This window comes from Paenibacillus sp. LS1 (genome assembly GCF_026013365.1).
Classification (GTDB): Bacteria; Bacillota; Bacilli; order Paenibacillales; family Paenibacillaceae; genus Paenibacillus.
This window is the reverse complement of record NZ_JAPDOE010000013.1, coordinates 1-115,343: the sequence shown is the minus strand read 5'-3', so window position 1 is coordinate 115,343 and position 115,343 is coordinate 1. Positions and strand designations below refer to the sequence as shown.

General features: G+C 42.3%; 92 protein-coding genes, 1 tRNA gene, 1 other RNA gene and 1 pseudogene (1 of these 95 running past the window's edge). 78 read left to right on the top strand and 17 right to left on the bottom strand.

Annotated elements, in window-relative coordinates; genetic code table 11:
• Both OM416_RS27765 and OM416_RS27760 read left to right on the top strand, forming a co-directional pair.
• On the top strand, nucleotides 1-787 hold the 3' portion of the coding sequence (locus tag OM416_RS27765; RefSeq protein WP_264934904.1) for a sugar phosphate isomerase/epimerase family protein. 164 nt of this gene lie to the left of the window's left edge; the window shows 787 of its 951 coding nt (coding positions 165-951); its start codon lies beyond the left edge, outside the window; it ends in the stop codon at nucleotides 785-787.
• Between the two features lie 254 nt (nucleotides 788-1,041).
• Nucleotides 1,042-2,793, top strand: coding sequence for a hypothetical protein (locus OM416_RS27760; RefSeq protein ID WP_264934903.1), 1,752 nt, complete (start codon nucleotides 1,042-1,044; stop codon nucleotides 2,791-2,793).
• A gap of 182 nt (nucleotides 2,794-2,975) precedes the next feature.
• On the opposite strand, the gene OM416_RS27755 is transcribed toward OM416_RS27760, so the two are convergent.
• Entirely contained in the window at nucleotides 2,976-3,428 is a 453-nt protein-coding gene (locus OM416_RS27755; protein WP_264934899.1) for a hypothetical protein, read from the bottom strand.
• Nucleotides 3,429-3,752: 324 nt separating this feature from the next.
• Between OM416_RS27755 and OM416_RS27750 the strand changes: the two genes are divergently transcribed.
• The 10 genes from OM416_RS27750 to OM416_RS27705 all read left to right on the top strand — a co-directional run bounded on the left by OM416_RS27750 (nucleotide 3,753) and on the right by OM416_RS27705 (nucleotide 15,032).
• Nucleotides 3,753-5,486, top strand: a complete 1,734-nt coding sequence (locus OM416_RS27750) for a tetratricopeptide repeat protein (RefSeq protein WP_264934897.1) — start codon at nucleotides 3,753-3,755, stop codon at nucleotides 5,484-5,486.
• 174 nt (nucleotides 5,487-5,660) lie between these two features.
• Complete coding sequence (gene trxB, locus OM416_RS27745; RefSeq protein ID WP_169482107.1) at nucleotides 5,661-6,620, top strand: thioredoxin-disulfide reductase; 960 nt, start codon at nucleotides 5,661-5,663, stop codon at nucleotides 6,618-6,620.
• A gap of 123 nt (nucleotides 6,621-6,743) precedes the next feature.
• Nucleotides 6,744-7,814, top strand: a complete 1,071-nt coding sequence (locus tag OM416_RS27740; protein ID WP_319951938.1) for an AI-2E family transporter — start codon at nucleotides 6,744-6,746, stop codon at nucleotides 7,812-7,814.
• 443 nt (nucleotides 7,815-8,257) lie between these two features.
• Nucleotides 8,258-9,208 (top strand): ROK family glucokinase, encoded by a 951-nt coding sequence (locus OM416_RS27735; RefSeq protein WP_062837749.1) that lies wholly within the window; start codon nucleotides 8,258-8,260, stop codon nucleotides 9,206-9,208.
• A gap of 51 nt (nucleotides 9,209-9,259) precedes the next feature.
• Nucleotides 9,260-10,159: an RNase adapter RapZ gene (gene rapZ, locus OM416_RS27730; protein ID WP_017691251.1), complete on the top strand. Its 900-nt coding sequence runs from the start codon at nucleotides 9,260-9,262 to the stop codon at nucleotides 10,157-10,159.
• Between the two features lie 13 nt (nucleotides 10,160-10,172).
• Nucleotides 10,173-11,159: a gluconeogenesis factor YvcK family protein gene (locus OM416_RS27725; protein ID WP_264934892.1), complete on the top strand. Its 987-nt coding sequence runs from the start codon at nucleotides 10,173-10,175 to the stop codon at nucleotides 11,157-11,159.
• A gap of 6 nt (nucleotides 11,160-11,165) precedes the next feature.
• Complete coding sequence (gene whiA, locus OM416_RS27720; protein ID WP_036616210.1) at nucleotides 11,166-12,104, top strand: DNA-binding protein WhiA; 939 nt, start codon at nucleotides 11,166-11,168, stop codon at nucleotides 12,102-12,104.
• A gap of 268 nt (nucleotides 12,105-12,372) precedes the next feature.
• Nucleotides 12,373-12,642 carry an HPr family phosphocarrier protein gene (locus OM416_RS27715; RefSeq protein WP_017691248.1) on the top strand — a complete coding sequence of 90 codons (270 nt, stop codon included), beginning with the start codon at nucleotides 12,373-12,375 and terminating at the stop codon, nucleotides 12,640-12,642.
• 156 nt (nucleotides 12,643-12,798) lie between these two features.
• Nucleotides 12,799-13,551 (top strand): SIMPL domain-containing protein, encoded by a 753-nt coding sequence (locus tag OM416_RS27710; protein ID WP_264934886.1) that lies wholly within the window; start codon nucleotides 12,799-12,801, stop codon nucleotides 13,549-13,551.
• A 383-nt stretch (nucleotides 13,552-13,934) separates the two neighbouring features.
• Nucleotides 13,935-15,032 (top strand): stalk domain-containing protein, encoded by a 1,098-nt coding sequence (locus OM416_RS27705; protein ID WP_264934885.1) that lies wholly within the window; start codon nucleotides 13,935-13,937, stop codon nucleotides 15,030-15,032.
• A gap of 166 nt (nucleotides 15,033-15,198) precedes the next feature.
• Here OM416_RS27705 and clpP read toward each other — a convergent pair whose 3' ends face one another.
• Entirely contained in the window at nucleotides 15,199-15,795 is a 597-nt protein-coding gene (clpP, locus tag OM416_RS27700; RefSeq protein ID WP_169482112.1) for an ATP-dependent Clp endopeptidase proteolytic subunit ClpP, read from the bottom strand.
• A 177-nt stretch (nucleotides 15,796-15,972) separates the two neighbouring features.
• A tRNA-Arg gene (locus OM416_RS27695) sits at nucleotides 15,973-16,047 on the bottom strand.
• Nucleotides 16,048-16,474: 427 nt separating this feature from the next.
• Between OM416_RS27695 and OM416_RS27690 the strand changes: the two genes are divergently transcribed.
• From OM416_RS27690 to OM416_RS27620, 15 genes are all read left to right on the top strand, one after another.
• A complete protein-coding gene (locus OM416_RS27690) occupies nucleotides 16,475-17,500 on the top strand; it encodes a sugar-binding transcriptional regulator (protein WP_264934884.1) in 1,026 nt (341 codons plus the stop codon).
• 108 nt (nucleotides 17,501-17,608) lie between these two features.
• Nucleotides 17,609-18,616, top strand: a complete 1,008-nt coding sequence (gene gap / locus OM416_RS27685) for a type I glyceraldehyde-3-phosphate dehydrogenase (protein ID WP_017691243.1) — start codon at nucleotides 17,609-17,611, stop codon at nucleotides 18,614-18,616.
• 149 nt (nucleotides 18,617-18,765) lie between these two features.
• On the top strand, nucleotides 18,766-19,947 hold the full coding sequence (locus OM416_RS27680; RefSeq protein ID WP_036674741.1) for a phosphoglycerate kinase: 1,182 nt from the start codon (nucleotides 18,766-18,768) through the stop codon (nucleotides 19,945-19,947).
• A 33-nt stretch (nucleotides 19,948-19,980) separates the two neighbouring features.
• On the top strand, nucleotides 19,981-20,733 hold the full coding sequence (gene tpiA, locus OM416_RS27675) for a triose-phosphate isomerase (protein ID WP_036616221.1): 753 nt from the start codon (nucleotides 19,981-19,983) through the stop codon (nucleotides 20,731-20,733).
• A gap of 1 nt (nucleotide 20,734) precedes the next feature.
• Nucleotides 20,735-22,279, top strand: coding sequence for a 2,3-bisphosphoglycerate-independent phosphoglycerate mutase (gene gpmI, locus OM416_RS27670; RefSeq protein WP_036616224.1), 1,545 nt, complete (start codon nucleotides 20,735-20,737; stop codon nucleotides 22,277-22,279).
• Nucleotides 22,280-22,518: 239 nt separating this feature from the next.
• On the top strand, nucleotides 22,519-23,805 hold the full coding sequence (eno, locus tag OM416_RS27665) for a phosphopyruvate hydratase (protein ID WP_062837741.1): 1,287 nt from the start codon (nucleotides 22,519-22,521) through the stop codon (nucleotides 23,803-23,805).
• A 212-nt stretch (nucleotides 23,806-24,017) separates the two neighbouring features.
• Nucleotides 24,018-24,251 carry a preprotein translocase subunit SecG gene (gene secG, locus OM416_RS27660; protein ID WP_036616231.1) on the top strand — a complete coding sequence of 78 codons (234 nt, stop codon included), beginning with the start codon at nucleotides 24,018-24,020 and terminating at the stop codon, nucleotides 24,249-24,251.
• A gap of 553 nt (nucleotides 24,252-24,804) precedes the next feature.
• Nucleotides 24,805-27,594: a ribonuclease R gene (rnr, locus tag OM416_RS27655; RefSeq protein WP_264934883.1), complete on the top strand. Its 2,790-nt coding sequence runs from the start codon at nucleotides 24,805-24,807 to the stop codon at nucleotides 27,592-27,594.
• A gap of 261 nt (nucleotides 27,595-27,855) precedes the next feature.
• On the top strand, nucleotides 27,856-28,338 hold the full coding sequence (smpB, locus tag OM416_RS27650; protein ID WP_036674736.1) for an SsrA-binding protein SmpB: 483 nt from the start codon (nucleotides 27,856-27,858) through the stop codon (nucleotides 28,336-28,338).
• 590 nt (nucleotides 28,339-28,928) lie between these two features.
• Nucleotides 28,929-29,293, top strand: a transfer-messenger RNA (tmRNA) gene (gene ssrA, locus OM416_RS27645).
• A gap of 154 nt (nucleotides 29,294-29,447) precedes the next feature.
• The gene (locus tag OM416_RS27640; protein ID WP_264934882.1) at nucleotides 29,448-30,206 is read left to right on the top strand and encodes a hypothetical protein; all 759 of its coding nucleotides are present in this window, start codon (nucleotides 29,448-29,450) and stop codon (nucleotides 30,204-30,206) included.
• Nucleotides 30,207-30,518: 312 nt separating this feature from the next.
• A complete protein-coding gene (locus tag OM416_RS27635; protein WP_264934881.1) occupies nucleotides 30,519-30,782 on the top strand; it encodes a hypothetical protein in 264 nt (87 codons plus the stop codon).
• Nucleotides 30,783-30,941: 159 nt separating this feature from the next.
• Nucleotides 30,942-31,547, top strand: a complete 606-nt coding sequence (locus OM416_RS27630) for a JAB domain-containing protein (protein ID WP_264934880.1) — start codon at nucleotides 30,942-30,944, stop codon at nucleotides 31,545-31,547.
• 37 nt (nucleotides 31,548-31,584) lie between these two features.
• Entirely contained in the window at nucleotides 31,585-31,773 is a 189-nt protein-coding gene (locus OM416_RS27625) for a hypothetical protein (protein ID WP_264934879.1), read from the top strand.
• 2 nt (nucleotides 31,774-31,775) lie between these two features.
• Nucleotides 31,776-31,934 carry a hypothetical protein gene (locus OM416_RS27620; RefSeq protein WP_264934878.1) on the top strand — a complete coding sequence of 53 codons (159 nt, stop codon included), beginning with the start codon at nucleotides 31,776-31,778 and terminating at the stop codon, nucleotides 31,932-31,934.
• A gap of 41 nt (nucleotides 31,935-31,975) precedes the next feature.
• Here the strand turns inward: OM416_RS27620 and OM416_RS27615 are convergent, their stop codons facing one another.
• Complete coding sequence (locus OM416_RS27615) at nucleotides 31,976-32,317, bottom strand: helix-turn-helix domain-containing protein (RefSeq protein ID WP_264934876.1); 342 nt, start codon at nucleotides 32,315-32,317, stop codon at nucleotides 31,976-31,978.
• A gap of 190 nt (nucleotides 32,318-32,507) precedes the next feature.
• Between OM416_RS27615 and OM416_RS27610 the strand changes: the two genes are divergently transcribed.
• Together OM416_RS27610 and OM416_RS27605 are read left to right on the top strand one after the other, a co-directional pair.
• The gene (locus OM416_RS27610) at nucleotides 32,508-33,500 is read left to right on the top strand and encodes a copper amine oxidase N-terminal domain-containing protein (protein WP_264934874.1); all 993 of its coding nucleotides are present in this window, start codon (nucleotides 32,508-32,510) and stop codon (nucleotides 33,498-33,500) included.
• A gap of 35 nt (nucleotides 33,501-33,535) precedes the next feature.
• On the top strand, nucleotides 33,536-34,477 hold the full coding sequence (locus OM416_RS27605) for a hypothetical protein (RefSeq protein ID WP_264934873.1): 942 nt from the start codon (nucleotides 33,536-33,538) through the stop codon (nucleotides 34,475-34,477).
• Between the two features lie 1,019 nt (nucleotides 34,478-35,496).
• Here the strand turns inward: OM416_RS27605 and OM416_RS27600 are convergent.
• The 4 genes from OM416_RS27600 to OM416_RS27585 all read right to left on the bottom strand — a co-directional run bounded on the left by OM416_RS27600 (nucleotide 35,497) and on the right by OM416_RS27585 (nucleotide 37,344).
• Nucleotides 35,497-35,964, bottom strand: coding sequence for a hypothetical protein (locus OM416_RS27600; RefSeq protein ID WP_264934872.1), 468 nt, complete (start codon nucleotides 35,962-35,964; stop codon nucleotides 35,497-35,499).
• A gap of 255 nt (nucleotides 35,965-36,219) precedes the next feature.
• Nucleotides 36,220-36,687, bottom strand: a complete 468-nt coding sequence (locus tag OM416_RS27595; RefSeq protein ID WP_264934872.1) for a hypothetical protein — start codon at nucleotides 36,685-36,687, stop codon at nucleotides 36,220-36,222.
• A gap of 88 nt (nucleotides 36,688-36,775) precedes the next feature.
• The gene (locus OM416_RS27590; protein WP_264934871.1) at nucleotides 36,776-37,054 is read right to left on the bottom strand and encodes a hypothetical protein; all 279 of its coding nucleotides are present in this window, start codon (nucleotides 37,052-37,054) and stop codon (nucleotides 36,776-36,778) included.
• A complete protein-coding gene (locus OM416_RS27585; RefSeq protein WP_264934869.1) occupies nucleotides 37,006-37,344 on the bottom strand; it encodes a sigma factor-like helix-turn-helix DNA-binding protein in 339 nt (112 codons plus the stop codon). Before OM416_RS27585 ends, OM416_RS27590 begins: the two co-directional genes overlap by 49 nt.
• A gap of 169 nt (nucleotides 37,345-37,513) precedes the next feature.
• Between OM416_RS27585 and OM416_RS27580 the strand changes: the two genes are divergently transcribed.
• From OM416_RS27580 to xerC, 6 genes are all read left to right on the top strand, one after another.
• Nucleotides 37,514-37,684 (top strand): hypothetical protein, encoded by a 171-nt coding sequence (locus OM416_RS27580; protein WP_264934868.1) that lies wholly within the window; start codon nucleotides 37,514-37,516, stop codon nucleotides 37,682-37,684.
• 297 nt (nucleotides 37,685-37,981) lie between these two features.
• Nucleotides 37,982-39,358, top strand: a complete 1,377-nt coding sequence (locus tag OM416_RS27575) for a hypothetical protein (protein ID WP_264934867.1) — start codon at nucleotides 37,982-37,984, stop codon at nucleotides 39,356-39,358.
• Between the two features lie 201 nt (nucleotides 39,359-39,559).
• Nucleotides 39,560-40,114, top strand: a complete 555-nt coding sequence (locus OM416_RS27570) for a hypothetical protein (RefSeq protein ID WP_264934866.1) — start codon at nucleotides 39,560-39,562, stop codon at nucleotides 40,112-40,114.
• On the top strand, nucleotides 40,105-41,742 hold the full coding sequence (locus OM416_RS27565) for a phage/plasmid primase, P4 family (protein ID WP_264934865.1): 1,638 nt from the start codon (nucleotides 40,105-40,107) through the stop codon (nucleotides 41,740-41,742). The genes OM416_RS27570 and OM416_RS27565 overlap by 10 nt, the downstream gene beginning before the upstream one ends.
• A 177-nt stretch (nucleotides 41,743-41,919) precedes the next feature.
• A complete protein-coding gene (locus tag OM416_RS27560) occupies nucleotides 41,920-42,114 on the top strand; it encodes a helix-turn-helix domain-containing protein (protein ID WP_264934864.1) in 195 nt (64 codons plus the stop codon).
• A 17-nt stretch (nucleotides 42,115-42,131) separates the two neighbouring features.
• Nucleotides 42,132-43,256 carry a tyrosine recombinase XerC gene (gene xerC, locus OM416_RS27555; protein WP_264934863.1) on the top strand — a complete coding sequence of 375 codons (1,125 nt, stop codon included), beginning with the start codon at nucleotides 42,132-42,134 and terminating at the stop codon, nucleotides 43,254-43,256.
• Nucleotides 43,257-43,340: 84 nt separating this feature from the next.
• Here the strand turns inward: xerC and queE are convergent, their stop codons facing one another.
• Genes queE through queC form a run of 3 tightly spaced genes read right to left on the bottom strand, consistent with a single transcriptional unit; the run spans nucleotide 43,341 to nucleotide 45,185 of the window.
• A complete protein-coding gene (queE, locus tag OM416_RS27550) occupies nucleotides 43,341-44,054 on the bottom strand; it encodes a 7-carboxy-7-deazaguanine synthase QueE (RefSeq protein WP_264934862.1) in 714 nt (237 codons plus the stop codon).
• The gene (queD, locus tag OM416_RS27545; protein WP_264934861.1) at nucleotides 44,047-44,529 is read right to left on the bottom strand and encodes a 6-carboxytetrahydropterin synthase QueD; all 483 of its coding nucleotides are present in this window, start codon (nucleotides 44,527-44,529) and stop codon (nucleotides 44,047-44,049) included. Before queD ends, queE begins: the two co-directional genes overlap by 8 nt.
• Nucleotides 44,526-45,185: a 7-cyano-7-deazaguanine synthase QueC gene (gene queC, locus OM416_RS27540; protein WP_264934860.1), complete on the bottom strand. Its 660-nt coding sequence runs from the start codon at nucleotides 45,183-45,185 to the stop codon at nucleotides 44,526-44,528. The genes queD and queC overlap by 4 nt, the downstream gene beginning before the upstream one ends.
• A 243-nt stretch (nucleotides 45,186-45,428) precedes the next feature.
• Between queC and OM416_RS27535 the strand changes: the two genes are divergently transcribed.
• The 23 genes and pseudogenes from OM416_RS27535 to OM416_RS27425 all read left to right on the top strand — a co-directional run.
• Nucleotides 45,429-45,971: a VUT family protein gene (locus OM416_RS27535; protein WP_264934929.1), complete on the top strand. Its 543-nt coding sequence runs from the start codon at nucleotides 45,429-45,431 to the stop codon at nucleotides 45,969-45,971.
• A gap of 83 nt (nucleotides 45,972-46,054) precedes the next feature.
• Nucleotides 46,055-48,124 carry a tRNA-guanine transglycosylase DpdA gene (gene dpdA, locus OM416_RS27530; RefSeq protein WP_264934859.1) on the top strand — a complete coding sequence of 690 codons (2,070 nt, stop codon included), beginning with the start codon at nucleotides 46,055-46,057 and terminating at the stop codon, nucleotides 48,122-48,124.
• 80 nt (nucleotides 48,125-48,204) lie between these two features.
• Entirely contained in the window at nucleotides 48,205-48,996 is a 792-nt protein-coding gene (locus OM416_RS27525) for a hypothetical protein (protein ID WP_264934858.1), read from the top strand.
• Nucleotides 48,997-49,110: 114 nt separating this feature from the next.
• Nucleotides 49,111-50,040, top strand: a complete 930-nt coding sequence (locus OM416_RS27520) for a queuine tRNA-ribosyltransferase family protein (protein WP_264934857.1) — start codon at nucleotides 49,111-49,113, stop codon at nucleotides 50,038-50,040.
• Nucleotides 50,006-50,746 carry a hypothetical protein gene (locus OM416_RS27515; protein WP_264934856.1) on the top strand — a complete coding sequence of 247 codons (741 nt, stop codon included), beginning with the start codon at nucleotides 50,006-50,008 and terminating at the stop codon, nucleotides 50,744-50,746. Before OM416_RS27520 ends, OM416_RS27515 begins: the two co-directional genes overlap by 35 nt.
• A 1-nt stretch (nucleotide 50,747) precedes the next feature.
• Nucleotides 50,748-53,921 (top strand): P-loop NTPase fold protein, encoded by a 3,174-nt coding sequence (locus OM416_RS27510; RefSeq protein ID WP_264934855.1) that lies wholly within the window; start codon nucleotides 50,748-50,750, stop codon nucleotides 53,919-53,921.
• Nucleotides 53,922-54,323: 402 nt separating this feature from the next.
• Nucleotides 54,324-57,554, top strand: a complete 3,231-nt coding sequence (gene dpdE / locus OM416_RS27505; protein ID WP_264934854.1) for a protein DpdE — start codon at nucleotides 54,324-54,326, stop codon at nucleotides 57,552-57,554.
• Nucleotides 57,555-57,567: 13 nt separating this feature from the next.
• Nucleotides 57,568-60,090 (top strand): protein DpdF, encoded by a 2,523-nt coding sequence (gene dpdF, locus OM416_RS27500; RefSeq protein WP_264934853.1) that lies wholly within the window; start codon nucleotides 57,568-57,570, stop codon nucleotides 60,088-60,090.
• Complete coding sequence (gene dpdG / locus OM416_RS27495) at nucleotides 60,087-60,953, top strand: protein DpdG (protein ID WP_264934852.1); 867 nt, start codon at nucleotides 60,087-60,089, stop codon at nucleotides 60,951-60,953. Before dpdF ends, dpdG begins: the two co-directional genes overlap by 4 nt.
• Nucleotide 60,954: 1 nt before the next feature.
• Nucleotides 60,955-64,071 (top strand): protein DpdH, encoded by a 3,117-nt coding sequence (gene dpdH / locus OM416_RS27490; RefSeq protein WP_264934850.1) that lies wholly within the window; start codon nucleotides 60,955-60,957, stop codon nucleotides 64,069-64,071.
• Nucleotides 64,065-64,769 (top strand): hypothetical protein, encoded by a 705-nt coding sequence (locus OM416_RS27485; protein WP_264934848.1) that lies wholly within the window; start codon nucleotides 64,065-64,067, stop codon nucleotides 64,767-64,769. The genes dpdH and OM416_RS27485 overlap by 7 nt, the downstream gene beginning before the upstream one ends.
• A 14-nt stretch (nucleotides 64,770-64,783) precedes the next feature.
• Entirely contained in the window at nucleotides 64,784-69,325 is a 4,542-nt protein-coding gene (dpdJ, locus tag OM416_RS27480; RefSeq protein ID WP_264934846.1) for a protein DpdJ, read from the top strand.
• A complete protein-coding gene (dpdK, locus tag OM416_RS27475) occupies nucleotides 69,322-69,834 on the top strand; it encodes a phospholipase D-like domain-containing protein DpdK (RefSeq protein WP_264934844.1) in 513 nt (170 codons plus the stop codon). The genes dpdJ and dpdK overlap by 4 nt, the downstream gene beginning before the upstream one ends.
• Nucleotides 69,831-72,656 (top strand): hypothetical protein, encoded by a 2,826-nt coding sequence (locus OM416_RS27470; RefSeq protein ID WP_264934841.1) that lies wholly within the window; start codon nucleotides 69,831-69,833, stop codon nucleotides 72,654-72,656. Before dpdK ends, OM416_RS27470 begins: the two co-directional genes overlap by 4 nt.
• Before the next feature lie 260 nt (nucleotides 72,657-72,916).
• On the top strand, nucleotides 72,917-73,984 hold the full coding sequence (locus OM416_RS27465) for a hypothetical protein (protein ID WP_264934839.1): 1,068 nt from the start codon (nucleotides 72,917-72,919) through the stop codon (nucleotides 73,982-73,984).
• Nucleotides 73,985-74,041: 57 nt separating this feature from the next.
• Entirely contained in the window at nucleotides 74,042-74,689 is a 648-nt protein-coding gene (locus OM416_RS27460; RefSeq protein ID WP_264934837.1) for a hypothetical protein, read from the top strand.
• Nucleotides 74,690-75,238: 549 nt separating this feature from the next.
• A complete protein-coding gene (locus tag OM416_RS27455) occupies nucleotides 75,239-75,718 on the top strand; it encodes a hypothetical protein (protein WP_264934835.1) in 480 nt (159 codons plus the stop codon).
• Between the two features lie 97 nt (nucleotides 75,719-75,815).
• A complete protein-coding gene (locus OM416_RS27450) occupies nucleotides 75,816-76,013 on the top strand; it encodes a hypothetical protein (protein ID WP_264934833.1) in 198 nt (65 codons plus the stop codon).
• The gene (locus tag OM416_RS27445) at nucleotides 76,006-76,578 is read left to right on the top strand and encodes a zeta toxin family protein (RefSeq protein ID WP_264934831.1); all 573 of its coding nucleotides are present in this window, start codon (nucleotides 76,006-76,008) and stop codon (nucleotides 76,576-76,578) included. Before OM416_RS27450 ends, OM416_RS27445 begins: the two co-directional genes overlap by 8 nt.
• Before the next feature lie 682 nt (nucleotides 76,579-77,260).
• Nucleotides 77,261-77,902 (top strand): polysaccharide deacetylase family protein, encoded by a 642-nt coding sequence (locus OM416_RS27440; protein WP_264934829.1) that lies wholly within the window; start codon nucleotides 77,261-77,263, stop codon nucleotides 77,900-77,902.
• A 146-nt stretch (nucleotides 77,903-78,048) separates the two neighbouring features.
• Entirely contained in the window at nucleotides 78,049-79,302 is a 1,254-nt protein-coding gene (locus tag OM416_RS27435; protein WP_264934827.1) for a mechanosensitive ion channel family protein, read from the top strand.
• Nucleotides 79,303-79,493: 191 nt separating this feature from the next.
• Nucleotides 79,494-81,413, top strand: coding sequence for an AraC family transcriptional regulator (locus OM416_RS27430; RefSeq protein ID WP_264934825.1), 1,920 nt, complete (start codon nucleotides 79,494-79,496; stop codon nucleotides 81,411-81,413).
• Nucleotides 81,414-81,588: 175 nt separating this feature from the next.
• Nucleotides 81,589-82,092: pseudogene (locus tag OM416_RS27425) on the top strand (aldo/keto reductase); the annotation flags it as partial.
• Between the two features lie 249 nt (nucleotides 82,093-82,341).
• Here the strand turns inward: OM416_RS27425 and OM416_RS27420 are convergent.
• Nucleotides 82,342-85,512 carry an alpha-mannosidase gene (locus tag OM416_RS27420; RefSeq protein ID WP_264934823.1) on the bottom strand — a complete coding sequence of 1,057 codons (3,171 nt, stop codon included), beginning with the start codon at nucleotides 85,510-85,512 and terminating at the stop codon, nucleotides 82,342-82,344.
• Nucleotides 85,513-85,711: 199 nt separating this feature from the next.
• On the opposite strand from OM416_RS27420, the gene OM416_RS27415 reads away from it, so the two are divergent.
• The 4 genes from OM416_RS27415 (at nucleotide 85,712) to OM416_RS31975 (ending at nucleotide 90,439) form a co-directional block, all read left to right on the top strand.
• Nucleotides 85,712-86,641, top strand: coding sequence for an AraC family transcriptional regulator (locus tag OM416_RS27415; RefSeq protein WP_264934821.1), 930 nt, complete (start codon nucleotides 85,712-85,714; stop codon nucleotides 86,639-86,641).
• Between the two features lie 146 nt (nucleotides 86,642-86,787).
• A complete protein-coding gene (locus OM416_RS27410) occupies nucleotides 86,788-89,397 on the top strand; it encodes an ATP-binding protein (protein WP_264934819.1) in 2,610 nt (869 codons plus the stop codon).
• A 481-nt stretch (nucleotides 89,398-89,878) separates the two neighbouring features.
• Nucleotides 89,879-90,163, top strand: a complete 285-nt coding sequence (locus tag OM416_RS31980) for an IS3 family transposase (protein WP_413775835.1) — start codon at nucleotides 89,879-89,881, stop codon at nucleotides 90,161-90,163.
• Nucleotides 90,164-90,439, top strand: coding sequence for a DDE-type integrase/transposase/recombinase (locus OM416_RS31975; RefSeq protein WP_413775834.1), 276 nt, complete (start codon nucleotides 90,164-90,166; stop codon nucleotides 90,437-90,439). It begins immediately after the preceding gene.
• Between the two features lie 160 nt (nucleotides 90,440-90,599).
• Here the strand turns inward: OM416_RS31975 and pdxA are convergent, their stop codons facing one another.
• The 4 genes from pdxA to OM416_RS27390 all read right to left on the bottom strand — a co-directional run bounded on the left by pdxA (nucleotide 90,600) and on the right by OM416_RS27390 (nucleotide 95,812).
• Complete coding sequence (pdxA, locus tag OM416_RS27405; protein ID WP_264934817.1) at nucleotides 90,600-91,601, bottom strand: 4-hydroxythreonine-4-phosphate dehydrogenase PdxA; 1,002 nt, start codon at nucleotides 91,599-91,601, stop codon at nucleotides 90,600-90,602.
• The gene (locus tag OM416_RS27400; RefSeq protein ID WP_264934814.1) at nucleotides 91,598-92,893 is read right to left on the bottom strand and encodes a four-carbon acid sugar kinase family protein; all 1,296 of its coding nucleotides are present in this window, start codon (nucleotides 92,891-92,893) and stop codon (nucleotides 91,598-91,600) included. The genes pdxA and OM416_RS27400 overlap by 4 nt, the downstream gene beginning before the upstream one ends.
• Before the next feature lie 83 nt (nucleotides 92,894-92,976).
• On the bottom strand, nucleotides 92,977-93,963 hold the full coding sequence (locus OM416_RS27395; RefSeq protein WP_062837727.1) for a 2-keto-3-deoxygluconate permease: 987 nt from the start codon (nucleotides 93,961-93,963) through the stop codon (nucleotides 92,977-92,979).
• Nucleotides 93,964-94,129: 166 nt separating this feature from the next.
• On the bottom strand, nucleotides 94,130-95,812 hold the full coding sequence (locus OM416_RS27390) for a sigma-54-dependent transcriptional regulator (protein ID WP_264934811.1): 1,683 nt from the start codon (nucleotides 95,810-95,812) through the stop codon (nucleotides 94,130-94,132).
• A 229-nt stretch (nucleotides 95,813-96,041) separates the two neighbouring features.
• Between OM416_RS27390 and OM416_RS27385 the strand changes: the two genes are divergently transcribed.
• The 8 genes from OM416_RS27385 to OM416_RS27350 all read left to right on the top strand — a co-directional run bounded on the left by OM416_RS27385 (nucleotide 96,042) and on the right by OM416_RS27350 (nucleotide 102,951).
• Nucleotides 96,042-96,260: a hypothetical protein gene (locus OM416_RS27385; RefSeq protein ID WP_264934809.1), complete on the top strand. Its 219-nt coding sequence runs from the start codon at nucleotides 96,042-96,044 to the stop codon at nucleotides 96,258-96,260.
• A 224-nt stretch (nucleotides 96,261-96,484) separates the two neighbouring features.
• On the top strand, nucleotides 96,485-97,189 hold the full coding sequence (locus tag OM416_RS27380; RefSeq protein WP_264934807.1) for a PspA/IM30 family protein: 705 nt from the start codon (nucleotides 96,485-96,487) through the stop codon (nucleotides 97,187-97,189).
• Between the two features lie 36 nt (nucleotides 97,190-97,225).
• Nucleotides 97,226-98,257 carry a TFIIB-type zinc ribbon-containing protein gene (locus OM416_RS27375; RefSeq protein ID WP_264934806.1) on the top strand — a complete coding sequence of 344 codons (1,032 nt, stop codon included), beginning with the start codon at nucleotides 97,226-97,228 and terminating at the stop codon, nucleotides 98,255-98,257.
• The gene (locus OM416_RS27370) at nucleotides 98,254-99,048 is read left to right on the top strand and encodes a TPM domain-containing protein (protein ID WP_264934805.1); all 795 of its coding nucleotides are present in this window, start codon (nucleotides 98,254-98,256) and stop codon (nucleotides 99,046-99,048) included. The genes OM416_RS27375 and OM416_RS27370 overlap by 4 nt, the downstream gene beginning before the upstream one ends.
• A 46-nt stretch (nucleotides 99,049-99,094) precedes the next feature.
• On the top strand, nucleotides 99,095-100,138 hold the full coding sequence (locus OM416_RS27365; protein ID WP_036674710.1) for an SPFH domain-containing protein: 1,044 nt from the start codon (nucleotides 99,095-99,097) through the stop codon (nucleotides 100,136-100,138).
• Nucleotides 100,139-100,388: 250 nt separating this feature from the next.
• Nucleotides 100,389-100,616 carry a DUF896 domain-containing protein gene (locus OM416_RS27360; RefSeq protein ID WP_036616421.1) on the top strand — a complete coding sequence of 76 codons (228 nt, stop codon included), beginning with the start codon at nucleotides 100,389-100,391 and terminating at the stop codon, nucleotides 100,614-100,616.
• A gap of 98 nt (nucleotides 100,617-100,714) precedes the next feature.
• A complete protein-coding gene (locus OM416_RS27355) occupies nucleotides 100,715-101,671 on the top strand; it encodes a ring-cleaving dioxygenase (RefSeq protein WP_264934802.1) in 957 nt (318 codons plus the stop codon).
• 191 nt (nucleotides 101,672-101,862) lie between these two features.
• Nucleotides 101,863-102,951 (top strand): low temperature requirement protein A, encoded by a 1,089-nt coding sequence (locus OM416_RS27350; RefSeq protein WP_264934800.1) that lies wholly within the window; start codon nucleotides 101,863-101,865, stop codon nucleotides 102,949-102,951.
• Nucleotides 102,952-103,072: 121 nt separating this feature from the next.
• Here the strand turns inward: OM416_RS27350 and OM416_RS27345 are convergent, their stop codons facing one another.
• Nucleotides 103,073-103,753 carry a PBECR4 domain-containing protein gene (locus OM416_RS27345; protein WP_264934799.1) on the bottom strand — a complete coding sequence of 227 codons (681 nt, stop codon included), beginning with the start codon at nucleotides 103,751-103,753 and terminating at the stop codon, nucleotides 103,073-103,075.
• Nucleotides 103,754-104,238: 485 nt separating this feature from the next.
• Here OM416_RS27345 and OM416_RS27340 point away from each other — a divergent pair, with 485 nt between their 5' ends.
• From OM416_RS27340 to OM416_RS27305, 8 genes are all read left to right on the top strand, one after another.
• The gene (locus tag OM416_RS27340; RefSeq protein WP_264934798.1) at nucleotides 104,239-107,022 is read left to right on the top strand and encodes a glycoside hydrolase family 3 C-terminal domain-containing protein; all 2,784 of its coding nucleotides are present in this window, start codon (nucleotides 104,239-104,241) and stop codon (nucleotides 107,020-107,022) included.
• A 189-nt stretch (nucleotides 107,023-107,211) separates the two neighbouring features.
• Nucleotides 107,212-107,403: a hypothetical protein gene (locus OM416_RS27335; protein ID WP_062837718.1), complete on the top strand. Its 192-nt coding sequence runs from the start codon at nucleotides 107,212-107,214 to the stop codon at nucleotides 107,401-107,403.
• Nucleotides 107,404-107,620: 217 nt separating this feature from the next.
• Complete coding sequence (locus OM416_RS27330; RefSeq protein ID WP_264934797.1) at nucleotides 107,621-108,535, top strand: sialidase family protein; 915 nt, start codon at nucleotides 107,621-107,623, stop codon at nucleotides 108,533-108,535.
• 173 nt (nucleotides 108,536-108,708) lie between these two features.
• Nucleotides 108,709-109,473 (top strand): copper homeostasis protein CutC, encoded by a 765-nt coding sequence (locus OM416_RS27325; protein ID WP_264934796.1) that lies wholly within the window; start codon nucleotides 108,709-108,711, stop codon nucleotides 109,471-109,473.
• 30 nt (nucleotides 109,474-109,503) lie between these two features.
• The gene (locus OM416_RS27320) at nucleotides 109,504-110,964 is read left to right on the top strand and encodes an alpha-L-fucosidase (protein WP_264934795.1); all 1,461 of its coding nucleotides are present in this window, start codon (nucleotides 109,504-109,506) and stop codon (nucleotides 110,962-110,964) included.
• Nucleotide 110,965: 1 nt separating this feature from the next.
• Nucleotides 110,966-112,723 carry a glycoside hydrolase family 35 protein gene (locus OM416_RS27315; RefSeq protein ID WP_264934794.1) on the top strand — a complete coding sequence of 586 codons (1,758 nt, stop codon included), beginning with the start codon at nucleotides 110,966-110,968 and terminating at the stop codon, nucleotides 112,721-112,723.
• A 105-nt stretch (nucleotides 112,724-112,828) separates the two neighbouring features.
• On the top strand, nucleotides 112,829-113,695 hold the full coding sequence (locus OM416_RS27310) for a sugar phosphate isomerase/epimerase family protein (protein WP_264934793.1): 867 nt from the start codon (nucleotides 112,829-112,831) through the stop codon (nucleotides 113,693-113,695).
• A 292-nt stretch (nucleotides 113,696-113,987) separates the two neighbouring features.
• Nucleotides 113,988-115,046, top strand: a complete 1,059-nt coding sequence (locus OM416_RS27305) for a Gfo/Idh/MocA family protein (protein WP_264934791.1) — start codon at nucleotides 113,988-113,990, stop codon at nucleotides 115,044-115,046.
• The last annotated feature ends 297 nt before the right edge of the window (nucleotides 115,047-115,343 follow it).

Sequence of the window (115,343 nt, the reverse complement as noted above, 5' to 3'; positions counted from 1 at the left end):
GATTGAACGCGGAGACATCGGCGTCTCCAGTGTTCATAACACGTTTCCACATGACCCTGACCCCGATTATGGTACGGATTCCATCTTGCTCGGCTTCGAAGATGAAGTGAAACGTAAGCGGGCGATCGAGTTGCTGGTAGAGTCGGCTGAATATGCCCAGCGTTATGGTGGAGAAGCTGTTGTTGTACATCCCGGAGAAGTACCTTTTCCTCAGGATATCAGCAAAGATCTTGGAAAGCTCTACAACGAGGAAGGTCCGGATTCACCAAAGTATCGCAGCAAATGGGCGGAACTGATGGAGAGGCGAGAGGCTCTAAGTTCTGGCTATGTCGAGAAAATTATCGCCAGTCTGGATGAGGTATGTAATCGAGCGGCAGCTAAAGGTCTGGATGTTCATTTTGGAATCGAGACGAGATCCAGACCGCAACAGATTCCTACCCTTGCCGAGGCCAAGACCATCATCACGGCTCTCAAAGGAGCACCGGTTGGTATCTGGTACGATACGGGTCACGCCATCATGATGGACCGACTGGGCCTCTATGATAGTGTGGGAGAAATGCAGGGGCTGATGGATGATATCGTAGGTGTTCATATCCATGAGACACTTGGTCTTTCTGATCACTGGTGCCCTTATGTACACAGTAAGGACATGAACTTCTATGATGCCTATCTGCCGATGATTCGCCGGGCACAGGTAAAGGTATACGAGTTGAAGTCTGCCTGTAAGCCAGAAGAGATCCACGAGAGTCATGACTTGCTTTTGAAGAAGCTTGGAGTGGCAAAGTAGGAACGGTGATATGGGGAACAGTGTGCTTGTTAACAACGTGTGTTAACGACTGTTTCCTCGGTGATGAAGCCCCATAAATATGTAGTGAATTAAGAACGGATTTTCTAGCGACTTTTGTCGGTAGATGGTATATACTGACGAGAAAAATGAACTCACCTACGGGCGGTATGAGTAAGCTTCCGGTCTGAATTGAAGGGGCTGAAGCAACATACTCCGCACATCGGGAGAATGCATTGGTATGGAGGGGACTGCATATGTACAAACAACTGGTGGACAGTAATGACAGAGCGGTAGAAAGAGGCATATCGCGGCAGATGCTTGACCCGGAAAGCCGTTACTATGGAGGGACAATTGATCCCTTCACAGGTGTTGCCTGGGTTAACCACACGACTGGAACGCCTACGGATATGTGTTACTGGGGAGCTGCAATCTCCAACCCGGATTCCATCTATTACCGGGATGAGGCGTTGTTAAATCGACTGCTGTTAGCTACGGAATACGTACTTCGCTTCCAGCATGAAGATGGTTCAATATCGCCTGGCTGGACTAATTACCATTCCCCTCCCGATACCGCATTTGTCGTTGTAGGGTATTCGCAGTTGTATCAGCTTCTTCAACAGCAGGATTGGGAGCCACTGCAACCTGTATTGAACAATATGGGGCGGTTTCTGGAACGTACAATCCCAACCATGCTTACGGGAGGCTGTCATACGCCAAATCATCGCTGGGTGCTATGCGCGGCGCTCGGTTTCTTGCATGAGCTATTTGATCTGGAGGAAGCTGTGCAGCGCGCAGAGCAGTGGATGGATGAAGGGATGGATATTACCCCCGATGGAGAGTGGACAGAACGGAGCAATGGGATATACAGCGCAGTTAGCGACATCATGTTAATTCATGCTGCGCGCCTGCTCAATCGTCCTGAACTGCTGGAACCGGTGAGGCTCAATCTCCGTATGATGGTGTACCTTGTACATCCAACGGGTGAGATTGTTACGGATTATTCAGGTCGACAGGATCTGGGCAGTGTTCATGATCTGTCGCCTTATTATCTACCTTATGCCATTTTGGCCCGGCTGGATGGTGATCCACTTTTTGCCGGCATGGCAGCCTGGGCAGGAGATACATTAACAGATCCGGGAGTATGCTCAGTGAATACGCTCATTCGGTTGATGCTTGAGCCTGAGCTTCAGCAGGCGATTGAGGCACGTGATGTATTACCGGAACAGTATGAGGTTATGCTGAATGAGCATTTTGTACGCGACGAATATCTGGAGCAGATGGACGCAGTAGGGCATCATGGACGTATCTCGCATAGTCGGATGCATACGGACTTTGGTGCTCCCGTAGCCCGAATTCGGGATGGGGCTACTAGCGTGACGGTGATGACAGAAGTTCCTTCTTTCTTCGCTCTTCGTCATGGAAAAGTGCGTCTGTTGGCTGTGCAACTGGCTTCATACTTTAATCCAGGATATGTACCTATGCAGCAAATGACGAGGTTGTCCGAGGGATATCAACTGACTGGCGAGCAGAAAAAAGGCTATTACGGCCCAGTCCCTGCGAATCTGCTGCCAGAATCGGCCGCATCGGCCATCAGTCCATGGTACTTGTTGCCTCATCAGAGCCGTCAGCTCACTCATGAGCAGACATTCCGTGTAGGGGCAGAAGTGCAACCGACGGAAAACGGATGGACCATGCATCTCTCAGGGCAGGAGCCGGAAGACATTATGATGCAACTATCCTTTGTATTCGGAAGCGAAGGGGAGCTGACCTGCGAGGACGCGATTGAAACGAGTGAGGGCCACTATTTGTGGAAAAGCGGTACGTTACGCTATACCTGCGGAGATGACTGGATGGAGATCACCGGGGGCGAGCTGGGGCATCTGGCAGCATCGGTGCGGGAGGCGAAACTGCCAGACAAGTGCAAGGTTGTGCTGGTCAATTTCATGACGCCATTTGATAAAACCATTCATATTTCACTTTCGCCTTCGATGGCGTTGAAGCTTTAAATCTATTGAATCTCTTTTTCGCACGTTTAAATCATGTTGCAAGTAAAGACCGGGCCTTTGGCTCGGTCTTCTTTTTTTACGAATGAATACGGCGAACGTTCACTATATTCCCAAAGATGTGCTCATTCAAAGTATTAGCAGGGATTTCGGAATTTTAGGATACGTCTCATAATTGTGAACTATTATTTCAGTTGCTCTAACGCAGTTTCAATTGGTGTAGTTAACAGAGGATTCTCTCTGGTATTACTCCAATAAACGATGAGAACATTTTCTTTCTCATATAGAAAAGGGAACGTTGTAAAATGGGCACCTTCAATGTGCCTATTGAATTCTTTAGTCCCTTTCATGCGATCCTTTTCAGAGTTGAAAATATAAAAATGTATGAATTCAGGGTTATCCGGTTCTTCTGCAGCTTGCACCCCAATGGAGTAAACCTCAGGTATAACATCTTTTAATTTCATTGGGTACCCAGTTATGCCAAAGGATACTAAATTCAGTTTTTGAGATTCAAGCGCTGTTACTACATCATCTAGTGTGAGAATATTTTCTTCCTTTTTTATATCTTCTGAACATCCGACCAAGGCAAACAAGCATATTAAAATGAATACAAGTGGTTTTATTTTCGAGATAACCAATATACCATCTCCTTAAAAATAAGAATGATTGCTTCCTTGTAATATGAAGTGACACCTTAGCAAATAATTAAAAAGTCGAACGTGGCTAATTCGTATATAAAGCATTTATGAAAACCATTCACAAGCAGAATTAGATCATGAGCTACATTTATCTTACCATAAAGGAAAGAAGCCAGTTGAATGGCCCTAACCGATAAGGATGGAAAGTCATCTTTATTTGCATTTTTTTCATAAACGACATGAAACTACATATTGAGAAGTGGGCCTTAAGATGTGGTATACTGAAGAGTATGAATGAAATGCAAAGAGGAGGTGCCTTGGAAGATGAAGGGCAAGCTAGTGCGGGCTGAGGGACACCTTGCCAATATTATACCGATTCACTTGGATGCGTCTTTCTTTTTTGAAAGAGCTGTCCGCTCGCTGGACCGTAATCATGTCGACAAGGCATTAAAATATTTTCGCAAAGCTGTTGAATACGAACCGGAAAATCCGGTGAATCATTGTAATATGGCGGGTATATTATCGGAGAAGGGCGATTACGAAGCGTCCAATGCCATTCTGGCTAACGTGCTGGAAGTGGTAGATCCGTCGATGACGGAATGTTATTTTTACATGGCGAACAATTATGCAAATATGGATCGGTTTGAGGAAGCCGAGCAAGCACTTGTTACCTATCTGGAGGAGGACACCCAGGGTCAGTTCATGACGGAAGCTGAAGAGATGATGGAGCTTCTGTATTATGAGCTGGATCGTCCGGCCAAACTGAATCGAATCAAATCGCGTAAAGGTGTAGTGGAGCACGATCAGGCACGGGAACTGTTGGAAGAAGGGAAATTCGCACAGGCTGCTGAGCTACTCGAAGGCATGTCATCGGATTACCCTGACTACTTGGCTGCCCGTAACAATCTGGCACTCGCCTACTATTATATGGGGCTATTTCCTAAAGCGAAAGAGACCATTGCAGAAGTGCTTGAACAGGAGCCAGGTAATCTGCATGCACTCTGTAATCTGGCCATTTTCCATCAAAATGAGAACCGGGCTGATCAAGTGCTGCTTCTGATCAAAAAATTGCGTGTCATCGTGCCATTCCAGCACGAACAAGTCTACAAACTGGCTACAACGATGGGAATTCTGGGCCAACACGATACGGCTTATGTTCACTTCCGTCGTTTGCTTAAGGACGAAGAGACAGCTGCTGATCCGGCACTTGCTCACTATGCAGCAGTGGCGGCTTATAATACAGAGCGTTATGACGCTGCTGAGCGTCTATGGCATTATGTGTCCAAGCTTGATCCGGGTTCGGAAGTATCTCGGTACTATCTGTCAGGTCTTGAGGCTGTAAGGCAAGGCGAGCAAGAGCCGGAGAAGCTGAGTTATCACTATCATCTGCCATTTGACGAGCAGTTCAGACAGTGGGAGAACTATGGTAACGGCATACCTGAAGAAATGAAGAATGATCCACTGATTCGTTCATCGTTCTTCTGGGCTTTGCGACATGGTGATCGGGCAACCAAGCTGCAGGTTATTCATGCACTTGGGATGATCGGGGATTATGAGGTGCAGCAGGCGCTGCAATCCTTTATTGAAGAACCGGGAGAAGAGCAGGATCTGCTTGAGGCAGCACAAGCTGTGCTGGATGGATTGAAATCGGCTGAACACGAGGAGCAGAATACTCAGGTGGTTCGACCGTTTTCTCCTGTAGCCTTGAAGACTATTGGGAAGGCTCAACCCACATCGGAGCAATCGGAAACTCACTCAACTTCCCATTGGCAGGCTGTTGTTGATCGTGCGCTTCAGATGTCTGAGGCGAAGGCTGAGTTGCAGCAAGAGATGGAACGGCTCTGGACGGACTATGTAGCCCGGGTACATCCCGAGGTTCCGGGTACGAAGCAGATTGAGGGCTGGGCTGCGGGACTTGAATATTTGGCTGCCAAGAACCACAGTCGACCTGTTACCTATCAAAGCATCGCTGAGCGGTATGGGATATCGGCATCAACGGTTAGCAAGTATGCTAAACAGATCCATCGGGTTTGTAACAGCAACCCACCACTTGTGTAGAAAGAAAGTTCGCTTCAACTCGTTTTCAGAAAGACATCATAAGGTGAAGGATACAACAACCGGGAAAACGGGTAAACTTAACGAATGGGCCTCGTAAACGCCTGTAGGATATCATCTTGGCAAGTTCATCGCTAGTACAACACACTCTCACCTTATTAAGGAGGCTGTATCTATATGTCTAAATACAGAACGATTGTGATCGGAACGGGACCTGCGGGTCTGACAGCAGCGATATATCTAGCTCGTGCTAATCTGAACCCACTGGTTATCGAAGGTCTTCAGCCGGGTGGTCAATTGACGACGACAACGGAAGTTGAGAATTTCCCCGGTTTCCCGCAAGGTATTATGGGTCCGGAACTGATGGATAACATGCGTAAGCAAGCAGAACGATTTGGAGCGGAATTCAAAAACGGTTGGGTGGAAGAGGTTGATTTCAGCAAACCTCCCTTCAAGGTCAAAGTTGGAGGAATGGGTGAACTGGAAGCTGAATCGATCATTATCTCCACAGGTGCTTCCGCTCGTTATCTTGGCATTCCGGGAGAGCAGGAAAATGTGGGACGTGGTGTAAGTACATGTGCGACATGTGACGGCTTCTTCTTCCGTGGTAAAAAAATCGTGGTCGTGGGTGGTGGTGACTCCGCGATGGAGGAAGCGAGTTTCTTGACTCGTTTTGCAACGGATGTCACATTGGTTCACCGCCGGGATGAGTTGCGTGCATCGAAAATTATGCAAGATCGGGCTCGCAGCAATGAGAAGGTGAAGTGGGCACTGAACCGTACTCCTCTTGAGGTCGTACCTGAAGCGCTGGGAGTCAAAGGGCTGAAGGTGCGCAACAACGAGACGGGGCAGGAAGAGTTGCTTGAGGCGGATGGCGTATTTGTTGCCATTGGTCACACGCCGAATACCGGGTTCCTGGGTAATGCGATCGCACTGGACGAACATGGCTATGTTGTGGTTAAACCGGGAACGACGGAGACCAATATTCCGGGTGTATTCGCCTGTGGTGATGTTCAGGATACGAAGTATCGACAAGCCATTACGGCAGCCGGATCAGGTTGTATGGCCGCGATGGATTGCGAGAAGTTCCTTGAAGGAAGCATTGTGCATGACTGGAGCGAAACGCTGGATAAGTAAGCATTACATGCGTGAGGTTAGGCATATGCTAGGAATAAGAGACAACGGGAAGTCTCATGAAATGAGAGAAGCCGGAAGGCTTCTCTTTTTTTGAAACTACAGTGGGCATGAGTTCGTATACATATGGGGCATATTAGCTGTGAGGTGAAGATTTTGGGGGAAATGATAAAAGATTGGTTACAAAATGCAACAGTGAGACGGTTTTTGATTCTGCTCTTGTTCTGTTTAATTTTGTTCAGTATGGGGAGTATGCTGCACATGATTCTGTTGCTGTTCCTCGTGACGTATGTCATGAACAGGCTGCAGCACTTTATTACAGGTGGTTTGAATCGGTTATTTAAGATCAATTATAAAGTCGTGGTCATTCTGCTCTATATGATCGTTATCGCAGTGATTGTGCTGGGTATCTCCAGATATTCACCGCGGATCGTGGATCAGGTCGTTCAGTTGACGAACGAGATTATGAAGTTTCTGGATAGTGCGGACGGTGATAATTTTGCTTCCAAGATTGCGGGTTACCTCCAATCCTTCGATATCAAAAATTACACCAATGATGCATTAAAATATATTTTCGCTTTGAGCAAATGGTTGGAGTTTATTCTGCTCGTTATCATTCTGAGTCTGTTCTTCTTGTTGCAGAAGCAGGAGATATCCAAATTCACTTCCAAGTTTAAAACAAGCAAAATCGGCTGGTTTTATACTGAAGTAGCTTACCTGGGCGACAAGTTCGTTTCTTCTTTCGGCAAAGTTATTGAGGCTCAATTGCTGATTGCCGTATTCAATACGGTACTGACGATGCTGGGCTTATGGATTCTGGGTTTCCCGTATCTGTTCGCTCTGACCATTCTGGTGTTCATGCTCAGTCTGGTTCCCGTTGCGGGGGTTATCATCTCACTTGTACCGCTTTGTCTGATTGGGTATCAGATGGGTGGACTAAAATTAAGCATTATTGTGATTATCATGATTATTGTCATTCATGCGCTGGAGACCTACTTCCTGAATCCGAAGCTGATGGCACACAAGACGAAATTGCCGATGTTCTACACCTTTATCGTACTGATTCTGTCGCAACACTTCCTGGGGATCTGGGGACTGATCATTGGTATTCCAATCTTCGTCTTCCTGCTCGATATTCTGGATGTTAACAAGATGGAGAAGACAGAAGAGCCGATACGTGTGGAAACGAAGTTATAATGTAAGAAGATCGACCAAGTTCAATCAAACTGAACAACTTCTGATACTTCGAAAAAGTAAGGCGCCTTCCATCTGCGGAAGGCGCTTTTGTGTTGGCAATCCTGTTATTCGATAGCTCTCTGCAACAGAATGACAGGTGGTGGGTTGAGTGAGATGGGTCACCACGCTGATGTGGCGAAGATCATCTTTTATGAATGGAACGAGTGGTGATGCAATATCATGAGTGGAGGCTTCCTATGTTATAGAGGAAGGAATGAAGCGTGCGTTTATAAATGAAGGTAATGAGGATGTATACGTATTCAAAAATGGTGTGTGATGTGGTTCACAACCCTATCAGAGCAGGAAGGACTTGAGGTCTTATCGTCTTGACCCAGGCGTATCCTTCAATTATAGTTGGTACGTAGGACTTAAACTATTTTAGATAGATAAAGGTGGCTTGCAGCATGTCTGAGAAAATCTACGTTGGGGTCGATCTCGGCGGAACAGCAATCAAGGTCGGTATATGCGATGAACAAGGTCAGCTAATGCATACGTATGAAGGACCGACTGAAGTGGATAAGGGCGTAGACACCGTCATCGCCAACATCGAGAAGTATGTCCGACATATCGTAGCCGAATCACCTTACAGTTGGGAACAGCTTGAGGGTGTAGGTGCTGGTGTGGCCGGTTTCACGAATGTACGTGAGGGAATTATCGTTCATGCCCCTAACATCGGATTTCGGAATGTAGCCATTCGTTCGATTCTGGAAGAACGTCTGGGCAAGCCAATCAAAATAGATAACGATGCCAATGTGGCTGCACTGGGTGAAGTATGGGCAGGTGCGGGCAAAGGCGTAGACAATTGCGTATGTTATACACTCGGTACGGGCGTTGGCGGAGGCTTGATCCTGAATGGTAACATCTATCAGGGATTCTCCGGTATGGCGGGAGAGCTGGGTCATATCAGTGTTGTTCCTGATCTGGAGGCCATCAAGTGCGGCTGTGGTAAAATGGGATGTGTTGAGACGGTATCGTCTGCAACGGGTATTATCCGTATGGCGAAGGATGCCGTAGAACGCGGTGATCATACGTCACTGGCACTCGTTGACAAGATTGCAGCCAAAGAAGTATTCGATGCTGCGAAGGCAGGCGATGAAGTGGCACAGCGTATTGTAAACCGTGCTGCTTTCTACTTGGGCAAGTCCATGGCTACTGTAGCAGCTGTCATTAACCCGGAGATGTTCATCATTGGTGGTGGCGTATCCAAAGCGGGCAATTTCTTGTTCGATGAAATACGTACCGTATTTGCTAAGTTGACACCGGAACCGTTGCAAGAAGGGGTTCAGATTCTGGAAGCTACACTTGGTAATAATGCAGGTATTGTGGGTGCAGCAGGTCTTCTCTTGCGTTCCTAGTAACCTCGTAACAATATATGAAGACAGCAATATGATAAGGAGGGGACATTTATGCTTGAAGGTGAAGGCTCACCAGGCACAGGCGCCACGCTCATTATCATTACGGGCATGTCCGGGGCAGGTAAAACCATTGCAGTACAAAGCCTGGAGGATCTGGGTTTCTTCTGTGTGGATAATCTGCCACCGGTATTGATTCCAAAATTTGCGGAACTGATTGAACAGTCAAACGGCAAGATCGGTAAGGTTGCATTGGTTATCGATCTGCGCGGGCGTGAATTCTTTACGGCTCTGTCCGAGTCTTTGAACTATATTAAAGATCATTTTACCATTCATTGCGAAATTTTATTCCTGGATGCTACAGATTCTGTACTTGTTCAGCGTTACAAAGAAAGCAGGCGCAGACATCCGCTAGCTCCTGAAGGCATGCCGCTGGACGGCATCCGGCTGGAGCGCAAGATGTTGGAGGAGCTCAAAAACTCCGCTACACAGGTACTGAATACAAGTACAATGAAGCCAGCTCAACTGAAAGAACGTATCATATCCCGCTTTTCTCATCTGGAAAGCCAAATGCTTTCTGTGAATATTACGTCGTTCGGATTCAAGTATGGCATTCCAATTGATGCCGATCTGGTATTTGATGTACGTTTTTTACCGAATCCGCATTATATTGATCATTTGCGTCCGAATACGGGACAGAATAGTGATGTGTATGAATATGTTATGAAATGGCCAGAGACACAGGCATTTCTGACGAAGTTGCTGGATATGCTGCATTTCCTGATTCCGCAATACCGGAAGGAAGGCAAAAGCCAGGTTATTATTGGAATCGGCTGTACCGGAGGCAAGCATCGTTCGGTAGCAATATCGGAATATTTGGGCAAGATGTTGGGAAGCAGCGAGACTGAAGCTGTCACCGTGAGCCATCGCGACGCTGACCGGGACCGTCATTAAAGAGGGTGAAGGGATGAAAGAGGCCGGACCACGAAGAGAACGTCCGAGAATAGTTGTAATGGGCGGCGGAACCGGATTATCCGTGATGTTGCGCGGTTTAAAAGAAAAACCGCTGGATATCACGGCCATCGTCACAGTTGCAGATGATGGTGGAAGTTCAGGCATCCTGCGCAATGAGCTACAAATGCCGCCTCCGGGCGACATTCGCAACGTGCTTACGGCACTGGCTGATGTAGAACCATTGCTTTCAGATATGTTGAAGTACCGTTTCAATACAGGCGCGGGGCTTGCAGGCCACAGCTTGGGGAATTTGATTTTGGCTGCAATGACGGATATTTCGGGCGACTTCGTGACCGCGGTGCGGGAACTTAGCCGCGTGTTTGCCGTTCGAGGTGAGGTATTACCAGCAGCAGGCCAGGCTGTGGTGTTGCATGCCGAGATGGAAGATGGGACAATTATTACAGGTGAGTCCAAGATCCCGGAGGCAGGTGGACGCATCAAACGCGTTTTCCTTGAACCGGATCACGTGGAGCCGTTGCCAGAAGCGGTAGAGGCTATTCGACAAGCTGACGCCATTCTAATCGGACCAGGCAGCCTCTATACAAGCATCCTCCCCAATCTGCTCGTGCCGAAGCTCGCAGAGGCTGTGGTAGAGGCTGACGCGGTGAAGATGTTTATCTGTAATGTGATGACACAGCCGGGAGAAACAGATAACTATACGGTAAGTGACCACCTTAAGGCGGTACACGAACATATAGGTCATCAGCTCTTTGACTATGTTATCGTAAATAATGGTGATATTCCGCTGCAAGTACAGAATAAGTATGCGGAAAAAGGAGCAAAACCGGTTGTACTGGATATGAATGTACTCGAAAGTGCCGGCTATCAGGTGGTTGCAGATACTCTTGTTCTGTTCAAAACCTATCTGCGTCATGATGCCGAAAAGTTAAGTCATCACATCTACCAACTGGTACAAAATTGGATGTTACGGAAGAGGTGAAGTCCCATGTCGTTTGCAGCACAGACCAAAAAAGAATTAACCATGATCGAGAGCGAACCGTGCTGCGAAAAGGCGGAACTTTCAGCCCTCATCCGTATGCTTGGTGCAGTGCAGTTATCGAATAAAAAAGTGATCTTAGATATTTCGACGGAGAATGCCGCGATTGCAAGACGGGCATACTCTCTGCTTAAAAAGCATTTTCAAGTGCATACGGAATTACTGGTCCGCAAAAAAATGCGGCTGAAAAAGAACAATGTATATATTGTTCGTATTCCAACCATGGTACAGGAGATTCTCAATAGTCTTCATATTGTATCTGAGGGCTTTCTGTTTACCCCAGGGATTAGTACGGAGTTGTTTCAGCAAAACTGTTGTAAACGGGCCTATCTTCGCGGTGCATTTCTCGCAGGTGGATCGGTTAATAATCCGGAAGGTTCTTCCTACCATCTGGAGATTGCGTCCATGTATGAGGAGCACTGCCAGGCACTGGTCGATCTGGCGAATGAATTTCATTTGAATGCCCGGTGTATAGAACGGAAAAAAGGATTCATCCTATATATCAAGGAAGGCGAGAAAATCATTGAGCTGCTTAGCATCATTGGTGCTCATCAGGCCTTGTTCAAGTTTGAAGACGTACGTATTATGCGAGATATGCGTAATTCCGTTAACCGGATTGTCAATTGTGAGACCGCCAACCTGAATAAGACCATCGGAGCGGCGGTAAGACAAATCGATAATATCCGGTTGTTGCAAAAGGAAGTTGGTCTGGAATCACTGCCTGAGAAGCTTCGCGAAGTGGCAGAGGTTCGACTCGCTCATCCGGATATCAACTTGAAGGAAGTGGGCGAACTTCTTAAAGGTACAGTCAGCAAGTCGGGAGTGAACCATCGGCTTCGCAAAATTGATGAGCTGGCTGAGAAAGTGCGCACAGAACGTTATGGTTAAGACGGAGTAGGGTAAAGTAACAAGGTCGGCTGTTTCTGTTGAACAAAACGTAGCAGGCAAGCCTGATGTTAAGGAGCCAGAAGAGTCACTCAGGCAGCTTGGTGCCATGTGCAATGCATGTGCAGTGGCGATGAAAAGGGGCATGATAATGCCTTCCAAAGCACCCTGAGTTTTTTCTTCTAGTGTCCTGCACAGGTTAATGTTATAATGTTGTATAAATATAATTGTGTATTTAATGTCCAGATTTCATAATAGGGGGTAAGTTTCCATGACAAAGCACCCGGTAGTTGTCCGTTTGAAAACGGGTCTCCATGCCAGACCTGCGGCACTGTTCGTTCAAGAAGCGAATAAGTACTCATCTGAAGTGTTCGTCGAGAAGGACGACAAAAAAGTTAATGCAAAAAGTATCATGGGGATCATGAGCCTTGCGATCAGCACAGGTACGGAAATCCAGATTAGTGCAGAAGGCGCGGATGCCGAACAGGCTGTAAACGCTTTAGTTAGTCTGGTAAGCAAGGAAGAGCTCGAAAACCAATAAGATATGATTCATTCAATGAAGAAGTCCCGAAAGGGGCTTTTTTGCGTTTTTATTGTTTTCGCCATCGTCAAGTGCAACATTATGGAATTTGTCCCGTCTGTTAAGGTATCAAATGCTTTAAAGTTTGAGATGTTAACACATAAGGGGGCTATCGTGATGGGTAAACAATGGATGAAACCGTTTGGTGCGGTGCTGGTGGCAAGTACGTTGCTTGTTGGAGGAACAGCATGGGTTGCACCAGGTAACTATGCTTACGCTGCAGAGGTTCAGGGCGTACAACAGAATGTGATTAATGTCGTGGGTAAAGGTGAGATTCAGGTGAAACCGGATATTGCTTACCTGTCCATTGGTGTGAACAGCACTGCAGAGACAGCTGCATCTGCCCAAAAGGCGAATGCTGCCAAAGTTCAAAAGGTATCCAACTTGCTGAAGAATACGTGGAAGATCAGTGCAGACGATATTCAAACGAGTCAGTTCTCTGTACAACCCAACTACACGTATAGCGAAAAAGACGGACAACAAATTAAAGGATACACAGCGCATCATACGCTGACGGTCACATATCGTGAGATGGACAAAATCGGCGAGTTGCTCGATGCTGCTTCGGGCGCGGGTGCCAATAATATTGAAAACGTGCGCTTTACTGTAGAAAATCCGGAAAGTTATGAGTCCCAAGTGATTGAGAAAGCTGTTGCCAATGCAGATGTGAAAGCTGGAGCTATTGCAAAAGCAGTTAAACGTCAACTGGGTGCTGTTCTTTCCGTGAGCCAAGGCGATGCCAATGTGCCTGTATTCTATGCAAGTGAGGCTTTGATGTCCAAAGCAGCAGATACAGCAGGTGGCACTGAGATTGAAACAGGCCAGGTTAAAGTAAGCACAATCTTGAATATCACGTATGAAATGAAATAAACAATTGAACTAAGATTGAAGCTCAAGAAATCTTTCAAGTGTCATTTGAAGGGGTACAACGAAATAATGACAAAGACTTTGTCCTGAGGACAGGGTCTTTTTTGTTGCAAAATCAAACTTTGATGAAGTCAGAAGGGAGGGTACCCTTTTAAAGCTACATGAAATGTCGTTTTTAGGTATCTTTTTTGTATAGTTGTTCGTGACAAAAAGGTCATATCCCGTTATATTTTCCCTCTGATATTCATCAACATTGTAACTCCGGCTGTAAACCTTTCCGAAATCGGGTTAATTATAATAGAGAGGTGAGCGTATGAGATATGCGATCAGTTCAGGATTACATACGCAATGATCCCTAATTGTAAATTCAGAGAGGAGTTTTATATATGACATCATGGAAAAAATGGACAAGTGCGTTGCTGGCAGCAGGAATTATTGTGGGGAGCGGTGCTGTGTGGCAGGATAGTTCGGTACAAGCGGCTTCTGTATCCTCCAAAGTAACAACCCCTACTGAGGTGACCCTGAAATCAGGTGGGAAATCACTGACTCAAAAAGGACTTCTACAAGGAGGCTCAACCTGGGTATCTCTTACAGCAGTTAAAGATGTAGCGGGTGGAACCTTGAAATATGATGCGAAAACCAAAGAGTATGCTCTGACAGCAGCCAATAACACGATGACCATCAGCCTTTTGGACGGCGAGCCGAGTGTTCGAATTAACAATTACTATCCTCAAGTAGACGCGAAGCTGATCAACGGCAGACTATACATCCCATTCTCAGCGATGAGAGATTATCTGGGTGTACAGGGGAACTGGGATGGCAAAACCAAAACGTTGACGCTCAGTAAGGTGAAACAAAATAGTGTGAAAGTTAAAGCGGCGACAATCAATGTTACTGTGAAAAATGCTGAAGTGGATGTTCAGTATCCGCAGGTGAGTGGACTTGCCAGCAAAGAAGCTGAAGCAGCGATCAACAAAGTGCTGAAAGATGAAGTGGATGCATATGTAGCTGACTTCAAGAAGCAGACATCTGAGTTCGGTGGTGCAACCGCCAACCGTCCATATGCATTTGAGAGCTCTTATGTGGTGACCTACAATGAAAGCGGCGTACTGGGACTCATTACACAACGATACGAGGATTATGCTGGCGCTCACGGTATGACATTCCGCACGGGCCACACCTTTGCATTGGACACAGGCAAGGAGCTTACGTTAGATGATGTGCTGCAAAATAACAAAACGATGCGCGAGACGTTGGGTAAAAAAGTCGGCGAACAGCTGAAAGCTCGCGGTGGATACCTCGAAGGTTACAAAGGGTTAAATAAAGATCAGGATTTCTATGTGACGCCAACGGGTGTGGTCGTGTTCTTCCAGCTGTATGAGTATACGGCGTACGCAGAGGGATTCCCTGAAATGCCATTTACGTATAAAGAGCTTCTCCCTAAAGGCACAGAACCATTTAGCGATGTAACAGGAACGAAGTAACGAATCATCATCGAGCACTCTTAAGTTATCTTTCTTATAAAATGAGAAGAAGCCCACATCATGTGATCATGATGTGGGCTTCTTCTCGTATAGACAACACAATGATATGTTGCTGATTACGTTAGTGTTGATTATGTTAACGCGTAGACTGGGGTCTACATCACACTTAGATGCCTTGGGAACCTACGTTTTCGATAACTTTATCAATAATACCGTAATCGGCAGCTTCAGCAGCACTCATGAAGTAGTCACGATCCGTGTCTTTCTCGATCTTCTCCAACGGTTGACCTGAACGCTCAGAGATGATGCGGTTCAAGGTATCACGCATTTTCAGGATGCGGCGAGCACGAATTTCGATGTCGGTAGCTTGACCTTGAGCACCACCAAGTGGTTGGTGAATCATGATTTCACTGTTAGGCAATGCAAAACGTTTCCCTTTCGCACCGGCATTCAGCAAGAATGCACCCATGGAAGCCGCCATACCTACACAGATGGTAGATACATCCGGTTTGATGAATTGCATTGTATCGTAAATGGCCATACCAGCTGTAATGGATCCGCCTGGGCTGTTGATGTATAAGTGAATGTCTTTCTCCGGATCTTCCGCAGCTAGGAACAACATCTGTGCCATGATGGCATTCGCCACAACGTCATTAACATCGCTACCAAGGAAAATAATACGATCCTTCAGCAATCTGGAATAGATGTCATAGGCGCGCTCACCCCGGTTGCTCTGTTCAACGACCATAGGAATAAAACTCACGTGAAAAACCTCCTCGGAAATGTAAATGTTATTGGTGTTTATACTTAAACTGTTACCGTATTACCCACATAATAAACAATTCCAAACAAAAAGTCAAAGAAAGTCAAACTAACTTGCAAAAAAAAGAAACCTTTCCGGTTTCATTGGTTAAAAGGGTTATGAGCTGTTAAATAAAAATGGCGCGCCCGCCAAGAATCGAACTTGGATCTCAGGCTTCGGAGGCCTACGTCATATCCATTGGACCACGGGCGCACATTATGTGACAGCAATAATGATTATAGCTCATGGAATATTTAATTGCAAGCAGTTCGTTATCTACGTTAGTTTGGATTGAGCTAAAAATGATCATGATGAAGAAGAGTGGATAAAGAGTGCATTTAAGTAAATGCTATTAGAGGTTTTGGGCATGCTGTATGAAATGTGATCCTGAGCGATATGTAGATGAAAATAATATGTTTCTTCTATATATGGTATGCGTGAGGTAGTCCTTAATCATGGAAGTCTAGGATTGTGAAAATAGGCGCGTACAAACGCTGGAAGCGTGTCGAAATAACACGTTGAAACACTTGCATGTCACGTCAGTTTTAGGTAGAATAGACGTGGGACTTAAAAAGTTAACCCGGGACGTTTTAGGGCCACGAAAGAGAGCTTGGAACGAGAACTTGCGGGAGTGGAAAGCATGCGAACGATTTTAGAAGTACAAAAGCAGCTTCTGCCTGATCTCATGGATATCTTGAAAAAGAGGTATACGATTCTGCAACAGATCATGTTATCGGATGTGATCGGACGGAGAACGTTAGCTAATTCCATGCAGATGACCGAGCGGGTTCTGAGGGCTGAGACCGATCTGTTAAAGGCTCAGGGACTTATTGAAATTGACAGTGCAGGAATGAAGATCAGCGAGGCAGGGTATGATTTGCTGCAGCAGTTAGAGCCCGTAGCCAAAGAGTTGTTTGGATTATCCGAGCTGGAAGAGCGCATCAAGCAAGCCTACGGTCTGCAAAAGGTAGTTGTAGTTCCTGGCGATTCGGACATTTCTCCATTTGCCAAAAGGGAACTGGGCAGAGCCGGAGCGAAGGCTCTCGGCAATATCATGAGTGACAACGACGTTGTCGCCGTTACTGGCGGATCAACAACGGCCGAAGTCGCAGAGCAACTTAATCCACCAACATCGCTCAAAGGTGTCTGGTTCGTACCGGCACGCGGTGGACTTGGAGAAAGTCTCGAAATTCAGGCGAATACGATCGCATCCACAATGGCAAAACGGGTAGGAGCGCAATACAAACTCCTGCATGTACCGGATTTGCTTAGTGATCATGCCTATGAATCATTAATCCAGGACCCGAGTGTTCAGGAGATTCTACAGCTGATCAGGCAATCACGGATTGTTATTCATGGAATTGGTGATGCCGTGGAGATGGCAACGAGACGCAAACTTGCAACGGAGATTGTAGATGAACTCCAGGAGCAAGGGGCCGTATCTGAATCTTTCGGTTATTACTTTAATGATCAGGGTGAGGTGGTACATACCATGCTTACACTGGGAATGCGACTTCAGGATATTGAACGAACCGATGTCGTGATCGGAATTGCAGGTGGCAAAAGCAAAGCTGCTGCCATACACTCCGTGCTGCGATTTGGTCAGGAAGATATTCTGATTATTGATGAGGCAGCTGCCGAAGTCATCGTAGCCGAAATGGAATAAGAGTTTACTTTTCATCACAACCATTGTTGTCTTGACGGACTTCACCGTCTGTCTTGAATATATAAGTTTCATAAAAAAAATTAATCAAAACTTGGGAGGAACTTACTCATGATTAAAGTAGGTATTAACGGTTTTGGACGTATTGGACGCTTGGCATTCCGCCGTATTCAAAATGTAGCAGGCATCGAGGTAGTAGCAATCAACGACTTGACTGACGCTAAAATGCTGGCTCATTTGCTCAAATATGATACAACTCAAGGTCGCTTCGATGGCGATGTTGAAGTACACGATGGCTTCTTCAAAGTGAACGGTAAAGAAGTTAAAGTATTGGCTAACCGTAACCCAGAAGAACTTCCTTGGGGCGACCTGGGCGTAGATATCGTTCTGGAATGTACCGGTTTCTTCACAACTAAAGAAGCAGCTGAGAAACACTTGAAAGGTGGAGCTAAGAAAGTTGTTATCTCCGCACCAGCTACTGGCGACATGAAAACCATCGTTTACAACGTAAACCATGAAATCCTCGACGGTACTGAAACTGTAATCTCCGGCGCATCTTGCACAACGAACTGCCTGGCACCTATGGCAAAAACGCTGCAAGACAAATTCGGAATCGTTCAAGGTTTGATGACTACAATTCACGCTTACACTGGCGACCAAAACACGTTGGATGCTCCACACCCTAAAGGTGACTTCCGTCGTGCTCGCGCAGCAGCTGAAAACATCATCCCTAACACAACTGGTGCTGCTAAAGCAATCGGTCTGGTAATCCCAGAACTGCAAGGCATCCTTGATGGTGCAGCTCAACGTGTACCAGTAGCTACTGGTTCCCTGACTGAGCTCGTAACTGTTCTGAACAAAAAAGTAACTGCTGAAGAAGTTAACGCAGCTATGCAAGAAGCTTCCGATCCAGAAACTTTCGGATACACAGAAGACGAAATCGTATCATCCGATATCCAAGGAATCACTTTCGGTTCCCTGTTTGATGCAACTCAAACTAAAGTTCTGACTGTTGGCGACCAACAATTGGTTAAAACTGTAGCTTGGTATGACAACGAAATGTCCTACACTGCACAATTGGTTCGCACTTTGGAGCACTTTGCAAAAATGATTAAGTAATATCTGCAATAACATAGAGCGGAAACAGATGCTATTGTTTCCGCTCTTTATATATCTACATTTTGCAAATTTCTCAAAAACACCAGGGTTGACAAGGGATTTCAGCTCTTGATTGGTCCACCAAATACATGGGTGCGGAGGAAATACAGATGAACAAAAAAAGTGTACGCGATATCGAATTGACAGGAAAACGGGCTTTTGTCCGTGTAGATTTCAATGTGCCGCTCGAAGATGGTAAAATTACAGATGACAAACGTATTCGTGCAACGCTTCCTACAATCAACTTCTTGATTGAAAAAGGCGCTAAAGTCATTTTGGCAAGCCACATGGGTCGTCCTAACGGCGAAGTGGTTGAATCCTTGCGTTTGACTCCAGCAGCTGAGCGTTTGTCTGAATTGCTTGGTAAAACAGTTGTTAAAGCTGACGATTCTGTTGGTGACGCTGTTAAAGCTCAAATCGCTGAACTGAACAACGGCGACGTATTGTTGCTTGAAAACGTTCGTTTCCATGCAGGCGAAGAGAAAAATGATCCAGAACTCGCAAAACAATTCGCTGAACTGGCTGACGTTTTCGTTAACGATGCGTTTGGCGCGGCTCACAGAGCACACGCTTCGACTGAAGGAATCGCTCACTTGCTTCCAGCAGTGTCCGGTTTGTTGATGGAGAAAGAACTTGAAGTGTTGGGTAAAGCAATCTCCAACCCTGAGCGTCCTTTCACAGCTATCATCGGCGGATCCAAAGTTAAGGACAAAATCGATGTAATCGACAACCTGCTGAACATTGCAGACAACGTGATCATCGGTGGCGGTCTGACTTACACGTTCTTCAAAGCACAAGGACATGAAATTGGACAATCCTTGCTGGATGATTCCAAACTTGATGTAGCTCTCGGTTTCATCGAAAAAGCGAAAAAACTGGGCAAAAACTTCTACCTGCCGGTAGATATCGTAGTGTCTGACGATTTCAGTGCGAAGGCTAACACACAAATCGTTGACATCGACGGCATCCCAGCAGATTGGGAAGGCATCGACATCGGTCCTAAAACACGTGAGATCTATGCTGACGTAATCAAAAACTCCAAATTGGTTGTATGGAACGGACCAATGGGCGTATTTGAAATCGAGCCATTCTCCCACGGTACTCGTGCAGTAGCAGAAGCTTGCGCAGAGACAGAAGCTTACACTGTAATTGGTGGCGGCGACTCCGCAGCAGCAGCTGAGAAGTTCAAATTGGCTGACAAAATGAACCACATCTCTACAGGTGGCGGTGCATCGCTCGAGTTCATGGAAGGCAAAGTGCTTCCAGGCGTAGTGGCATTGAACGACAAGTAAGTTTTAGTCTATAGCATGAAGGAGTTGAAACCCATGAGAACACCGATTATCGCAGGTAACTGGAAAATGTTCAAAACGGTTTCCGAATCCAATGACTTCATTCAGGAAGTTAAAGGAAAAGCGGAAGTTGAAGGCGTGGAGACTGTAATCTGCGCACCGTTTACAAATCTGCCATCCCTGGTAGAAGCCGTTAAAGGCACAAACATCAAAATTGGTGCACAAAATCTTCATTTTGAAGACAACGGTGCATTCACAGGTGAAATCAGCGGCGTAATGCTGAAAGACCTGGGTGTGGATTACGTCATTATTGGTCACTCGGAGCGCCGTCAATATTTTGCGGAAACCGATGAGACTGTCAATAAAAAGTTGCATGCAGCATTCCGTCACGGATTGACTCCAATCTTCTGCCTTGGTGAGACGCTTGAAGAGCGTGAAGCGAACCAAACAAAAGACGTATGCAAAGTGCAAACAGTAGCTGCTTTTGCAGGTCTGTCTGCAGAGCAAGCGGCACAAGTTGTTATCGCTTATGAGCCAATCTGGGCGATTGGTACAGGCAAATCCTCCACTTCCCAAGATGCGAATGAAGTTATTGCTTACATCCGTACGCTGGTGAAGGATCTGTACAACGAGACGGTAGCGAATGCAGTTCGTATTCAATACGGCGGCAGTGTTAAACCGGAAAACGTAACAGAATACCTCGGACAAAGCGACATCGACGGCGCGCTTGTTGGCGGTGCCAGCTTGCAGCCGGCTTCGTTCATCGCGCTTGTTGAGGGGGCGAAGTAAGATGACAGCTCCAAAACCTGTAGCACTGATCATCATGGATGGCTTTGGTCTGCGTAACACGGTGGAAGGCAACGCGGTAGCGCAAGCCAAAAAACCGAACTATGACCGTTTCATGAGCCAATTCCCACATACAACACTCACTGCTTGCGGTGAAGCAGTAGGTTTGCCAGAAGGGCAAATGGGAAATTCCGAGGTAGGTCACCTGAACATTGGTGCCGGCCGGATCGTATACCAGGATTTGACCCGTATCTCCAAATCCATTCGTGACGGCGAGTTCTACGACAATGAAACACTTGTCAAAGCTGTTCGCGAAGCGAAACAAAGCGGCAAAAAGCTTCATCTCTACGGCTTGTTGTCCGATGGCGGCGTACATAGTCACATCGACCACCTGTTTGCTATGCTGGATCTGGCTAAAAAAGAAGGAATGAATGATGTATATATTCATGCTTTCATGGATGGCCGTGATGTTATGCCAGACAGTGGTAAAGACTTCATGCAGAAACTGATCGCCAAGATTGAAGAAGTTGGTGTAGGTAAAATCGCAACGGTTCAAGGTCGCTATTACGCGATGGACCGTGACAAACGTTGGGAACGGGTTGAGAAATCATACCGCGCCATCGTTTATGGAGATGGACCAAAATACACTGATCCACTCAAAGCGGTTGAAGAATCGTATGAGAAATCCGTATTTGATGAATTCGTTGAACCAACGGTTATCGTCAAAGCGGATGGTGAGCCGGTAGGTCTGGTAGAGAGCGGCGATTCCGTTATCTTCCTCAACTTCCGTCCTGACCGTGCGATCCAGTTGTCGCAAGTGTTCACGAACCAGGATTTCCGCGGTTTCGATCGTGGTCCGAAGTTCCCAGTGGGCTTGCACTTTGTATGCTTGACTTTGTTCAGTGAGACGGTTGAAGGTTATGTGGCTTATTCGCCGAAAAACCTCGACAACACGCTGGGTGAAGTTCTGGTACAGAACAATAAAAAACAACTGCGTATTGCAGAAACGGAGAAATACCCGCACGTTACCTTCTTCTTCAGCGGCGGTCGTGATGTGGAGCTTCCGGGCGAAACCCGCGTACTGATCAACTCACCAAAAGTTGCAACGTATGACCTGCAACCGGAGATGAGCGCGTATGAAGTGGCTGATGCATGTGTTCGCGAGATCGAAGCAGACAAACATGACGCCATCATTCTGAACTTTGCTAACCCTGACATGGTTGGACACTCCGGCATGCTGGAGCCTACCATCAAAGCGGTTGAAGTAACAGATGAGTGCATGGGCCGTGTTGTGGATGCAGTACTTGCCAAAGGCGGTGTTGTACTGATCACTGCGGATCACGGTAACGCGGATATGGTGTTCGATGAGAAGGGACGTCCGTTCACAGCTCATACTACGAACCCAGTTCCATTTATCGTCACCGATGCAAATGTAACCTTGCGTGAAGGCGGAATCCTGGCGGATATCGCGCCAACAATCCTTGACCTGATGCAATTGCCTAAACCGGCTGAGATGACAGGTACATCGGTCATCGCTACCCGTAAATAAGTTACGCAACAACATATATAATTGGGCGGTTTGGCGTTTGCACATTGAACGAAGGCAGCAGAAATAGTCTGAAGAAGCGAAGCGCTCGCCTTTATCACATGATTTCAACTTACGAAAATAAGTTCAAAGAAATCAGGGGATAACAGTGATCAGAAGACGATTCTGCTGACGTAGTGAAATAAGGGCAAACACAAGTTGGTCCCAAAATTAAATCCCAACTATAAAGGAGATTATCACAAATGACTATTATTTCTGACGTGTACGCTCGCGAAGTCCTCGACTCCCGCGGTAACCCTACAGTAGAAGTTGAAGTATACCTGGAGTCCGGCGCAATCGGACGCGCAATCGTTCCATCCGGTGCATCCACTGGTGCCCACGAAGCAGTTGAGCTTCGCGATGGTGACAAATCCCGTTACCTCGGTAAAGGCGTTCTGCAAGCTGTTAAAAACGTAAACGAAACAATCGCTCCAGAAGTTATCGGTATGGATGCATTGGATCAACTGGGTATCGACAAATTGATGATTACTTTGGATGGTACGCCAAACAAAGGTAAACTGGGTGCTAACGCAATCCTGGCTGTATCCATGGCAGTAGCTCGCGCAGCTGCTGACGCTTTGGACCTGCCATTGTACGTTTACTTGGGTGGATTCAACGCTAAAGCACTGCCAGTACCAATGATGAACATCATCAACGGTGGTGAGCATGCTGACAACAACATCGACGTTCAAGAGTTTATGGTTCTTCCAGTTGGAGCACCAAGCTTCAAAGAAGCTCTTCGCGTAGGTGCGGAAATCTTCCACAACCTGAAATCCGTATTGAGCTCCAAAGGCTTGAACACAGCTGTAGGTGACGAAGGTGGTTTCGCACCAAACCTTGGTTCGAACGAAGAAGCAATCACTACAATCATCGAAGCTATTGAAAAAGCAGGTTACAAACCAGGCGTTGACGTATTCCTGGGTATGGACGTTGCTTCCACTGAGTTCTACAAAGATGGTAAGTACACACTTGCTGGCGAAGGTAAATCTTACACTTCCGCTGAGTATGTTGACCTTCTGGCTTCATGGGTTGAGAAATACCCAATCATCACAATCGAAGACGGTATGTCCGAAGATGACTGGGATGGTTGGAAATTGCTCACTGAGAAATTGGGAGACAAAGTACAACTCGTTGGTGATGACTTGTTCGTAACGAACACTGAGCGTCTGGGTAGAGGTATCGACGAAGGTATCGGTAACTCCATCCTGATCAAAGTTAACCAAATCGGTACATTGACTGAAACATTCGATGCAATCGAAATGGCTAAACGTGCAGGATACACAGCTGTAATCTCCCACCGTTCCGGTGAGTCCGAAGACAGCACAATCGCTGACATCGCTGTTGCAACTAACGCGGGTCAAATCAAAACGGGTGCTCCTTCCCGTACAGACCGTATTGCAAAATACAACCAATTGCTTCGCATTGAAGATCAACTGGGTGAATTGGCTCAATACAATGGTCTTAAAGGATTCTACAACCTTAAAAAATAAGCTGGATATCCAGCTTTCACGGACAAGCCGGGTAACCGGCTTGTCTTTTTTATTGAAACAGAGTAATGGTATATCGTGCAGATCACGTAGATGGTGAAATTTGGGGAATTGCATGAATTGCACTACTTGTATCACAACAATAGCTATGTTACAATTAAAGTAACTGTTTTTATGGTGAGATGTTATGCCCACATGGGTAGGAGGTGGAAAGAATGGATATTGCTTTGAAATTGCTGCTCGTTGTCTTCTCGATCGGTCTAATCACTGTAGTATTGCTGCAGCACGGGAAAAGCGCTGGTTTGGCGGGTGCCATCTCCGGTGGTGCGGAACATCTTTTCGGTAAAACGAAAGCGCGCGGATTGGATCTCTTCCTGCAACGTGCAACGGTGGTACTGGGTGCAGGATTTATGATTTTGTCTATTGTTGTTACGGTTGTTTCCAAATAAGATTTGGATCCGCTGTGCAATGAATAGCTTAAGCTAATGGCTTAATTGATGAACCTTCGTTTCGTGAAGAAACGGGGGTTTTTTAATAAATTCTTACGCGTCCAAACTTTTCCAACGATATATAGACTCCATGATTTCGGTCTTCTTCTCACTTCTGTTCGGTTTTCCTTCCTTAGTGTGCAACACACCCCTATCATGTATGGTATGTCCCTCGCTTATTCGTTACGCGAACTTACTCCTTATAATGAATGTCATGTGTACAAATATTTTCGGATATGGTCGTTTTATAGATGCGTACAGCACTTGTATCGCATAAAATGTCTGTAGAGATACGTGAAAGCGTGACTTTAGAGGAGCGCCCGGCAACTGTGGTTTTTTTGCGAGGTACGGATGGGCCGGATTGAATTCGTGTATACTAGGGTATGAGATAGTATGGTTCACGACTACACTCTTCACGACAGTGACATGGTATTGCATGAAAACGGTAAGGATTCCGATACATAAAGAGATGAGACTTGATTACACTTTTATGTTTCCCGAGGTGAATATATTAATGATAACAGAACAACAATTGCTCGACTTCATGCGGGAAACCGCTTATAAACCGATGACTTATCAGGAGTTGGAACAGCACTTCGGGATCGAAGATGCAGCTGATTTCAAAGCCTTTTTGATTATGCTTAATACGCTGGAGGAATCCGGTAAAGTTTTGTTGACCCGTAACAATCGCTATGGTATGCCAGAGCGCATGGATTTGGTACGTGGACGTTTACAAGCTCACGCCAAAGGGTTTGCTTTCCTCATTCCTGAGGATCGGGAGCACCCGGATGTGTATATTCACGCCAATGATATGAAGAGTGCGATGAATGGTGACACGGTATTGGTTAAAGTAACATCGCAAGGACCTTCTGGAGGTCGCCTGGAGGGTGAGATCGTTCGTATTGTTACTCGCGCTGTGACACAAGTGGTTGGTGTATTCCAAAGCCATGAAGTGTACGGCTTCGTCATTCCCGATGACAAACGGATTAATCGCGATATTTTCATCCCACGTACTAACTTTGCAGGGGCTGTTGATGGACAGAAGGTCGTAGCAAAGATCGTTAGCTACCCAGAGGGTCGTGCCGCAGCTGAGGGTGAAGTGATCGAGATTCTCGGTCACAAGGATGAGCCGGGTATTGATATTTTGTCCGTTATTCGCAAGCATCAGCTGCCTGAAGCTTTCCCGGATGAAGTGGTAGAAGAGGCGGAGAAAGCACCAGACTCCATCACGGATGAAGAGATTGTACAACAGGGGCGCCGTGATCTGCGTGGACTTAACATTGTTACGATTGATGGCGAAGATGCCAAGGATCTGGATGACGCTGTTAACGTAGAGAAGCTGCCTAACGGGAACTACCGTCTGGGTGTTCATATTGCCGATGTTGGCTATTATGTACAGGAGAATTCCAAGCTGGATCAGGAAGCTTATAATCGCGGATGCAGTGTGTATTTGGTAGACCGGGTTATTCCAATGTTGCCACAGCGTCTGTCCAACGGGATCTGTAGTTTGAACCCACAAGTAGACCGCTTGACTTTGTCTTGTGAGATGGAGTTTAACGACCAGATGAAGGTTGTGAAACATGATATTTTCACGAGTGTAATCAAAACCAAAGAGCGGATGACGTATTCCAACGTTCGCAAAATCCTTGAAGGTGAAGAGCCAGAATTGCTCGAGCGTTATAAGGATCTGGTGGACGATTTCCATCTGATGAAAGAGATCGCCTTGAAGCTGCGTGCTATGCGTATGCGCCGTGGTGCGGTTGACTTTGACTTTGAAGAATCCAAAATCATTGTGGACGCAGAATGCAAACCGGTGGATATCGTGAAACGGGAGCGTTCGATTGCGGAGCAAATCATTGAGGAGTTCATGTTGGCAGCCAACGAAACAGTGGCAGAGCATTTCCACTGGTTGAAGGTTCCGTTCATCTATCGTGTGCACGAAGACCCGGACCAGGAAAAACTGCAAAATTTCCTCGCCTTTGCGGCGAATTTCGGACACCAAGTCAAAGGACGTGGCAACGCAATTCATCCACGGGCACTTCAATCGTTGCTTGAGGATATCAAAGAAACAAAAGAACAAACCGTGATTAGTACGATGATGCTGCGTTCCATGAAACAGGCGAAGTATGATTCCGAAATGTCGGGTCACTTTGGCCTGGCGGCAGAATTTTATAGTCACTTTACGTCTCCAATTCGTCGTTATCCCGATCTCGTCATTCACCGGGTGATTCGCGAAGTGATTGAGAATAATGGTGCTTTGCCAGAGAACCGTCAGGAGTATTTGGCAGCACGGATGTCCGATATTGCGCAGCAGTCTTCGGAACGTGAGCGTGTAGCGGTAGAAGCTGAACGGGATACAGAGAAGATGAAGAAAGCTGAGTATATGCTCGATAAAGTAGGCGAAGAGTTCGAAGGCATGATCAGCAGTGTGACCAGCTTCGGTATGTTCATTGAACTGGAGAACACGGTTGAAGGTCTGATTCGCCTGAGCGCCCTCACGGACGACTATTACCATTTTGACGATCAGCACATGGCTCTGATTGGTGAACGTACCTCGAAAGTCTTCCGCATCGGTGATGAAGTGAAGATTCGTGTGGCACGTGTAAGCATGGAAGAGTATACGATTGATTTTGAAATGGTGGATATGAAACCTCGTGGTGAACGTCCTGGTGGCTTCGGTGGCGGACGTGGCGGTAAAGGTGGACGTCCAGGTAGCGGCGGCGGACGCGGCGGTGCCAAGGGTGGACCAGGTGGATTCAGCGGTTCGCGTGGCGGCAAAGGCGGCTCATCCGCTGCTGGAGCCAACCGTGGTGGCAGATCAACGGAAGAGAGCAGCAAAGGTGGACGTGGCGGTCGCAGTGGAGCAGCGAGTGCAGGCGCAGGCTCATCCGGTGGCTACGCAGGTAAAGGCGGCGGCAAGCCTAAAGGTGAGCGTCGTGCTGGTGATGCTGGCGGATCAACTGGTCGGGGCAAAGGCGCGGTGAGCTTTGGTTTTGGCTCAGGTAAAGGTGGCTATAGCTCTACATCGGGTGGATCGGATAGTGGTTCAACGAGTGGACAAGGAAGTGGCCTGAACAGCGGCAGCGGTCGTAGTGAAGGAAGCTTCAAGTCCGGCAAGGGCGGCGGTAAAGGTGGCAAAGGCGGAAGTGGACGCAAGAACACTTCACCGAGCGGCGTATTTATCGGAGAAAACGCAACTCCTGGGGGTGCTCAGGAAGGCGGAGCACCACGACGCAAGCGGAAGAAAAGCAAAGGTGCAGCTGGTAACGGCACGGCAGCTTTTGTACGGAAAAAGAAAAAATAATAACGCTACAGTCACTTGGAGAACTGGACTGCAATTAGTTCCTCCAAGTTAAGTGTTAGTGAGATAGTCACTTCAGGTGTATGTTGTTTCGCACAGTCTGAAAGTGGTGTAATGAGGAGGGGCGGCAGAGGTCGCCTCTTTCTTGATTTTAACAGCCGTACTTGCTACAATTAAGGTCTGGCACGTGGTACCTTGGTGCAACATTGGGTGCGCTGCTATAGAGCATGGTACCGGCTTATTTTACGGAGAAGGAGTGAGGACATGGGCAAGAATGATGGACAGAGTAAAGTGCTCGCACAGAATAAAAAGGCTTCCCATGACTACTTCATTGAAGATACGTATGAAGCGGGCATGGTGCTTACCGGAACGGAGATCAAATCTCTTCGCAACGGCCGTGCGAATATTGGTGATGCATTTGCCACGATTCGTAACGGTGAGATTCATATTCACAATATGCATATTAGTCCTTTTGAACAAGGGAACCGAAATAATCCGCTCGATCCAACACGCACGCGCAAGTTGCTGATGCATAAAGTGCAGATTCACAAGCTGCTCGGGCTGTCGAAACAGGACGGATACAGCATAGTGCCGCTGAAGATCTATATCCGCAACGGTTATGCGAAGCTTTTGCTCGGACTGGGTAAAGGTAAGAAACAGTATGATAAACGGGAGACTGCCGCGAAGCGCGATGCTCAACGTGATATCCAACGGGTACTGCGCGAGAAGCAGAAGGTTGCGCGTTAAGTGGAGCGCTGGGCGTGGAAAGCTGCATCTTAGGTGTAAGTTAGTTCTCGTATGGAGCTAGGAAGAGTGTTGTACGAGTTAAGGAGTCTCAAGGTTTGTCCTACAACGGGCAAGCCTGAGGCTTTTTTTATTTGTATTTGGGGAAGGTAATTTGATGTGAGTTGCTGAAGTGTGAAGTGAACTGGTTTTTTATTAATGTGTTACTAAGAAAACTGCTAAGGATATGGAGCTTAGTACGGTGATGAATCTAAATTATCAGCTGTTGCGTAGTTTGTCAGGGTAGTGGGTAAGATACTTAGGTACAGTTGTTCGTGATCGGATCTGGGTAAACTTTACTTCCGATTGGCGACGCGGTATAATATGTAGACGATTGAGCCTGTTGTATTGGATAACCTTGTACACATGCTCAACCTGCTGGAATGTCTTCCAGCAATCTGTACTATTTCGGTGATGTGTCCTGTGTTATGATTACTCATGTAGCAGACAGGAATGCCGAGTTTGAAAGAAGCATCTTTTTACCTTGGAGGAAAAAGATGTGCAGCACCTTTGCTCCGTATTCACGGATTAATCCTGGAGCCCTTCTTCATTGAGGGGGCGTTTATGGATTCGACGGGGATAGTTCGAGCATGGGTAGCGGGTAGTGGGGACGCGTCCGCTTCATCAACGCTAAAGCCTATTAAACGGCAAACAACAAACAAACTACGCTTTCGCAGCCTAAGAAACTGTGTGCGTGCTTCTAACCTGCATCGCCCATGTGACAGGATTAGGGGCTAACAAGTAGTGGGATACGCTGTCACATCTCCGCCTGGGGTGTGCTGAAGAAGACAATCAGGCTGACCCAAAGTATAGCCGGTTACGGGGCGATACTCGGGTGACATCAAAACTGTGACTACACCCGTAGAAGCTTATGTGTCGTTATCTTCGGACAGGGGTTCGACTCCCCTCGCCTCCATTCTAAAAACCCGCTCATAGAGCGGGTTTTTTACTTGTAAAGGTAAAAATTATAGACAAAATATAGACCCTAGATTTCTATAGTGCTTATATCGATGATGTTGTAGACATAATGTCTATTTAGGTTTGCTATTATTTTATTGGGAGTTGGAACATTAATGATTGAATTTAGGACAGAAAACTCGAGCTTTAGCCTTATAAAAAATTACGTTAAAGAAGTAAGAACGACAGATGGGGATGAGAAAAACGTAAAACAGTGGTTTGATAAGTATCGCTATCAGATTGAATGCTACAATGAAAAAGGGAAAAAAGCATTTCGTATGATTTTCTCATCTTCAGATGGATTCATTATTCCTAATTGGATAAACCACCAATATAGCCAGGAGAAATTAATACCCCAAGAATCTTTTTATCAAGTAGTTGCCTTAATGAAACTTGCAGATGAAAGGCTATTGGAGAATTGTCAAAGACTTATGGAATTATTAGAGAAGGATACATGTTTTGGAGTAAACGTTATAAGATTCGGAGAGCTTCGTGACAAATCGAGTAGCCGCATACAAATATTAGATTTTTGGCAGTATGGAGAAGAAGAACAGATTCTCTATTATAAAGGTGGAGTATGGAATGAGAAAGAGAGTTCCATAAAGATCTCTGAGTATCGACACATGATAGAATGGAAGCCGCTTGATAAACAAATTAAGTTGATAAACCTTGGAATTAAACAAGGTAGGAAATATACCAGAGATGCGTATCTATTATTTGAAATTGACTATAATGGGGAACATCCCAATATAAGAGTAAATAATTCGCTAAAGCCTAATCAAGTTACATATGATAAATGGAAAAGATATTTAACAAAAGTCGTGGATGATATAGATGTCATGGATAAGTTACAGAACTTATTTAATAAAATTTAATCTTTCAAAAATAAAACCGACAGTAGTTAACTACTGTCGGTTTTATTGATAGTGAGGTCAAATCTACAGGTCAAGTAAGCAGCATATTATAGGTGTAAAGTGACTAAATTGGTGAGGTGGTCATTTTGGATGCTGAAAAAGAAATATTCTTAGTAGACATTGTGGATTGCGAGGATGAGAAAACTCTTTTTTTTGAGGTGATAAGATTTTATTTAGATAATATCAACATTTGAGGTGTTGAAATAGGAGACTATCTATAGGACAAGAACATAAGAATGAAAAGCTAAATTAATTATGAGAGGTTGTGCTTTTGTGAGAGAAGATAATTTTTATATTAAAGATGTTTATCTTACTGACTTTGTAAATCAAAGGAACATCTTTACACCTAGCCAATTGAGAGATCATCTTAAAACCATGTGTCATGTTGTTGATCCAGAGGGATATGTAACAAAATGGTTAAAAGATCGTACTTGTCAAAAAGAAATTTATCGTATCAGCCATGGTCACTATAGAAAAGAGAGAGAATATATTAAACCTGACTTACTGGTTATGAGAGATTGGGTACAAATGAATTAGGACAAACTCTAGAGATTTTGTACCGAAAGACTATATTGGTTTAGAGGATCTACAATTCGGAAATTAAAACATAATGAATATATATTATAGTGTTAGATCGATAAAAGGCGTGCTTATTGCACGCCTTTTTAGTTTTCTATTCTATGTAGGAGTGATGTTATGGGAATTCTCAATGAAGAAATAAAGGCTCTATTTTCAGAAGTATTAATGGTGAAGCCGAGTACTCAATTCTTAAATGATTTATCAGAGAAATATTCTACTCTTTTTGAATTTTTAAGCACATCACAGTTAGAGCTAGAGAATAGGATAGGGCTGCCAGAGTGTCAAGCAAAAAAGATAATCTCGATGATAAGTCTTTTTGAGGAGTTACATAAACAAGAACTCAAAGATTATATAGTACGGTCTCCAAGAGACTTGGTGGGCTATCTTATCTCTGAGTATAAATTTGTAACAAAAGAGCACTTCATATGTGTTTTTCTAAACAGCAAGAACAAAATAATTCATAAAGAGATTATATCAATAGGTTCGCTCAACGCAGCGATAGTCCATCCTAGAGAAGTTTTTAATGCAGCTATTCGACATTGCAGTGCTTCTCTCATTTGTGTTCATAATCATCCTAGCGGAGATTCCACACCTTCTGAAGAGGATATTAAGATAACTAAACGATTAGTAGACGTGGGTGAGATTGTTGGTATTGAAGTATTGGATCATCTGATATTAGGTGGGAATTCTTATTACAGTTTGAAAGAACACGGACATATCTGACTGTATTTCTTCTGATTCATGAAGGGAGGTGAAAATTTTGAATAAGACCCCAGAATCATTGATTATAGACACTGTGCAAGTCGGAGTTGGAGTACTAGTAGGAGGGGCAGCTGGGGCTGCAATAGGAACGATAATTTTACCGGGTGCTGGAACAGCCCTAGGTTATCTCATAGGAGCTAGTGGTGGGATATCAGTTTTAAAGAAAATTGAATTAGGAAGGTGTTAATAATGAAAATTCATTGGAAAGAGGCTCAAAATGCTGCCTCTGATGCTATCTATCTAACGATAGAAAATAGTTTTAATATATTCAAGACGGCAAAAGACTTGAAGGATAAGTATGATGAAAAACCTGATAATAGGGATAAATCCGCCATGAGAAAACAGTAAGTATCCTATAAAAAGAGAAGTAGCGTAAATGCTACTTCTCTTTATTTTTTATCTTTGAATATTAAGAGTTGAAGGACAAAGTGATAAATATCTTCTTGCTCTTGGATCGAGCGTCCACTAAGTTCGTAAGCAATTTTATCAGTAAAGTCGTTACTTTCACTCTCGTGTCTAGTATCTAACTCAAAAATGTCTTTAATTTCTATTGCCAGAGATGTTGCAATTTTATCTATTACAACTATAGTAGGACTTTTTTCACCACGCTCTATTTGACCCAGGTAGGAGGTATTCATACCAGCTCTTAGAGCGAGCCTTTCTTGGCTTAAACCTCTACTCTGCCGAAATTTCCTTATATTCTCTCCAACAAGTGCGTTAATTTCACTCATATATACCACCTGTTTCCTATGAATTACTTTAAGGAAACGATAATAGTATTGTACCTCTCGCTCAACGTGCTATATACGTTATTTTTTAAAGTTACTAAAAGCGTTGAAAAGGTGAGTCATATTACCTATAATTAGTATGTGCATTGAAATATATTCCATTAAATAAATTCAGTTTAGGAGGTAGGCAAAATTGTATTTAAGAAAAATGTTATTCTCAATCTGTATATTCTTTGTTTTTTTATTCTTTGTGCAACCAATACATGCATCGGATATAAATCAAAACATAGGGAAACAATTTATTATCCAGGTCGGGAATCCAAAAATGTTGGTCAATGGGGGGAGTATATTGATAGGATCTAACCCAAAATATTCTCCTATAATGTATAAGGGGGTTGTATATGTTCCAGCCAAAAATATAGTGAGGCATTTAGGTGGCCTAATAGAGTTTGACCCAACACAGAAGAAAGTTGAAATAACAATTGATAATGTTAAGTTAACAACTAGCTTAGAGAATAATACGATTTTTGTTAATAATAAACTAAAGGAAATAGGCATAGCACCTCTAATTATAGACTCAAGTGTATGGATACCGGTTCGCACTCTTACAGCGGGATTTGACCTAAGGAGTAAATGGGATCAGGTCAATCAGCGTATAGTATTCTACTACGGTGGATTAGGAGAGCGGTGGTATGAAAACAATTACACAGTAAAAGTTTCAAATAAACACGGAACTTATTTAGATCAGGCTATCGGATATAAAATGAATTACAATCTATCATGGGGAGATCCTTTAGTTATTCAAAAGGAGGATGAAACCGTAGAAACTATTTTTTATGAGAGTAAACATCTCAAAATCAATTCGTACTCTGATTACATGTTATCATCGTACTCTGATGATGAAGGACTGGTTCTAGATGAATCTTATGAGGATTACTTATATAGAACAAATTTAATATCGGATGATGTGAGAGAAGAATCTCCTGGCGTTGTAGATAAGCTATACACGATTGTTGAAGAGAATAAGGGAGATCAGGTTTTAAGCATTGTTTCTTTTAAGGGAAATCAAGTAGGAGTTATGAGGATAGCTGTATTAGAAGATCTTAGTGCTAGAGAATTAAAAGTTTTAGAGGAATGGCAGTGGTTAATGGAGACAAGTTTTAAACCAGATGGATCAGTCGGATAATATTAATTATAAATTGAATTTGAAGGAGAATTAAAATGAAGAAGAAAGTAATTACTTGTTATGTAGTACTATGCGTTATAATGTTGCAGTTTACTGTACAGCCATCTTTTGCTGCTAACAATTATACAGGCAATTGGAGCGACGAGTACGATATTGGATCTTATGGATTAAATCAAATGAATCTAACTATGAAAAACAAAGGTAACAAATTAGAAATAGAGGCAACTAACGACTATTACTTACCAATCAACGATAGTAGAGCTAGCTACCTGGAGGGAAGTGGGAGATACAGAAGTAGTTTCATAACTGGCTTGACAACTTTTAATGCTAAGGGAACAGCTTCTTTTAAATACAAAGATGAGTATAACAACGGGCAAATGACTATAAGTGTCAAAAATGAAACTGTCACATTGACATGGTCAGGAAAAGAAACATCAGACTATTCATTCCCACAAGGAACATTTAAGCTCAATAAAAAAGTGAATTTAAGTAACGCTGAAATAAAAAAAATGGGTATACTACTCAGTAATCTCACTGAACTGAAGCTATACAATTTCGATGCTAAGAAAGTTAGCAACTCAGAACTCATTCGTTTTGGAATTTGGCATAATTATATTAACAATTTTAATTCAAGAATAAGTTCTTCTAAGGGAAAGCTTTATATATCGAAGTCGGAAGTGGAAAAATCAATTTTAAAATATTTTAATATAAAGTTTAAAAATCATCGTTCTATACAAGATTCTAACTATAACGGAAAGGGCTATATCTTCGACGGTTCTGATGGTGAAAGAGTATTTTATGTTAAAGCCGATGCCTTATATGATATGGGTGGAAGTAGTTTTAGAATAAGCGGTCATCTGTATGATCCTGAAGATCCGAGTGAAGACATTATAAGTCGTGTTAATGCTACTGTTAAAAAGGTAAAGACCGGAAATGAGTATAGATATGTAATTTCAAAGCTAAATGTAAAGCATTAAAAGAAATGGAGATTACAATAGTAATCTCTTCTTAAAGCCATTCTAATTGGTAATAACCCTCTAAAGTAGACAGTAAAAAAAGACATGATTAAGGTGCATCCGTTTTCCGGTATTTTACTGGGAAACGGCTGTTTTTTTTCTGAAAAAATGTATTTGCTCATTTGTTATTCAAATTGCGCTTTATTTGCAGCCTTATTCAAGTATATATTCTAGGTCTTTAAGTGAGAAAAATGGACTCGATAGATGCAGGGAATTTACATGCTTAGAGTGACTGCCTAATATGCCGGGCATCTTCAGTTTACAGTTAAAAGGCTTCGAGGTATATTGAAATCCTTGATCCGAGTGCGAAATTACGCAACTCAGTGCTAACGTAGTTTATCCAGCGCATTTCATGAACCAAATCAAGGTCTTAGTGAATGTGATTATTCCTAAAACTTAGTTAGATTTACTACAACATGAATAATTCTGTAGTTATCTGCTATTGAGTAATTTCGGAAAATAATATAAATAGGGAATTCTGACCTATACCGAGTTCAGAACCTTACATCATATTAGGACATTTTTACGTTTCTTTCCATTGTTAAATCTGGTAAAATTATAGTTGGATATTTATCTATTGCAAAACACATTTCTTTTTTTGTAACTTGAAATGTTTTCGATTTCGTGAGATTTCTACATCAAGGGGTGATTACATGTTTTACTTTATATGTTTTCTAGTTATAAGTATTATTGGGTTCATATTTGGAATTAGAGCTTTGATAACACCAAACTCTTGGCCGTTCAACCGTAAAAAGCGTGAGCTAAATCAGGCTGAAATAACAAGTATTAAGTTTAGAGGAGTATTTATTCTTGCTTTCAGTGCTATACTTGCAATTGCTTCTCTTCGACAGTTTCTCTTATAGTCTTTTTATCTTACAAAGTATCATGGTTTTGATAGACCCTCTATTTTTAAAAAAACGACCGCCTTCTAGCCATAGTAGAAGGCGGTCGTTACTTGTTTTACGACTCTCATATGGGTATTAGTTAATGATTTCCCAGCCGCTTCCGGAGCGAGCTCTTTCTACGACACCTTTACCTTGAACGAAACGAAGTACAGTGCCATCTTGCAATGTATACTCCAAGAACGGGAACTTAAGTTGGTATTGGCTATACCGACTGCCATAAGCATTAATGTCAGTCAGAATTTCAGTCATTCCTTTAATGCCGTACTCCAATAGATCTTCCATTTTACCACCTGCTCCGATTCCGAAAAGGGAAAGGGAAAGTCCTGCGACTCCTGCGGCAATACTCACTGGGGCGCTTGCTACGAAGATCAATCCCAAAACTGTAGCTCCAATACCACCCAGCCCTGCTAGAATAGCGGCTTTATCAGCTACACCCGTTTTAAAGCGTCCAGACTCTAACACAGTCCGTTGTGCTAAAATCATTTTACTCAATTCCTGACGGGTTACAATTACACTTGTTGCATACTCACGAGATGTTGCCATAATTATCATCCTCCAAATTTGTATTTTCTGAGAGAGTTAAGCGCGCTTCACTTCCTTCTCATATATTAGGGAGTTTTTATCGGTTCTTTCACAACCTTCCTCTGGAGATTACAAAAATCTTTTTAAACCTGATGATGATCCATTTCACAAACGTATGTGGTCTTATCTTTATAGTTCTAAATCAGTAGAAAAACGACCGCCTTCTAGCCATAGTAGAAGGCGGTCGTTACTTGTTTTACGACTCTCATATGGGTATTAGTTAATGATTTCCCAGCCGCTTCCGGAGCGAGCTCTTTCTACGACACCTTTACCTTGAACGAAACGAAGTACAGTGCCATCTTGCAATGTATACTCCAAGAACGGGAACTTAAGTTGGTATTGGCTATACCGACTGCCATAAGCATTAATGTCAGTCAGAATTTCAGTCATTCCTTTAATGCCGTACTCCAATAGATCTTCCATTTTACCACCTGCTCCGATTCCGAAAAGGGAAAGGGAAAGTCCTGCGACTCCTGCGGCAATACTCACTGGGGCGCTTGCTACGAAGATCAATCCCAAAACTGTAGCTCCAATACCACCCAGCCCTGCTAGAATAGCGGCTTTATCAGCTACACCCGTTTTAAAGCGTCCAGACTCTAACACAGTCCGTTGTGCTAAAATCATTTTACTCAATTCCTGACGGGTTACAATTACACTTGTTGCATACTCACGAGATGTTGCCATAATTATCATCCTCCAAATTTGTATTTTCTGAGAGAGTTAAGCGCGCTTCACTTCCTTCTCATATATTAGGGAGTTTTTATCGATTCTTTCACAACCCCTTATGATAATTTTTATCCGTATCAACTTTTTCAATGTAATCTGGATCATACTTCTCATCTTGCTTTAGTATACTCTCTAAAAATTCTAACGTAATTGCTGATATAGCATCTTCAGTAGGCATATAGATGAAGTTACTGATTCGAACAATATCTTCTTTGTATAGCTCAATCAACTTCAACATTGCAAGAGTATCCTTTTGCTTCGCTGCTTCAATAAGTCTTAATAATTCGCGATCTGTGATAATTGGGTTATCATTTTTCTTTTCCATTTGTTCACCGCCTGTTGACTAATCTGTAAGTTATGTGCAACTTCTTCTTCTGTTCTACCCTGTATATATATTTGATCAATGATCATTTTTCCTTTTTGGGGTAGTGATTCCATCAACTGATTAATCCAAATTTTATCATCTGATAATTTTGTGAAATTGTTAGAGGCAGGTATAGTATCATTTATAGGATCTTCTTTGTTACGGATCTTTTTTGCTTTGTACTGAACACGCCAACCAATTCGGTAAATCTCGCGCTTGTAACGTTCATAAACTTCATGTTTCTCCTCCATATTCTGTGCCCCTTCCAAAAGTATTCTATGTATATAGGGAAAATCTAGCGGTAACTTCACAACCAAAATAAGAACAAATGTTCTTATTTATTATATCATTTATTTCCTTAGTTGTAATTTTAATTTTTATGTTCCCTACTCTTAGAGATAGAGGAAGGGGGTGAACGATATGGAGGTAGTGGATGTTGTAACACTGTTAACTAACGTTGGCTTCCCTGTTACGTTATGCTTTATTTTGATACGTTACATGTTAGACAATATAGGAGAAAGATTAGATAATCTGGATAACTCTTTAAAGAAGCTTTCCGATGCAATTCAATCTGTTCAGCGTAACGATTAAATTGAGTCTTATGTGTAGCCATAAGTTTGCTTATTCACTATGTGGCTAATTCAGGAACCGTACAGCAAGTACCTTCATCAGATAAAATTTCGGTAGATTATCAAAATCCATTTTTTCAATAATTGATAAAGGTACAAAGGTCTCTCTACTGAATGTATTCCTATAGTTATATAAAGAGAAAGTCTAATCAAACATAGACTTTCTCTTTATACTCTTCGCAGGTATGACCCGTTTCAATTAACATTCTTCGTATCTACCTCCGATAACTTGAGTATAACAATGGTAAGGAGAGAAGATATGAAGTATTTTAATTTTGTTGAACCAATGCAGAGAGAAGAAATCTTAAGAAAGTTTAATATCAAAATAAATTATGATGCTTTGCCGAGTGAGATGTCAGATGAGGAAGTTTTCGAAATAGCTTTTGAGTTATGTAAGCGCTATTTACCAGAAGAAATAAAAAAGTTTGTTCGTCAGAATAAAAAAAATGAAATGAAGAAAATAGTCATTAAGAAGAAGTTGACTATAAAGAAGAGGGTGAAAAAGGATAGATGGCTGAAGGATAACCTAAAAGAATATATAGGATTAATGAGTTATGTAAAAAGGAATTGGCAAGATGAAGCGTTGAGTAATTCAAATGAAATGGGTTTAAAAAGTATGGGCGATCTCATAAATGAAAATTCTGAGAAATCTATTGGTCATAAGCAAGTCTTAGGCCCCATGTATAGTTCGCATTTATTACGAAAACCTATGGAGCTTTTGCTTGATGAAATACAACAAAAGTTTGATATTGAAATTATTGAAGTGATTTCAAAAAGTCCAAAAAAACTATTTAAAAAACAGCTTAATATTCCGGTATTACTTGAACCATTTATTTATTTCGTAACTTGGATGGAAAGTCATCTCTTTGATGCTTACAGACATAGAGATGATTTTTACAATATCATTTTCAAGTTATTTTGTGATGTACTTGATACATATACTCTCCAACAAAAACTTGTAGGTATATATTTGTTTCAAAGAGAGTACTGTTTGGATATAGGTGATGTAGTAGAAAAAAGTTCAAATGAACATGGGGATTTATCTGAAGAATTACTGAAAATTTTGTTTAATACGAAGTATTTATTGCCATTCGTTGAACTTCGTACTTTATATTTTGAGAAAGTGAGAAGTAATATAAGTAGGGAATATAGAGCACGAGGTATATTTGGGAACTCGTCAAGTAATGTATCCTTTTTATTTGAAAAGGGAGACTTTGAAGATCTACCTCAATGGTTGGAAAAAATAAATACTGCCATGTTACAATTCATGTTGATTTATATTCCACTTGTGGAACAATGTTTCTATGCTCTCTGTGAAAAGATAATTAATTTAAGTGGTGAGTCCTTGTTTAATGCAGAAAAGTACATTGACCATTATTCAATACTAAATATTGAACGAGAAAATGAAAGTACAGAGAATTTATCTGAAATTAGCGAGTCAGATGTGAAAGAGTCTCGTGTATTTGAATTAACTACCAATTACTTTATTAGTGGCTTTATAAGAGATTTCGCATTAACTAATTTTATTAGTCGGTTTCCACCACGAACCAGTCGAGACGAAATGAAGAAAATAATGCATCTGCATGTTGAGATTTATGATTTTTTGGAAGATGCTAAAAGCAATTTTTATAAATGAATTTGAGTTTTAGAAGACAGTAATCTCTATAGATTACTGTCTATTTCTTGTACTCCACAAAAAAATAAATATTATAAAGTTTCAAACTCATAATGGCAACTACTTTTTTTGAAAAGTAAGAGTAGGTGCGGGATTGATGAGATTTACTTATGATGAATTTGTAACCAACCACAAAATACTTCAGTCGAGGAGAGATCTTAAATGAACGATAACATTGAAAGATATCTAACAAATCTTACGAGACAAGAACATAAAAAAATTAAGGCATTGGTTGAAGGTGATAAGAGACTTTCGCTTTTTGTACACAACACCAATTTTTGTCACTCCAATGTAGCAGGCTTTAATGCGAAACCATATATCTCACTTATTGGTGTAGCCAGTGAAACGGAGCGATTCTGCTACGGTAAAAATGGTGCAGAGCCATTTCACTTCGGAAATGATGCAACAGAAGAAGATTTTATCAGAGTAATCATTGACACAAAGGATAAACATGAAAAGAATATACTTTTTCACCATAAAAACAAAAGCTACGTTTACAGTACTTCAGATGAATGTACTAATAGATTATTCGTTATGTATACAGAGACGAAGAGCTACGCTCATTACTGTTTGTATGATGGATTTTTAGCAGAAAAGTTTTCAGAAATTTATGTTCGGGATGATAAGGCAAAAGAATCACTTAGAGTATTTGCATTTTCAATGATTAGAAGGCTTTACCCAGAAGTATCAGTAGGAGGTGTGGAACAGTGGAGATAAAAATTATTCCCCCCAGCCAGTCAGGTGACCTTCTTCAGAGCAGTCAGATTGAAAATGATTTTTTTATAAAAGGAAACGCTGATGAACCAACTTTTGATAATTTTCCTATGATTGAGGTACATGATGTGAACGAAGTAGTAACTCAATTTGATGAACTTAATCATGAGAATGAAGTATTCATTGTTGGTTTACCGAATCATTTCACTGATTTCTCATCTACAGAAGAACTCATGAAAATGACAGATCACTCTTCAGATGAAGTAGAGGAAACGAACATGCTTAAAGAGTTTCCGAAAATGAAGAAGAGTAACTTTGAAGCAGATGTGGAAAAAATGATGTTAGCTAAATTTGATATTGTAAACATTAATGAGAGCTTGATGATATATCAGCCTGAAAGGGGGTTTTATAGGAGAATGGTGGATAATGAAATGGCTGTGTTGATTCGGAATAGCATATCTGATGAGCAAGATCAGATGATACGCAAACAGCGCATCGATGAAATAATATACCGTCTTAAAACACGGCCTGAGATTCAGGTAGAGATGAACCAGAGCCTTAACAATAATAATGATTATATTAATTTTGCTAATGGTGTATATGATCTCTATGATCATCAGCTGCTGCCGCATAAACCAAATTATTTTTTTACTAGTTGTATAGAAGCTAATTACGATGTCCAGTTGAATTCCGACTATGAATACTCAGATGAGCTCTTAAACTCTAGCGATTTTGGCCGTTTCTTGGATGACTGTACAGAAAACGATGAAGAAAAGAAGGAATCATTGCAGCAGATGGTAGGTTACATCATATCGAATCATACTAGAGCTAAAAAAATGTTTGTGCTCATTGGAGAGCCACACACGGGTAAAAGTGTTTGGTTGAGCCTATTACAAAACTTAGTTGGCAAAAATAATACTACTTCAATGACGTTGAAACAGCTTGGGGAAAATCGTTTTATGCAATCCAGGCTTGCTCATTCAAAATTAAATATATCTCCTGAGATGAGTGAGGACACTGATCTGAAAGGCATTGAATTCCTGAAGGCTCTTACAGGTGGAGATTTAATTACTGGGGATCGTAAGGGTCAAACAGCTATAGATTTCTATGGTCGTACAAAACTTGTATCTGCAGGTAATCACATGCCTAAAATTAATAGTAAAGATGGTACAACCTCCTTTATTGATAGATTATTATTTGTAAATTTCAACAAATCAAAACCAGAACACATGCGAGATAGATTCTTAATAGATAAACTACTAGACGAACGAGATCTGATTGTTCAGTGGGCTTTAGATGGACTTCAAAAACTTATCGAGAATAATTTTATCTTCACTGAGTGTGAAGAATCTAGTCAGTTTAAAGGACGATATATGCGTGAGATAAGTAATGTATCTGAGTTTATTAAAGATAGCTGTCATGTAGATGTGTATGACTTAAACCTTAAGGTGCATAGAAAAAAATTATTTAGTTCTTACCAAGATTATTGTAGAAACAATGCCATTTCGGCAATAAGTAAATCGGAACTGTGGAGAGAAATTGAGAGATTAGGTGTGAAGAGTGATAAGGTGAGAATCGAAGGATCTACTCCGCTCTTAGGTTTCAGAGGAATATGTTTGAAAGATTTATAATAAAGAAAAGACATTTTTTTGGCTACAAAGGCTACTTTCGTCCAGAAAGTCTGATAGGACTTAGAGTAATAGATGTATCCACGAAGAATTATCCTGCTACATGATTTCTACTTCATGACTACATTTAAACGTATTCTATATATTTTCATAACTATATTATTTAAAGGAGTTAGTAAAGTGCTTAATACCAATAAAATGTTCTTCACAGTTGAGGAGCTTTACGAGATTCTACCGATAGGTAAAAATGCTGTGTACAAGCTAGTTAAAGAGGAAGGATTTCCAAAGTTGAAGGTTGGAAAAAAAATAATTATCCCTGTAAAAGGATTTATGCAGTGGGTAGAACACAAATCATCAATTAATAACTACATCTAACAACGGGGTGGTAAACAATGGCTGGAAGCATAATCAAAGTGGGGAAAAATTATAGAGTGACCTTTGAACATGGAAAAGATATTAACGGTAAAAGAATCAGAACTACTAAAACTGTCGGATCAGAAGCAGAAGCAAAGAGGCTTCTCAATGAGTATGAGTATAATATAAATAGAAATCTATCAGTGCAGAGTAGTGTGATGACATTTGTACAAGCAATTAATGACTGGATGGATAATTATGTTCAGTACAATTGTGAACAGACTACAATTTATGGCTATCAAAATATTTTGAATAAGCATATAATTCCTCATTTCAAGAATATTGAACTGCAAAAGCTTCAACCAAGTCATATTCAGCAATATTACAAGCATCTTTTGGATGAAAAGGGACTATCCCCAAATACAGTGCATAAACACCACGCATTGATTCGTAAGGCTTTGGACTATAGCCTTAAACAACAATTAGTTTATCGTAATGTTGCAGATGCCGTATCTTTGCCTAAGAGAAGAAGATTTGAAGGGAAGGCCTATTCAAAGGAGGAACTGGTTACCCTCTTAGAAAAGGTCAGGGGTACAAAATTAGAGGTTCCGGTCAATCTTGCCATTCATTTAGGTCTAAGGAGAGAGGAGATCGTTGGCTTAAAATGGAAGTATGTTGATTTAGATCTGAGAGAAATTCGGATAGAAGAAGTGCGAACTAGTGCGGGTAGCAAGGTTATAACGAAAGTTCCGAAAACCGAAAAAAGTAGGCGTTCGCTGTACATCGGTGATGATCTGTACGAAATACTTCTTAATCACAAAGTTAAGCAAAAAGAAATGAATAGGATATTAGGTTCTGAATATTATAATGCGGGATATTTATACTGTCATGAAGATGGTAAACCTTACAGAGTAAACTCAGTTACAGAGCAATTTAAGGTGTTTCTTGAAAAGAATCAGTTACCTAAAATTCGTCTTCATGATCTCAGGCATTCCTTTGCCAGTGTTCTGTACAACGAAGGAGTTGATTTAAAGGCCATCTCTGAGGCTTTAGGACACTCAGATCTCGGTACAACTAGTCGTATTTACACTCACAGATTTGATAAAACTCACAAGGGAGTGGTTCAAGCATTAAACGACGCACTTAAAACAACTCAATTATGATGTGATGTTGCAAACAAGATATAGACCACCAATAGGAGTATGCTTAACTCCCCTACTGGTGGTCTATATAATATTTTTTATTTCCTATTTTCCTCGTTCGTTATTCCAAATCAGAGTGTGCAGTTGTGGGAGTACTCTAGCGGTTTGCATTTCTGGATCATTAATAACTAAATTGAATAACCATTCTAATTTGTTTAGTAGTTGTCCTGCAATACATTCACTGCGTGTTACCTCAGCATTTCCTACTTGAAGAAATAAAGTAATGTCAGGAAATAAACTTTGGACTTTTTTTGCATAAAGATAATCAGTTTCATCAAAAATAACTACTTTCAAAGAGACGTTTGAATGTTGGAGGTTCGCAAAGATAGATTGAAGAATCCCCCAATCTGTTGACATTAAAGAACTAGGAGGTTTAGGGCTAATGGTTAATATATCAACATCATTGAACCAGTCCTTCCAAATACTCCCTTGCGTTTCGACAATGATTTTTTTTGACCTTTTATGAAGTTCAGAAATAAGATCATGCATAGGTTCGTTATAGAGGGCAGGATTACCACCTGATATTGTGACATAGGTACAACCATCTAATCCAATTGAATTCAGTTTATCAATAATTTCTAAACTGGTTAAACGTTGTATACTTGATTTGCTCGAGCCATCCCAGGTAAAAGCTGAATCACACCAAGAGCACTTGTAATCACATCCGTATAAACGAACAAACATTGTCTTCAGCCCAATAACTGAACCTTCTCCTTGAATAGTCGGTCCGAAAAGCTCAATTACTGGAAGTTTACTCATAATCGCAAACTCCACTTTGTGCATAAAAAGGTCCTTCATGATCTATATCTGAAGCAAAGACTTCTACCCAACTTGTAGATGTTTCCCAAAGTTTTATGGACCATACTGGAAGGTTGGCTTTAATAAGTTCAAAACAAATGTACTTTGACATATTCTCTGCGGTTGTACGACATCCAACGATACAAACCTTTGATCCAGTAGACTTTAGTGTTTGGAGAACAGGTTCATTCCCCGCTGCTAGAAAAGCATGGTCAAACTTATCTATAATAACCTCATTAACAATTTTTTTGAGATCACTAAAATCCATAACGAATCCTTCGTTGGACACATCTTCAGAACCGTAAGTTTTACCTCTAATGACAACCTCAAGTTTATACGTATGCCCATGAACATTTGCACATTTCCCATTGTGACCTATAAGTTGATGAGCGGCATCAAATTGAAAAATCTTGCACACATTAATTTCGTTTTTCATAAAATATTGCCCCTCTCTTGAAGATATTGTTCTAATCCTGCTTTACGTAAAAGACATGCTGGGCATTCACCGCATCCGTCTCCAATAATTCCATTGTAGCAAGTTAATGTTTTCGTTCTCACAAAATCAAGATGTCCTAACTGATCCGCTAACTCCCAAGTTTGTTTTTTATTTAGCCACATTAACGGCGTATGAATTACAAAGTTGTAGTCCATTGAAAGGTTTAATGTGACATTTAGAGACTTAACAAAAACATCTCGACAATCTGGGTAGCCACTAAAATCGGTTTGACATACACCCGTAATAATATGGTAGTAACCTAATTGCTTAGCTAAAATGGCTGCAAAGGAAAGGAATAACATGTTACGGCCATCTACAAATGTATTTGGAAGTGTCCCTTCGCTACCTGCTTCTATTTCAATATCTTCTCTAGTTAGCGCATTAGGTGCTAATTGATTGAGTAAATTAAGATCCAGAACATGGTGCTTTACGTTAAGTTCTTTTGCAATTTCAGATGCACATTCCAATTCTAGCTTATGACGTTGGCCGTATTGGAAAGAGACAGTTTGAACTTCATCATATTCTTTTAATGCCCAGAGTAGGCAGGTAGTACTATCTTGTCCTCCACTAAATACAACAAGTGCTTTATTATTCATAGGTTAGTCTCCTTTGCTGATGATCTATGAGCAGTATGCTACATAACAAGTATATCACTATACGGTCAGGAATCATGTTTACTCTTCTGGGGCGATTACAGGTAAACGTGGAATAAATTATTTGTTGTTAGAACTTTCTTTAAACCTTCGAGTACCCAATGAGTCAAAAGAGGGGGGTAGCTGATTTCAAAATCCTATTATATAATAGTTGGAATACTGAAAAAATTGAGAAAAGGTGAACAAATGAAATACCTAGTTATTCTATTATACTTAGCGGCTATTGTTACAGCGAATGTCGTAACAGCAGGAACAAAACCTATCCAAATTGGAATGTTTATTATTCCAGCAGGGTCCTTTATTATTGGGGCTACCTTTATCCTTAGAGATTTTGTTCAGATTTTTGTAGGGAGAAGAGTGGTATATATTCTTATTATCCTGGCAATGATTTTGTCTGGAGCAACTTCATATTTACTTGGTGATGGGCTTTGGATTACATTTGCATCTGTTTTGACTTTTTTAGTATCGGAGACAACTGATACGGAAATATATACTCGTTTAAAGTTTCCTTTTTATCTGCGTGTAATGTATAGCGGCATTGTTGGGGGCTTCTTAGATAGTATAATTTTTGTTGTGGTAGGCTTATCACCACTTGGGGCAAACTTTATTCCATGGAATGCAGTTGTATATGCAATTTTAGGACAGATTATTGTTAAAACTGTTGTTCAGTTGCTTGCATCTGGTGTAATTCGTCTCTCATTGAATAAAAGATTAGACCGATTTGTTTAAGAGTAGTGACATTTTAATTACAAAGAGATATATGTTAATATTGCAGGGGAACAAACATTTGTATATAGGGATACGGAGGACATATGGAAAAGCGCATATTAGTGGTAACCTCATGTACGGGTGAGAAAATAAGTAAGCCCGAAAATCAATTGTTATTTGAAGATTTTCAGGATGAAAACAGATTACATCAGAGAGAAAACGAATTATCCCCGTATAGAACAACTGCCAAGGATATGTACACAGGTAGTCAACATCTGGCATTGATGGATGGTATTAATACTTACCGTGAACACGGGGGAAACATTGATCTTAATATAATTTCTGCAGGATATGGATTGTTAAGTGAAAACGACAAGATTGTTCCTTATGAAGTGACGTTTAACAATATGAATTCCCAAACTATAAAGAATTGGTCAAAAAAACAAAGAATTACCGAAACGCTGCAAGAAAGAGTTCGTGAATACGATTTGGTGTTCTTTCTTCTTGGTGATAAGTATCTACAATCTGTTGAATGGCCGCTGAGCATTAGTGGTCAACAAAGATTTTTCTTTTTTGCTGGGAATTCAAGCAGAACTAGAGTTATGGTTGAAGAAAATTATCATCTTCTTTCCATAGGAGAGGATGAGGCTAAAGTATTTAGATTTGGACTCATTGGTATTAAGGGATTCCTTTTTGCCCAACTGTTAAAACAAGCTTCTGCTGTAGGCCACCGTAAGGTCTGGGAAGATCTTTATTTAAACCCATCTAAAGTACGCGATTATGTTATGGAATCTTTTGAAAGCAAAGACAAGCAACTCACTCTATCTGATTTTTCTGAAAAAGAAAATAGAGTTGACTCACTAAAAGCATCTCAACTCTTAACTTTTTATAGTGAGTTATTCCCGGTACCGGATTCTTTAATTGCTGTAAACTATAAAAAGGAACTTAATTTCTTTTTGCCAGAGAATGATGATCGTGTGGATCCAAATTATGATTTTATAAATGATGTCTCTCATAAGGATCGGAATCCGCTCCTTCATGATGTCTATTCTCACCAGATTTATGGAACTCCTCAATATGATGGTTTGTTGGTGTCTAAAGTCAATATTGATAATGCTACGAAACAAAAGGTTCAACTTATAAAAGAAATGGGTGGCATTCACAAGTTTCTCCATCTGCCTGAGGACTTTCCAATCATGGGGGATTGCGGAGCATTCAGTTATATTAGCAGTGAAGTTCCACCTTATACAACGAAGCAAATTATCGACTATTATGATGAATTAGGAATCAATTATGGTGTTTCCGTTGATCACTTGGTCGTTGGTCCATTCAAGAAGGATTTGGACACAAGGCAGTTTAGGTATGAATTGACTCTGAAAAAGGCCGAGGAATTTATTGTTGAATTCCGTAAAGGGACTCATAAGTTTCATCCGATTGGAATTATTCAAGGATGGGATCCCCAGTCGTTCAAAGAAGCAGCGCTGCATTTAATTAACTTAGGTTATGACTATATTGCGATAGGTGGACTTGCAAGGGAACAATCGGGAAAAATATATGAGATTTTAAGAGAAATTTCACCGATTATTCCAAATGAAAATTTCCGGTTGCACTTATTTGGGGTCGCACGTGATATGCGTACTATGAAATCCTTTCATAAACTAGGGGTTACTTCATTCGACTCTAGTTCACCGTTGCGACGCGCATGGTTAGGTTCAGGACACAATTATCATGCTTTAAGTGGAAAACACTATACGGCGATTCGAATTCCAGAAGCAAAAGAAACGTCCGGAAGAGTGAAAAAAATGGTCCAAGAAGGAAAGGGAGAGTTCCTTCAATATAAGGAACTTGAACAGAATGCTTTAAAGGCATTGAGAGCATTTAGTAGTGGGGACTTGGGATTGGAAGAAGCCCTATCGGCCATATTACGATATGATGAATTACTAGGTGAGAAACGTGAAGTCCATGAAGATCTTTACCGTGAGGTTCTCTCTGAACGTCCATGGGAGACATGTGGATGCGAAATATGTAAGACAATTGGTATCGATACAATAGTGTTTCGTGGGAATAATCGAAATAGAAGAAGAGGTTTCCATAACACGCATGTGTATCATGAGCAAGTCAAAGCACTTAGGACATCTTTAGATATTTCTCATGGCGAATCTGATCAGGTCTGACGAATTAGAACAATGAAGTAATACTGCGTAAGTTGCCCTAGTGTGTTACACTAGGGCATATTTGCTTTGGGGGAATTCTAATGCAGGTTTCAATTGATGAAGTGCGCAGGCTAAATAGGAACGATGATACAGTTTTTTATAGCATTAATACAATACATAAACTTAGATTGTGGGATTTTCCTGTAATTGATAAAGCGATGATTAGCCAGGATGTTGTTATGGTAAGTTACGAAGAAATGATAAACCAAGCCACTGATAGAATACAGGTATCCAATCCAGTGTTCCTCTATCCGCTACCAGAAGGTAAGGAAGGAGATGAATACGTAACACTCTTTGTTTCGTCAAAGCATTATTTAGCAGAATATTGTGAGAAAGTAGTACTCTCTTTCGATTTTATAAATCGAATAGTCGAAAAAAAGGATAAACTAAGTAGTAACTCTACCAAGTTACTAACTCTTCACTCGTTTAAAGGCATTTTGAAACGGTTTAACGATGTTGAAATTAAAAGTGAAGATTGGCCTAACATTTGCAGTGACTTAATCCAATACCTAAAATGTCTCATTGAAGAGTATCCGTTTCTTGGCTACCTACCTATCACAGAGCGTAAAGAATTTAGAGAAAAATCTGTTGCAGATACGAATTTTGCCTGGGAGTTTTATATAAGATTTTTCTTAGATAAATGGAATTCCAAAGATTATGTTGTTAAGGCGCCAAACTTATCAAAACCATTTCATCATATGGATTGGATGGGTGATTTTTTTCAACGTGATAACCCTTTTTGGCAATCGTATCTAAGTGTGAATGGGAAGTTTCGATTACATCGTGATGTTCGTGAATCTATATATCAATTTTGGAAAGAATGGATAGAGTGAGCCTTTATAAGGCTCACTCTTTTTATTATTTAGCGGTAGCTGAGATAAAGAAAGTATGCTAAAATTCATTTATCACGTGAAATCACGTAAAAAAATTCGAGAAGGAGAGATATCTTGCAATTTTATGTTGGATGGTCTCATAGCGATGCTATATTCACAGATTATTATCCAGATTGTTCTATACTCGTAAGCGCCGTTCCCGATAACAAAGGGACTTTAGGAAGATTTAAGACAAAACCAAAAAAAATAATATTGGACTGCGGGTCGGTCTACTATGTAAAACAAGCAACTCGGCCCTCATTGAAAGATATATTTGAGATACAAGTATCTTTTCTTGAGAGTTGTGATCCCTACGAGGCTTATATGGTTCACTTTGATGAACCGATGCTTAACAAAACTTCATTATCGGAACGATACATGGCAATGGAAAAAACACTGTTTAATGCTTACGAATATATGAATCTTTTTAATTCTAAGAATTTTGCTAGACATGTATTACCAATGGGAGTAATCCAGGGCTACGATCGGGCAAGTATAGAATTTTCTGCAAAAGAGTTATCTCGAATGGGCTATAGATCATTCGGTATAGGTTCTTTGTTAGCCCAAAATCAAAATAAACAAATTGAAATGATTAACTATGCAGCAGATACCGTGGGGTCATCTAATCTTCATGTCTTTGGAGTAACAGGAGTTCCCCAAATGCAAGCTATGGTTGACATTGGGGTGAGATCCTTTGATTCTACGAGGCCAACGATGGCAGCGGCTTTTTTTCAGGTCTTTTATAGCAGACCATTTAAAACCTACTTTTTGTCTAAGTCACATGCAAAATTAAGTAGTCCTCGACTCAGTGAACCGCTCCCTTGTAATTGTCCTGTATGCCAAGTTAATGCACATGATTTATTTATTCCCTCACCAAGGGAACACATGAGACTGAGGTCGATACATAATTATTATCATCTCTCTATTGTAATTAATGACTTATTGACTGAAAAGAACGGAGGCGAAGGATATGCTCTTCCAGATGTGTTATGGACCAGAAATTGAGTCAATCTATGAAACGATTAGAGAGCACAGTGGCATTAAAATCAATACACTTCGACAATACTATCAATATACAGAAGAAGGAGATATTACTTCCTTAATTGAGGGGGTTATAACCATACTTTTAGATCTCAAATTTATACGAAAGGAAGATAGTGAATTTTTTGCTTTAGAGGATAAGTCATGGAGTAACAGAGAAGTGTTTAGACGGTTAAACATAATCTCAACCTCTCAGAATGAAGATGAAGAAAGCTTGAATTATATTTTCTCCTCTATATATAATCAGGTTTTTGTGAAACAAGATAAGATGTTCGAAACTAACATTCATTATCAGGTAAACAAGAGATTTTCAAAAACAATGGTTGGTCATGAAAAAATCAATGCATGGAAACGAATGATGGAGTCTTGGGGATTAGGGAGAAGGGTATACACAGGGTTTTATGTTTTACCTCATATGTCACTCTTACAGGAAATTATAGAGGAGGTCGGGGAATGGGAGGGAGGCCTTCATCCATTTTGTGAAGAGAAAATTCATCCTATTCTGCCTTGTATAACTTCAGAGGGTCTGATCTTTAGAGGTGTGATTTTCGGATTAATGGGGTTACAACATAAGTCGCTCGAAATTAGCTATAAACAAGACTTACCCTTTAAATCTTATGGACCTAATCAGGAGTGGAACTGGATTCATTTAAGAAAGCAGGTGGATTAACATGATACCATGTTTGAATAAAAATGCGCTGAAATTATTAGTTGGAACCGCAGACGAGAGGTATAACTATTCTCCGGATTATTTCCGAAAAACGCATTTTCCTCAAGTCATGCATAGATACCATGGTAATCAGCTTCTTGAAGAAATCACTGAAAATGAGCTTTTTAATAATTTATTAGAAGTAGATGCTGAAGGGAACCGAGTGTTTTTCTTATTTGGTTCTACTGGATCTGGTAAATCTGAGTTACTGTGCTGGATCAAGGATAAATGGCAACTGCATGAGGTGGATCGACCTGTTATTCGTATTTCTCGTACTGAACTTAATCCCCAAGTTTTAATAAAGAAATGTTATGCTGCCTTAGGTATTCCTTTAGGGATATCGATTGATGAGGCTCGTTGGGATCTATTACTTAAGAAACCAATAACCTTAATAAATCAAATTGTTTGGTCAACGCTGTCAGAAATCCTCCCTACTGATGAAGAGATTGTTCCGACGGCATTATTAATAAGGCCAGTTATTGAAAGGAACGTGACAGAATTTACATTGCAAGTGCAGAGTGGTCGAATAAAAAAACCGCTGGAAGTTTTACATCAAGATCAGTTTGATGACCTAATATCTAGCACAACGCTTCAAATTCCCATTGAGTATCCCTTATTAAGAAAGAAACTTTCTCAAAAACTAGATCAATTCTTATTTGAAGGTAAAGATATTGCTTCTCTCTTTAAGGAATTGACAGAGCAAATAAAAAGAATGAATATACGTCCGTTGTTACTAATTGATGACCTTGTTCAATCAGTTAATATATATGCTTCTGATTTACTGGATCAGATCATTACCCTTGAGGAAGGGAAGTGGGATGTTGTCATTGGTCTCACACCAGGAGCTGTTCGAGATAATGATAAAGGGTTTGATCTCACACAACGGATTCAAAACTTGGACACGATCACAGATAGAGTGAAAAAATTGTGGTTGTCCGATGAGTCAGGAAAGGATTTCTACAACTTAGATCGTTCTCAAGTGCCCAGCTATATGTCCAATTATTTAGTTCAGTTAAAGGCTTCTCAAGGGTTCACATGCGGTAAACAGTGCCCTCATTATTTGGAGTGTAAAGGTTATAGTGTATCAGCAGGAGAGATTGATGATGTGAAAATAGAACAAGATATAAATCTTTTACCGTTTAACCGTCATTTGATTAGAAGAACATTCGATGCCATACCGGTGGGAAAGGGTAAGCTTAGATATATGATCCTTAATAGTAAAGAGATCATTCGTTTCTTTCAGAACGGAAAAAGAGAAAAGATACCTAGAGTACTTCCTCTGGTGAAAAGGGAGAAGTTCTCCGATCATCCGGATCTTTTTATAAAGACGTATGCTGAATGGTACGTGCCTGAAGAGCAGGAGGAGTGTCACATTCCAAAAAAAGTACTACACTATTTTGGATATCATGATGGAGAAGTAAAAGTTAGTCTGAATACACTTGAAACTAAGAACGAAGTAAATTCTGATCTGTTTCCGAAAGGAGAGCCACAACCACCCATTGCAGTTAAATCTACCGTTAGAGAATGGGTTGAAGGTAAGAAAGTTAATTCAGAACTACTTGACCCAGTGAGGTTGGGGGTTTCTACCCTCATTCATGAGGTAGTAAAAGGTGTAAATATGTCCCTACCATTCACTCCAAGAATGACAGCAACGATTCAAAGGAGAAATGTAGTGAACCGAACACGCTATCCTATCACATTAGATATTAAGGGAAAGGGGGAAAGAAGAAATATAGTCGTAAATCGTGGATTTGCTGCTCTCCAGATTTCAAATTTTCAATCGTTGAAGTACTCTGAAAAAGCTAGTGTTTTTCAACATATTTCAAATGAGTATGAGACAGCAAAATGGATATACGAGACGGAAAAAATAAAAAAAGATTGGCATTGCGAATTGGAGAAAGGCTTGGGAATGCCCATCGATTCATTTGTTTATCTCTTGAAGAATTGGGCTGAGATGTGTCTTGAAATTGGAAATGCTCAATGGACATCAAAGATAAAAAAACAGTTTCCTTTAACTCAGGAGGTAGTTAATCTTATTGAGGAAAGTTATCAAGATTGGCATTTGCTACGAGATAATATGCTTAAATCTCCCAATGAGAATGGAAAAGATTCAGCCTTTGAGTTTGATCGCTGGTTGAAGAGTTATCATCCTGTAAAAGTTCTGGAACATTATCAAATTGGGGATGTGTCACTCCACGTCTTTCTTTTGAGCTTAAAAAATGATTACTTATCGTACCTATGTTTATTAGAGCAAAACTTAAAGCATGAAATCCAAACTGCAAAAGGCATGCTTCCCTTTTTATTAGGGTCGAAAGATAAAAAATACATCCTACATGCAGAGAGAATTAGAGGATTTGAGGAGATTACATTATATATGCTTCAAGACTATTCAGATTATACGCGATTTGAAAAGAGTCTTGAGGAAGGGGGCGTTAAGAACTGGTATGCAATAAATGCATCTCTATATGATGACGTAATAAACCTGTTTAAAAAATTTGAATTAGTATGCAAAGAGGTTGACGATCAAATGGGTGAATTCAATGAGATATTAAGTGAGGATTGGAACACCCATAAACCTAATTGGTCAAATCTTGCTATAGAAAAGGAAGAGTTAATCAAGACTATAGATGATTTATATATATTGAAACATGGCTTATCGATTTCTCAAAACGCCTGGTCGCAAGTGCTACGGTCTAATTATGTGATGGAAGATGTAATTCAAGTAAAAACGTTATGGTCTAGGATAGTGGAAAGCGTCAAGCAGTTAGTAAAACGGGGGTTAGTTGATTCAGACATTCAGAAGAATATTGTTGAATGGAAGAAAATTGATTTTTACCAAATAAAAAATCGTTTGGATGAGAAGGATATACGAGAATCCGAACAACAGAACGTAATCAAACATTTACGGGATGATCTTGGATGCGAAGGCATAGATAGCTTAGATGACCTTATAATAAAAATTGAGTGTAACGATAATCTGCGCCCATCTGTTAAAAGACATCTCAAATTACTTTTAGAGCAGGGTTACACTACTCTCCCACCACTTCAATGGAAGCGGCTATTAGATGAACTAAAAACGAGGTTTCCGACTCTCTTCGAGGTGGTTGAGATCCGGTTGATAGCTTCAGGGAAATAGAAATTAAAATTGGATGGTAAAAACCATGATTAACACTAATCAATACATTTACATCATCCGAGCAAATCGATATAAGTATTGCGGCCCCCCATTTTATAGGAGGGGCTTTTTTATAGTAAAATAGTTTTGTGCATTGAATCCCAATTCAGATAACCTAAAGACCATATCTATTTCCAAACTATAAAGGAAAAGCAAGGGAATCCATAACCTAACACGGTTTTCATTCTTGGTAAAATTCAATGAAAAACGTTAAAACCTGGGTTGACGATAATCGACCATTCAGGTACTTTTATACTATATAGCAACGTATATATCCAATATTTATAAAAAAACAATTAACTTCACATTGTATGTGGGGTTTTTATTATTAGAGCTTTCTTTAAAGAATAATGGGGGATCAGTATGAATACCTTAGAGATTGGCTCTTTTGTGCAAGTATTATCTAACAACAAAGGTATTGGAAAGCTGAAATCCATACTAGTTGGTAATATGGCAGAAGTAACTTATTTTCACTCTATTTCAGATCAAGAAACCAATATATACTCAATTAATGATATCAAGAAAGTAGTTCTTCAGCACCAGTCACGCTGTTACTTTTACCAACTAGATGAAGATCAATGGGTGATGGGAAGAGCGCTTCGGAAAATAGGAAATGAATACGAAGTCGATTTCCCTGATCGTTTCTCCATGTACATATCTCAAAACGAACTTTACGTCCGCTGTGAAGACTCTCTACCTCATCCAACGGAAGTCTTATCTATATTGGGGCAAGAAACGGCTTTCTTTTATACAAGAAGAACAGGTTTTATGGAAAATCTTATAGATCAAAGAGCAGTAGCCAAGGGGATGACTGGCCTTATTTCTTCCAATATTGATTTGGTACCTCACCAGATTGAAGTTATTCGACGAGTGTTGGAAGACCCTATTCCTCGCTATTTACTCGCAGATGAAGTTGGTCTTGGGAAAACAATTGAAGCTGGTGTGATTTTAAGACAAATGTTACTGGATGAGGCTGAAAGAACAGCGTTAGTTCTAGTTCCATCCTTTCTGCTTGTGCAATGGGAGGAGGAATTGACTCAACGTTGCTTAATTGGTCAATTTCCAGGTCGTGTTCGCTTTACTGCATTGGAAACATTTGATTTTATAGAAGAAACTCTCCCTGATATTGTGATAATTGATGAAGCCCATGAAGTTGCCAAATTGGCTTTTTCACAGAATCCTCATGCTAAAAATAAATACGAACAGATTAGATATGTATCTCACCATGCCAATGCCCTACTCCTTTTGTCGGCTACACCCGTACTCAATAATGAAAAAGAGTTTTTGTCTATGTTACACCTATTGGATCCGGACAACTATAAACTTAATGAACTTGATGCTTTTCGACAGAAATTAATGTTTCGACAAGATATAGGAAAGGTTCTGTTATCTTTTCGTGAAAACACCAAATCCTTCTTGTTAAAACGTGGTATTGCAAATTTACGTACTTTATTTAAAGACGATGGAATTTTGGAGTCCTTCCTTCAAAAATTAGAGATGGATTTAGACACATTAAATGAAGAAAAAAGAGGCGAACTGATCCGAAAAATAAGATTACATATCTCGGAAACGTATCGACTTCATCGGCGAATGTTAAGAAATCGTAGAGAAAGTGTGGGAAGTATTCTTCAGCATAGCCGAAGTGAACAGTCAATCACTGAGCAGTTTGACTTAGATGAACGGACAGAAGTACTTCACCAGTTACTGGATGAGTATAGGTATGAAGCTTGGGCCTCTGAAAGACATTTATGGGAAAACGAGCAGACAATGGAGTCAAACTTATCTCGGATTTGGTTTCTTTTCCTTGAGACGGCTGGTAGCGATGATGATCTTTTCTGTAAATTAATTCGGATTCGTTTAACTAAAGAAGTAGAGGAGTCCTTGGCTTCACTAGATAATATCAATCTTCTTATCAATACTGAACTATTCCAAGGGGAACTTGAATTACTCCAAAGGATGCTGAATGTTTTTAAATACCCGAGCGAAGAGGGGGATAAGCTTCAACTGCTTTTATATAGCATAAAAAATATTCAGGAGAGGGCTCGAAGGAGTGGTAAGGAAGAGCAAAAAATAATTGTATTCTCCCAATTTACTTCAGTGTGCGAAAAAATGCACAGATATTTAGCTCAAGAGTTAGGACAAGAACTGGTTGGTGCATACCATTCAAATCTTAATCAAGATCAGATTAAGGAAATTACAGATACATTTCGTAGTCGCTCTATATTTCAAGTGTTGATATGTGATAGTTCTGGAGAAGTAGGTCGGAATTTTCAATTTGTTGATCATTTAATTCATTATGATTTACCGTTTTCACCTAATCGAATTGAGCAGAGAATCGGCCGACTTGATCGTTTGGGGAGAGATAAACCGTTCTATATGAGTATTATGACCGGACCCGATAATGAGATTAATTTCCAGTATGCATGGCATAGTTTATTAAAACGTGGTTTGAACATCTACGGCAGTTCTATATCATCATTACAGTTTTTTGTGGATAGTCAAATTCCTAATATCATGCGAGATATGTACGTGAATGGGATACAGGGCTTGAAATTACAAACTGCACATATTGTTGAGACGATTGAACAAGAAAAGGTAAAAGTTACTGAACAACAAATAATTGATGAGATAGATGCTAAGGAAAAAGAGTCTTCCAAGTTCTATGAGGATTTGGTTGCTTATGAAAAAAATCCAACTCGTATGCAGTCTTCTGTAGAGCCGTGGCTTTGTGAAGCATTAAGTTTTCAGCGAAGCGAATCGCAAAATGATGGAGGATTCCATTACAAAGGAACACAAAGGACGTTAGTTCCGAGTCTTCGTATGATTAAACTACAAAGTCAAATGGATGCCCCTGGATTTTACGACCGAAATCGTGCAGTTCGAACAAAAGGGAGTAAGTTGTTCCGAATAGGAGATCCTTTTTTTGATAGCCTTAGTGATTATTTAAGATGGGATGATCGGGGACAAACGTATGCTATGTGGAGGCATATAACAAGTTGGCCAAAAAGCAATCAAGATTGGTTAGGTTTTCAAATGCATTACATTGTAGAAGGTGATTCAAAACCTATTCAACGTTTACTTGAAAGCCGCGGTGAAGAGGGGAAATTAAAAGTATACAAAAGGTTACTTGATAAGTTTTTCTCACCGCACTACATGACAATTCAATTGGATTACCAAGGCGAAGTTGCTGATGCAAGTTATGTTAATCTAATGACGGCCCCTTACAAAGGTGCCGAACAAGGAGGCAAAGATACAAATATTATTAAAGAAAGATTGAGAGTGATCAGAGATACGTTTTCGACGAAAACTTGGAATAACATTTGTTCACAAGCGGAGCAAAACTCTAGAGAGCATTTATATAAAGAACTATCATTTAAGGACTTATGTGATTTAAATGCGGCAAAGGCTCTGAGATACTTCAAAGATTTGCAAACTCAGATAGAACTTCGGAATAGTTACGAAGGTACATGGGGGGACTACGAATCGCTAGACAATGAGATTTATGAGGCAGTACTGGAAGGGATTAAGCAACCAGATGTTATTCTAGATGCTGCTGGATTCATAGTATTGTCAGCAAGAACCTTGAACAAATAGGAGGGAATCGGATTTGAATGAATGGGACGAGTTACGAAGTTGGCTTGATAAACAAAACATTGATCCCCCAAAGTTTGAAAACCCGTTTTTTCTCCGATTTGCCTTAGCGGTTAAAGAAGGGGTCACTGGATTGGATTTGGCCGTAATTATTCGTGGGGTACTACGGACAGAGTCCGAACAAAACCAGGGTCAGCGAATTATATTAAAACTTCCAAATATATCAGGTTGGCCAACTCCAGAGATGTATCGTGAAGTTGGGATTCAAATTCTTGAAGAGCATGAGGACGGCTATTTATTATACGCTGAGTCATGGAAGCCCGACTGGTTGACTTATCAAGAAGGAGACGAACCGGATCGACCATTGTATGGACTTGTAAAGCGAACCCATCTAAAAACTGTCTCAGGTGATCCCTTTTTAAAGGTATCAGAAAAAAAGTCTTATCGATGTTCATCTCAGCGAGATGCCATGCGAACTATCCTGACTGCTCCAGAGGATGCCACACTGTTGATTAATCTTCCTACAGGAACAGGAAAAAGTTTGTGTGGGCAATTGCCTGCTCTGATGATGTCCCAACAAGAAGGAGTTACGGTAGTTGTAGTGCCTACCATAGCACTGGCTCTAGATCAAGAACGTGCACTTATGCCACTTATTGAGCACCCGATGGCTTATTTCTCTAGTCCATCCCGTGCTCAGCAAAATGAAGAGATTAAAAATAAAATTAAAAATGGAACTCAACGAATTATATTTGCATCACCTGAAAGTGTCTTAAATTCATTGAACTCCCCCCTTCAAATAGCCGCTAAAAAAGGATATTTAAAGATGTTGGTTATTGATGAAGCTCACACGGTAGACGGGTGGGGAGAGGGATTCCGCCCAGCTTTTCAAGAGCTTGCTGGCTGGAGAAGAATGATACGAAGAATTTCGGTTATTCCCTTTCGAACTTTGTTACTATCGGCAACGGTTACGGAATCTTGCCACGAGCTATTGGAGACGCTGTTTGGGGATTCAGGCTTTAAATCGTTCTCCGCTGTCACACTTAGGCCTGAGCCAGCTTATTGGATCTCCAAGTGTTATAGTGACCAAGAAAAAATGAAGAAACTATTAGATGCGGTGCATCATTTACCACGACCTTTAATTATATATACAACAGAGGTAGCAGACGCTGTTCACCTTTATTCAGAGCTTCGCCGTAAAGGATATAAACGAATCGAAGTATTTCACGGGCAAACTGTTCAATCTTCACGTGAAAAAATTATAGAGGACTGGCAAGAGAGAAGAATAGATATGGTTGTTGCGACCTCCGCATTTGGGCTTGGTGTGGATCAAACTGAAGTAAGAGCAGTTATTCATGCTTGTGTGCCTGAAGGAGTGGATCGGTTCTATCAGGAGGTAGGAAGAGGTGGGAGAGACGGCCGAGCTTGCATGTCATTACTGCTGTATGATTACGAGGACATCGAGAAGGCTCGGAAAATAAATTCACCAAAACTGATAGGGATAGATAAAGCTCGATCACGTTGGGAAAGAATGTTTGCGAACCGTCAACCTGTTACTGGACACACAGATATGTTCCTGCTACCTATAACGATATCACCTGGAGTTGAACCAGAAAGAATTGACACCCGCAATGATTACAATGAGCAGTGGCACCTAAAAACATTAACGATGTTAGCAAGATTAGGGGTGTTAGAGTTTGATTGGGAAGAGGCAACAGATAGAAATAGTTCGATAGGTGGAGAAAATTGGCGGTTTATACGAATGTTAAGGCATGATCATAAAGAAGATGAGTTTTGGGATGAGGTCGAGGAATACCGTACTTTAAGTAAACGTATTAGTCGAGGCGAAATTGAAGCAATGGAAAGGTTGCTCAAAAGTGAGGAGTGTGTAGCCCACCTTATACAAGAAGTTTATTCTATATCTAACTCAGAGAAAAAGGATGAAAAAATTTTTGTGGCGCGCGCCTGTGGTGGTTGCCCGGCATGCAGAGAAGTAAGAAACGAACCTAGTATGCCTGCTTTAAACTCATACCCCCTTCAATGGCCAGTCAGTCAAAAAATTAAACCTATGTTGCGAAACTATTTAGATCCGGTGCGTAACCAACTGATTCTTTATCGGACTGGGGCTGCCCTTAATCCAAATCGAGTCGATTTGAAGGAGAAACTCACTATGTTTCGTACTATTCGTTGGTTTGCTAACCAAGGGATTCAACATATAGTGGCACAGGATCATTGGCTTGATTTAATAAGAGAAGATGAGACACTATCTAAAAGACTTTTGCTTTTTACTAGTGAAATAAATGACTATGCTCGGCTTGCGAGATTACACTGGAAAGTTCCTACCTTAGTTATCCACGAAAAAAAGGAAGATGATGCTCTTGTATTTCGTTGGATGAGTAAAGAGGCTGATTCTGCTTCTCCAGTAATTTTTTTTATTCCAGAAGATATGGAACATCCTATGCGTCGTGAATACCATGTAAGAGACTTGACAGATATACGATCCTATCTGTATGAGGCGTTCAGAAAAGAGGTCAGTTTATGAGTTTGATGAAGAACGTTCAAGCAACCCCGAGTAGAGTTTCTGCAATATACCGTTTGACTTTACAAATGCCGCATAAAAGAATTGAGACAAATAAGCTAAAACAACTTCTTATGCCGCAAGCACTTGCTAATACTGATCGTAATGAAACAGATTTTATTGGACTTACCATACCTGAATTGATCAAACTAAATCTCATAGAAGAGTCAGATAATTGTTTGCAGGTACCCGAAAATTTACCTAAAGAGATACTGGATAATAAACAGCTTGAGAGAGCATTACCTCATGTCCTTCGGGAAAAAGCACTTACTTCTTCAAATTTCGAAAGTAACAGTAATGCTGATCTAGCAAAAATAATAGCTTGGTATCTGTCCCAGAACCCTTACAATGCCCCTGGAAGCTGGGAAGCAGTTGAGAATGCTCTTATGATTCAGCTAAAGGACAAAATGGACTGCACTAGTGATCCTCGTTACGGACAATTTGAAGACTGGGCTCTCTATTTCGGATTTGTCTCAAGGTTGCCTAAAATGTTGTTTCCGGATCCAACACGAGTCATCCGTCACTATTTACCTCAGTTGTTTCATGATAAGCCTACACACAATATTGATACGATTGTTAAAAGACTCTCTAAACTCTGCCCTGTCATGGAAATGGGGCACTATCGTGAATCGTTGAGATTGAAATATGGAGCCGAAAATCTAAAAGAAGGTCACTTATCACAAGCTACATCTTTTGCATGGATGCGTTTAGAAGAGGAGAACATTGTTCGGTTGGAGAAAAAATCGGATGCTGACATATATTTATTTTCTGAAAACCAATATATGCATCGTTACTCAGAGATTACTTGGTTAAGAGAGGAGGTATAACGTGACACTACAGGTTTGCTGGAATACTCAACAAATCCATAAAGTCATGGACACCGATGCACTTCACGTTGACCGGCATATATTTTTGGCCACACATCACCCCATACAAATGTATAAACAATCTTCTGGTGTTAAGGTACATAGCCAGGGTGCTGCTTACGATGAGAACACTTTTCTACATGATTTTTTGGATAAAAAGGAGCATGTTTTCGTCCCTATTTTGGGGGAGTCTGGAACGGGGAAGTCTCATCTAGTCCGTTGGTTAGAAGCACAGATAGACCCAAGTGGACGCAAAGTGCTTCTCATTCCAAGGTTAACAAACCTAAAAGAGATTATCCTGATGATTCTTGAGGGATTAGAAGGTCATGTATTTGATGAATATCGCCAAAGGGTGCAGCATGCAGTTGGGAATGTAACGTTAGCCCAAGCTAAAGAAATGCTACATAATAATATAACCCTCGCAATTGGACCAAACGGCAATCACTCAATGGAGAGACTGGATGATTTTGAACACTATTTTATAGATAATTTACCTTATTTGTTTCGGGATCCTGCCCTTCTCAGGGAATGGTTTAAGGAAGATGGTATCATTCATCTATTGGCCGAACACATTATTGGGGGCAATGGTGGACGGCTTAATGAACGAAGAGAATTTACAGTCGAAGACTTACCTTTAAATATTTCATTTATCAATCAAGCCAGCGATATTACAATTTCTACTTATTCGGATCTTGTGGGTGATAATGAATTACAGCAAAGGGCAGTGAATTGGATTAATCAAAATTTAGACCAAGCTATCTCCGCTATGCTCAGTTTGTCTAGTACAGATTTAGTTAAACTTATGAATCAGGTTCGTGCCGAATTGGCCCGAAGAGATATAGAACTGATACTTCTAATTGAAGATTTTACCGTATTACAGGGGATTGACTATCAATTGTTAGATGCTTTAATTTACAAGGCTGCTGCTGATCAGACAGGCGAAGATAAACTTTGCGATATGCGTGTTGCCCTTGGGTGTACCACTGGTTATTTTAAACGTTTTGAGGATACAATCCTCACCCGAATAGATTTCCGTGTGATGCTTGATGTAGGCGAGGAACTCGTACCTTCTGAAGAAATCGAGCGATTTGCTGCAAAGTATTTGAATGCAATTCGTATGCCTGAAGCAAGAATTGTTCAGTGGTCTACAGAAGAAGGTAAAGAGAAGACTCTCCAATCAGCATGCTCAGATTTAGAGTGCCCATATATACATCAATGTCACGAAGCCTTCGGAGAGGTTGATGGAATTGGACTTTATCCATTTAACCGTATAGCTCTTCACTCTATGTATGAACGAAGTACAAAGGAAACAAATTTCAATCCTCGTCTCTTAATCAGTAAAGTACTCCGTTATATAACAGAAAATTACGCTGGTGCTATTGGAGAAGGTTTGTTTCCTCCTTCTTCTCTCTTTGACCATTTTGGTGGAAAAACAGAGAATCGCTTAAATACAATAACAAGGAGAGAAATGGAAACGAAAGATCCGATTCACTTTGACCGCCGTAATGTTCTAATAGAACTTTGGACTAACGGATATGAACTTGTAGATTTGCACCCTTATGTACATGAAAGTTTTAAGTTGCCGATATTAAATAGAGGAACTACATTTATCGATTCAAACAAGGGTATAGCTGAGACTTCATCTACATTAGAAGATGTTAGAGATTCTAGAGATGGAATTGCTATTTCGCAGAGCGCTATTTCTTCCGAGACATCGACTAAGTCATTATCTTCTGTAAAAGAGTCAGTGAGAACAGGAACAGCAGAACTAGGAATACTCCCAACTAAGGTTGAAGAGCTACTGAGGAAGGTCGATTCCTGGGGTAACGAAGGAATCATTAGTCAGCATGTCACTCAAGATCTAAGGGACTTAGTTTTCGAAGCACTGAATAACTTTATTGCTTGGGATAGTGTAGGTTTGAATAAGGTGTGGTTTACGGAGGCAGGATTGTGGAAAAAGACAATTATTAATTTTCGTTCGCAATCCACCCAAAAAAGTACAGGGCCGATCCAACTTTTCCTTCCTCAGAATGGAGATAAAGGGGAAGATACGGCATTGGCGTTACAAGGTTTGATCTATTTTAACCATTTTAAACATTGGGAGTTCCCAAAGGGGCCTCAGTATCTTAGGAAAACTGTAAATTATCTTGAGAGATGGAGTGCACTTTTGCTCAATCAGCTGCGCAACATCCCTTTGGCGGAGGGGGCATGGGACCCACTTCCGCCTGCGATTGAAGTGTTAGGTGTTACTGCTGCGATGGGGGGGATAACTGAGAGTTGCTCATCCGAATCTTTAACCATGTCACTCTTTAATTCTATCCCATCTATTAGGGGGAGAAGGTCTCCCCAATGGGATAAGCTATTTAATCAATTAACTCTACATCGTGATGATATAACTAAAATTGCAACATCTCGTTTAGCTGTTGTAAAAGGTGACAGTGGAACTAGTCGAGCGCGTGTAATTGATGCTTCTATGGTTATGAAGCGGCTCAAGAATTTAGAGTTGGGTCAACTTACAGATCCACCAGATGATCGAATAAGTGCTTTTGATAAGTTAATAAAGTGCGCACAGTTGATCCAAAATGATCTATTGATTGCTATAGAATCTGAACGAAAAGATAAAGTAGAATGGGCACAAAAAATGAAATGCTTTATTGGTGAAGACTTGGAGACTAGGGAAGTAGCTAAGCTCATTAAGAAAGCACTTGAAGGATCTTTAACGTCTGCCTCTCTTCGTGATGATAAAAATAAGATTTCGACTGCAGCTAATCGGTTAGAAAAGTTTCCAATAAAGTCCTGCATTAAGAGTATCGAGAGGCTAGAGACGAAGAGTTTGTTGGATGCTGCCGTGGAGTTAGGCAGACTACCCGTTGATCAGATTGCCGAACTGGAGGAAAGTGTGAATATTTTGGATAAGTTTCTTGATCAATCTACTCAAAAGGTTGAGAGAGATTTAAGAGACTTGCAGACGAACGAAGCTGTACAAAATCTAGAAAAGATAAAAGTTGAGATTGATTCCCAATTCAACCTTATTACAGAGTGTTTAAGATCCTTCTACAAGGAGGACAATTTATGTTAGTTGAGAAAGCGACCAGATTTATTAAACTTGTCGAAACAACGCATAGGATGGAAGTTGAAAAAGATTTATTGATGCAGTTTCGTTCACGTAGTATTCAACTTCAAGAGCTTGTGAGAAGTCTCAATGTGGTTAGTACAAGTTACCAAGTGATGATAGACGCAGGAATTGAATGTCCAGACTTTAGGGATACATTAGACCCGGTATTACGACTGACCGATTCTAAAATGAAATTATATCATGAGCAATCAGATTGGATCTTGGAAACAACAGAATTTCAATCTTATCAGAAAACATTGAAAAATTCCGTTGAATTTTTGGAAAAAAAATTACTTGAGTATTGGAATAAATATATTCAAGAATCTTGTCCACGTATCCAACAAGAAACACTAAATATTTTTGAAAAAATATCAAGTTTTCAGCGTGACATTGCAACGATGAAAAGCCATTTGCTGGATATTGTTTCTCTTTCTAAACAGTTGCCCTTAAAGGTTTCCGTAACAGATCAGTTAAAAAATAAAATCAATGAACTGCACTTTTTGTGGGAGAAGTTTGGACAAGGTAATGTCTCCGAAGATATTCTTATTTTTCTTAAACAAGCAGGAAGTTCAAATGGTGCTCCTATAAACCTTTATACTCCAAGCGTAATCAGATGGTTAGAGCAGAACGGGATATTGAAGCACTGCACAATACGAATATAGAAAGGGGAGACTTCATGATGGATTGGAAGCAGTTGTTCCTTAATGAACTAGAAGAACAAGAGGCTAGGTATTTGTCGTGGGGTTACGTCGAAGGTTCTTTTACAGAGGAAGAACTTAATCAAAGAGTGACTGAATTTATTGAAAAGTATCAAGTTGAGGATATGTCTGCTGATGAATTAAAAAATGAATTGTACGAGGAACGAATGATCTCCTCTTTACCAGGAAGAGATGGAGAAATATGGCGCACAAGAATGGCAGAAACTGTTCGACTCTTATTTCGACTTCGTCAATGGTTCCCCTCAAAAAAATGGGAAAATGCGCCTACTCTTGTTTCTGATTTTCGCTTTAACTTGCGTACACGAGAGTATCCAAAAAGATTTATAGATGGATCCATTCTTTTACAAGAGTTAAAAGATAAGATAGAGCCCTATGAACTTGATGCACTGAAATCATTTATGGAAGGGAAAGGGGATGGATTTCTCTTATCCGAATTTCAACGGAATGCCACAGCCCGGATGCTTCAGGATTTACAAGAAGAGAAATCACGTGGTTTTATTGTTACTGCCGGTACAGGAACAGGTAAAACACTCTCTTTCTACTTACCTGCTCTATCTTGGATAGCATCTAGGATTGATGATACACAATGGACTAAAGCTATTGCTTTGTACCCAAGAAATGAGTTATTGAAAGATCAATTTACAGATACCCTAAATGAGATAAGGGATATGAACCAGAACATGCAATTAGCGCGTCCAATTTCTATAGGGGCTGTATTCGGCGATACACCAGTAAAAAAAGACTCTGTGATAGGTAAGTGGGATAAAGGTGTAAATGGCTTCATATGTCCTTATCTAAAATGTCCAATTTGCCAGTCAGACTTAGCTTGGTCAACAACAGATCATGCTATAGGGCAGGAACGTTTAGTATGTACTAAAAGAGGTTGTGCTACGGTTATTGAGGGCAATGTGATGCCCCTCACTCGTGAGTCGATGAAAAAATCTCCACCAGATATTTTGTTTACTACTACAGAAATGATGAACAGGTACATGAGCGACTATACGTACAGCCGATTGATTGGCTTAAATGTGGATCAACCACCTAGAATTGTACTGCTTGATGAAGTGCATACATATACAGGGACGCACGGTGCACAGGTTGCATTATTACTCCGTAGATGGCATTATGCACTCGGAAAGACGCCAGTTGAAATGGTAGGATTGTCGGCTACACTTCGCGAAGCTGGTGACTTTTTTAGTGATCTCACTGGTTTAAATCGAAGTGACATTTTTGAAGTCGAAGCATCAAAAGGCTTAATGGAATCTAAGGGGAAGGAATATCAACTTATATTACGAGGTGATCCAGCTTCAGGTACTTCTCTAATGTCCACTACAATTCAAGCTGCTATGTTACTACGGCGTATGTTGGACCCAAGGAAAGCCAAATCTCAAAATGTAAGTACTTATGGATCCAAACTATTTTTGTTCGCAGACGACTTGGATGTGACTAACCGTTTATATCATACAATGCTTGATGCTGAAGGGAGAAATAGTAAGACCAAAGAAAAGCGACGTGATAAAGAGCCGCTAGCCGCTCTTCGGAGCTATAGTAGTGCAGGATTTGATGGACCAATGCAGATGCGATCAGGGCAAACATGGTTATTCGCAGAAGAGATTGGCCATGATTTACAACAGTCCTTAATTATAGGTCGGACAAGTTCACAAGATTCAGGGGTAGATGCTAACGCAGAAGTAATTGTTTCTTCCCCTTCCCTTGAGGTAGGGTTCAATGATAAACAGGTTGGTGCAGTTATTCAGCATAAAGCACCTCGAGGACTTGCTGCTTTTCTACAGCGAAAAGGAAGAGCCGGACGTGATCCGAGTATGCGACCTTGGATGGTTACAATTTTGTCAGACTTTGGTCGGGATCGTTTTATGTATCAAAGTTATGAGACACTTTTTCAACCAGTACTCGAACGTCAAGCACTGCCAATTATGAATCGTTATGTAATGCGTATTCAAGCTGTATTCACTTTCATGGACTGGGTTGCTTATGAATTAGGGCAACAGAAGGTATATTACGGAAGTTTATGGTATATGTTTGCTCAGCCCCAAAATGACGATAAATATCTTTCATCTCGGTCTAAAGTAATTCAATTGATTAAGAATGTTCTTGAAGATAAAAGTTCGTTCAGATCGAAAATGGAAATTTACATTCGAAAAGCATTAGATTGTTCAATAGAAAGTATGCAGTCCCTTATGTGGGAACCACCTCGTTCTTTAATGCTAGAGGTGTTACCAACGCTACTCAGACGTTTAGAGACTAACTGGGCTAGTTTAGATGGTGATCAAGAGATGGCCACCTTCGGTCACCCTCTTCCTGATTTCGTACCTGCCAATCTTTTTACCGATTTAAGTCTTCCAGAGGTGAAGGTTGTCCTACCTTCTTCATCAATTAAACCACGGCCCGAAGAGCCAATGGATATTTTACAGGCCTTAAATACATTTGCACCTGGTCGTGTTTCAAGACGTTTTGGTGTTTCACATGGTGCAGAAAGTCATTGGATTGAGCCAGCCTCATTAAAATCAAGTGTAGAGCCACAAAAACTCTTAATAGGTCAATTTTGTCAGGAGGGTGAATATCGTCATCTTGGGTTCTTTCAGTACTTTGAAGGTGATACTTGCTTTGAATTGCCTGTTCTTAGGCCGTGGAAAATTCGCCCAAAACAATCTGATGGATCCATCGACACTAAGTCAAACGCTCGCATGATCTGGAGAAGCCAAATATCACCAAATGAAAATAACGATTTTGGAGAACAAGCCATTATACCAAAAGGATCTAGGTGGGCGTCTTTAATTGAAGAAGTTCGATTCTTTACTCATGATAATCATAGTTGGGTGAATGTCAGAAGATTTACAACCGGTTCAGATGCTTCTGTGCGCTTAATAAATCAATCTGATCCTGTTGAATTATCTATTCAGTTCGCACTTAATGATGATCAACCAGCTGCTCTGGGATTTATTCAACAAGTAGATGGTATCCGTTTTACACTCTCACAGATTCCAGATAATTTAATATCTTTGCAAGATAGAAATGAAGCTAAAATGAGATCATTTCGATCCCTCTATTTTCAACATATAGTGGTCAATGATCCAGTGTTAAAGAAAGTTGCTAACATCTTTGTACTTGAGCGAATGGCTGAAATATATTTATCTGCGTTGCTACAAGTAGCTATGTCAAAAACATGTCCATTGGAGGAGGCTTGTGAATTTATTCATAATCAAAATTTTTCAACGGCCATGGACGAAGTTATGAATGTCGTCTTCCAGGTTCTTAGCAATTCGCCAAATGAATCAGATATGGTCGAAGAGGATGGAGAAGATGAACAGTATCAACGCACCCATTTAAAATTAATTGGATTATTTGAAATACCCGAGGTTGCTGATAGATTAAAAAATTTAGCCTCTGTTCTATGGCAGAACCCCAATAATGAGTGGGAAAAATGGGCTCGTCAACGTTGGGTATCTACGCTGGGAGAAGCTATTTTGAGTGCGTGTAACGAGATGGCTAGTTCACATCGGAATAGTGAACTACTGTTGGATGTTGGAGGTGGTTCGCGCCAAAAGGAAGATGGAAGTTGGGAAAATGCGGATGATGAGATATGGATTACAGAAACAATTGATGGGGGAAGTGGAATTATCGAGGAGATAGCAAATAACTATCAGCGAGATCCTCGTCGCTTTTACCGTTTAATCGAGAGTGCGCTGTCTCCATCAGATGCAGAAATAGTGCATAGTGAGCTGTCGCAAATTCTAGAAAAGATTCAGAATAATGGATTGCTATCTGAACGAATTAAGGGCTTTCGGCATGCAAAAGGATATCATGAAACTAACCGAGCTATGGAAGATTTAAGAAAGCAACTCCAAGATCTTGGTATATTAACAACCTTGCCAGTCATGAATGGATTGTTTAATCGGATTCTTCGTCCAGGTAGTAATCCTGAGACAGACCAATTTCTTTTTAGTTTGCTACAGTTGTGGCAACAGGAAGAAACTCGATTAGGAATTGAGATGGATGCTCGTGTGTTTGCTTATATATCAAGCGCGGATGGTTCGAAGACTAATGATATTCATGCTGCCCTGCAACATATAGATCCTTTAGCTTTAAATGATATGTTTTGGCGTTTTAATGTGGTTTATAGTTTGATTTGGCCTCAAGGGTCCCAAATTCGTCGTCGAGCACTTGAGTCGTATAACCCGTTTACAATAAACCCGCCGACGGATAGGGAATTAGTTCTTGATGCTATGCTTTTGCACCATCGTATTCAAATTCCAGATCCAAATTGGAAACAAAAGACTAGTGAAATGCTAATTGAACAAGGATCTGTGCAAATTTTGATTCCTGTGGAAAGAAAACTTGAAATAAGCAATATCATCTTCGAGTTGACTGAAGAACCTATTGATTTAGGTTATTTACATGTCTTTCCGAGGGTGGAGGGTATAACGAGAGGAAATAACTTTTATACATTAAATGTAGAGATCCGGGAGGCACTACAATGACACGTTATATATATACAAATGCTGTTTCTAGAGAAATTCCGGATCTACTACAAAGTTTACTAACTGCTGAATTGATACGACCCAGTCGCCAACTTTTCTTGGCCTCTCCCTGGATTTCTGATATTCCAGTTATTCGTAATAGGTCTAATGAATTTTTGGTTCTTGAACCACAATGGGCCCGTAAGGATATTAATTTTTCCGATGTCATTGCATATCTTATTGATCATGGCACGAATTTTTATTTAGAAACACGCAAAATCGATCTCAATGAAGATTTCGTAAAAGCTATTCAAAGTAAGACTTCAAAATTCTTTGATGTACGATACAATGCAATATTACACCGTAAAGGTTTATTGGGAGATAACTATTATTTAAGTGGATCAATGAATTTTACCTATAACGGGATTAGTACTCTTGATGAATTTTTACAATACACTGCGGATTCTAATGAAGTGGCGGAAAACCGAATTGTTTGGAATCGAGGTTGGGGTGAGGGGAAAGTTGAATGATTACACCAATTACACAAAACTTTGTAGAACAATTTTTTTCTAGCCCTAACCTCTTTAAATGGGAGATCTACACATCTGGGAGATTAAACAAGTTATCATTTTGTATTTCCAGGCTGGAGGGTGAACAACCAGTACCAACCATAATACCTTTTATGGAAAACGATAAAACGTTGACTTGGTTTGCAATTGCATTTGATGAAAAGTCACTCACGCAATTACGAGAGCAAGTTCGTTCCTTTATTGGACCAAGCTACAGTAGCTTTAATGATTATCATATAGACGGAACTCCTCATGTGATGGATCAAATTGTTAATACATTCTCCAATGGTTATTATTTTACGTTTCGTGGAAATGACAGCATTATTAGAGATAAGGCAAGTTTAATGTTTCAGCTGCTCGATAAAAAAACTGGTAAGTCATCTGGTAGACCCAATGAACCTTATCCAATGTTGCGTAATTTTGAATTGGCATTACAGGCAAATGAGAAGGATGAAGCGGAAAGGCAAATTCAGTTGTTGGAACGTTATCGCCTATTAGATCCACGCAATATTTTATTCATGCGTATTGAATTCTTGGCTCATTTTGAATTCTGGAAGGAAATTATCGAACATCCGCAGCATGAAGATTTAATTAAGGCATCGCGTCCTTCAAGGATTACACAAAGTTTAATTAGAGCTGTATTTCATGTTTACCTTTATCAGCATATCAATGATGTGGAAATTTTAAAAACTACATTTAGAGAAGAGGTTTGGCCACAATATCAATCTCTATATCGTGCTCGTGGCTCGCTGATCCATCCAGAAACTCTAATTAGTTTTATGCTACGAGCAGTAGATACTGATACCCCTCAGATCGAAATGCAGCGTGACATACTGGCTGTAGGCAAGGGAACAGAGATAGAATCGATTTTATTGGAACTTGTTCACTCGGATGAGTTTAATGACAAGAAAGAACCTGTAGATACAGGGATTCCTTCATTGGTAGAGGCAAAATCACTTGCGGATCGGGGGAGGTTTGAACAAGCAATAGCCATTGCTTTGAACCTGCCTTCATCGAAAGAACAAATACAGATTATGCTCTTATGTGCATTTGAATTACAAGACTTTATGATCGATAAACAAGTGGCAAGTGCAGTCACCCATCTGGATGAAGCAGAGTGGCATTCGATTCTAACGAGTAGACAAATACGTGTTTATTATGAATATTTGATCCCATATCTGCAAATTGACAATACTTTAAATTTATCTACTAGGCTTCCTATCAATTGGAATGAATGGCTAGAGAGGTATAAAGATCTCGGTAGGTTCACTGCCGTGGAACTGGCAAAGAGAGGATTTGGAGATTGGGGAAGAGAGGATTTTCTTCAAAACGAAGTGGAGATAGACAGGTTTTTAGAGAATTTACGTCGTGATACAGAGGCAGAAAGGGAAGCACTTCCTTATATAATTCGGTACTTTGAAAATGATCCTGCATGGCCACGTCCTAAACTCAAGGAAGTTTACTTGGAAATTCACCGCCGTTTATTGATGGACATGCAAGGAGATTCTTATGAAATGAGACTAGCTACTAGTTGGTCAGAAACTTTAGTCCGTTTAGGGTTATCTTCAATACAGTATCGTCAGTTGTTTGAACAATTAAGCTATGGGTGGAAAAACTATTCCTCGATTAATTTTTTTGAGATGTTGTATTCATTTCTTCAAACGGTTGGAGAACAGCCTTGTCCTGATCAGTTATCTTGTTGGCGTTTCATTCACAGTATTCGTGATCGATTGAAAGAGCAAGTAGAAATATTAGATGGAAAATGGACTGAGTTGGAAAAACGATTGATGCCAAAGGAATGGGAGACGTGGTACTCCGCTTTATTTGAAGCTACCGAGGGTTATCACTTCTTGATGGATTGGTTGGATTATTTGGGAATAAATTATAATAATTGGACACCAACTAGTATTCTGCGTATTCAGGACTGGATGACAGAATGGGGAGTAGAAGAACCGGAAAATGCTAAAAAAAATATTATTTCGAGATCCTTGCTTCCATTCATTAATTATGTCAGTAAAGATCCTAATTTTCCTGTAAATGAAGATGCGGAATTCTATGAAACGCTAACTGATATAGTTCGATTATATGCAGGGAAAAATAAAGAGACTCTACAGAGTTTATTTACCTTACAGAATGGGTTACTACTTAAAAAGCCTGAGGTTGCTGAGATACAGTGGAAGTCTACACATGATTGGCTGACAATTCAACCGACCGCACAATTGTTAAAAGTTGTGTTTGAATTAATGGAACTATTTTATGATTATGGTGTTCCTGGAATGGAAATTAAACTTCTATGGGATGAATGGATAGGCAGACTGTACGATAAATTTGATGAAGAAACGGGACGATTGCTGCCGTTTCTTCTTGAATTAGGAAAAGCAGTTGAAGGGAATTATTTGATTTTACAAGAATTGCAGGAGATCCTTAATCAAGATCAGAGCGGAGAACAGGATCCTCTAAAACAACTTCCACCAATGACTATTACTATCTTCTCTTGCAGGGAAAAGGCTGCTCAACGTGCTGCAAATCGAATTATGCTTCGAAATCCATATTTACAAGTTCGAGTTTGCACACAAGATCGTGCTACTGATCAGACCAAATCTTACGCTCGTCAATCGGATATATCGATAATTGTTACTGATTGTATATCTCATGCTCTTACCTTGGGAATTAAAGGCTTTCTTCCACGTGACCCAATATATCCTCGTAGTTCTGGGGAAGCAGGAATCGTAGAAAGTTTGATGGAGTATTCTAATCATTACATTAAAGAAATAAGCAATTAGTACTGAGTAACTGCTATTCTAGAGGTAGCCTTTATAAATGAGGGATCAGATTGATCCCTCATTTATTTATTATGTAGTATTCTTTTTTGGGTAGTAAAGTTTATTTATCTACAGTCGCCTCAAACTAGGTATCGAAGTAGTTTAAATTTTATATCCGTACAGTTTTCTTGTATAGGTGAGTATATCATTGTTTATAAAAGAGGAAATATAGAATACAAACTCAAGTTTTTATGATTAATTAATTATTTTGGAGGTTTACAATGAGAATTGAAATATTAGGTCAAGAAATGGAATTGAATATAAGTAATCAAGTTAACGGTACCAAGACAATAAGTGTCTTACCTTGGCCGGATAGTCGAGATGATTTTTTAAAAGGAGTGGATGTAATAGACATAGAGAGTTTGAAAATTTTGTGGAGTAAAAGATACTTCGGAATATCTCATAGAACAAAAATGTTTAAGGTGCTCTATAACACATTTGTTGATACATATCAGAATAAGTCCAACATAGATGATGAATTAACTCTTCAGACATTATACTGTGACATGATATTACGCTTAGGTACTATACTAGAGGATTTCGCTGGTATGTGTAGCGCTTGTAGAGAATTTAACTTAAATAAAACTAGCATTGCGGAATATTTTCTTGCTTACACAGATCCAATGGCGTTCTTTAACAGTATTAGTGCTAGCGGTGGGCGTAGGAAAATAAAACAGATTTTTCGCATGGCTGAATCAAAAGGACACTTAAATAGTATATTCAAACATTTAACGGATGATGAAAAAGAGCTATTGTGGAAGGGTATTAGTGTAACAACTGATACTATCTTTGATTCTATGAAAGGAATTAGTGAAGCTATTCGTCGAGAAACTACCAATTCAGTAACATATTACGATATGTATAATAAACTAAAACATGGTTTCGCTCCAATATATCCTTTTTTGCTACCTGTACCGTATGAACTGGAGCTTGTTCCTAACGAAATGAAAAACGAGGAAGTATTGAAGGAGTATCTTATAAGTGGAATTACAATAATGCATGATAAACTCTCTGGACAGCGATCAAGAGAAGAGTCTGAGAAGTTCAATACATGTCATCTGGCTACTCCAACATTTACCCTTGATTTGGTTACTAAGGATTCAACGGATAATATGCTTGCAATAATAGAGGAAATTGAAAAATTATACAGACGTCTTGTGGATACGTATCTTTTGTATGCACAAGGTAATAAGCGCATTAGCATGTTAGTCAGGGAGGGGGAATTATCAGAAGAGGAGGGAAATAAAATACTTTCTATTATAGACGATGAATTGAGATATTATGAGTAAAGTTAAGGTTAATTTCATAAATAGCTAACTGAATTGAATGATTGGGGATGTGATTAAATGGAAAGTGAGATAAATCCAAATAATATACATGCTATAATTACGGATGTATGGAGCATGGTGAAAATAAAAATTGAAAGTGGATACCCACTCTCAAGTGAAAAGTCCCTTGTCTTTCTATTCTCGTATTGTCTCATAAAATATATTGATCCTAATGTAGAATTAGTGGTTGATTTTGAATCGCAGCCTTACAATGATCTTCAAGGTAAAAGTAAATATCTAGATCTTATAATATATACGAATGAAGTATACAAAGTAGCAATTGAATTTAAACTACCCAAGAAAAGTACTAATGGTAGCTCGAATCAAACAGACACAAGACTTAGTCTATATAGAGATGTTGCTCGTCTGAACTACCTTGTTACTAAAGGGATCAATGAAATCAAAATAGGTATAATTATATTTGCTTGTAATGAAAGTTCATATTTAAACAATAAGGATCTAAAAAAGCAGGCAACTATTAATTATAAAACAAGAGAAGGTTATGTGTTTGATAGTAGAATACTTTCCTCAGAGTTGATAGATGAAATTCCACTTCCAACACTGCCTATAAACTTTAATTGGGATCCTACGTATTTTGATGAGAAAAATGGTTACAAACAGATATCTGGGAAATTCGCCTATTTAAACCCGATATTTATTGGGTAACAACTAAAAATATTTTCTGTAGGAAGTTTAAATAGCCTTTACCCTAATGTCTTAATAATTTGATTTGTGCAAACATCCCGTCCGTTCCTGTAGACGGACTGTAGTCAAAAGTGCTAAAAGACACTAAAACAGAAAATTAGTACTTAACATTTTCTGAAATATTTTCGTTAAAAATTCATAAGTAATAAGGGTTGATTAAAAGCAGTTAATTATATTTAATTCTAGTTAAAACATAGGAGACAGGGGTTCGACTCCCCTCGCCTCCATTAGTAGTATCAGTGACAGCCACCATTTGGTGGCTGTTTTTGTATATCAATCTATTATTCTGGTAATACTAATTACAATATTAATAGATTTGGAGTGAGGACATTGACCTTAATGACTATTAAGAAGGATAACTATATTCACATTTCAGATTATAAGAATTTAGTTAGAGAAATAGTCAGGGGAGGATCGTTGTTTTCGTTATTCAAATTTTAAACTGAAATGATACGAAAGTTAACTGCTGATAATGGAGCAGACTTCACACAGCAGAGAATTGTTGACTTTTTGAGTATATTAAAAGAAGTAGCTGATGATTGCTTGTTATGCAATAAGTGCAATCAAACATATAAATTTAGGATTTGTACCGGACTAAGTTATAAAAAAGACAATGCAATTGAGTTAACTTGTGAAGGGTGTGGCGATTGTTACACTCATTCTGAGGAGCGAAGTCATTTCACCTATTTTAACTTTGAAGTATGGAGAGAAGTAGATAATTTAAGGAAGCAATCTAGGGGATTTACTATAAGCTATCGACTTAGTAGTTCACCTGAGAGAGCACTTCTTTTTATAAACGATAATAAAGAGATACATCCTGAAATATGGATTAATGGTCATCGAGTTTTTCAAGCAAAGGAAGTGAAAAATTACTGGAATTACTCAAAAGAGCTAATTAAAAAATGGAAAAAGAATGAGGAAATACAAGCGAAATATACACGAAAAGAAAATGGAACAATTTATGAATTAGATGAAAGAAAAAATGGATAAATATTTTAGCTATATAATACCATCAATCAGTGTTCTGATTGGTGGTATTCAGTTTGTGATATAATAGGGATAATTTAAAACTGGAGGGTGACTGAGAATGTTTACAAATCGAAAACAACTCCAAGAAATTTTAATCAAAGCAAGTCAACATGCACGGAAACAAGCTAAAGAATCAGGTGCCTCTATTTATTATATAAAGAATAACAAACGCGTTCGTGAGGATGCTGCGGGTAATAAATTCGAAATTATATTTGATGCTACTGGGAAACGCCAGGAGTTTGAGTATCATGAGTGAAACCAGACCAGTCATGACGGTGTTTGCTGGAACCAATGGAGCAGGGAAAAGTACACTCAGTATGCAAATGAGAGAGTGGCTTGGTGAACTGGTTGATCCGGATCAAATTGCAAGAGAGTTGAAGCCAGAGAATCCGCGCAGTGCTGACCTGTCTGCTGGCAGGGAAGCTGTGAAAAGAATCCGATCTCTCATTAAAAGTGGTATAAACTTCGCTATTGAAACGACATTGTCCGGATCATTTGTTTTAAAACATATGGAAATAGCAAAACAAAACAGTTACGAAATTGTCGTATACTATATCGGTCTTGAGGATGTTCAAATGCATATAGATCGTGTAGCCTCTCGTGTTGAACAAGGTGGACATTGGATTGCAGAAGAAGACATTCGTTATCGATATGGTGAGTCATTGAAGAACCTTAAACCGGCTCTAGCTATCGCAGATCAGGTTATCATTATTGATAATACATACGAGCCTTTAATTGTTGCGGAAATCATACAGAGTGATTTGATCTATTGTGTTGAGCCCATACCTGCTTGGGCTAATCCTGTTCTTAAGGGTTACTGATACTTGGGTGACATCAAAACGGTGACTACACCCGTAGAAGCTTATGTGTCGTTATCTTCGGACAGGGTTTCGACTCCCCTCGCCTCAAATCCACAACTTGTAGCTTAAAGATGACGTGACTCCATATATTCCTTGTAGACGAGTACCTTTTCTTCGTAATTACCAATCAACTTCATGATTTCAAGAAGATTACGTCTGGAGATGTGGTCCTTAAGTCAGAAAGCAGTTGTTGCAGATATTCTTCTGTAATGACTGCTTTTTCTTTTACCTAATGGACTTCTAACAACTTCGTTTCCATTTCAACCTTTTGCTGCTCTAATGCCCCTGAATTTCAAGAATGATAGGTTTATTAAACCACTAGATATTGCACTTAGAATGTTCTCGTTCTGAAATTCTACACCTACTAAACTTTTGGACAGGTGCCGTTTTGAATAGTAAGAGATACAGGGGGAGTTAGTTTGAGGAATACTCGAAAAAACAGTAGTGACTGAGTGGCTTGTTTATGTGACTCATTGCAAATTTTAATAAGTATGCCTCCAGACAGAAGAGCATGATCGCAGGTGCGATCAAAGGTTAGATTAGAGAGCAGGTGAAGTTGTGATCTCTTGACTAGACCGCGGCGTATAGACATGGAATAATAAGGGGGATGTAGCCAGTCAGTTGCAGAGAGGGGTCATTATTTATGGGCAATATCGCGATGGTAGAGCAGGAGTCTGTTCGGGAAAAAGTTGTGGCGTTCACGTTTGATGATGGGCCGCATCCGGTGTATACACCTCAAATACTTGAGATTTTCAGCGCTGTCGGTGGGCGGGCGACGTTTTTCATGATTGGCCAAGAGATAGAGGCTCACCCGGAGATTGCGGCAGAGGTGCACCGTGAAGGGCATGAAATCGCCAACCATACTTATACGCATCCGGATCTGACCAAGTTGACGCTGGAGGAAGCCGGGAAGGAGCTGCAACGCGCAGAAAATCTTGTCCAAGAAGTCACGGGGCAACCTGCCCGCAGCTTCCGACCGCCCTATTTTGGAGTAAATGATGATATACTGTCTCTGGCGGCGGAGAGCGGATATCGCACGATTAGTGCGGTCAACGGTGATGCGAGAGATTGGGACAATCCCGGCGTTGAGCACATTCTGGAGCATACCCGGTCTGCGGTGAAACCAGGCAACGTGCTCATATTCCATGACGGGTACGGGGAACGTTCCCAGACGGTGGAGGCGGTTCGTATACTGGTGGATGAGCTGGTCGCGGAGGGGTACCGTTTGGTGACAGTAAGTGAGTTGCTGGACATTTCTCGTGAGCATGATGAAAAGACGACATAATCAAGTGGGCCCATCATTCTTTGAATGAAAGGGTCTTTTTTTAATATATAATGCATAGGAAGAACGGAGCGGAAGCACAAACTTTGCTTACCACCTTAATCTACTTTATAATAATAGGCTAAACTAGACTATGTCAGGAGGAAACAATGGACTTTATTAGAAATCAACTAGAGGGAATGGGCATGAGTGAGCCATCCATTGGATATCTTTCGAATATAATTATGGTTATTTTCATAGCGGTGATCTCGGTGGTGGCGAATTTTATAGCCAAAAAGATTGTGCTGAAGACGATCAACCATATCGTTAACAACAATCGGTACAAGTGGGGCAACATCATTGTGGAGAAAAAATTATTCCACAAGCTGTCGCATCTCGTGCCGGCGATTATCATCTATTACTCAGCTTATATTTTCCCGTCCTATCAGGCTTTGATTGAAAAGGCTGCCATGACATACATGATCGTTATCATGATTACGGTGCTCAACGCACTGCTGAATGTCTTCGATGATATCTATCGTTCCTATGAAGTGTCGAAGATTCGCCCAATCAAGAGTTACATTCAGGTAGCCAAGATCGTCTTGTTCATCATTGGTGGAATTATCGTCATCTCCAGCCTGATTGGACAAAATCCGCTTATTATCCTGAGTGGACTTGGTGCGTTATCGGCTGTACTGATGCTGGTTTTCAAGGATTCCATATTGGGTCTGGTAGCCGGCGTTCAACTCTCTTCTAATGACATGGTGCGGGTCGGTGACTGGATTGAAATGCCCAAATATAATGCAGACGGTGATGTCATCGACATTACATTGAACACAGTGAAAGTGATGAATTTTGATAAAACGATTACGATGATTCCAAGCTACGCCCTCATTTCGGACTCGTTCCGGAACTGGAGAGGCATGCAGGTCTCTGGTGGCAGACGGATTAAGCGAAGTGTCTATATCGATATCAGCAGTATTCGTTTTTGTACGGAAGAGATGGTAGCGGAATTTGAGAAAATTCACTACTTGAGCGATTATGTTTCCGCAAAATTGAAGGAAATTCAAGCATATAACATGGAGCACCAGGTGAATATGGAAAGCAATGTGAACGGAAGACAGCTGACGAACGTCGGTGTATTCCGGGAATATATCCATCAATATTTGAGAAATCATCCGAAAATCAATAAGGATATGACGATGATTGTGAGACAACTAGCACCGGAAGATCGCGGACTACCCCTTGAAATCTACGCATTCAGCAATGATATTAACTGGGGTGTGTATGAGAATGTGCAAGCAGATATCTTTGACCACATTTTTGCGGTTGCGCAAACCTTTGGACTGCGTGCATTCCAGAATCCAACCGGGCATGATATTGTGCAACTGAAAGAGGATAAACAATTTGCACGAGAGTATTAGGATTTTTTTTCGAAAATGGATGCGATAAAACTATTTCATAGTAATCCATTACGAATGATATGGTATCATAACAGCTCTACCTTTTTGAATATATCGTTTCAATTCATAAGCCGTTAACCCATCTAGGTTGAGGGCTTTTTGTCTGTGATATAATAGGCATATTTTAAAAGAGAGAAGTGGGGGGAACGTGTATGGATTGGGAAGCCCATATCGAACGGTGGAGCCGAACTGCCGTTAGATTGCTGGATATTCGGCATTATCGTGCGGAGCATGGAACGGTTCCTGCTCACTATGTGTCGCATACCAACTTTTTCTTAATCATTACTCATGGAGAGGCTAGGGTGAGCATATCGGGCGAGGTCTACCAGACCCGTTCATCTTACATATTACATGGGGGAGCAGATGCTGAGCTGAGTATTGTGCCGCTGGGTCAGGACTTTGCCTGCTATCTGATTTTATATACAGCGGAGTGTGCATCCCTGGTAGATCGGGAGAGCTTTCAGGTGACGTATGGGTTTGCCCCTTATGCAGTACTCCCTGTCCAGGAAAAGTGTGAAGCTATGAACCGTTTGTGGCAAGAACCCGCTTCCATAGACAAGTTACAGGCGCAGTCGGTCTTTCTTCCATTGGTGTACGAAGTCATGCGGCAACAGATTAAGACATCGGCCAAAAAGGAAAGCGGCAGGCCCAACATCGTCACTGAGGCAATCCACTATATTCACGATCACTATAGCGAGCCGATTACAGCCGAGGAACTAGCCAAGAGATACCATTGCAGCGCCAGCTATTTATCCCGTTTGTTCAAAAACCAGATTGGACTAGGACCCATTGAATATCTTATTCATATGCGCGTTCACAAATCAAAGCAGTACCTTCTAAGGTCCGAGGCCCGTATCCAGGAAATCGCGAGCAACGTAGGTTATGCAGATGTGTATTATTTCAGTCGCTTGTTCAAAAAGCATACCGGATTATCGCCACTTCAGTTTCGTGCGGAACATCATCAAAAGATCCAGGTTCAGTATAATCCATTACGCGGGTTAGAATCGTCTATTGTAACCCTTAACTCCGGTTCTCATAATGAGAATGAGACTTATTATCAACGGATTAGGGAAGGGGACACATCCATGTTTAGATTTTCACGACCGGCCTTTGGGGCGATGATGTTATTATGTTCATCCTTGCTTCTAAGTGCATGCCAGACAAGCAGTACTCCAGGAGCAGCGGCTTCCCAGCCAGCTTCATCAGATACGACTACTGCTGTAACTACAGACAGCGCAGCTACGGAAACGCGGATGTATAAACATCTGAAAGGCGAAACCGAGATTCCTGTGAATCCACAGCGAGTCGTCAGCTTCTATCACTTGGGTGAGTTAATGGCGCTTGGGGTGAAGCCGGTTGGCACAACGACATATATTTTAGATAATCCACATATTAGTGACAAAACAGGGATTACCGATGTTGGCGTTCCGCCGGATGCGGAGAAAATTTTGTCCCTGCAACCCGACTTGATTGTAACAACGCCTACATTTGCCGAGCTCACGGAGGGCGGATATGAAGCGCTGAGTAAGATTGCTCCAACCATTGTGATCGAGCAGAACAATGAACCCATCAAAGATATAGAGATGTTTGGGGATATTCTCGGAAAACAGGAAGAAGCGAAGCAGTGGAATGAGAAGTTTACAGCCAAAATTGCAGAGTACAAAGCCAAAATCAGCCCTTATGTTCGTGCGGATGAAACGTTCTCTATATTAAACGTACGTCCAGATGCTCTTTTTGTATACGGAGATACCAATATGGGGGGCAACATTATTTATAAATATCTTGGGTTGAAGCCAGCGGCCAAGGTAGAGTCGGACGTCATTCACGGAGAAACGTGGGAGATTTCGACCGAGGTCATTCCCGAGTTTATCGGTGACCGTCTGTTCCTGGCCGTGAATGAGGGAGCTGAGGACAAACTCAAGGATGTGCAAAAGTTGATCGATGCCTCACCAGCCGGGAAAGCGGGTCACGTGTACTCCATTAACTTTGATCAGTTCCTTCCGAGTGACCCTATTGCGGTAGAGAAACAGTTAGACATCATTACAGATTTAATTGTAGGAGATGGAAAATAAGTTTATATGTCTGTGATAGGTCCACCGAGTTGAAGTCTTATTGGATAGCTTAGATGTAGAGGGGTTCCATTGATTCAAGCCGGCGTGAAGGGGTAGAATAACGAGAGGACGATCAATTTCTTACAGTCTAATCTCGGGACGAAAATCTAACCTTTTGGCAAAGGAGAGTTCTCACATGAATCATCACATTCCGGAATATACATTGAACGATGGCTTGAAAGTACCTGCAATTGGATTTGGTACCTATAGTTTAAAAGGTGAAGAAGGCGTTAAATCGATCGCATCCGCGATGGATGTGGGTTATCGGTTAATTGATACGGCATATAACTATGAGAATGAGGCAACAGTGGGCAAAGCAATCAAGCAGAGCTCCGTCGCCAGAGAAGAACTGCTGATTTCCTCGAAGCTACCGGGGCGCTATCACACTCATGATAAAGCACTCGTGGCGATTCAGGAATCCCTGTATAGAGCCGACCTGGATTATTACGACCTCTACCTAATTCACTGGCCTAATCCCAAAAAGGATGTGTACGTGGAGGCATGGCAGGCTCTAATTGAAGCGAAAAAACGCGGATATATCCGATCCATTGGAGTGAGCAATTTCCTGCCCGAGCATAATGAACGCCTGATTAAGGAGACGGGGGTAGCGCCGAGTCTGAATCAGATTGAGTTGCATCCGAAGAATTTTAAGGCCAACGTAACCACTGGCTAAATTGGTTGCTGTATAATCTATCATCTGTGATCAGAAACTCCTGTGAATAAACATGGTAAAGCCTGCTGTCTCTACCGATGTTGTTCCGGGGGTGTTTTTGTACATTCAGGGATAGGGAGTATAGTAAAAAGAAAAAGAGTGCCCCTATCATGAATGAAAGGAAGCACCCGTAATATGAACGGCTATGGCTACATAACTTACCGATAAATGTACCCGCTACGCTCTTGGAATTCGGAAGGTTAGAATCTCGTACGGTTTGATATCAAAAGAAATCCGATCATTTTCCACGATGCATTCCGCTTCGTTATTTTCCAACAGATCACAGGCATATGCCGTAGCACTTGATACTTCAGCCAGTTGAAGGGAAGCCCGACTGCGGCGGCCATGAGCTTCGTAGACTCGGATGATCATATCATCGTTGTTCTCGGCTTTTTTGATAACCTCTAACACGACATTCTCCTGATCAACCGATGCGAGTGACCACACCCCAGGTAGCGTGCCGGTTTGCGATGCAATCTCACGGGCAACCAAAGGACGGTTGATATCGTAAGCAGCTTGGATGACACGTCCCTCACGGAAGTCTCCTTTGTGCGGATAGAGGGAGTATGTGAATACATGCTGTTCTTTGTCGGCGTTCTCATTGGGATACGTAGCGCTCTTGATCAGCGACAGTCGCATTACCGAGTTATGAATATCATATCCGTATTTGCAGTCATTCAGGAGAGCAGCACCGTACCCGTTCTCCGCCAGATCGGCCCACTTCTGTCCGCATACTTCAAACCGGGCTTGATCCCAGCTCGTATTACGGTGGGTAGCACGCTCAACGTTGCCGTACTGGATTTCGTAGACTGCTTTCTCACTCCAGATATCGAGCGGGAAGGCGGCTTTCAGCAGCAAATGTTCCTGCTTCCAGTCCACAAACGTACGGAAATCAATCCGGCGTGTATGCGCGTAGAAAATGATCGTTTGCTCAATGACCGAGTCCAGGAACTGTCGCTTCACTTGAAGCACAGAACGTACCGGCCCGCTTTCAACCCACTCCAGCGACTGCAAATCGCTGATCTCCCACATGTGCTCTTCATAATAATCGTCAATGTTCCATGCCTCGTATTCCGCAGGTCGATCCTCGAATACTTGCAGAACGTTGCCGCGTTTCCCAGGCTGGAGCAACTCACGGCCCTCTAATTTGTCCCAGACCGATACGAACTCGGCAGATTCATTCAGGTGAATATCATACCAAGGCGTCTGAATGTGGCGTTGTTCCGATTCCCACTGTGCAACCGACACGCCAGCACCCAGTTCGGTGGCTAGATCCGGCACGATCCGGAAGGTTTTATATCCCGATGCCGGTACATTTTCAGCCAGGAATACCAGTCCACCATCCGGTGTACGCTGGCTCGCTACAGGGCGATCTCCATCGTAGACGGTCACTTTTTTCGCAAAAGAAGGCAGTTCAACCACATCCGTCCGCTCGAAGCCGGTCGTGTTGAATACAACAATGGCTTCACCGTCAGACGTAATGCTGCTCACAATCCCGTTCAGGGCGCTGTTCTTCAGTTCATCCGTGACATGAATGACCTCTTCATATTGCTCTTTGGAGTCCACATAGACCTGCTCAATAGAGCTGCCGGGCAGAATGTCATGGAACTGATTCAGCATCGTCAGCTTCCATGCGTGCTCCAGTGCATCGGTCGGGTAGACCGCTTGTGCATCCGCTTCACGATGAATCATGGAATACAGCTCGGCATCGGCCAGCGCAAATTCGCTATGACGGTTAAACCGTTTGTTGCGGGCCATAGAAGTGTAGGTACCCCGGTGATACTCCAGATACAGCTCACCCGACCAGCGGGGAACGGAAGGAACATCCGCCAGATTTTGCTCCAACTTCTCGAAAAACTCGCGTACAAAGGTACGTTTCACCGCAGGTACACCCGGCAATCCGACATCAAGTCGTCTGCCATGCTCCAGCATCTCTTCGGTTGGTCCGCCGCCGCCATCTCCGAATCCGAAACATTGCAGGACATCTGCATTGATGTTTTTGTTTTGGTATCGCTGCCACGTGCCTTTTACTTGCGAAGCATTAAACCGTCCATTATAAGTTGTTTCGAAGCGACGCTGCCTGAAATCAGGATGTTTGTCATAGTCTGTTGCTGTGATAAAGTGGGTCAGGACCTCTGATCCGTCGATTCCTCTCCAGTACATCGTATCGTTCGGAATCTGGTTTGTATCATTCCAGGCAATTTTGGTTGTCATAAAATAATCAATGCCGCTCTTGCGCATAATCTGCGGCATCGCTGCACTATAACCAAATACATCTGGCAGCCAGAGCACACGGTTCTCCACGCCGAATTCTTCCTTGAAGAAACGTTTGCCGTAGATAATCTGACGGATCATGGATTCACCCGAAATCAGGTTACAATCGGCCTCCAGCCACATCGAACCTTCCGCTTCCCAGCGGCCTTCGGCCACCTTTTCCTTGATTTTCTCATATAGAGACGGGTAGTCTGCTTTCAGGTATGCATATAACTGGGGTTGCGAGGACATGAAAGTATACTCTGGGAACTTGTCCATTAGATACAATACACTCGCGAAGCTGCGAATGACCTTCTCCCGCGTCTGATCAAGTGTCCATAGCCATGCCACATCAATATGAGTATGACCGATACAGTGCACGGTAGGGATGTGATCACCAGCAGGGCGGATATCACCATAGACATGATCTTGCAGAGATTGGCGGGCTTCTAACACCGACGCATGAAAAGCAGTACTATTCTCTTGGCGCAAATCCAGTAGATTTACCGCCTTGTTCAGATGTTCAATCAGCTTCAGCCGCTCGAGATCGTCCTCACGCAGTAGATCCGCGGCATCGAGTGCAGCCTTAAGATCGTAATATAAATCCGTGACAGGCTGATGATGCTCGGCAATATATACATTCAGAAAAACATCCGCTGCCGAAGTACTACAGTACGCATATAGTGCCAGTTCGAATTCTTCACCTTTTACCGCAGCAGGTGTCAGGTCAATTTCCGTATGATTCACATCCAGACCGCAGATTAGTTCCCCATTGAGGAATGCCAGAAATTGCGGATTATCATAGTTCCAGATATCATCAGCACCGGTGACGATGGTACAAACAACTTTTTTTCCTTCCAGATGATCCGGAATTTGAATGCGGGTTTTGAAGCAGCTGTGTACATCTTTTCCACCCCAACCATCACCTTTACGGAATACGTTCCAGGAAGAAGGGTCCTCATGGACGAGCTCCCAGGAATGGTAACCACTTTCTTTATGATAAAGCTCCGGTATATATGTCTTTGAGGTCAGTCGTGCACGTTCCAAGTGTTTCACAATGGTATGGATCCGAGTATACAAGGAATTCATTTTCATGTTGGTTTCCCACCTTGGTTTGTAGTAAGTACAGGCTGTAGTCGTTGTTGGAGCGAGAATATTGCAAGCGCTAACATATTAACTTTATCATACCAAAAGAGAAATGGGCGAAACTACGTATTGTATGCTGAAAATAACGTCTTTTTATTGCATTTCATGCTAAAATAATCTCATTAGAATCGGGATAGGGGGCATGTCCATGACACCATCGATTTTGGCATACGAGCAGGGATATGCGGTCCATGTGAACGAGCCTGGAGATTCGCTTTTTTATTATCTGGATTATGATGAGCGCTCTCATGAACTGAATATGGAATTTCAGCATTTCCATGATTTCTATGAAATCTGTATTCTTCTGGATCGCACGGCTGCACACATCATAGAAGGCAGTTTGTACGAGATGCAGCCGTATGACATCGTGCTGCTGCGACCTTCTTTGCTGCATAAAACGCAATATCCGAAGGGTGCCCCGCCGAAACGATTGATGATCACCTTTGCCATGCCACGTAATACACCTGGTCTTGAGAGCGATTACAATGAGTTGTTTTCGATCTTTGATGAACCCATCCCGATATTCCGATTTACAGAAGAACTACGCCAGGCAGTATTGGCTCCTTTAAATGAAATCTTTGCTCTTTCACAGAATCCCTCCGTACTTCAATCGGTTGCAATTCATAGCAAATTCGTTGAGTTTCTCTGTACAATCCATCGATACTCAGCGGAGAATAGCTACGTTCGTGAAGAGACAGGTTCATCTATGGCGCAGCGGATGTATGCCATTGCATCGTATATTCACAGCCATTATCAGAATGAGTTGTCGCTTGAAGAGATCTCCAAACGGTTTTTCGTAAGTGCCCATCATTTATCACGTCAGTTTAATAAAGTCACAGGCTTTACGTTTACCGAGTATATTCAAATGACCCGAATTCGCAACGCCCAACAAATGCTACTGAACTCTAACCAAAAAATCACCGAGATTGCGGCACAGTGCGGCTTCGCCAGCTTCTCTCAATTCAATCGCATTTTCAATAAACTGAATGGCATGTCACCAAGCGCATATCGCCGAAGCAGACATTCACAGCATGAGTGTAAAGCGATGCTCATTAGCGGACGACCTGAGCGAGAATAGTTGGATGAATGGCGGAGTAGGGTTAGATTCACGGTTAATAAGGAGGGCTTATATGCAAGTAGGATAATTGAAATAAATTAGGAGGATTATGCAGAAATATATCGAATATCATCCATATATCATGAAAGAGCAGGAGGATTATAAATATGACATATCGTACTGATAGTACTCTCTGGAGGACGTCACTAGGAATAGAAAACTTATGGAATCCTAAAATGCATATAGACAGATTGAACACTTCACTAATAGCATTTGAGAAAAATGCTAGCCTTCTTGCTGGAGAAATAGCTAGGGACCTTCCTGATTTTACAGTACATGATGTAACTCACTTAAGTGCACTCTGGGAGATGGGCTCGTTAATAGCTGGAGATCAAATTCAATTAAATCCCGTAGAGGCATTTGTATTTGGAGGTTCCATTTTATTACATGATTTAGGAATGGCAGCGGCTGCCTATGTTGAAGGAACTGACAATTTAAAATCAGGTGTAGAATGGCAGGACACCATTGAATTAGTGTACAGAGAGTACATGAAAAAGATACCGACAGATGAGGAGAGAGCTAGCCCACCAGATCATATAACCAAGAGTGCTATTGAATATCGACTCAGGTCACTTCATGCTATTCATGCAGAGAAGTTGCTTGAAACAAAGTGGGAATCAAAGATCGGAAACACATATCAACTTCTAGAAGATATAGAATTACTTGATCATTTCGGAGAAGTTATAGGTAGGATAGCAGCAAGTCACTGGTGGGATATTGAGAAGTGTGGTAGAGAATTAGACATTATCTTATCGTCTCCCGTATCATTCCCACCAGATTGGACAGTCGATGTTTTAAAAATAGCTTGTTTATTAAGAGCTGCTGATGTAGCACATATTGATAATAGAAGAGCACCTGGATTCTTGTGGGCACTGAGAAATCCGAATGAAGATGCCCAACTTCATTGGAACTTTCAGAATAAATTGTCTAGGCCAATTATTAACAATGGTTTACTTACATACAATTCGACACGAGCCTTTACAGATAGAGAAATGGGTGCTTGGTGGTTGGCCTTTGACAATTTAAATATGATTGATAGTGAATTAAGGAAAATTGAACTTATGTTAAATGAGACTAACAGAGAGCCTTTTCAAGCTAAGGGAGTTAAAGGCGTTGAGCATCCAGACAGATTATCAAAACATGTTCGCGTATCAGGTTGGCTACCAGTAAACGCAAATGTGCATGTAAGCAATCTGCCTAAATTAGTAAAACAACTGGGTGGCGAGGCGTTGTACGGAAAAAATTCAATTGTACCGTTGAGGGAACTGATTCAGAATGCATGTGATGCTGTTGAAGCTAGAAGGAGAATTGAAGGTAGAGATGAAAATTGGGGAAGTGTGTATATACGAGTTGGAGAGGAAAGCAATGGAGACACATGGATTGAGATTGAAGATAACGGTATAGGAATGACAGAGCATGTACTCACAAATAAACTTTTAGATTTTGGCACTTCATATTGGGGTAGTAGTGCAATGATTGATGAACACCCAGGTTTATTATCAAAAGGTTACTCATCAATCGGTAAATTTGGTATTGGTTTCTTCTCAACTTTTATGCTTAGTGACAATGTTAAAATTACTTCGAGGTCTATCAGAAAAGGTCCTGAAGAAACAAATTCATTAATCTTTGGTAGTGGTTTAGCAAATAGACCAATTTTAATTAAAAATAAACCAGCCCAACAGTTTAAAGATGCAGGAACCAAAGTTCGAATATATTGCGATGTGGATAATTTGATTGATGAAATGTTTGAGGATTTTGTATTCAATAAAAATGAAGAATTTGCTCTTAGTAATCTTGAAAAGCTACATTTTGTTTGTAGACGGGTGGCACCTTGTGTAAATACAGATTTATATGTTCAGAAAGATAAAACAGAAGAAAAAATAGTTACTGCAAATGATTGGACTCAAATGACCGCAGATAAAATCTTATTAAGATTATCAGGTTTTTCTGAGGCTAATTGTCCTATGGATTTATTGGAACATATTAATACGATCAGTTCATTTTTTACTGATATTAGGGATAACAATGGAAAATTAGTTGGTAGGGCATGTATTACCCCTGATAATTATAAATTCGATCTTGGAATCTTAGTATGTGGAGGATTATATGTCAGCAGGATGCATCATATCTGTGGAGTATTTATAGGTGAGATAAGTAATGCTAGTAGATTAGTTGGAGTACCTACTATAGATGAAGCAAATCTAAAGAAATGGGTTAGTAATCAATCAAGATTGCATCAAGATTTGATGTCAAGTAGTACCCCGGATGATATATATGTATACAAAAAAATTGCTCAAATAATCTGTTGTCTGGGAGGTGATACAGGAGATTTACCAATATGTGAAACACTGACAGGGTATTTGTCTTACAATCAAGTGAGAGAAATGGATTGGACTGATACTGTGCACTTAATTAATTCCTTTAGAAAAAGCACATGTATCTTAGAGGATGATACTTTAAATCCAATATTTATTGATAGCAGTTATTATCATATATTAGAAGATTGGCCTTACAAGTGGAGTGAGCATAGAGATTTATCTTTAAGATCTCTTGTTATCAAGGCAGTATCGGAATCTTGGAATCAACCGTTTATGGAAGTTATAGAATATAGTGGTATCGATAAAGGAATAGATACAGGAGTTTGGTTAAGAGGTTCTGATGTTTACGGAAAAGCAGTAGATATTCATTCTGAGGTTTTAAAAAAACTTATAAGTTAGTCAAACCTTCATTTGGACTGACCCCATAACGTGAGACAAATCAAAACATCTTCAAAAGAATGAAACCTTTTCGTAAGATAAGGAGATCATCTTGGAGGTGTTTTTGTAATGGCAACCAGAGTAAGTGTGGAGTTAAAGATGAAAGCCATAGAAATGAGATTGGCAGTGGTAACGGTTTAAGAGGTTATGGATCAGCTTGGAATATGAAATAAGACACAATTAAAAACATGGATGAGATGGTATCGAAAAGGAGTATTTACATCGCATAGAGCAACCGGTTAGTAAGCAACATAGCTGCGGGAGAGGTCCGGAACAAACGATAGAACTCGAAAAAGTAAAAGTAGAAAACCAATTCTTGAAACAGCAACTGGATCTGCTAAAAAAGTACAACGAACTGGAAAAGAGGTGGAAGTAGAAGTCGTTATCGCTTTGGTCGAGTCTATTCGAGAAGAAGTGACCATATCTGAGGCTTGTTTATGGCTTGAAATTGCTCAAGAAAGTAGTTCAGTTTTGTACTCAACGCAAGTCCCGGTATGGATATCGAAAAATCACTGCCTTGCTTTGGATTGAAGGCCCCATAAATCATAAACGTATACAGCCAATTTTGCAGTACAAGGGTTTACAGTGTCGAGTGAGGATGAAAAAACAAAAGAACACGGGGCAAACTGCAAAACCTGCGGAACATCTGCTAAAGCGCAAATTTCATGCAAAAGCTCCTTTGCAAAAACTGGTGACCGACATTACTTATTTGCCTTTTGGTAATTAGATGTTATACCTTTCAAGTATTTTGGATTTGTACAACGGAGAGGTTGTCGCTTACAGTATAGCAGACAAGCAGGACACATCATTGGTTTTGGATATGCTGGACCAACTACCAGAGCGGACAAATATGCTGCTCCACATCGACCAAGGTGCGTGTATGAATCATAGATCTCAAGTTTACCAGACTGTTATAAAGGGAAAAGGCATTACCATGAGCGCATGCCCCGTAAAGGCACGCCCACTGATAATGCCCCCATTGAGTTGTTTCATTCTACACTGACAATAACTACCTATCTATAAGTTATAGGAAGATTAGTATAGTTTTTCTCACTATAGCTTATAAGCACCACAGAAAAAACAGTTATTAGCTAATGTAAAGATCCTATATCAAAGTTATCTTACGATCAGACTCACTCATACCAATGCTGGACGAGGGACAGTTAAACTTGATCCTTTGGCGCTAGCTCAATAGCAGAGCGGATGGCAGCCAGCATGCTTTTATCATCGGCGATGTTTTTGCTGGCGATATCGAAGGCTGTACCGTGGTCGACAGACGTACGGATGATACCGCCTTTCAGGCCAACGGTGATGTTCACACCTTCCTCGATGCCCATCACTTTAATCGGAGCATGGCCTTGGTCGTGATAGCAGGCTACGACGATATCGAAGTCACCGCGACCAGCGCGGAAGAAGAGTGTGTCCGCCGGGAGTGGACCAACGACGTTAATGCCTTCCTGTTGTGCACGTTCGATGCCGGGCTGCAGCTTCTCTTCTTCTTCTCCATTACCGAACAAGCCGTTCTCTCCGGCATGAGGATTGATTCCGCATACGGCAACGCGCGGATTCTCAAAGCCTGCTTTTTTCAGCGTATCATGAGCTAGCTTCACGACGGTGTAGGTTCTTTCCGGATTAATACTCGCAATAGCATCGATCAGACCCATGTGTGTTGTCAGGTGAATAACGCGCAGATTAGGCGTTGTCAGCATCATTGAGAAGTCCTGCGTATCCGTCAGGTCAGCCAAAATTTCGGTGTGTCCCGGGTACAGGTGCCCCCCTTGATGCAAAGCTTCTTTGTTCAAAGGCGCGGTGCAGATGGAATGAATCTGCTGCTTTTTGGCAAGATCAATGGCTTTGGCGAGAAACTGGAAAGCTGCATCCCCAGCCACGGCAGATACTTTACCGTATTCGAGATCCGCAGGAACGAGATTCAGATCAATCACATCCACGGTACCAAATTCATACTTGGCTTCGGAAGGCTCTTGAATCGCGTTAACGTTCAGACTTGAGCCGATGACTGGCAACACACGCTCCAAAATCTTCGCATCACCGATAACGAGTGGATTGCACTGATCGTACATCTCTTGATGACCCAGTGCTTTCATAATAATCTCCGGTCCAATACCTGCTGCGTCGCCCATTGTAATTCCAATTGTAGGTTTCATACAAGAATACCCCCTTTTAATTTTTGAATCGCATGGATAAAGACATCGGGTTTGCCGAATCCGCCTGCTTTGGTAACCACATGCAGATCATCAATCCCAATGAACTTGGAGATCGGCACGCCGATTTCAAGCTCATCCAGCAGCTCGAAGCCGCTAATATTCCATTTCAGACAGATCTGTTTTGCCGTATCGCCACCGGTCATGGACACCCCTTTGAAGAGTCCCTCTTCCAACAATCTGGCACAGATCTCACCCATCGCAAGTACGATTTCGTTGCTGACTTCCGTGTGATTGAGACCGCGAATTTCGCCCGTTGCCCGTGCCAGTTCGATATCCACTTGTTCTGCGGTGGAGTAGAGGACGACATCTTGTCCTTCCAGTGCTTTGTCTCGGACCTCGTTATAGACACGTTCCATCTCTTCCGCGCGATCTGCGGTTGCGGATACTGCTTTGAAGGAGTGGAATGAAACGGATGCAATCTTAGATTGGCGCAGCAAGCGATACAATTGTTCGCGGGAGTTTTTATTTACGCTACCCACAACCGTCAGGATCGGACCGGGATTCTCGGGTATCGTGAGTTCGGTGGACTTGGATTCAAGCTCGAAGTGAGCAGGGAGGTAGTTGGCAATGCCAGCAGACCCTGCCCAGGCAAAGGTATAATCCAGCTCGCGAGTCATTTGCAAGATCATCTCCAGATGCCGTTCTTCTGTAGAATCTACGAGTACATATGGAATGTTATTTTGCTTAAAATGTTCTAGTTTCGATTGAATGTGACCTTGGCCAACGTCCAGATCAGCAACCGTAATTTCGCCCACCTCATAATTCGTCTGCTGTTTCAGTAGGTCCGGAAGGTAGGAGAGGGTCACAGGTGTCTTCGGATCATTCGCAATCTCGGTTTCCGCGAGCGGAACGCCGTTCAGATAATGAATCCCCTCATGGATGGTACGGTTATTTTTCGGATAACCCGGAGCGATCATCATGAAATCAGGTTTGACGACATCATACAGGGCATCAATCTCAATGCCGATATTTCCACGCATGGTCGAATCCATCTTTTTGAAAATCGTCTCAAACCCATTGTTCTTCAGCAATTCAGCAGCCTGATATACACGGTTATACGCTTCCTGTGAGGATATGGAACGACTATCTGTATCAAAGACGACGGCATCGTAACGTGTAAGAGGGCCTTCATCCATATTAAAAAGAACACTGGTTTTCAAGCCATGACGGGCAAGCTGCACCCCGCTGTCATTGGCACCGGTCAAATCATCTGCAATAATGGCTAATTTCATGCAGTCATCCCTCCTTGTAAGCACAATTTAGTAAAAGTCCGTTCAGATCATCCATTAAGCACATTAGTTCATGAGCAAACCCTTTATGTGGTTGGTCGTTGATTGTATTTCTCGACTCCACCTGATTTCTCCAGTCGTTTGGAGAGGAACCCGATGAAGATCGGCAACAGGATGGCTGTAGTAACAACGCTCGCCGCAATCTGCACCGTAGCAATCTCGGCAATCGGGCCAAATGAAGCATTAGCAGCCACGATGGCAGCAGGTGTACCTACGGCATTCCCGGCTGTTGAACCTTCGGAAGCACCGACAATGGGATTCCAGCCAATGGCTTTGAACAACAGGTATCCGATTCCGCCTGTGAGAAGCACGGTCAGAACGCCAAGCATGATTCCACCCAGTCCACCTTGGATAATCGAGGAGAAGTTGATTCCCATACCCAGTGAGAAGGCGAAGAATGGAACAAGTTTGTCGCTGCCTTTGTGAAGCCACTCTGCCAGATTGCGGTCCAGATTACCAATAATGACACCAACGATGAGCGGAAGCAATACAGCAACGAATGCCATAGGAGAGAACATGCCGTTGGCGAAGCCCATTGCACCGAAGATGGAGAGCGCTACCATGGTTAGGAATGGACCATCGCTGAGTGCAAGGAATGGATAGGCTGCTTTATCATCTTCTTTACCGTATTGACCAGCGAGTGCGATGTAAAGACCACCGTTAGAGTTGGTCATCGCAGCGATAATGGCAAGTGGGGCCAGACCCAGGAATAACCCGCTTGAGTCGGCAAACAAAATGGCAACGAGACCAAGTGCTGCACCGATCGCCCACTTGACGACAAGCAAGGTAACACCCTTGCCGACGGACGAACCAGCTGTTTTGAACGTAATCTGTGTACCGGCAATTAACAGGAACAGTGCAATCAATGTACTGGAACTGTTAACGAAGAGAGCTTCCGTGAATCCGCCAATGCGCAAGGCATTTGGGAAGAATGTATTAATGGTTGCACCGAGTAACAGAGGAACGACCATCATACCGCCAGGGATGCGATCTAAAGTTGCTTTAATGTTCATAGTAGTAGCTCCTTATGAAGTAATCGTTTTTATGAAGCGCTTGCAGGGATTATGTTATCCCATATCGTTTAATATAGCAACAATAAATTATTGTAAATTTAAAATACATACGTAACTGTTTAAAAATGCAACACATAAAGGCGAGAAAAAAGACGTAAACTTAAAGTTAATCTTTAAGTTTACGCCATAATGTGGCCCGGTTAATCCCCAGACGCTCTGCGGCCTTCGATTGATTATTATTTTCCTCCTGGAGCACGAACTGAATAACTTCCTTTTCGATGTCCTTCAGAGTTCCACTCAACTTCATTTGGCTTGAAACAGGTTGCTGATCCAGCAAGCGAGACAAGGTAGCCGTTGTAATTACATAGTCCTGTTCATTGAGTGCAGCCTGCTTGATCAGATGCTTCAACTGGTTGACGTTCATATATGTGATCTGATCCCGGATCAGCTGTAGTGCATCTTCTTTTATTCTCACCGCAGTAGTTCCGTATTTCTGGTAATAACCCGTAAGGAAATGCTGCATCAGTGGAGCTAGATCCTCTGGTCTATCCGCAAGATTTGGCATTATGATCGTATTAAGCTTCAGGTCGAGAGACCACTGTGGGTTCAATGTCTGTTCCCCGAGTATAAATACCCCAATCTGGTTTTGAAGACAGCTCTGGATAAAGGAGAGCAGTTCTTCATCTTCCATACGTGCTTCCATATGGTTAATCTCTACATTCCGAACCTTGGCTAGTGGTATCTTGTGCAAATGACCGGGCGGTACTTGCGTGAGATCGATCTGTAATAGCAGCCCACCACCGGAGTACATCTGATGAATGTGTTTGACCAAAAAAGATTTACCGGAATCCGCTTCACCCAGCAGATAGATCGGTTCATGATGCTCGTAGAGTGCCCGAATGTTCTTCAATACCGCCTGCATGGCAGGGGAGTCAGCAACAATGGGCTCCATCGATGCGTCCGTGAACGTTGTTATGCCGAATTGTGCAAAGGCATAAGGTTGTCCTTTTTCCAGCATATATACCTTGTAGCTCTTGTTGTCCAGAGTCGTTTCATAGGCGTTAACCGTGAGCTGGTAATCGTTCACCATAAACACATTTTGGATGTGGGATTGATGGAATTCCAGACTGGTGTTGGTCAGATATATGTGATTATCGGTCAGCGGATTTTTCTCAAAATCGGTCAGGTTCTCGAATACGACTTCATTCCGTTCATTTAGAATAAGCAAATTGGGATGTTCCTGTGTAACCAGGTCATTCAGTATGATCGATATCGCATGATTTTTGCTCAAATAACGGTAGACCAACTGCGCATCCTCCAGCGCTCTAAGGATGGATTCCTGACCGGATTGGATCAACAATCCCTCCAGACCGTAGGTCTTCGCAGTGTTGACGGTGATCACATCTCCGACAATCTGTCGGTACCCGGAAGCTTTCAACTCCAAGAGCAATCGTGCCACATCTTCCGAGCTATGTATGGTATAGACCTTGAGGGGCAGATCCATCAGATCAATAATCGATTGTGCACCAGAGGTGATGTTGGAGAAGCCAACAATGGCTGTTTGGCCGTTAAACTGGCTTGCCAGGGTAAGTGAACGAATCATATCATAGCCTGATAACTGCACATCAATGACGGGAATGGTCACTGCTTTCTTAATCAGTTGGGCGGTTCCGCCGCGGCTGATGATAATCTCTGCACCGTTTTTCTCGGCCCGGGTTGCTAACTCCACGCCCTTCGCCAAATCGCCCACGTCTGTTTGAATAGCTAACTGGGGAAAGCGAGGAATGCACTCTTGTATGATAGGAATCATCGATTCGTAGGGAGCGATAAAATGAACTCGTGTACGCATAATTTTCCTGCCTTTATAGAAATCATTGATCCCCTTATTATAGCCAACTTGCGAAGGAATGGCACCTATGGGAGAACCAACGCGGTCACGTCTACAAAATGCCTGTGTGATATGCCTTCATAACTCTCCCGAGTGGAATGTGATGAAGTACACTGAATCGAATCGTTATGTATTTCAAAATTAAAGGATAATTGCACACGATAAGTATAGAGAAATGAGGGGATTTCATATGGGAGATATTCATAAAGTGGCTGAACCGGATCACATCATTAAAGATGTTGTCGGAAAGTTCCCGTGCAGGGTGCTGTGGAGTGAGGGCCGCCCATGCTTGGAGTATCAAAGGGAAGAAGGATTAGGTCAGATCGAAGAATACGTCCGCACGACGTATAACGTTGAGCTGTTGGATGTGTTTTTCACAGCGGTGGAGAGCCTTCCGGTCGAGTCGTAGTTAGGGAGGGATTTGTGGATTGCGAGAAAGGAGTACTTAAGTATTTATGTTTTTATACAAGGGCATAAGGCGACACTATAAGTGCTCGTCTTTTATTATATTGCGTTGTTTTAGTATGGATTTGGATCGTATTAACTCCACTTGCAATCGTGAAATGTGAAACGTATGTCGGCGTATTCATGTATTATAGTATACATATGAACTTTTCGGAGGAGGAACAAGTCATGGGAATCTTATCGAGGTTTAGAGACATGATGAAGGCGAATGTGAACCACATGCTGTCTCGGGCGGAAGACCCGGAGAAGAGTGTGAATGAGTATATGCGCAGCCTGAGCAGTGATCTGGGGCAGGTAAAGGCCGAGACAGCAGCGGTGTTGTCAGATGAGAGCCGGGCGAAGCGAGCATTGGATGAGTGCAGTGCCGAGGTCAAGAAATTACAGCGGTACGCTGAGAAATCAGCGGAGTCGGGAGACGAAGACAAGGCACGTGGTTTTCTAGAGAAGAAAGTGAAGCTGGCTGACAAATTGAACGAATTACAGGCTGCTTATGAACGTGCTTGTGCCAAAGCCAAGATGATGAAGCATATGAATGATAAACTGGTTGCTGATCTGGGGCAACTGGAAGCGCGGCATGCAGAACTGAAAGGCCGAATGGCAGATGCGAAGGCGCAGCAACAGGCGAACGAACGGAATGCATCTGCGGGTAGGGCTGATGCCGCATTAAAGGCCATGGAAGACAAGGCGAACCAGGCGCTGAACGAAGCAGAGGCTTTGGCAGAACTACGCGCTGGAGCACAGGAAGATGATTTGGACGAATTAATTGCCCAGTTGGAGAGGGACATGAATGCGGATGCGGGTAATAATGAGAGTGCGTCGCCGAGTGCGGAGGAAGAACTCACAGCGATCCAGGAGAAGTTGAAGAATAAGTAATACGTTATACCATTTCGTTAACATTGAGGTGAGCAGATGCCGGTTATTGAATATAAATGTCCCAACTGCGGCAGTGGTATGATCTTTGACAGTGTATCAGGTGCACTATCCTGTCCCAGTTGCGGCCGCCAGGACAACATAGAGCAGATTCCAGATCCGTTGAAGAGACAAGTGTTTACGGAAAATGAGGTCAAGGAATACCACTGCAACAGCTGCGGAGCTGACATTGTGACAGAGCCGGAGACCAGTGCGACGACATGCAGTTTCTGCGGTGCAGCGGTTGTACTCAGTGATCGGCTGACGGGCAATCTGGCCCCTGCGATGGTGATTCCCTTTTCCATTAACAAGGATCAAGCCAAGCAGGCTTTCAAAAAATGGTGCAAAAACGGCCTCTTAACGCCAAGTGGCTTCATGTCCGCTGATCGGATTCAGAGCATTACCGGTATGTACGTGCCGTTCTGGTTGTACGAGTTACATAACAAAATCGAAGTGCATGGTCGTGGCACCAAGGTCAGATCCTACACCCAGGGCGACTACCATTACACGGAAACACAGCATTTCGATATATACCGCCGAATTCGGCTGAATTATGTGAATCTGCCTATTGATGCATCGGAGAAAATGAAAGACGAACTGATGGATAAGCTCGAGCCTTTCCCATACAATCAGCTGAAATTGTTCAAGACCCCGTATCTGGCGGGGTACATTGCGGAAAAATACAGTTATACGGACGAAGAACTTTTTCCACGGGCCAAGGATAAAACGAGATCGTACATTGATTCTTATATTGCCTCCACCGTATCCGGATATAGCAGCGTGAGCTACACGGACAAACAGATTGATACCACGCTCAAACATGCGGACTATGTGCTGCTCCCGGTGTGGATGGTCAACTATGACTATAATCGTGCACAGTATACCTTTGCCATGAATGGTCAGACAGGTAAAGTGGTCGGCAAACCGCCCATCAGCAAAGCCAAAGTGGCCGGATGGTTCGCAGGAGTCTCTGCGGTGTCGTTGCTGTCACTGAAGCTGGTTTCCTGGATGATGGGAGGTGGATTCTTATGAGAAAAAGAACCCCTCTGGCCGTGATGGCTACGCTCATTTTACTTATGATAACTCTTATCGCACCGTCGATTCCCATGTCATCGGCATCCGCAGCGGATAGTAAAAACCTCATCTACGATGAGGCCAACCTGCTGAGTGAGCAGGAGAAAAGCGAACTGAATCTACTTGCGAATCAGTATGGCGCCGAACGGCAGACGGACTTTGTTATCTATACAACCAATAATGTTGAGAATCAGGATGTTATGCTCTTAACGGAAGATTTTTATGATGAGCAGGGGTTAGGGTACGACAAGAAATTTGGTAATGCTGTCATATTGACGATGGATATGAATAATCGCGAAGTGTATCTGGCTGGATTTTATAAGGCAAAAGAATATCTGAGCGATCAGCGGCTTGATGCTATTCGTACGCGAATTACCTCTGAGTTGTCCAGTGGAGATTATAAACTCGCATTTGAGAAATATATTGAGCTCTCTTACAAATATATGGGGTATGAACCCGGCGTGAATCCGAACAATATTTTGTTCAACGGCTGGTTTCAGTTGGGAGTATCGGTGGTTCTTGGCGGTATTGTTGTTGGTATGATGACCTATCGTTCCGGGGGACGTGTCACGGTCAATCGTGCGACTTATGAGGATTCAAGCAATTCCAGTGTCATTGATCGTCAGGATCGTTATATCCGTACAACCGTAACCAAGCGCAAAATCGAGAAGAACAATAACAACGGTGGCGGCGGTGGAGGCACCTCCCGAGGCGGTCATTCACACAGTGGAAGTAGAGGTTCATTTTAGTAAACGAGTCTGCGAAGTATGTTAAATAGAAGGGATGGGAATGAGTATGGGATTTTTCAGAAATCAATTTTCGAATGTGGTTGAATGGGAAGAGTTCAGAGATGACATGATATTTTGGAAGTGGAGCAACCGGGAGATTAAGAAGGGGAGTAAACTCATTATCCGTTCCGGTCAGGATGCCATCTTCCTGAATAACGGTAAAGTGGAAGGCATTTTCGAGGACGAAGGATCATTTAATATTGATTCCGAGATCATTCCGTTCCTTTCTACCTTAAAAGGGTTCAAATTTGGATTCAACAGCGGCATGCGGGTGGAAGTATTGTTTGTAAATACAAAAGAGTTCACCGTGCGCTGGGGTACGCAAAGTCCGGTATTGATTCCAACACCACAACTTCCGGGCGGGATGCCGATTCGGGCCAACGGCACATTTAATTTCAAAGTAAGTGACTACGTGACCCTAATTGATAAGATTGCAGGCATCAAACAGAGTTATCTGGTCGAGGATGTCAAAATCCGAATCACTTCAGTGCTGGATCAACTTCTAATGAAATGGATTAGCCGTGAAGGGAAAGATATGTTCAACCTGCAGGCCAATGCATCGGATATTGCCAAGGGAATTCAGGAAGATCTGGATATGCAGATGATGGATATCGGTATTGGGATTACCGGTTTCCAAGTGATGAGCTTCAACTATCCAAAAGAGATTCAGGATATGATTACAAAGACCGCTTCGCATGAGATGATTGGTAATCTGCAAAAGTATCAACAGGTCAGCATGACAGACGGCATCTCATCCGGTAAAGTTCAGGGCGGTGGCGCAGCTTCGGATATGGCTGGTATGATGATGGGTATGAACATGGCCAATGAAATGATGAAAAACATGAACCAGAACCAAGGCCAAAACCAGAACAATAATTCCAATTCGTCTCAGAATCAAAATAACGACCAGAAACCAGCGGGAAATAGCAACGGTGATTCAGGTAACTCTTCATCTACAGAGGGCAACAAGAAGCCAAACTTCTGCCCGAACTGTGGTGCCAAAAATGAAGGAGCCAACTTCTGTCCGAATTGTGGTCAAAAGCTGGGCTAATCAAACAAATACAGGTAGGGCTAGGTTCGTAGTAAGTGAAATTACTGCGGAGCTAGCCCTTTTTTTGTTTGGAGTCATACTTAAAGCAACATGGAGTAGAGCAGAGGAACGGTGCAGCAATTTAATTTTGTTAAAAATGTTGACAACCGCTCACAAATCATTTATCTTTAACTTAAGATATTTAATTTAAATATAAATAACGACCAAAAACAAATATCTTTAATCCATTACATGAGGAGAGATCAAGATGATGATCCCAACATTGACCAGAATAAATGAACTTTCAAGAAAAGCCAAAGAGGGCGGATTGACGGAGATGGAGAAAGAGGAACAGGTTCGTCTTCGCCAGGAATATTTGCAAACTTTTCGCGGTTCGGTCAACGACATTCTGCTGAATGCAACCATCTATGATCCAAACGGCGATGACGTGACTCCTGATAAATTGAAACAAGAACAGGCCAATCAAAATAACGACTAGAATACAATTCGCCAGATCATATATCTTAATTTAAAGACAATGAAAACTTACTATAAATCAATCCAAAACATGCTTACCAAACCAAGGAGGAATTAATCATGACTATTCAAACAGCAGGTATTCACCATATTACAGCTTTCGCAGGCGATCCACAGGCCAACGTTGATTTTTATGCCGGAGTTCTGGGACTTCGTCTCGTGAAAAAAACAATTAACTTCGATGCACCTGATGTATATCATCTGTACTTTGGAGATGAGCACGGAAGCCCGGGTACCATCATTACCTTCTTCCCATCGGCTGGATCACCACGGGGCAAAATTGGCGGAGGTCAGGTCGGTATCACTTCCTATGTCATTCCTCCTGGGTCGATTGGCTTCTGGCAGAACCGGTTGGAACAGTATAACATTGAGGTAACCAAAACAAGTCGCTTCAATGAAGAGCTGCTTCAATTCGAAGATAGCGAAGGCCTGCGGCTTGAGCTTGTTGAACGGGAAGAAGGAGCAACCAGCACTTGGGCGCATGAAGGAATTCCAACAGATAAAGCGATCAAAGGCTTCGGTGGTGCTGTCTTGTTCAGTGTTAATCCGCAAAGAACGATGGATGCTCTTGAGAAAATCCTGGGATTTGTCAGAGTGGGTGAAAATGAGGAGTATGCCCGCTTCCGGTCCAGTGGGGATATCGGTAATGTCGTAGATGTTCCAGTGACCCGCATACCTCTGGGTATGGGCGGCGCAGGAACCGTGCACCATATTGCATGGCGCGCAAAAGACGATGAAGAGCATGCACAGTGGAGCGAAGCTGTACGTGATTACGGGTATCAACCGACTCCTGTTCGGGATCGTCAGTACTTTAACGCAATTTACTTCAGAGAAGCTGGCGGCATTCTGTTCGAGATTGCTACCGATCCTCCGGGCTTTGCCAAAGATGAACCTGCTGATTCGCTTGGACAAAAATTGATGCTGCCAGAGTGGTTTGAGAAATACCGCCCTCAAATTGAGGACACTCTGCAACCGATCGTGGTAAGAACGCTCGTTTCTGCTACAGCTGCGAATTAATAAGAGTTCTAGAAAAAACCTGAAAAAGCGAAGCTACAAGCTTTCTGCAAGAAAGCTACTTCGAAAGCATACGCTATCCCCGGATTTTCCCTTAGGAAAAGGGAATCGAAAAATCTGGGGATAACAGCGATTGGAGGGTTATTCGTCATCGAAGTGTATGTGTAAATGAAAAACCAAAGGAGCAACGAAGGATGATGGAGAAAAAGGTTACCTGGCTGGAGCTGTTCTACGATCTGCTCTTTGTAGCAGCGGTTTCCAAAGCGGGTCATGTCTTGTTGCATGCCGAACACGGAGTAATTACTTTTGAATATTTAATGAAATTTGTGCTTATCTTTATCCCTGTTTGGTGGGCATGGGTCGGTCAGACCTTGTTTATTAACCGCTATGGTCAGGACATCCTGATCCATCGAATATTCCTCATCCTTCAGCTCCTGTCCGTGATGGTCATGACGGCAAGCCTCTCTACCCATTTTGACCAATACTATCTGTCCTTCTTCATCGGGTATATCGGTTCACGGGCGTTTACGGCGATTCAGTATCTGACGGCTCACAAGTCAAAAGGCGAGCATCAACAGCGAGCGGCTCGTTACTTGGGTATCTGTTTCCTTATTGGCATATTGATCTCATCAGGCTCATTGTTCTTCGATTCCTGGTTACGATACGTTATTTTGTATGTAGGAATTGCGGTAGACATCGTACTTCCGCTGATCGGACGCAAAAATCTGGTGAAAGTACCCGTTCTGACCCATCACTTGTTGGAACGTTTTGCACTCTTTACACTTATCCTGCTGGGTGAATCAGTGGTAAGCATTATCGCTGTGCTGCAAGCCGATCATTGGGACATGAAATCCATCTTGTTTGCTGCCTTTACGTCCATCTTTGTCATTGCGATGTGGTGGCAGTACTTCGACAACGTGGAGAAAAAGGTCAGCAAAGAGATTCAGACTGCCGGGCAAGCGATCATATACGGCCATCTGTTCATCTACATCTCCATGAGCATGATCGCCGCATCAATTCAGTTGTTATATCAGAATCAGTTAAATTATGTGTTCATGCTCGGGTTTGTATTTGGATCAGCGCTACTGTATTTCTTGTCGACCTCCCTTGTGTTCCACCGCTACAGACACGCACATCTACGACTCCGGCCACGTCATCTGGCGGTGATGGTAGGGCTGCTGGTGGCATTTGTCCTTGTAGATTTGGTCTATCGAGTTCCAGGCTATGTCATCATGGGCGAAGACATGTTATTCTTCCTGGTGTATGCGAAACTTACGACTTGATATATCAAAGGAATTCTATAACCTTCTAGGTAGCAAAACAAACTAAATAACCGTTTTCCAGTAGTATACCGGAGAACGGTTATTTAGTTTATACCTGAAATCGATCCCAGATGAGCCACCATTAATAGTTATCTGATGATTTAGTGATGGTGATAGCAGTAGAGGCTGTTACTTGTGTATCGGGTCTTAACTTTTTTAAAGTCTTAACAATGGGTATGGGTCCTTTTTGACCATCAATGAAAGTAGTGCCCGAATTTTTTTGTGTTATCGGTTCGATAAGAAACGTTCTTGCTACATATGTTCCTTCCACTATTTTATCTATTCCAAGATGGATATAGGCATTGTGATACACATCAAATATCAATAGGGCACAATTAATACTATTAACCGGTTGAGTGTAGTAAACGACTTGTGTTGAAGACATAAGTAGCTTGGGAATGAGATGGAAATTAACTAATTTACTTTTTACACTATTGAATCCACCCTTGTTTTTCTTTTTTAAATCTTCAAACGTAATTATACCGTTCATAACACCATTGAAACCTGGCATGCCCCTATATTTTGAAGCTGCGCGTTCCTTCAAAGTTTTATTGACAATACTTTGTAAGCCTACAAGATGACAAAAGTTTTCTTTGTTAAAATCTAAGTGAAGTATGGAGCCGTCTCCCAAGTGGTATGTAAATCGATATGGTAATAGATAGCTGATGTAGTAGTCGAGGAGCAATTTTAGGTTAATCTGATCTATTCTTGGTTTTACATCTAGTGAGTGTAAGTCGTGGACATATGATATCCTTTCGAGCATATAGGTTCCCTCACAATTTCTATTTACAAACTAAAAAAGACGCTAGGTAGATAGAACCCGCGCCTTCACAATTACAATATGGTGGCGACTAAAAGCTCTGTTCCGCGTCTTATTTAAAGTCCACCGCGGAGTGGAACTAGGGGTCGCCTTCCCCAGTGACCCTAAGGGTCCAAATATAGTATATTCCGTATTACCATGTGTTATGCAACTAACTACTCTGTTCCGCATCTTATTTAAAGTCCACTGCGGAGTGGAACCAAGGGTTGCAGCCCTGGTGAGCGCATTACGCTCCTAATTTGTATATATCACTAGTATACCACAATAGCCTTGTAGTTCAACGAAATAGGAGGCATTATCCATATGTTTATCGAATTTAATTTTCCGATAGAATCTGTTAATATGAGACTATGTACAAGTGAATCTACCAGATCATAGAATAGTCTATTCGTTTTTAGATATGGGGATGACAATCAGGAGGGAAATCATTGAGCACACATCAAATCGGAGTTCCATTGGAAGGGTTTGCAGAGTTTAGTCGTACGGTTGCTGCTGAAGGAGCCGTTTTACTCAGAAATGAAGGCCAAGTGCTTCCACTTCGTGAAAACGAAAACGTTTCAGTTTTTGGTCGCATTCAAGTTAATTATTATCGTAGCGGCACGGGTTCAGGCGGTAGTGTTCATGTGGCGTACACAACGAATCTATTGGATGGTCTTCGCAGCAAAAAGAATATAACGGTCAATGAAGAGCTGGCAGCTGTCTATGAGAAGTGGATTGAGGAAAATCCATTTGATGATGGCGGAAAAGTATGGGCGGCCGAGCCATGGAATCAGAAAGAAATGCCTTTGACGGATGAACTTGTTGCACAGGCTAGAAGCAAATCCAGCAAAGCCATTATTGTGATTGGACGTACAGCAGGAGAAGACCAGGATAATGCGGATGCGTCAGGAAGTTACCAACTGACAGAAGATGAGAAAGCGATGTTGAAGCAAGTTACTTCGCAGTTTGAACACACAATCGTTGTGTTGAATGTCTCAAATATCATCGACATGAGCTGGTTAAACGAAACGTATCTACATCCGATCCAAGGCGTAATTTACTCCTGGCATGGCGGTATGGAGGGTGGTAATGCAATTGCCGATGTGCTGGCGGGGGACGTTACACCAAGCGGTAAACTGACAGATACGATTGCATATTCCATCGAAGATTACCCTTCGACAAGCAACTACGGCAATGAGTTCAAGAACCTGTATCAGGAAGATATCTATGTAGGTTATCGTTATTTCGAAACGTTTCGACCTGAGCGTGTTCAGTTTGAATTTGGTTACGGCCTGTCTTATACGACGTTTTTGGCCCAGCACGAAGAAGCAAAATCATTGTCCAAAGACGGCGAAACCTACATTGAAGTTCGTGTCAATGTGACTAACTCCGGTACAACATATGCGGGCAAAGAGGTTGTGCAAGTTTATTATGAAGCGCCACAAGGTAAACTGGGACAACCTGTGAAGGCGTTGGTAGCTTTCGGCAAAACAGGATTGTTGCAGCCGGGCGAGTCAGAACTTCTGACGATCAGCTTCCCGATCCATGACATGGCATCCTACGATGATGCGGGTGTTACAGGTCATGCTTCCGCATACGTTCTGGAAGAAGGCACATATCGACTGCATGTAGGAACCAGTGTGAAACAAGTGCAGCACATCAGCATCGATGGCCAGGATGGCTATAGTATTGAATCTCTTCAATTGGTGGAGCAACTGCAAGAAGCGATGGCCCCAACTGAAGATTTTACACGGATGAAACCAGGTTCGCGCAAGAAAGATGGATCTTATGAACTGACTTATGCAGAAGTACCGAAACGTAAGATATCCATGGCGAACCGGATTGAGCAGAATCTCCCGCAAACGCTGGAGCAGACGGGCAACCAGGGCCACAAGCTGAGTGACGTTAAGGCTGGCAAAGTGAGTCTGGAAACCTTCATCGCTCAACTGAGTGATCAGGATCTGGCGGCAATTGTCCGTGGTGAAGGCATGAGCAGCCCGCTCGTTACTTCGGGAACGGCATCCGCATTTGGTGGTGTCAGCGACAGCCTGTTCAACTACGGTATTCCGGTAGCATGTACGGCAGATGGCCCGTCCGGTATTCGTATGGATAGTGGCGAGAAGGCAACACAGGTATCCATTGGTACGTTGCTTGCGGCGACATGGAACAAAGATCTCGTTGAAGAGTTGTATGTGATGGAAGGACAGGAACTGCTGAGAAATCAGGTAGATACCCTGCTCGGACCTGGACTGAATATTCGCCGGAGCCCGCTCAATGGTCGGAACTTTGAGTACTTCTCTGAAGATCCACTAATCTCGGGTGTATTTGCTGCAGCATGTACGAAAGGCATTATGAAGGGTGGTTCCAATGCCACACTGAAACACTTTGCCTGCAACAACCAGGAGAAACACCGTAGCAAAGTAGATGCTGTTGTCTCCGAACGTGCACTGCGTGAAATTTATCTGAAAGGGTTCGAAATCGCAGTAAAAGAAGGCGGAGCGAACTCCATCATGACCTCCTACAACCCGGTTAACGGGCACTGGGCTGCATCCAACTACGACCTGAACACCACGATTTTGCGTGGCGAATGGAACTTCGAGGGTATCGTAATGACCGACTGGTGGGCAATTATGAACGATGTGACCGAAGGTGGCGAGGCTGATCGCAAATACACCAATTGGATGGTTCGTGCGCAGAATGATCTCTACATGGTTGTACCGAACTACGGCGCAGAGATTAATGGCTGGGACGATAATACGATTGAATCCTTGGAAAATGGAACATTGACTCGCGGTGAGCTGCAACGCTCTGCGATCAACATCTGCAAGTTCATCATGAATGCACCGGTGTCCGGCAGAAAACATGAGATCGTGGAGAACGTCGCTTCGTTCCAAGCGAATGCATCTCTATCTGCTGCACAAGCTCAGGGTCTTGTTGAGAACGCACAGGTGAAACCTGAAGTAGCTGAACCCGTCTATATGAAAGTGGACGAGGCCGGCCATTACCGGATTATCGTACAGATCATGTCCCCTGAGCCAGAACTCGCTCAAAGTGCATGTAACCTGCTCCTGAATGACCAATTGGTAACCACCATCCAAACGAATGGTACAGAAGGCAAATGGATCAGACAGAAGCTTGTCAAAGTAGATCTTGAAGCAGGACTGTATGAATTGAAACTGGACTTCACCAAACCAGGTCTCCAGATTGATTGGATCGAATTCAAGCAGGTGTAGAAGATAATCGGATATATCAGATGAATAGCAGCAATCGATAGATTGTTCTGTCATCAAAAGTAAAATACGTTGGTATGACAAAGGACACTGTTTGCGGGTGTCCTTTGTTGTAACACGGAATAGCTACTGTTATGATAGTGTTATGGGATTCTGGAGTTCTGAACAATGGGGTCAGGGGTGTTGCGAAGAATGAGAAATTATAATTTTTTGAGTCCAATCCTGCTGGTTGTGGTGGCGCTGATTGTAAGAGGCCTGGTGACTAACCTTGGAGTTCTTTTCGGCTTATCACAAGAAGTGGCGAGTAATATTGCCATGATTGCCATGATCATTGCTGCACTGATTATGTTTAATCGAATGACGAAGGCTCGGCGTAAAAAATAGAAAAAGCTCGGATAACTATAAAGTTATCCAAGACAAGAAGACACCCTCCGGGTGTCTTTTTTTGTATTGACGTTCTGATCCTAACGTTTTAGACTATTGCTAATAAATAATAACGTTAATAATAACAAAAATAACAAAATTCATCAAGCAAAGTACATGATGTCCGTTGCACTCTCTATTTGCTAACCCATTCCGGTCCCCAAAGGAGAATCCATTCATGAAGATCATTGCCGACAAACAATATATCTTTCAGGAAGGTCAGCCTTTTCAGAGCAGTCATGCGTCCACCGTTGCTGTTTTATCGAATGGCAGTGTGCTCGTTGCTTGGTTTGCAGGTCAGCATGAGAAAGCAAGTGATGTAGCGATCTGGCTCGCAAGGCAGGATCATAGCGGAGCGTGGTCTGTTCCACGTAAAGTCTCGGATGAGGAAGGTGTAGCTCACTGGAACCCGGTGCCCGGTGATATTGGTGGTCGTGGGCCGGTTCGGAACAAACCTATTCCGCTGGAGGATGGAACAATGCTGGCTCCCGCATCCATTGAACGATTGGACCCTGAGGTATCAGGCAAGCAGATCTGGGAGTCCTTTGTCGATATCTCAACAGATCACGGGGAGACTTGGACGAAGAGTACACATGTGCCGATGGACCTGTCCACCTATGTCGGGGCGGAGCATTGGTTTGCCAAGGGGCTGATCCAACCTACATTGTGGTCTTCTGGTGTAGAGCGTGTGCACATGCTTCTGCGCAGTACCGAAGGGGTTATTTTTCGCAGTGATTCGCCAGATGGTGGACGCACATGGTGTGAAGCTTACGCTACAGAACTGCCCAACAACAATAGCGGGATTGATGCCATACGCATGGAGCATGGCTTGTTGGCGCTTGTCTACAATCCGGTCAGTGGATATGCAACAGAGAGCCCTCGAACTCCGCTGGTAATTGCTTTTTCAACGGATAATGGTCAGACCTGGGGAGATGAATATGTGCTGGAAAATGAACCGGGGGAATACTCGTATCCGGCGATCGTATCTCAGGGGAAGGAACTATATGTTACCTATACGTGGAAAAGGGATCGAATTGCGTACTGGAAGCTAACCGTCACTCATAACGATGAAGAAGGACCGCAGGAGCGCTGATGATGTGCTTTGTCGGTCCTATATGTCATGGAGCGTTGCACTGTACCAGTACGATAATGTTCATGAATGCTGGAACGGTCGGATGAGAAAATGAGCTAACCATTTCTGATGTGCGCATGTCCTACGATTACTTAGCATCTCCAAATTTGATATGGATGAAGGGAGTGACCCTTATGAACAGACAGCCTGTATTGGAAGTCATCGCTGTGGATGCGGAAGATGCCAAGGCAGCTGAGGAGGGAGGGGCTGATCGGATTGAACTGGTGTCAGCGATGTCCGAAGGAGGGCTTACCCCCAGTTACGGTGTAATCGAGCAAGTAATATCACAAGTCTCCATTCCAGTGTATGTCATGATCCGTCCGCATAGCCGCTCGTTCCGCTATAGCACAGATGACATCCACGTCATGACCCGGGATATACGCATGGTGAGGGAACTTGGAGCCGCTGGTATTGTAATCGGTGCTCTTACAGAAGATGCGGAAGTTGACCTTTTATCCATGCAATCATGTATGGCGGAAGCTCAGGGAATGGGGGTTACATTTCATCGTGCGATTGATGTGAGCGCAAGCCTGACTGCGACGCTCAAGGCCATTAATACCCTGGGCACCGTCGAGCGTGTGCTTACATCGGGAGGGAAACGGACAGCGCCTGAAGCCATACTGGAACTGAAACAGCTTCAGGAACTGGGCCTAACTTTGAACATCACTGTCATGGCAGGCTCGGGGATAACCGTAGATGGGATTCAGACCCTTGTCCAACAAACAGGCATGACAGAGATACATATGGGATCAGGCGTCAGGTACGAAGGCAGCTTTAATTATCCCATGGATCCACATTTGGTCGAAGAAGCCAAGCAGCAGCTATGGTCTGCATCACAACAATTCATGGATAGTAGTACGATGAGTAGCGGTCCAAGCAATGGTGATCTAGTGACATAGGAATGCACGAAATAAAAGGAGTGATATGCCATGAATCATAAACTGCAAGCAGCCGAATGGATTAAGTCCGCAGCACAGGTAAGCCCATCCGAACGCCAGTTAAGGTGGCAGGAGATGGAGTTCTATGCGTTTATTCATTTTACGGTAAATACATTTACCGGTCGCGAATGGGGCACTGGGGAGGAAGACCCGTCGATCTTCAATCCTTCTGAACTGAGCGCAGCGCAATGGGTGAAGGCGTGCAAGGCTGTGGGGATGAAGGGGCTGATTTTGACGTGCAAGCATCATGATGGATTTTGTTTGTGGCCAAGTCAGTTTACAGCGCATACGGTCGCGGCTAGTCCGTGGAGGAACGGTACGGGGGATTTGGTTCGGGAAGTCGCTGATGCCTGCCGTGAGGGTGGATTGAAGTTTGGCGTGTACCTGTCTCCTTGGGATCGGCATGAAGCATCCTACGGGGATTCGGAGAGGTATAACGGATTTTTTCTCCATCAATTGAGAGAGTTACTTACAAATTATGGAGACATTTTCTGTGTATGGTTCGACGGCGCGTGTGGGGAGGGTCCGAATGGCAAAAGGCAGGTCTATGACTGGGACGCCTATTATGCGCTTATTCGTGAACTTCAGCCCGAAGCTGTCATCTCGGTATGTGGCCCGGATGTGCGCTGGTGTGGCAATGAAGCGGGGCATACACGGGATTCGGAATGGAGCGTTGTACCAGCGCATATGCAGGATAATGAGAAGATTCAGGAGCAATCGCAGCAGGTGGATGATGGTGAGTTTGCCACAAGGATTAATACGCAGGACAGTGATTTGGGAAGCCGAGAGGTCATTCGTTCCCAAGGTGAGCAACTGATCTGGTATCCTGCCGAGGTGAATACCTCGATTCGCCCGGGATGGTTCTATCATGCCAGTGAAGATGATCAGGTCAAAACATTGGAAGAACTGCTCGCCGTCTATTATGGCGCAGTGGGGGGCAACGCCACCTTTTTACTCAATCTGCCACCTGATACGCGTGGTCTCATTCACGAAACGGATGTCGAGCGACTACAGGAATTGGGAGATTCGCTGCGCACCATTTTTCAGGAAAATTTCGCCTTGCAGGCGATGGTAAAAGCATCAGAGACGATGGATGAACAACATGCTGTATCGGAGGTGCTGACGGAACGACGGGATACGTATTGGTGTCCCCATGAAGGAACCGAGCAGGCTTGGATCGAGCTGGATTTGCAGGAAGAAAGATCATTTGACCGGGTGGTGCTGATGGAAGATATCCAGACAGGCCAACGGATTGAGCGTTTTACACTGGAGTCACAGAGGGCAGATGGTGAATGGGAACAGTTCTATAGCGGGACGGTGGTGGGGTATAAGCGGATATGCTGTTTCCCACAGGTCACATCGAAAAGGATGCGATTAACCATTCATGAATCCAGATGGTATCCTACGTTGTCCGGGTTAGGCATATATCTGAGCGAGCGGGGAGGGATGTAACATGGCGGTGCTGACGTATAAAGGTTCACAGTTTCTGTATGACGGCGATCCTATTCGGATTCTGTCGGGTGCCATCCATTATTTCAGAGTGGTCCCCGACTATTGGGAGGATCGGCTACTCAAGCTGAAAGCCTGCGGTTTCAATACGGTGGAGACGTATGTGCCGTGGAATGTTCATGAGCCGCAGCCGGGGCAGTATTATTTTGAGGGCATGGCTGATCTGGAACGTTTTATTCGCACTGCGGGAGATGTGGGTCTGCATGTGATTGTTCGCCCAAGTCCTTATATATGTGCGGAGTGGGAGTTTGGCGGATTACCTGCCTGGCTGCTCGCTGATGATGAAATCCGTCTGAGGTGTAGTGATGCAAAATTTCTGGCGAATGTGGATCGTTATTATGATGTGCTTTTGCCCAAATTGAAACCTCTTCTTAGCACCCAAGGCGGACCGATCATTGCGATGCAGATTGAGAATGAGTACGGCAGCTTTGGTAATGACGCGAGTTATCTGCAATATTTACGTGATGGCATGGTGGAGCTCGGTATGGATGTGTTGTTATTTACCTCGGACGGGCCGACAGATCACATGCTGCAAGCGGGATCAGTGGCGGGGCATCTGGCTACAGTCAATTTTGGATCAGGAACGGAGGGAGCGTTCACCAAGCTGCGTGAATATCAGGCAGAAGAACCTTTGATGTGCATGGAGTACTGGAATGGCTGGTTCGACCACTGGGGAGAGCCGCATCATACCCGAGAAGCCGCGGATGTGGCTGGTGTATTTGAGGAGATGCTTCGAGCAGGAGCCTCAGTCAACTTTTATATGTTCCACGGTGGAACAAATTTCGGATTTTACAACGGGGCGAACTGTCAGCAGAAGGATCAATACGAACCCACGATTACAAGTTACGACTATGATTCACTGCTCAGTGAATCCGGGGAGCCGACAGCAAAATTTCATGCGGTGAGGGACCTTATTGCTCGGTATAGCGACAACGGTCTGGGTGAGCTTGTGCTGCCAAAATCGAAGGGGACTACCGGCTATGGGCGGGTGGAGTTGAGCCAGCAGGCGTCATTACTGGCGCAATTGGACCGGATATCAGTCCCGGTACAGCGTACGAATCCGGAACCGATGGAGAAGCTGGGTCAGGATTATGGCTTTATTTGTTATCAAACCCGGATATCCGGGCCTAGGGAGCGACAGGAACTGGTGGTTCAGGAGGTGCGTGACCGTGCGCTTGTGTTTGTTGATGGGCAATTTCAAGGCGTTCTGGAAAGCGGAAATACAGCATTGTCTGTATCCTTTGAAGTGCCGCCAGAGGGCGCAGAACTATTGATCCTTGTTGAAAATATGGGGCGAATCAACTATGGTCCATACCTTAGAGATCCGAAGGGCATTACGGAGGGTGTGCGACATGGCTTTCAATTTTTATATGATTGGACGATTTATTGTCTACCATTAACGGATCTGTCGGGTTTACAATTCAGCGATGCGATTAGCGAAGCACAGGGGCCAGCCTTTTATCGGGGCAATCTTCAGATCACGGATGTAAGAGATACTTTTCTACGTCTGGATAGCTGGACCAAGGGGGTTGCATTTGTAAACGGATTCAATCTGGGTCGCTACTGGAATAAAGGACCGCAAAAAACGTTGTATGTACCTGCCCCGCTTCTTCGCGAGGGTGAGAATGAAATTGTGATATTCGAGCTTCATCAGACGACTGATCTGGCCGTAACGTTCGTGGATACACCGGATTTGGGCTAGGAAAAGGAAAATAGGTGAGCCAAACGATTATTGAGAATTGTCGTGTCCGCCGGAAAAAGGTATACGTTGGGTATGGACATCGGCTAGAGGAGAGGATGAGGAAAAATGAAAGTTGGACTCAGCACCTACAGTCTGCAACAAGCATTGGATCGTAAAGAATTAACCGTACCAGATGCCATTCGTTGGATCGCCGATCAGGGTGGGGAACATGTGGAGATTGTGCCGATGGGATTCAGTCTGATCGATAACCCCGAGTTGATTAATGAGATCAAAGCTGTGGCAAAAGAGGTAGGAATCGATATTTCCAATTATGCCATCGGTGCAAACTTTGCTGTACAGGAGGACGCCGAAGCGTTGGAGCAAGAGATCCAGAATGTGATGCGACATGTGGATGTGGTTGCTGCATTGGGTGTGAAACTGATGCGTCATGACGTGGCTTTCCGCCCTGCACCAGAGGGAACCGTAACACAGTTCGAGATTGACCTGCCGGTACTGGTGAAGGCTTGTCAGCGGATAGCCGATTATGCAGCGGGTTTTGGGATCACAACAAGCGTGGAGAACCATGGGTACTATGTGCAGTCGAGTGAGCGAATTCAGCGTTTGTTACACGAAACGGCGCGGAGTAACTTCAAAACCACGCTGGATGTCGGCAATTTCCTCTGTGTGGACGAAGACCCGGTGAGTGCCGTAAAAAATAACATTCCGTACGCGTCGATCGTGCACGCCAAAGACTTCTACTGGAGACCTTCCTACCGTAACCCCGGTGAAGGCTGGTTCCAAACCTCGCATGGCAATTACCTGCGCGGTGCCATTGTGGGCCAAGGCGATATCGACATGCCTGAGGTGTTCCGTGTGTTGAAACAATCCGGATATGACGGATATATCTCGGTTGAATTTGAAGGCATGGAGGATTGCAAAACCGCCTCACGCATTGCGATGGATAACGTCCGCCGCCTATGGGAAGAGGCATAGGGCTGAGTACTTGTTTGACATGAAATATGACTTGTTACGTATGAATATAACGGAAAGTTAGTTCAGTCAGGAAAAGTAGTGGAGGGGGCGAAATCGATTCTGAAGAAACGAAGTTAAAAGCTTTCTGTAAGAAAGCTACTTCGTAAGCATTAACTCGCCTTTATCACCGGATTTCCCCTTTGCAAAAAGGGGATTGAAGAAATCTGGGGATAAGAGCGATCGGAAGAACGATTCGCAACCGGAACGTCTACCCGCTGGACGTCAATTATTTTATTATGGAGGAATCAGCACTATGTCCAAATTGAAAGTCGCCGTCATCGGTGCCGGATCCATATCCGATTGTCATTTGCAAGCCTACGCCAGTAATCCCGACGTTGAAATATACGCCATCTGTGACCTTAATGAAGCACGTGCCAAAGAAGTGGCGAAGCAATATAATGCACCTCATGTGTTTACCGATTATAAGGAACTGCTCGCATTGCCCGAGATTCATTCCGTCAGCATCTGTACATGGAATGACTCCCATGCGGAGATTAGCATTGCTGCTCTGGACGCGGGTAAAAACGTGCTGTGTGAGAAACCGCTCTGCCAAACGGTGGAGGATGCCCTTGAGGTAGAGAAGGCTGTTCATCGTAGCGGAAAGCTGCTGCAAGTCGGTTTTGTTCGCCGCTATAGCGACAATGCACAGATTCTGAAGAAGTTTATCGACGAGGGTGAACTGGGCGAGATCTATTATGCCAAAGCCTCCAGTCTGCGTCGTCTGGGCAATCCGGGTGGCTGGTTCTCGGATATCAACCGCTCCGGCGGAGGCCCGCTGATCGATATCGGGGTGCATGTAATCGACATTTGCTGGTATCTGATGGGCAGACCGAAAGTGAAATCCGTCTCCGCTAACGTGTCTAACCGATTGGGGAACCGCTCGAACATTAACAATCTCTCGTTCTACAAAGCAGCGGATTATGACGCGCAGCAGAACACCGTTGAGGACATGGCGAATGCACTGATTCGTTTCGAGAACGGTGCGAGCCTACTCGTGGACGTCAGTTTCACGCTCCATGCCAAAGCGGATGAGACTTCGGTCAAACTATATGGCGACAAAGGCGGTGCCGAGCTGGAGCCGGAAATTTCGATCATTGGCGAGAAATTCAACACCATTTTGAACATGACTCCACAGGTAGATTTCAAATCATTCGACTTTATGGGCTCGTTCCGTAATGAAATTAACCATTTTATCGATAGTACACAGGGGCGTAAAGAAACACTTAGCCCCGTCGAAGACGGCGTCGAAGTGATGAAAATGCTCTGTGCCATCTACGAATCAGCCCGACAAGGCCGCGAAATCACGCTGTAAAGGTAGGATTGTATTGCGTTGATACTCTAGTTGATACTTTACTACTCCGTTTCATTGAAAGTTATGAGCACTTCGCTCCCTTTCAATGAAAAGATCCACTCCGCGCGAAGGATTCGGAATCGCTCTCTCCGCTCGCGGTCGGAGCAGAGCAGGTGGCGGGCTCTAACGAATCTGAAGCGCCTTATTCAAGGATTTGGAGCGCTAGCAGAAATCTAAGGAACCTGACACACGCTATATCGGAATAAACAGCAGTTTACAGCGATTTTATCAGCTAATTTCGGGAAATAACGTGTCTGA

Coding starts and splice junctions, on each gene's coding strand:
- OM416_RS27315 (WP_264934794.1), top strand. CDS start 110,966: ATGGCGGTGCTGACGTATAAAGGTTCACAGTTTCTGTATGACGGCGAT.
- OM416_RS27710 (WP_264934886.1), top strand. CDS start 12,799: ATGGGTAAACAATGGATGAAACCGTTTGGTGCGGTGCTGGTGGCAAGT.
- OM416_RS27510 (WP_264934855.1), top strand. CDS start 50,748: ATGATACCATGTTTGAATAAAAATGCGCTGAAATTATTAGTTGGAACC.
- dpdG (WP_264934852.1), top strand. CDS start 60,087: ATGAGTTTGATGAAGAACGTTCAAGCAACCCCGAGTAGAGTTTCTGCA.
- OM416_RS27335 (WP_062837718.1), top strand. CDS start 107,212: ATGAGAAATTATAATTTTTTGAGTCCAATCCTGCTGGTTGTGGTGGCG.
- OM416_RS27715 (WP_017691248.1), top strand. CDS start 12,373: ATGACAAAGCACCCGGTAGTTGTCCGTTTGAAAACGGGTCTCCATGCC.
- OM416_RS27740 (WP_319951938.1), top strand. CDS start 6,744: ATGGGGCATATTAGCTGTGAGGTGAAGATTTTGGGGGAAATGATAAAA.
- OM416_RS27390 (WP_264934811.1), bottom strand. CDS start 95,812: ATGCGTACACGAGTTCATTTTATCGCTCCCTACGAATCGATGATTCCT.
- OM416_RS27760 (WP_264934903.1), top strand. CDS start 1,042: ATGTACAAACAACTGGTGGACAGTAATGACAGAGCGGTAGAAAGAGGC.
- OM416_RS27445 (WP_264934831.1), top strand. CDS start 76,006: ATGAGTGAAACCAGACCAGTCATGACGGTGTTTGCTGGAACCAATGGA.
- OM416_RS27325 (WP_264934796.1), top strand. CDS start 108,709: ATGAACAGACAGCCTGTATTGGAAGTCATCGCTGTGGATGCGGAAGAT.
- OM416_RS27750 (WP_264934897.1), top strand. CDS start 3,753: ATGAAGGGCAAGCTAGTGCGGGCTGAGGGACACCTTGCCAATATTATA.
- OM416_RS27420 (WP_264934823.1), bottom strand. CDS start 85,512: ATGAAAATGAATTCCTTGTATACTCGGATCCATACCATTGTGAAACAC.
- dpdE (WP_264934854.1), top strand. CDS start 54,324: ATGAATACCTTAGAGATTGGCTCTTTTGTGCAAGTATTATCTAACAAC.
- smpB (WP_036674736.1), top strand. CDS start 27,856: ATGGGCAAGAATGATGGACAGAGTAAAGTGCTCGCACAGAATAAAAAG.
- trxB (WP_169482107.1), top strand. CDS start 5,661: ATGTCTAAATACAGAACGATTGTGATCGGAACGGGACCTGCGGGTCTG.
- OM416_RS27725 (WP_264934892.1), top strand. CDS start 10,173: ATGAAAGAGGCCGGACCACGAAGAGAACGTCCGAGAATAGTTGTAATG.
- OM416_RS27400 (WP_264934814.1), bottom strand. CDS start 92,893: ATGAAATTAGCCATTATTGCAGATGATTTGACCGGTGCCAATGACAGC.
- OM416_RS27460 (WP_264934837.1), top strand. CDS start 74,042: ATGGAAAGTGAGATAAATCCAAATAATATACATGCTATAATTACGGAT.
- OM416_RS27320 (WP_264934795.1), top strand. CDS start 109,504: ATGAATCATAAACTGCAAGCAGCCGAATGGATTAAGTCCGCAGCACAG.
- OM416_RS27365 (WP_036674710.1), top strand. CDS start 99,095: ATGGGATTTTTCAGAAATCAATTTTCGAATGTGGTTGAATGGGAAGAG.
- OM416_RS27415 (WP_264934821.1), top strand. CDS start 85,712: ATGACACCATCGATTTTGGCATACGAGCAGGGATATGCGGTCCATGTG.
- xerC (WP_264934863.1), top strand. CDS start 42,132: ATGGCTGGAAGCATAATCAAAGTGGGGAAAAATTATAGAGTGACCTTT.
- OM416_RS27465 (WP_264934839.1), top strand. CDS start 72,917: ATGAGAATTGAAATATTAGGTCAAGAAATGGAATTGAATATAAGTAAT.
- OM416_RS27605 (WP_264934873.1), top strand. CDS start 33,536: ATGAAGAAGAAAGTAATTACTTGTTATGTAGTACTATGCGTTATAATG.
- OM416_RS27350 (WP_264934800.1), top strand. CDS start 101,863: ATGATGGAGAAAAAGGTTACCTGGCTGGAGCTGTTCTACGATCTGCTC.
- dpdK (WP_264934844.1), top strand. CDS start 69,322: ATGACACGTTATATATATACAAATGCTGTTTCTAGAGAAATTCCGGAT.
- OM416_RS27575 (WP_264934867.1), top strand. CDS start 37,982: ATGAAGTATTTTAATTTTGTTGAACCAATGCAGAGAGAAGAAATCTTA.
- OM416_RS27450 (WP_264934833.1), top strand. CDS start 75,816: ATGTTTACAAATCGAAAACAACTCCAAGAAATTTTAATCAAAGCAAGT.
- OM416_RS27380 (WP_264934807.1), top strand. CDS start 96,485: ATGGGAATCTTATCGAGGTTTAGAGACATGATGAAGGCGAATGTGAAC.
- OM416_RS27440 (WP_264934829.1), top strand. CDS start 77,261: ATGGGCAATATCGCGATGGTAGAGCAGGAGTCTGTTCGGGAAAAAGTT.
- dpdA (WP_264934859.1), top strand. CDS start 46,055: ATGGAAAAGCGCATATTAGTGGTAACCTCATGTACGGGTGAGAAAATA.
- OM416_RS27570 (WP_264934866.1), top strand. CDS start 39,560: ATGAACGATAACATTGAAAGATATCTAACAAATCTTACGAGACAAGAA.
- rapZ (WP_017691251.1), top strand. CDS start 9,260: ATGCTTGAAGGTGAAGGCTCACCAGGCACAGGCGCCACGCTCATTATC.
- OM416_RS27585 (WP_264934869.1), bottom strand. CDS start 37,344: ATGGAGGAGAAACATGAAGTTTATGAACGTTACAAGCGCGAGATTTAC.
- rnr (WP_264934883.1), top strand. CDS start 24,805: ATGATAACAGAACAACAATTGCTCGACTTCATGCGGGAAACCGCTTAT.
- OM416_RS27705 (WP_264934885.1), top strand. CDS start 13,935: ATGACATCATGGAAAAAATGGACAAGTGCGTTGCTGGCAGCAGGAATT.
- OM416_RS27735 (WP_062837749.1), top strand. CDS start 8,258: ATGTCTGAGAAAATCTACGTTGGGGTCGATCTCGGCGGAACAGCAATC.
- OM416_RS27525 (WP_264934858.1), top strand. CDS start 48,205: ATGCAGGTTTCAATTGATGAAGTGCGCAGGCTAAATAGGAACGATGAT.
- gpmI (WP_036616224.1), top strand. CDS start 20,735: ATGACAGCTCCAAAACCTGTAGCACTGATCATCATGGATGGCTTTGGT.
- OM416_RS27435 (WP_264934827.1), top strand. CDS start 78,049: ATGGACTTTATTAGAAATCAACTAGAGGGAATGGGCATGAGTGAGCCA.
- OM416_RS27360 (WP_036616421.1), top strand. CDS start 100,389: ATGATCCCAACATTGACCAGAATAAATGAACTTTCAAGAAAAGCCAAA.
- OM416_RS27430 (WP_264934825.1), top strand. CDS start 79,494: ATGGATTGGGAAGCCCATATCGAACGGTGGAGCCGAACTGCCGTTAGA.
- pdxA (WP_264934817.1), bottom strand. CDS start 91,601: ATGAAACCTACAATTGGAATTACAATGGGCGACGCAGCAGGTATTGGA.
- OM416_RS27330 (WP_264934797.1), top strand. CDS start 107,621: ATGAAGATCATTGCCGACAAACAATATATCTTTCAGGAAGGTCAGCCT.
- whiA (WP_036616210.1), top strand. CDS start 11,166: ATGTCGTTTGCAGCACAGACCAAAAAAGAATTAACCATGATCGAGAGC.
- OM416_RS27515 (WP_264934856.1), top strand. CDS start 50,006: ATGCTCTTCCAGATGTGTTATGGACCAGAAATTGAGTCAATCTATGAA.
- queE (WP_264934862.1), bottom strand. CDS start 44,054: ATGAGTAAACTTCCAGTAATTGAGCTTTTCGGACCGACTATTCAAGGA.
- OM416_RS27680 (WP_036674741.1), top strand. CDS start 18,766: ATGAACAAAAAAAGTGTACGCGATATCGAATTGACAGGAAAACGGGCT.
- gap (WP_017691243.1), top strand. CDS start 17,609: ATGATTAAAGTAGGTATTAACGGTTTTGGACGTATTGGACGCTTGGCA.
- OM416_RS27590 (WP_264934871.1), bottom strand. CDS start 37,054: ATGGAAAAGAAAAATGATAACCCAATTATCACAGATCGCGAATTATTA.
- OM416_RS27385 (WP_264934809.1), top strand. CDS start 96,042: ATGGGAGATATTCATAAAGTGGCTGAACCGGATCACATCATTAAAGAT.
- OM416_RS27640 (WP_264934882.1), top strand. CDS start 29,448: ATGATTGAATTTAGGACAGAAAACTCGAGCTTTAGCCTTATAAAAAAT.
- OM416_RS27410 (WP_264934819.1), top strand. CDS start 86,788: ATGACATATCGTACTGATAGTACTCTCTGGAGGACGTCACTAGGAATA.
- secG (WP_036616231.1), top strand. CDS start 24,018: ATGGATATTGCTTTGAAATTGCTGCTCGTTGTCTTCTCGATCGGTCTA.
- OM416_RS27305 (WP_264934791.1), top strand. CDS start 113,988: ATGTCCAAATTGAAAGTCGCCGTCATCGGTGCCGGATCCATATCCGAT.
- queC (WP_264934860.1), bottom strand. CDS start 45,185: ATGAATAATAAAGCACTTGTTGTATTTAGTGGAGGACAAGATAGTACT.
- OM416_RS27630 (WP_264934880.1), top strand. CDS start 30,942: ATGGGAATTCTCAATGAAGAAATAAAGGCTCTATTTTCAGAAGTATTA.
- OM416_RS27600 (WP_264934872.1), bottom strand. CDS start 35,964: ATGGCAACATCTCGTGAGTATGCAACAAGTGTAATTGTAACCCGTCAG.
- OM416_RS27535 (WP_264934929.1), top strand. CDS start 45,429: ATGAAATACCTAGTTATTCTATTATACTTAGCGGCTATTGTTACAGCG.
- OM416_RS27345 (WP_264934799.1), bottom strand. CDS start 103,753: ATGCTCGAAAGGATATCATATGTCCACGACTTACACTCACTAGATGTA.
- OM416_RS27580 (WP_264934868.1), top strand. CDS start 37,514: ATGGAGGTAGTGGATGTTGTAACACTGTTAACTAACGTTGGCTTCCCT.
- OM416_RS27615 (WP_264934876.1), bottom strand. CDS start 32,317: ATGAGTGAAATTAACGCACTTGTTGGAGAGAATATAAGGAAATTTCGG.
- OM416_RS31975 (WP_413775834.1), top strand. CDS start 90,164: ATGTTATACCTTTCAAGTATTTTGGATTTGTACAACGGAGAGGTTGTC.
- eno (WP_062837741.1), top strand. CDS start 22,519: ATGACTATTATTTCTGACGTGTACGCTCGCGAAGTCCTCGACTCCCGC.
- OM416_RS27595 (WP_264934872.1), bottom strand. CDS start 36,687: ATGGCAACATCTCGTGAGTATGCAACAAGTGTAATTGTAACCCGTCAG.
- OM416_RS27370 (WP_264934805.1), top strand. CDS start 98,254: ATGAGAAAAAGAACCCCTCTGGCCGTGATGGCTACGCTCATTTTACTT.
- OM416_RS27310 (WP_264934793.1), top strand. CDS start 112,829: ATGAAAGTTGGACTCAGCACCTACAGTCTGCAACAAGCATTGGATCGT.
- OM416_RS27470 (WP_264934841.1), top strand. CDS start 69,831: ATGATTACACCAATTACACAAAACTTTGTAGAACAATTTTTTTCTAGC.
- OM416_RS27690 (WP_264934884.1), top strand. CDS start 16,475: ATGCGAACGATTTTAGAAGTACAAAAGCAGCTTCTGCCTGATCTCATG.
- OM416_RS27355 (WP_264934802.1), top strand. CDS start 100,715: ATGACTATTCAAACAGCAGGTATTCACCATATTACAGCTTTCGCAGGC.
- OM416_RS27375 (WP_264934806.1), top strand. CDS start 97,226: ATGCCGGTTATTGAATATAAATGTCCCAACTGCGGCAGTGGTATGATC.
- tpiA (WP_036616221.1), top strand. CDS start 19,981: ATGAGAACACCGATTATCGCAGGTAACTGGAAAATGTTCAAAACGGTT.
- OM416_RS27620 (WP_264934878.1), top strand. CDS start 31,776: ATGAAAATTCATTGGAAAGAGGCTCAAAATGCTGCCTCTGATGCTATC.
- OM416_RS27395 (WP_062837727.1), bottom strand. CDS start 93,963: ATGAACATTAAAGCAACTTTAGATCGCATCCCTGGCGGTATGATGGTC.
- queD (WP_264934861.1), bottom strand. CDS start 44,529: ATGAAAAACGAAATTAATGTGTGCAAGATTTTTCAATTTGATGCCGCT.
- OM416_RS27485 (WP_264934848.1), top strand. CDS start 64,065: ATGTTAGTTGAGAAAGCGACCAGATTTATTAAACTTGTCGAAACAACG.
- dpdJ (WP_264934846.1), top strand. CDS start 64,784: ATGATGGATTGGAAGCAGTTGTTCCTTAATGAACTAGAAGAACAAGAG.